At 48.0% G+C, this 115,343-nt stretch carries 106 protein-coding genes, 1 pseudogene and 1 riboswitch (1 of these 108 running past the window's edge); of the genes and pseudogenes, 17 read left to right on the plus strand and 90 right to left on the minus strand.

The annotated features are described in order from the left end of the window. Nucleotides 1-445: 445 nt before the first annotated feature. A complete protein-coding gene (locus O9139_RS23410) occupies nt 446-871 on the plus strand; it encodes a VOC family protein (RefSeq protein ID WP_270884175.1) in 426 nt (141 codons plus the stop codon). 265 nt (nt 872-1,136) lie between these two features. Here O9139_RS23410 and O9139_RS23415 read toward each other — a convergent pair whose 3' ends face one another. From O9139_RS23415 to O9139_RS23465, 11 genes are all read right to left on the minus strand, one after another. Continuing rightward, nucleotides 1,137-1,988 (minus strand): sugar phosphate isomerase/epimerase family protein, encoded by an 852-nt coding sequence (locus O9139_RS23415; protein WP_270884176.1) that lies wholly within the window; start codon nt 1,986-1,988, stop codon nt 1,137-1,139. After that, the gene (locus O9139_RS23420; RefSeq protein WP_270884177.1) at nt 1,985-3,079 is read right to left on the minus strand and encodes a Gfo/Idh/MocA family protein; all 1,095 of its coding nucleotides are present in this window, start codon (nt 3,077-3,079) and stop codon (nt 1,985-1,987) included. The genes O9139_RS23415 and O9139_RS23420 overlap by 4 nt, the downstream gene beginning before the upstream one ends. Next, complete coding sequence (locus O9139_RS23425; protein ID WP_270884178.1) at nt 3,072-4,301, minus strand: MFS transporter; 1,230 nt, start codon at nt 4,299-4,301, stop codon at nt 3,072-3,074. Before O9139_RS23425 ends, O9139_RS23420 begins: the two co-directional genes overlap by 8 nt. A 27-nt stretch (nt 4,302-4,328) precedes the next feature. Then, a complete protein-coding gene (locus O9139_RS23430) occupies nt 4,329-5,900 on the minus strand; it encodes a response regulator transcription factor (protein WP_270884179.1) in 1,572 nt (523 codons plus the stop codon). After that, the gene (locus tag O9139_RS23435) at nt 5,897-7,690 is read right to left on the minus strand and encodes a sensor histidine kinase (RefSeq protein ID WP_270884180.1); all 1,794 of its coding nucleotides are present in this window, start codon (nt 7,688-7,690) and stop codon (nt 5,897-5,899) included. The genes O9139_RS23430 and O9139_RS23435 overlap by 4 nt, the downstream gene beginning before the upstream one ends. Before the next feature lie 116 nt (nt 7,691-7,806). Then, nucleotides 7,807-8,634, minus strand: a complete 828-nt coding sequence (locus O9139_RS23440; RefSeq protein ID WP_270884181.1) for a carbohydrate ABC transporter permease — start codon at nt 8,632-8,634, stop codon at nt 7,807-7,809. 27 nt (nt 8,635-8,661) lie between these two features. After that, complete coding sequence (locus O9139_RS23445; RefSeq protein ID WP_270884182.1) at nt 8,662-9,534, minus strand: carbohydrate ABC transporter permease; 873 nt, start codon at nt 9,532-9,534, stop codon at nt 8,662-8,664. 102 nt (nt 9,535-9,636) lie between these two features. Then, the gene (locus O9139_RS23450) at nt 9,637-10,770 is read right to left on the minus strand and encodes a Gfo/Idh/MocA family protein (RefSeq protein WP_270884183.1); all 1,134 of its coding nucleotides are present in this window, start codon (nt 10,768-10,770) and stop codon (nt 9,637-9,639) included. A 20-nt stretch (nt 10,771-10,790) separates the two neighbouring features. Next, a complete protein-coding gene (locus O9139_RS23455; RefSeq protein WP_270884184.1) occupies nt 10,791-11,585 on the minus strand; it encodes a sugar phosphate isomerase/epimerase family protein in 795 nt (264 codons plus the stop codon). A gap of 61 nt (nt 11,586-11,646) precedes the next feature. Then, the gene (locus O9139_RS23460; RefSeq protein ID WP_270884185.1) at nt 11,647-12,981 is read right to left on the minus strand and encodes an extracellular solute-binding protein; all 1,335 of its coding nucleotides are present in this window, start codon (nt 12,979-12,981) and stop codon (nt 11,647-11,649) included. A 149-nt stretch (nt 12,982-13,130) separates the two neighbouring features. Next, nucleotides 13,131-14,744, minus strand: a complete 1,614-nt coding sequence (locus O9139_RS23465; protein WP_270884186.1) for a gamma-glutamyltransferase family protein — start codon at nt 14,742-14,744, stop codon at nt 13,131-13,133. Nucleotides 14,745-15,097: 353 nt separating this feature from the next. On the opposite strand from O9139_RS23465, the gene O9139_RS23470 reads away from it, so the two are divergent. Both O9139_RS23470 and O9139_RS23475 read left to right on the plus strand, forming a co-directional pair. After that, nucleotides 15,098-16,423, plus strand: coding sequence for an arsenic transporter (locus O9139_RS23470; protein WP_270884297.1), 1,326 nt, complete (start codon nt 15,098-15,100; stop codon nt 16,421-16,423). A gap of 25 nt (nt 16,424-16,448) precedes the next feature. Then, nucleotides 16,449-17,132 carry a DUF2642 domain-containing protein gene (locus O9139_RS23475; protein ID WP_270884187.1) on the plus strand — a complete coding sequence of 228 codons (684 nt, stop codon included), beginning with the start codon at nt 16,449-16,451 and terminating at the stop codon, nt 17,130-17,132. Between the two features lie 98 nt (nt 17,133-17,230). Here O9139_RS23475 and O9139_RS23480 read toward each other — a convergent pair whose 3' ends face one another. From O9139_RS23480 to O9139_RS23490, 3 genes are all read right to left on the minus strand, one after another. Next, entirely contained in the window at nt 17,231-18,535 is a 1,305-nt protein-coding gene (locus O9139_RS23480) for a homocysteine synthase (RefSeq protein WP_270884188.1), read from the minus strand. Between the two features lie 155 nt (nt 18,536-18,690). Beyond that, the gene (locus O9139_RS23485) at nt 18,691-19,200 is read right to left on the minus strand and encodes an SRPBCC domain-containing protein (RefSeq protein WP_270884189.1); all 510 of its coding nucleotides are present in this window, start codon (nt 19,198-19,200) and stop codon (nt 18,691-18,693) included. Nucleotides 19,201-19,226: 26 nt separating this feature from the next. Beyond that, a complete protein-coding gene (locus O9139_RS23490; protein WP_270884190.1) occupies nt 19,227-19,565 on the minus strand; it encodes an ArsR/SmtB family transcription factor in 339 nt (112 codons plus the stop codon). Nucleotides 19,566-19,935: 370 nt separating this feature from the next. Here O9139_RS23490 and O9139_RS23495 point away from each other — a divergent pair, with 370 nt between their 5' ends. Continuing rightward, complete coding sequence (locus O9139_RS23495; protein ID WP_270884191.1) at nt 19,936-20,376, plus strand: methyl-accepting chemotaxis protein; 441 nt, start codon at nt 19,936-19,938, stop codon at nt 20,374-20,376. Between the two features lie 62 nt (nt 20,377-20,438). Here O9139_RS23495 and O9139_RS23500 read toward each other — a convergent pair whose 3' ends face one another. From O9139_RS23500 to O9139_RS23555, 12 genes are all read right to left on the minus strand, one after another. Further along, nucleotides 20,439-20,873, minus strand: a complete 435-nt coding sequence (locus O9139_RS23500; RefSeq protein ID WP_270884298.1) for a DUF441 domain-containing protein — start codon at nt 20,871-20,873, stop codon at nt 20,439-20,441. Nucleotides 20,874-20,940: 67 nt separating this feature from the next. Continuing rightward, nucleotides 20,941-21,438 (minus strand): hypothetical protein, encoded by a 498-nt coding sequence (locus O9139_RS23505; RefSeq protein WP_270884192.1) that lies wholly within the window; start codon nt 21,436-21,438, stop codon nt 20,941-20,943. 157 nt (nt 21,439-21,595) lie between these two features. Continuing rightward, a complete protein-coding gene (locus tag O9139_RS23510; protein ID WP_270884193.1) occupies nt 21,596-22,090 on the minus strand; it encodes a hypothetical protein in 495 nt (164 codons plus the stop codon). 112 nt (nt 22,091-22,202) lie between these two features. Then, the gene (locus tag O9139_RS23515; RefSeq protein WP_270884194.1) at nt 22,203-22,943 is read right to left on the minus strand and encodes a response regulator transcription factor; all 741 of its coding nucleotides are present in this window, start codon (nt 22,941-22,943) and stop codon (nt 22,203-22,205) included. Beyond that, nucleotides 22,936-24,777, minus strand: a complete 1,842-nt coding sequence (locus tag O9139_RS23520) for a cache domain-containing sensor histidine kinase (RefSeq protein WP_270884195.1) — start codon at nt 24,775-24,777, stop codon at nt 22,936-22,938. Before O9139_RS23520 ends, O9139_RS23515 begins: the two co-directional genes overlap by 8 nt. Before the next feature lie 87 nt (nt 24,778-24,864). Beyond that, the gene (locus O9139_RS23525) at nt 24,865-25,908 is read right to left on the minus strand and encodes a TRAP transporter substrate-binding protein (RefSeq protein WP_270884196.1); all 1,044 of its coding nucleotides are present in this window, start codon (nt 25,906-25,908) and stop codon (nt 24,865-24,867) included. A gap of 140 nt (nt 25,909-26,048) precedes the next feature. Then, on the minus strand, nt 26,049-27,332 hold the full coding sequence (locus tag O9139_RS23530; protein WP_270884299.1) for a TRAP transporter large permease: 1,284 nt from the start codon (nt 27,330-27,332) through the stop codon (nt 26,049-26,051). A gap of 11 nt (nt 27,333-27,343) precedes the next feature. Continuing rightward, nucleotides 27,344-27,844, minus strand: a complete 501-nt coding sequence (locus tag O9139_RS23535; RefSeq protein ID WP_270884197.1) for a TRAP transporter small permease — start codon at nt 27,842-27,844, stop codon at nt 27,344-27,346. Between the two features lie 523 nt (nt 27,845-28,367). Beyond that, complete coding sequence (abc-f, locus tag O9139_RS23540) at nt 28,368-30,320, minus strand: ribosomal protection-like ABC-F family protein (protein ID WP_270884198.1); 1,953 nt, start codon at nt 30,318-30,320, stop codon at nt 28,368-28,370. 107 nt (nt 30,321-30,427) lie between these two features. Next, complete coding sequence (locus tag O9139_RS23545; protein WP_270884199.1) at nt 30,428-30,571, minus strand: hypothetical protein; 144 nt, start codon at nt 30,569-30,571, stop codon at nt 30,428-30,430. A gap of 93 nt (nt 30,572-30,664) precedes the next feature. Beyond that, complete coding sequence (locus O9139_RS23550) at nt 30,665-31,306, minus strand: DUF2306 domain-containing protein (protein ID WP_270884200.1); 642 nt, start codon at nt 31,304-31,306, stop codon at nt 30,665-30,667. 10 nt (nt 31,307-31,316) lie between these two features. Then, complete coding sequence (locus O9139_RS23555; protein WP_270884201.1) at nt 31,317-32,333, minus strand: DJ-1/PfpI family protein; 1,017 nt, start codon at nt 32,331-32,333, stop codon at nt 31,317-31,319. 178 nt (nt 32,334-32,511) lie between these two features. Between O9139_RS23555 and O9139_RS23560 the strand changes: the two genes are divergently transcribed. Next, nucleotides 32,512-33,198, plus strand: a complete 687-nt coding sequence (locus O9139_RS23560; RefSeq protein ID WP_270884202.1) for a response regulator transcription factor — start codon at nt 32,512-32,514, stop codon at nt 33,196-33,198. A 1-nt stretch (nt 33,199) separates the two neighbouring features. After that, entirely contained in the window at nt 33,200-34,273 is a 1,074-nt protein-coding gene (locus O9139_RS23565) for a sensor histidine kinase (RefSeq protein ID WP_270884203.1), read from the plus strand. Nucleotides 34,274-34,461: 188 nt separating this feature from the next. On the opposite strand, the gene O9139_RS23570 is transcribed toward O9139_RS23565, so the two are convergent. The 18 genes from O9139_RS23570 to O9139_RS23655 form a co-directional block, all read right to left on the minus strand. After that, on the minus strand, nt 34,462-35,328 hold the full coding sequence (locus tag O9139_RS23570) for a PhnE/PtxC family ABC transporter permease (protein ID WP_270884204.1): 867 nt from the start codon (nt 35,326-35,328) through the stop codon (nt 34,462-34,464). A gap of 1 nt (nt 35,329) precedes the next feature. Then, nucleotides 35,330-36,115 carry a PhnE/PtxC family ABC transporter permease gene (locus tag O9139_RS23575; RefSeq protein ID WP_270884205.1) on the minus strand — a complete coding sequence of 262 codons (786 nt, stop codon included), beginning with the start codon at nt 36,113-36,115 and terminating at the stop codon, nt 35,330-35,332. Continuing rightward, on the minus strand, nt 36,105-36,893 hold the full coding sequence (gene phnC / locus O9139_RS23580; RefSeq protein WP_270884206.1) for a phosphonate ABC transporter ATP-binding protein: 789 nt from the start codon (nt 36,891-36,893) through the stop codon (nt 36,105-36,107). The genes O9139_RS23575 and phnC overlap by 11 nt, the downstream gene beginning before the upstream one ends. Nucleotides 36,894-36,903: 10 nt before the next feature. Continuing rightward, nucleotides 36,904-37,962 (minus strand): phosphate/phosphite/phosphonate ABC transporter substrate-binding protein, encoded by a 1,059-nt coding sequence (locus O9139_RS23585; protein ID WP_270884207.1) that lies wholly within the window; start codon nt 37,960-37,962, stop codon nt 36,904-36,906. A gap of 87 nt (nt 37,963-38,049) precedes the next feature. After that, on the minus strand, nt 38,050-38,778 hold the full coding sequence (locus tag O9139_RS23590; RefSeq protein ID WP_270884208.1) for a phosphonate C-P lyase system protein PhnL: 729 nt from the start codon (nt 38,776-38,778) through the stop codon (nt 38,050-38,052). Between the two features lie 14 nt (nt 38,779-38,792). Beyond that, entirely contained in the window at nt 38,793-39,974 is a 1,182-nt protein-coding gene (gene phnM / locus O9139_RS23595; protein ID WP_270884209.1) for a phosphonate metabolism protein PhnM, read from the minus strand. Between the two features lie 25 nt (nt 39,975-39,999). Further along, nucleotides 40,000-40,845, minus strand: a complete 846-nt coding sequence (locus O9139_RS23600; RefSeq protein WP_270884210.1) for an ATP-binding cassette domain-containing protein — start codon at nt 40,843-40,845, stop codon at nt 40,000-40,002. A gap of 21 nt (nt 40,846-40,866) precedes the next feature. After that, nucleotides 40,867-41,709 (minus strand): alpha-D-ribose 1-methylphosphonate 5-phosphate C-P-lyase PhnJ, encoded by an 843-nt coding sequence (locus O9139_RS23605; protein WP_270884211.1) that lies wholly within the window; start codon nt 41,707-41,709, stop codon nt 40,867-40,869. A 4-nt stretch (nt 41,710-41,713) separates the two neighbouring features. Next, nucleotides 41,714-42,844, minus strand: coding sequence for a carbon-phosphorus lyase complex subunit PhnI (locus tag O9139_RS23610; protein WP_270884212.1), 1,131 nt, complete (start codon nt 42,842-42,844; stop codon nt 41,714-41,716). Continuing rightward, nucleotides 42,844-43,440, minus strand: a complete 597-nt coding sequence (phnH, locus tag O9139_RS23615) for a phosphonate C-P lyase system protein PhnH (protein WP_270884213.1) — start codon at nt 43,438-43,440, stop codon at nt 42,844-42,846. Before phnH ends, O9139_RS23610 begins: the two co-directional genes overlap by 1 nt. 14 nt (nt 43,441-43,454) lie before the next feature. Then, nucleotides 43,455-43,880, minus strand: a complete 426-nt coding sequence (gene phnG / locus O9139_RS23620; RefSeq protein ID WP_270884214.1) for a phosphonate C-P lyase system protein PhnG — start codon at nt 43,878-43,880, stop codon at nt 43,455-43,457. Nucleotides 43,881-43,974: 94 nt separating this feature from the next. Continuing rightward, nucleotides 43,975-44,676: a GntR family transcriptional regulator gene (locus O9139_RS23625; protein WP_270884215.1), complete on the minus strand. Its 702-nt coding sequence runs from the start codon at nt 44,674-44,676 to the stop codon at nt 43,975-43,977. 19 nt (nt 44,677-44,695) lie between these two features. After that, nucleotides 44,696-45,328: a DapH/DapD/GlmU-related protein gene (locus tag O9139_RS23630; protein WP_270884216.1), complete on the minus strand. Its 633-nt coding sequence runs from the start codon at nt 45,326-45,328 to the stop codon at nt 44,696-44,698. Between the two features lie 17 nt (nt 45,329-45,345). Further along, entirely contained in the window at nt 45,346-46,206 is an 861-nt protein-coding gene (locus tag O9139_RS23635) for a PHP domain-containing protein (protein ID WP_270884217.1), read from the minus strand. Nucleotides 46,207-46,801: 595 nt separating this feature from the next. Continuing rightward, the gene (locus O9139_RS23640; protein WP_270884218.1) at nt 46,802-47,239 is read right to left on the minus strand and encodes an HIT family protein; all 438 of its coding nucleotides are present in this window, start codon (nt 47,237-47,239) and stop codon (nt 46,802-46,804) included. Between the two features lie 120 nt (nt 47,240-47,359). Next, entirely contained in the window at nt 47,360-47,581 is a 222-nt protein-coding gene (locus O9139_RS23645; RefSeq protein ID WP_270884219.1) for a hypothetical protein, read from the minus strand. 31 nt (nt 47,582-47,612) lie between these two features. Continuing rightward, nucleotides 47,613-47,873: a DUF5132 domain-containing protein gene (locus tag O9139_RS23650; protein ID WP_270884220.1), complete on the minus strand. Its 261-nt coding sequence runs from the start codon at nt 47,871-47,873 to the stop codon at nt 47,613-47,615. Nucleotides 47,874-47,918: 45 nt separating this feature from the next. After that, the gene (locus O9139_RS23655; RefSeq protein WP_270884221.1) at nt 47,919-52,643 is read right to left on the minus strand and encodes a cation-translocating P-type ATPase; all 4,725 of its coding nucleotides are present in this window, start codon (nt 52,641-52,643) and stop codon (nt 47,919-47,921) included. A gap of 168 nt (nt 52,644-52,811) precedes the next feature. Here O9139_RS23655 and O9139_RS23660 point away from each other — a divergent pair, with 168 nt between their 5' ends. Next, nucleotides 52,812-52,997, plus strand: coding sequence for a hypothetical protein (locus O9139_RS23660; RefSeq protein WP_270884222.1), 186 nt, complete (start codon nt 52,812-52,814; stop codon nt 52,995-52,997). Between the two features lie 113 nt (nt 52,998-53,110). Beyond that, a complete protein-coding gene (locus tag O9139_RS23665; RefSeq protein ID WP_270884223.1) occupies nt 53,111-53,485 on the plus strand; it encodes a hypothetical protein in 375 nt (124 codons plus the stop codon). Between the two features lie 240 nt (nt 53,486-53,725). Here O9139_RS23665 and O9139_RS23670 read toward each other — a convergent pair whose 3' ends face one another. From O9139_RS23670 to phnW, 10 genes and pseudogenes are all read right to left on the minus strand, one after another. Then, the gene (locus O9139_RS23670) at nt 53,726-54,319 is read right to left on the minus strand and encodes a hydrolase (RefSeq protein ID WP_270884224.1); all 594 of its coding nucleotides are present in this window, start codon (nt 54,317-54,319) and stop codon (nt 53,726-53,728) included. A 29-nt stretch (nt 54,320-54,348) separates the two neighbouring features. After that, nucleotides 54,349-55,560, minus strand: a complete 1,212-nt coding sequence (locus tag O9139_RS23675) for a multidrug efflux MFS transporter (protein WP_270884225.1) — start codon at nt 55,558-55,560, stop codon at nt 54,349-54,351. Nucleotides 55,561-55,635: 75 nt separating this feature from the next. Beyond that, nucleotides 55,636-56,466: a helix-turn-helix transcriptional regulator gene (locus O9139_RS23680; RefSeq protein WP_270884226.1), complete on the minus strand. Its 831-nt coding sequence runs from the start codon at nt 56,464-56,466 to the stop codon at nt 55,636-55,638. 80 nt (nt 56,467-56,546) lie between these two features. Further along, on the minus strand, nt 56,547-57,662 hold the full coding sequence (locus O9139_RS23685; RefSeq protein WP_270884227.1) for a Ger(x)C family spore germination protein: 1,116 nt from the start codon (nt 57,660-57,662) through the stop codon (nt 56,547-56,549). Next, nucleotides 57,659-58,756, minus strand: coding sequence for a GerAB/ArcD/ProY family transporter (locus O9139_RS23690; protein WP_270884228.1), 1,098 nt, complete (start codon nt 58,754-58,756; stop codon nt 57,659-57,661). The genes O9139_RS23685 and O9139_RS23690 overlap by 4 nt, the downstream gene beginning before the upstream one ends. Next, nucleotides 58,749-60,317 carry a spore germination protein gene (locus O9139_RS23695; protein ID WP_270884229.1) on the minus strand — a complete coding sequence of 523 codons (1,569 nt, stop codon included), beginning with the start codon at nt 60,315-60,317 and terminating at the stop codon, nt 58,749-58,751. The genes O9139_RS23690 and O9139_RS23695 overlap by 8 nt, the downstream gene beginning before the upstream one ends. A gap of 411 nt (nt 60,318-60,728) precedes the next feature. Further along, complete coding sequence (locus tag O9139_RS23700; protein WP_270884230.1) at nt 60,729-60,944, minus strand: CDGSH iron-sulfur domain-containing protein; 216 nt, start codon at nt 60,942-60,944, stop codon at nt 60,729-60,731. Nucleotides 60,945-61,006: 62 nt separating this feature from the next. After that, the gene (locus O9139_RS23705; protein ID WP_270884231.1) at nt 61,007-61,792 is read right to left on the minus strand and encodes a DeoR/GlpR family DNA-binding transcription regulator; all 786 of its coding nucleotides are present in this window, start codon (nt 61,790-61,792) and stop codon (nt 61,007-61,009) included. Beyond that, nucleotides 61,783-62,022 (minus strand): hypothetical protein, encoded by a 240-nt coding sequence (locus tag O9139_RS23710; protein ID WP_270884232.1) that lies wholly within the window; start codon nt 62,020-62,022, stop codon nt 61,783-61,785. Before O9139_RS23710 ends, O9139_RS23705 begins: the two co-directional genes overlap by 10 nt. A gap of 111 nt (nt 62,023-62,133) precedes the next feature. After that, a pseudogene (phnW, locus tag O9139_RS23715) lies at nt 62,134-63,141 on the minus strand (2-aminoethylphosphonate--pyruvate transaminase); the annotation flags it as partial. 135 nt (nt 63,142-63,276) lie between these two features. On the opposite strand from phnW, the gene O9139_RS23720 reads away from it, so the two are divergent. The 4 genes from O9139_RS23720 to O9139_RS23735 are packed head-to-tail and all read left to right on the plus strand — an operon-like array spanning nt 63,277 to nt 67,815. Further along, nucleotides 63,277-64,743 carry a spore germination protein gene (locus O9139_RS23720; RefSeq protein ID WP_270884233.1) on the plus strand — a complete coding sequence of 489 codons (1,467 nt, stop codon included), beginning with the start codon at nt 63,277-63,279 and terminating at the stop codon, nt 64,741-64,743. A gap of 26 nt (nt 64,744-64,769) precedes the next feature. Next, nucleotides 64,770-65,837 (plus strand): Ger(x)C family spore germination protein, encoded by a 1,068-nt coding sequence (locus O9139_RS23725; protein ID WP_270884234.1) that lies wholly within the window; start codon nt 64,770-64,772, stop codon nt 65,835-65,837. Beyond that, entirely contained in the window at nt 65,827-66,927 is a 1,101-nt protein-coding gene (locus O9139_RS23730) for a GerAB/ArcD/ProY family transporter (protein ID WP_270884235.1), read from the plus strand. Before O9139_RS23725 ends, O9139_RS23730 begins: the two co-directional genes overlap by 11 nt. Before the next feature lie 21 nt (nt 66,928-66,948). Further along, nucleotides 66,949-67,815, plus strand: coding sequence for a GerAB/ArcD/ProY family transporter (locus tag O9139_RS23735; protein ID WP_270884300.1), 867 nt, complete (start codon nt 66,949-66,951; stop codon nt 67,813-67,815). Here O9139_RS23735 and O9139_RS23740 read toward each other — a convergent pair. From O9139_RS23740 to O9139_RS23850, 23 genes are all read right to left on the minus strand, one after another. Beyond that, on the minus strand, nt 67,812-68,246 hold the full coding sequence (locus O9139_RS23740) for a VOC family protein (RefSeq protein WP_270884236.1): 435 nt from the start codon (nt 68,244-68,246) through the stop codon (nt 67,812-67,814). The genes O9139_RS23735 and O9139_RS23740 overlap by 4 nt on opposite strands. A gap of 65 nt (nt 68,247-68,311) precedes the next feature. Then, nucleotides 68,312-69,613, minus strand: coding sequence for a pyrimidine-nucleoside phosphorylase (locus O9139_RS23745; RefSeq protein WP_270884237.1), 1,302 nt, complete (start codon nt 69,611-69,613; stop codon nt 68,312-68,314). A 55-nt stretch (nt 69,614-69,668) separates the two neighbouring features. After that, nucleotides 69,669-70,376, minus strand: coding sequence for a purine-nucleoside phosphorylase (gene deoD / locus O9139_RS23750; RefSeq protein WP_270884238.1), 708 nt, complete (start codon nt 70,374-70,376; stop codon nt 69,669-69,671). A 34-nt stretch (nt 70,377-70,410) separates the two neighbouring features. Further along, nucleotides 70,411-71,589: a NupC/NupG family nucleoside CNT transporter gene (locus tag O9139_RS23755; protein WP_270884239.1), complete on the minus strand. Its 1,179-nt coding sequence runs from the start codon at nt 71,587-71,589 to the stop codon at nt 70,411-70,413. A gap of 92 nt (nt 71,590-71,681) precedes the next feature. Then, complete coding sequence (locus tag O9139_RS23760) at nt 71,682-72,077, minus strand: cytidine deaminase (RefSeq protein ID WP_270884240.1); 396 nt, start codon at nt 72,075-72,077, stop codon at nt 71,682-71,684. Nucleotides 72,078-72,355: 278 nt separating this feature from the next. After that, nucleotides 72,356-72,721, minus strand: coding sequence for a carboxymuconolactone decarboxylase family protein (locus O9139_RS23765; protein ID WP_270884241.1), 366 nt, complete (start codon nt 72,719-72,721; stop codon nt 72,356-72,358). Continuing rightward, nucleotides 72,714-73,097 (minus strand): MerR family transcriptional regulator, encoded by a 384-nt coding sequence (locus tag O9139_RS23770; RefSeq protein ID WP_270884242.1) that lies wholly within the window; start codon nt 73,095-73,097, stop codon nt 72,714-72,716. The genes O9139_RS23765 and O9139_RS23770 overlap by 8 nt, the downstream gene beginning before the upstream one ends. A gap of 86 nt (nt 73,098-73,183) precedes the next feature. Beyond that, the gene (locus O9139_RS23775; RefSeq protein WP_270884243.1) at nt 73,184-73,984 is read right to left on the minus strand and encodes a TIM barrel protein; all 801 of its coding nucleotides are present in this window, start codon (nt 73,982-73,984) and stop codon (nt 73,184-73,186) included. 34 nt (nt 73,985-74,018) lie between these two features. Further along, a complete protein-coding gene (locus O9139_RS23780) occupies nt 74,019-75,110 on the minus strand; it encodes a GGDEF domain-containing protein (RefSeq protein WP_270884244.1) in 1,092 nt (363 codons plus the stop codon). A 255-nt stretch (nt 75,111-75,365) separates the two neighbouring features. After that, on the minus strand, nt 75,366-77,654 hold the full coding sequence (metE, locus tag O9139_RS23785) for a 5-methyltetrahydropteroyltriglutamate--homocysteine S-methyltransferase (protein ID WP_270884245.1): 2,289 nt from the start codon (nt 77,652-77,654) through the stop codon (nt 75,366-75,368). Nucleotides 77,655-77,808: 154 nt separating this feature from the next. Continuing rightward, nucleotides 77,809-78,016, minus strand: a riboswitch (cobalamin riboswitch). 290 nt (nt 78,017-78,306) lie between these two features. After that, a complete protein-coding gene (locus O9139_RS23790; protein WP_270884246.1) occupies nt 78,307-78,564 on the minus strand; it encodes a hypothetical protein in 258 nt (85 codons plus the stop codon). 260 nt (nt 78,565-78,824) lie between these two features. Beyond that, complete coding sequence (locus O9139_RS23795; RefSeq protein ID WP_270884247.1) at nt 78,825-79,913, minus strand: hypothetical protein; 1,089 nt, start codon at nt 79,911-79,913, stop codon at nt 78,825-78,827. Between the two features lie 177 nt (nt 79,914-80,090). Beyond that, on the minus strand, nt 80,091-81,380 hold the full coding sequence (locus O9139_RS23800) for an amino acid permease (protein WP_270884248.1): 1,290 nt from the start codon (nt 81,378-81,380) through the stop codon (nt 80,091-80,093). A 200-nt stretch (nt 81,381-81,580) separates the two neighbouring features. Beyond that, nucleotides 81,581-84,244, minus strand: coding sequence for a glycosylhydrolase-like jelly roll fold domain-containing protein (locus O9139_RS23805; RefSeq protein WP_270884249.1), 2,664 nt, complete (start codon nt 84,242-84,244; stop codon nt 81,581-81,583). Nucleotides 84,245-84,320: 76 nt separating this feature from the next. Then, nucleotides 84,321-85,913, minus strand: a complete 1,593-nt coding sequence (locus O9139_RS23810) for a type 2 periplasmic-binding domain-containing protein (protein WP_270884250.1) — start codon at nt 85,911-85,913, stop codon at nt 84,321-84,323. A gap of 73 nt (nt 85,914-85,986) precedes the next feature. Continuing rightward, complete coding sequence (locus O9139_RS23815) at nt 85,987-86,856, minus strand: carbohydrate ABC transporter permease (RefSeq protein ID WP_270884251.1); 870 nt, start codon at nt 86,854-86,856, stop codon at nt 85,987-85,989. 2 nt (nt 86,857-86,858) lie between these two features. Beyond that, nucleotides 86,859-87,740 (minus strand): ABC transporter permease, encoded by an 882-nt coding sequence (locus O9139_RS23820; RefSeq protein WP_270884301.1) that lies wholly within the window; start codon nt 87,738-87,740, stop codon nt 86,859-86,861. Nucleotides 87,741-87,914: 174 nt separating this feature from the next. After that, on the minus strand, nt 87,915-89,489 hold the full coding sequence (locus O9139_RS23825) for a response regulator (protein ID WP_270884252.1): 1,575 nt from the start codon (nt 89,487-89,489) through the stop codon (nt 87,915-87,917). Between the two features lie 42 nt (nt 89,490-89,531). Beyond that, on the minus strand, nt 89,532-91,172 hold the full coding sequence (locus O9139_RS23830; protein WP_333742844.1) for a sensor histidine kinase: 1,641 nt from the start codon (nt 91,170-91,172) through the stop codon (nt 89,532-89,534). A 323-nt stretch (nt 91,173-91,495) separates the two neighbouring features. After that, entirely contained in the window at nt 91,496-93,163 is a 1,668-nt protein-coding gene (locus tag O9139_RS23835; RefSeq protein WP_270884253.1) for a DUF2339 domain-containing protein, read from the minus strand. 271 nt (nt 93,164-93,434) lie between these two features. Then, the gene (locus O9139_RS23840) at nt 93,435-94,304 is read right to left on the minus strand and encodes an AraC family transcriptional regulator (RefSeq protein ID WP_270884254.1); all 870 of its coding nucleotides are present in this window, start codon (nt 94,302-94,304) and stop codon (nt 93,435-93,437) included. Between the two features lie 501 nt (nt 94,305-94,805). Continuing rightward, nucleotides 94,806-95,903: a GerAB/ArcD/ProY family transporter gene (locus O9139_RS23845; protein WP_270884255.1), complete on the minus strand. Its 1,098-nt coding sequence runs from the start codon at nt 95,901-95,903 to the stop codon at nt 94,806-94,808. A gap of 154 nt (nt 95,904-96,057) precedes the next feature. Further along, a complete protein-coding gene (locus O9139_RS23850; protein ID WP_270884303.1) occupies nt 96,058-97,692 on the minus strand; it encodes a LamG-like jellyroll fold domain-containing protein in 1,635 nt (544 codons plus the stop codon). A gap of 350 nt (nt 97,693-98,042) precedes the next feature. Between O9139_RS23850 and O9139_RS23855 the strand changes: the two genes are divergently transcribed. Beyond that, nucleotides 98,043-98,918, plus strand: a complete 876-nt coding sequence (locus O9139_RS23855) for a helix-turn-helix transcriptional regulator (RefSeq protein WP_270884256.1) — start codon at nt 98,043-98,045, stop codon at nt 98,916-98,918. A gap of 54 nt (nt 98,919-98,972) precedes the next feature. On the opposite strand, the gene O9139_RS23860 is transcribed toward O9139_RS23855, so the two are convergent. The 4 genes from O9139_RS23860 to O9139_RS23875 all read right to left on the minus strand — a co-directional run bounded on the left by O9139_RS23860 (nt 98,973) and on the right by O9139_RS23875 (nt 102,845). Beyond that, complete coding sequence (locus tag O9139_RS23860; RefSeq protein WP_270884257.1) at nt 98,973-99,797, minus strand: carbohydrate ABC transporter permease; 825 nt, start codon at nt 99,795-99,797, stop codon at nt 98,973-98,975. Nucleotides 99,798-99,817: 20 nt separating this feature from the next. Then, nucleotides 99,818-100,714, minus strand: coding sequence for a carbohydrate ABC transporter permease (locus O9139_RS23865; protein WP_270884258.1), 897 nt, complete (start codon nt 100,712-100,714; stop codon nt 99,818-99,820). Nucleotides 100,715-100,826: 112 nt separating this feature from the next. Further along, on the minus strand, nt 100,827-102,152 hold the full coding sequence (locus O9139_RS23870; protein WP_270884259.1) for an extracellular solute-binding protein: 1,326 nt from the start codon (nt 102,150-102,152) through the stop codon (nt 100,827-100,829). 288 nt (nt 102,153-102,440) lie between these two features. Beyond that, a complete protein-coding gene (locus O9139_RS23875) occupies nt 102,441-102,845 on the minus strand; it encodes a VOC family protein (protein ID WP_270884260.1) in 405 nt (134 codons plus the stop codon). Nucleotides 102,846-103,182: 337 nt separating this feature from the next. Between O9139_RS23875 and O9139_RS23880 the strand changes: the two genes are divergently transcribed. Beyond that, nucleotides 103,183-103,806: a TetR/AcrR family transcriptional regulator gene (locus O9139_RS23880; protein ID WP_270884261.1), complete on the plus strand. Its 624-nt coding sequence runs from the start codon at nt 103,183-103,185 to the stop codon at nt 103,804-103,806. Nucleotides 103,807-104,605: 799 nt separating this feature from the next. Here the strand turns inward: O9139_RS23880 and O9139_RS23885 are convergent. The 4 genes from O9139_RS23885 to O9139_RS23900 all read right to left on the minus strand — a co-directional run bounded on the left by O9139_RS23885 (nt 104,606) and on the right by O9139_RS23900 (nt 107,333). Next, nucleotides 104,606-105,154 (minus strand): VanZ family protein, encoded by a 549-nt coding sequence (locus O9139_RS23885; RefSeq protein WP_270884262.1) that lies wholly within the window; start codon nt 105,152-105,154, stop codon nt 104,606-104,608. A 112-nt stretch (nt 105,155-105,266) separates the two neighbouring features. Then, nucleotides 105,267-106,013 carry a type I methionyl aminopeptidase gene (map, locus tag O9139_RS23890; RefSeq protein WP_270884263.1) on the minus strand — a complete coding sequence of 249 codons (747 nt, stop codon included), beginning with the start codon at nt 106,011-106,013 and terminating at the stop codon, nt 105,267-105,269. Nucleotides 106,014-106,227: 214 nt separating this feature from the next. Continuing rightward, nucleotides 106,228-106,764, minus strand: coding sequence for a GNAT family N-acetyltransferase (locus tag O9139_RS23895; RefSeq protein ID WP_270884264.1), 537 nt, complete (start codon nt 106,762-106,764; stop codon nt 106,228-106,230). Between the two features lie 35 nt (nt 106,765-106,799). Further along, the gene (locus O9139_RS23900) at nt 106,800-107,333 is read right to left on the minus strand and encodes a DUF1572 family protein (RefSeq protein WP_270884265.1); all 534 of its coding nucleotides are present in this window, start codon (nt 107,331-107,333) and stop codon (nt 106,800-106,802) included. Nucleotides 107,334-107,661: 328 nt separating this feature from the next. Between O9139_RS23900 and O9139_RS23905 the strand changes: the two genes are divergently transcribed. Next, nucleotides 107,662-108,594 (plus strand): LysR family transcriptional regulator, encoded by a 933-nt coding sequence (locus O9139_RS23905; protein ID WP_270884266.1) that lies wholly within the window; start codon nt 107,662-107,664, stop codon nt 108,592-108,594. A gap of 184 nt (nt 108,595-108,778) precedes the next feature. Next, nucleotides 108,779-109,306 carry a hypothetical protein gene (locus tag O9139_RS23910; RefSeq protein WP_270884267.1) on the plus strand — a complete coding sequence of 176 codons (528 nt, stop codon included), beginning with the start codon at nt 108,779-108,781 and terminating at the stop codon, nt 109,304-109,306. A gap of 211 nt (nt 109,307-109,517) precedes the next feature. On the opposite strand, the gene O9139_RS23915 is transcribed toward O9139_RS23910, so the two are convergent. Together O9139_RS23915 and O9139_RS23920 are read right to left on the minus strand one after the other, a co-directional pair. Continuing rightward, nucleotides 109,518-109,736, minus strand: coding sequence for a helix-turn-helix domain-containing protein (locus tag O9139_RS23915; protein ID WP_018765802.1), 219 nt, complete (start codon nt 109,734-109,736; stop codon nt 109,518-109,520). A 10-nt stretch (nt 109,737-109,746) separates the two neighbouring features. Then, on the minus strand, nt 109,747-110,229 hold the full coding sequence (locus tag O9139_RS23920; RefSeq protein WP_270884268.1) for a DUF2975 domain-containing protein: 483 nt from the start codon (nt 110,227-110,229) through the stop codon (nt 109,747-109,749). Between the two features lie 293 nt (nt 110,230-110,522). Here O9139_RS23920 and O9139_RS23925 point away from each other — a divergent pair, with 293 nt between their 5' ends. Then, entirely contained in the window at nt 110,523-111,914 is a 1,392-nt protein-coding gene (locus tag O9139_RS23925) for an MFS transporter (protein WP_270884269.1), read from the plus strand. Nucleotides 111,915-112,081: 167 nt separating this feature from the next. On the opposite strand, the gene O9139_RS23930 is transcribed toward O9139_RS23925, so the two are convergent. From O9139_RS23930 to O9139_RS23940, 3 genes are all read right to left on the minus strand, one after another. Further along, the gene (locus O9139_RS23930; protein WP_270884270.1) at nt 112,082-114,154 is read right to left on the minus strand and encodes a beta-galactosidase; all 2,073 of its coding nucleotides are present in this window, start codon (nt 114,152-114,154) and stop codon (nt 112,082-112,084) included. Between the two features lie 431 nt (nt 114,155-114,585). Further along, nucleotides 114,586-115,179 (minus strand): TetR/AcrR family transcriptional regulator, encoded by a 594-nt coding sequence (locus O9139_RS23935; protein WP_270884271.1) that lies wholly within the window; start codon nt 115,177-115,179, stop codon nt 114,586-114,588. 20 nt (nt 115,180-115,199) lie between these two features. After that, nucleotides 115,200-115,343: the 3' portion of an SDR family NAD(P)-dependent oxidoreductase gene (locus tag O9139_RS23940; RefSeq protein WP_270884272.1), read on the minus strand. 759 nt of this gene lie beyond the right edge of the window; only the last 144 of its 903 coding nucleotides appear in the window; its start codon lies off the right edge, out of view — the gene reads right to left on this strand; it ends in the stop codon at nt 115,200-115,202.

The raw sequence follows: 115,343 nt of genomic DNA on the forward strand, positions 1-115,343 counted from the left end.
AGCTGACGAGATTGTTAATCTCTTTTAAAGTTTAGAGTCGATTACTCGACTTGCTTCTCACTCGTTGTTCAGTTTTCAAAGAACAATTCTCTTTCGTTCGCCGCCGCGTTACCGAAGCAGCGAAAAGTAATATACCATTTTCAAAACCTAATTGCAAGTGTTTTTTTTCGATTCATTTCTCGAAGATATTCAACAAGCTCAGACCTTCTGAAAAACCCCACTGCATGTCCTGTTCAGAAGACAGGAATGAAAATATACCATGGCCGCTAAAAAAATGCAATGCTTTGATTTTTTATTTTTTAGGCATTATAAATTAGCCCCCTCTCACAGAAATATATTTACAAACACATGTTCGGTATATTATAATTGGTCATGGGTAATAATGGAATTGAAGAAGCAGTTTTACTCATGTCCCATAAACCAATTAATTAGGAGCTGATAACAAATGGCAGTAACATTAATCCCTTACTTAGTTATGGAAGGAAACGCACAGGAAGCCATTGAGTTTTATAAGAAAGCATTAGATGCTGAATTGCTTTTCAGCACTACTTTCGGAGAGATGCCAGCAAATCCGGATTTCCCGTTGCCTGCCGAAGCCAAAGATCTTGTCGCTCACGCTACAATTAAAATCGGCAACTCAGAAATCATGTTCTCCGATTCTTTCCCAGGACAACCTGTGAACAAAGGAAATCAAGTGACCATTTGTGTATCAATGGATGACAAAGCAACAGCAGAACGATTTTTTACTGCCTTGCAACAGGAAGGACAAGTGAATATGCCTTTGCAGGAAACGCATTTCAGTCCTGCGTATGGCATCGTAACAGATAAATTTGGCATACCTTTTCAAATTTACACAGAAAGCAAGCGTTAGTTAGATGATATAAGGCAAAGTTAAGGAAGGTCTCCTCTTGAAGGCAAAACCTTCCTTTTCTTCTTTATATTCTCCAGTCCCCCAACTTGCCAAGTTCTCATTACGAGCCAATCTACCCTGTCAACCAACTGCTTAATAAACAACCTTCAATCATTCGACTATTTAAATCAATAGCAAAATAACACATAAAAAGCCAGGGAAGGATTCCAAATCCTTTACCCTGACTAGTAATTGATAGAACGCAATTTGTTTGGTCACTGAAAATCTATAACGAGTTGATCAATTGTTTGATATTCGAAACAGAACGGGTCGAACCTAGTCGCTGTTCTTCATTGCCTTCAAACTCTACGCTGATCCACCCTCCAAAGCCTGAGTCTCGCAAGCTTGTTAATAAATGACCCAGTTCAACGCTTCCCTCACCGATTATTGTACCCGTATACAGTTCGCCTGAAATAGCGGGATAAATGTCTCCTTGGAAATCTTCACTCACCTTAATAAAATCTTTGCAGTGAACATGACCAATCACCTGATGGAGCTGCACCATGGCATCTCGTGGATTTTCGTCAGCCAACAGAAAGTTGCCCATATCGAAGGTGCTGCGAAGTGCGAGCGAATCAACTTCTTCGATGATGGATTTAACTTGGCTCGCTTTGCCGGCAAACTGCCCGTGATTTTCCAGACAGAGCACAATATTTCGCTTACCAGCGTACTCGGCGGCTTCTTTTAAACCATTGATGATCCATTGGCGAGCTTGTTCTGAGACCTCTCCCTCCTGATGGCTTCCGGAGAAGACACGGACCACGTTAGCACCGAACGCAGCAGCATAATCAACTGAACTTAACACCTGTTGAAGCTGCATGCGACGATCCTCTTCAGTTGGCAGGGCAAAATTATTACTTGCGCTAACGCATGCAACCTGAAGATTTTCTTGCTGGAGCGTTTTTTCAATTTGGTTCACGTCACCCGCAGATTCCAAGAACCGATACAGTAACTCAACACCGTCAGCCATCGTCTCCCGGCGAGCGAAACGAATAAAGTCTGTATTCGTCCACGTTTTATTATACAAATAGCGATGACAGCTCCATATGCTCAAACTGATTTTGTTGGCAAATTTCATGCTTTCGCCGCCTTAAGCGCCTCTTTATCTTGCTCAAATCGGATCTCTTTGCCTGTGAATGCCGATTCATAGACAGCGCATATGATTTTCATGAGCTCAACGCCGTCCTCAACCGGACTTAAAGTCACATCATTACCTTGACAGCAGCGAACGAAATGGTCAATTTCGTTTTGGAACCCCGATTTAAAGTCAAAAGTCAGCGTATCCGCCTGTGGAATCAGATTAAGCATGATGTCGTGTTTTTCCGTTGCAATCTGCAATTCCGGCTCAACCTGAGCTCCGCCTTTAGTTCCGAAGATACTTATTGTACCGTCATTCTTAATAGCGTGCAGTGTAAAGCTGACATCCACCATCAAAGAAGCACCGTTCTCGAAGCGGATCAGCGCGTTCGCAAGATCTTCCACATCGTTATGCTTAGCGTCGTAGTCTGCGGCTTGATAATACGAGAGATGCTTCACATTCGCGCGATTACCTAATTTGCTATAGGTATTACCTGATACAGACAACACCTTCGGCTTGCCCATCAAATACCAACAAATATCAATAGCATGCACGCCTAGATCGATGAGAGGGCCGCCTCCGGAGCGCTTTTTATCCGCAAACCATCCACCCGGATTACCAAGACGGCGCAAATAGCTGGCTTTTGCATAATAAATTTCGCCTAAATCACCTGCCTCGATGAAACGGCGAAGCATTTGCGTCGTATTGCCGTAACGACGGACGAATCCTACTTGGAATACCTTGGAGCTGCGTTGAACAGCTGTTTGAACCTCTAGCGCTTGCTCCACTGTCTGACATAGCGGTTTTTCACATAAGACATGCTTGCCTGCTTCGATAGCCGCAATACTGATTTCGGCATGCGAATGATTCCACGTACAGATGCTTACAGCCTCAATCTCAGGATTAGCCAAAAACGCTTGCAGATCGGAATAAACGTTGGAAATTCCGTATTTCCCTGCTTTCTCCTCAGCACGTTCACGGTTTACATCACAGATTGCATACAGTTCAACCGCAGCGTTATTCGCATATGCGTCCAGATGCATGTTTGATATGGAGCCTGCACCAACAACACCGACTTTCAACTTATTCATAGTACATCTCTCCCTTATTATGCGTTTTCTCTTCTTCGCGAGCTTCTCTTCGAACAGCAACTGCAAACATGACAGTGAAACCTGCCACACCAAGCAGTGCTAATATTGAACTGAACCTATACATCGCTTGCGGACCTAACATTTGAAAGATCCAGCCACCGGCGATCCCGGCAATAATACCGGACAAGCCGCCCCAACTTAAGGCATATACCGCTTGCCCCGAAGCCCGGTAGGCAGATGGAATCAGATAAGCCGTTAATTGCGTGCCCACATAGTAATAACCAGCAAAGGTGATAGAATTCAAAGCCTGTATACAAAGAATGTGATAAGGCGATGTCGCCTCAGCCATCAAGAACCAGCGAAGCGCGTACAGTAAACTAACAGCGGCTAGGCAAAGAATCATACTTCTCCTTTCCTTGCGCAGAAACCGGTCGAACAGCAAATAGACAGGTATTTCAAAAATAGAGGCAAAGAAGGCGGACCATCCGACTAAACCTGTACTGCCACCTAAATCCGACATATAAATAGAGACAAAGGTGTTGTTCATAGCATTCGGAATTGAAATCAGAATACCCATCACAATAAACGTCATAAACCACTTGTTTCCTATTACCTGTAAATAATTGCTGCTTTGAACAGTAGCCGCTTGCTCTCTACTCCCGCTCCCATTAGGCAGCATGAACGCTAATAGAATAGACAATCCCATCATCAAAGCGCACACGACCCAAAGCTGGCGAATACCAAGCCATTCCATCACAGGCCCTGTCCCTAAGGCCAGCAGCGCCCAACCGAGAGCTCCCCAAAGTCGAAAGGAGCCAAACTTATACGGTGTATGTTCAATAGCTTCTAGAATTAGACTGTTGCTTTGAGAAAACAAAGGACTTTGAAAGAAGAAAAAGACTAGCAAAAAAGTGATAATAAGCGAGTATGCATTGAAAAAAAAGACCAATTGCAAGCTTATTAAGCTGCCGATCAACAAGGCGATCAGGATTCGTCTTACATTAACCAGGCGGTCACTCCAGTAGCCCCAAAACGGATTGGCGATTAACGAGAGAATCGGCCCGCCTGCCAGCAGCAGACTAATGCCGATACTGGACATGCCGAAGCTCTTCAAGTAGAGCGGAAAAAATGAACTATAGATGGCGAAAGTCCCGTATAAGATGAAATTAAAACCTTTTATAACTTGAAAAGGATGTGATTTAATCACGGAAAATGCTGACATGAATGCCACTCTATCCTTTCTAAGCTCTTAAGTCGTATGAGCAAGCTTCCGATATTGAGTTGGCGTGATTCCAGTGTATGTTTTAAAGATGGCGCAGAAGTACTTATATTCCTTGTATCCAACACTTTCGGCGATTTCAAAGACGCGGTCATCCGTACCCGTCAGCCTAGCTTTCGCCTGTTCGATCCGAACTTCGTTTAAATACTCAGCGAAGCCCTTACCGAACTTCTGCTTGAAAAGAATACTGAAATAATTCGGAGTTATTTTCAGCCAGGCAGCGATTTCCGAAGCTTTGAGGTCCTTATTGTATCTGGCCTCAATGTAGGATTTCACTCTGTCGGCCAACCAAGTGTTTTTACCTGTAAGCGAGGTATGAATCAGTGCATACATCGATTCCAACTCGGCACGTAGCAGCGATTCCATGGCTCTATAGGAATTATGCGCGACCAGATCAATTTCTTGAGTGTGAAAAATATCAGGATAGCCACTCAAGTCAATTCCTGTCGCCCGCAGTTTCCGCTGAAGGATAATGACCAGCTCCTGAAACGCATGCCAAACCTCCTTGATGAGACTACCACTCTCACGGAATTCCCGCATGATCTCGCCAATCTGCTGATCCAGCCCTGCCTCGTTCTCTTGAAATAAGACATGATTCAATTTTTTCTCCATCTCTATCAAATCAGGAAGACGGTGATTTCTTTTCGCAATCCGCTCTTCGTCATGAAGTATAACCGGGGACGACAACAAGAGCACCGCATACTGCAATAAGGAGATCGCCTCCAAACAGGCGGCACGAATATGCTCCGAACTTGCAAATGGACAGGAAATACTTGCATACAGACTAACATCGTCGGACAACTTCAGTGTGCCAAATAATGCATCATACAAATCCTTCGTCTTCACCGATAGAGGAGCTGCGACAAAAGTGAGCAGCATGTTGGGATGCTGGAAAAAGGAAACCGTTTCAAGCCCTATTGGTTGTAGGGCGGCATCGATACGTCTTTCCCACAGAGCCCGCATTTCTCTGCGCACCTCTTCTGTCGAGCGATCGTTCCATTGCGCATAATCGGCAACTTGCGTAGCAATCATCCAGCAGTTGGACGATCCGTTACTTACGATCAGGGCGTCATCCACGTAAAGATCAGCCCCTCCCTGCTGCAGCTGCCCGTTAAGCCACTGACGCTTGCGTTCAACCTGTTGATCGTCTCTAAGCTTCTGTTCCTGGCCGATCTCGACACCTATTCGCTGTACCATGGTCATGAGTTCATCGATGTTAACTGGTTTTAACAAATAATCTTTAATCCCGAGGCGCAGAGCCTGCCGTGCATACTCAAAATGGTCGTATCCGCTAATAATGACGACCCGGGCATTAGGGTAGCGCGTCTTCAATTGTTTGGACAGCTCGAGTCCGTCCATACCGTCCATATTAATATCAGTTAACACGACGTCTACAGGGTTGTGTTCCATGAATGCAAGCGCATCCAAACCGTCATAGGCTTCTCCGACCACCTCCACACCAATCGTTTCCCAGGAAATAGTCTGCCTTAGACCTTGGCAAATAATGGGTTCATCGTCTACAATCAGCATTGTGATGGTCATCGTATCCCCTCCTGTTCATTCATTTGATACGGAAATCTGATACGCACGCAAGTTCTGTCACGAGACGGCTCCGAAGGCAGCTCAATCCCGTAGCCACTGCCATACTCAAGCAAAATTCGTTCATGAATATTACAGATCGCATGATTCATTACACTCTCGTCACCGGTTTGTTTTTGAAGAACTCTGTATAGCACCTCAAGCTTTTCTTTGGCAAAACCAGCTCCTGAGTCGATAACTTCAATCAGCACATCAGGCCCATCGATATAACAACGAACATCAATTCTACCACCACCACGTGTAAACCCATGCTTAATGCTGTTCTCCACAAGCGGTTGAATAATTTTCTTTAAAATTACAGCCTGGTTTAACGTAGATTCCATATACAGGGTGAACTTCAACTTGCTTCCCATTCGCTTCTGCTGCAAATTCAAATAATCACGGACAAAATCTAATTCTTCAGGCATAGTCGTATATCGCTTCCCGCTATTCTGCCCCATCCGAAAAAAGCGGGATAGCGTCTCAATCAACTGGCTCGTCTCCACTGCCTTTTCCAATCGGGCTGTCCATCGAATCATATCGAGCGTGTTATATAAAAAATGAGGATCCATTTGACTCTGAAGAATTCGAAGCTCCGATTCCTTTTGCCGGATCTCCAGCTTGTACTTCTTATCAATCAGTTCTTTAATGGTCATGACCATGTTATTGAATTGCCGCCCAAGCTCCCCAACCTCATCACGGGTACGGACCTTTACCTGAGCAGAAAAGTCGCCCTTTTTCAACCGGGACGTCTGTCTGCTCAACTCAAGCATAGGGCGGATCATGGCAAGCTCGAACCCGATCAGAGCTAATAATCCAAAAATAAGGATTACCAGAATCAAAAACTTTAACGAAGCCTTAATCGCATCTGTTTTTTGAACGATCGCTTGGTCCTTGATCATGGCCACGATGCTCCACCCTGTCGATTTCATCGGCTGGCTGAACACAATGTAAGAAGTCCCGGCTTCTGTCAAGGAAGCGACTTTATTGATCGGTCTCGCCTTCAAATCTTTGAGCAGCGCGTCGCTTGGATATGGGTGCCCAATTAGTGATTCATTTGGATGAAGCAGCACCTCGCCGCCCGGACGAACGATAAAGATGGAGCCCTGATCCTGGGGAACTGCAGCGTTCAATAGATCTGTAAATTCGGACTCATCCAATCGCACGATCACTTCTCCAACCGGACGCGAAGGATTATCAAAAGAATTTATAACCCTGAACATGGAGACAACGCGTTTGCCCCCTCGCCAACCGCTCTCCAGCTTATAGGAGTCCGTCCAGACAACTGCCCCTTTATTTGCTTGGGCTAAATCCGTCCACGGCTGCTCCTGCCCCACGACAGGCTCACCCATCTGCAGCTGGTTCCCGCCTACGCCTTGGAGTGAAATCGACTTAATATATCGCTTGGACATAATTTGAAAAGCAATGAAGCCTTCAATCGCCGTTTGGTCCTTATTCATCTGCTGCATATTCGAAGGTGTTGTAGGAGTTTCCATGAAGCTTCTGAAATTCTCCTGATAAATCATGTAATCCGATAAATCTTCTACGGCTTTGATTTTCTCGGACAAATTCAATTCGATCGTATTTAAATTCTTTTCCATAGAATCGATGAACTGCTGCCGCAAAATGGCATCGTAACGGCTCAAGATGACGTTTCCGATCAACAAAGAGGGGAGAGTCACCAAAAGGATGAAGATGGCCACCGACTTTTGTCTTAAACTGAAATGCAGCAACGAGTATCTGTTAAAATGCATTATGTCCACTCCCCCTAACCGGTCTTATTCCTCATTTTACTATAAAACGGGAGCAACCTGGCTAAAAAGGAAAGGAAAACCGGGACTTAAAGAAGGGGAAATTAGACCTGGGTGTTTTATCCTTTGACAGCCCCCGCTGTCATCCCTTGTACCAGCTGCTTTTCCATTGCCAAGTAAAACGCTACAAGCGGAATAAGTGCCATCGACAAAGCTGCCATCTGCAGCGTTTGAAAGCGTGTCTCCGTTCCAGCGAAATTGGCCAAGCCGAGCGGAAGTGTCTTCAATGCCGCTTTATTAATGAGTACAAGAGCGAATAAAAACTCATTCCAATTATAAATAAAGTTGATAATGATAACAGTAGCCAGCGCTGGACGGGTCATTGGCAATATGATCGACCAAAAGATCCGATAAAGCCCGGCGCCGTCCATAACCGCCGACTCCTCGATATCTTTGGGGAAGGCTTGCATGAATCCCACGAGAATGAAAATCGTAATCGAGAGGTGAAAAGCCGTGTAAGGAAGCACCAGTGAGAGGTGCGAATTCAATAAGCCAACTTTTTTCATGATAATAAAAATGGGCACTAAAGTAGCATGAATCGGAATGGTCATCCCGATAATAAACAAGCCGTAAAGCCAACCGCGCAGGCGGAAATGAAATCTGGACAAAAAGTAGGAGGTTAACGCACCAAGCAGTACCGTTAAAACGATCGCACCTACGGTCACAATGACACTGTTCCAGAAATACGTGCCTAGATGCGCAACCTTCCAGGCGCTTGTATAGTTGCTAAGTTTCCATAACTTCGGTAGTCCCAGCGGATTGGTCGCGTAATCTTCCTCTGATTTGAAAGAACTGACAACCATCCAGACGATCGGGATGATGTTAATGACGCTTAGCACAGCTAAGACTAGATGAATGATCGTTTTTTTTCCTAAAGATGTTCGCATAGCGCCTCCTTTCCCGGCATGAACGTGTTAGCCGTTTCTTCGAGTAATTAATTTGGCTGCATAAATGGCTATTAAGCTGAATAGCAGGATGAGGATGGAGACTGAGCTTCCCAACCCAAAGTCACTATTGTTGAACGCTTGCGTGTACATATAAATGGTCATAACTTCCGTATTATGAGCAGGCCCGCCAGCCGTCATCACATAAATCAAATCGAAAATCCGGAAGCTGTTGCTGATGGAGAAGATCAAGGTTACCCAGATCGTTTCTTTCAGCATCGGCAGCGTAATGAGCCAGAATCGTTTCCAACCCGTAGCGCCGTCCATGACGGCAGCTTCCCGGATTTCTTCGGGAATATTTTGCAATCCGGCCAGGAAGATAACCATGTAGAATCCATAGTTTTGCCATAAATAGGTGATACTTACTGACAGCATGCCCCACTGCGGAGCACCTAGCCAGTTTTGTTTCCAACTCCCTAAGCCAAACAATCCGAGCACATTGTTAAGCAGACCGGATTCCGTGCCGTAGACCATATTCCAGATTAGTGACACGATAACCGCCGAAATAATGACAGGCAGGAAAAGTACGGATCGGTAAACTTTGAGCCCGCGAAGCGAGCGGTTCAAGATCACTGCAAAGAACAAGCCTACCGGCAATTGACCGAGAATTCCGCTAAGCATCATGAACAGGTTGTTTGTTACGCCCTTCCAAAAGATGCCGTCCTTTAAGACCGAGATATAATTATCCAGCCCTATAAAGGACATGTGGGACAACCCGTTCCAATTAAAAAATGAGTAGTAAAAAGACATGGCAACCGGGATCATCGCAATCCCAATATAAATGATCAAAGCCGGCAGCATGCCGACAAATATTGCCAATCCCATCCGCTTCGTAATATTCATAGGCGGCTCTCCTTTGCTCTAGATGATAGGCTGAGAGACGCAAGAAGACGGAACCCGGCAGGCTCCGCCTCTTTGGCAGCCGGTTAGCGGCTCGCTGCGCTCTTACATCGGAATCGCTAGCGAGCGCGAAGCTGCAATAATTTCGGCAGCCGTCGTTTCTCTCCCTAACGAATCGGACAAATACAAACCTTCGCTGATCAGCATCGTCGCCAGCGCAATATCCGCCGACGGCAGCAGCTCGACGCGCCCCTGCAAAGCGGCGATCCAATGCCGCTGCGATGAATCATAAGCATCTTCATTCTCTCTCATTCGGTGCCAACGAATGTCCATGCGATTCAAATCGATTTTGCTATCCAGATCGATGTCCGCCACAGTCGTGTGAAAGCTGATATCCGACGTCATCTCTCCCGAATGATAGGCAGGCAAGCGTATGCCGCCTTTGGAACCGATAATGCTGCTCCCCTCGACGCCTCCGAGGTTAACGGCCCACGCTTCAAAGATATCCAGCGTCACCCCTCCCCGGAGAGTCACAAACCCTAGAGCCAGCTCTTCTACATCAAACCCGCTCTCGGATTGGCGCTTCGCGTCCATCTCCATCTCTTGAATAAGCTTGCCGGTGACGCGTTCCACTCGGGTTTCGCCCAGCAAGTAGAGCATTTGAGCGATATGATATACGCCCATATCCAACAAGGCCCCTCCGCCCGCACTCGCTTTTCTCGTAAAATTAGCGGTGCCGAATCCGTCGACGAAAGGCCGACCACGCCGCCGGAAACCGTTTGAGCGGGCGTGGTACAATTTGCCCAATTGCCCGTTATCAATTAGCGTTTTAGCTGCCTTCGTCTCTTTTTTATAGAGGGTACTGAGCTGAACATGCAGCTTCTTGCCGCATTCTTTAGCTGCTTCGAGCATCGCCTTACCATCGTAGTAGGATCCTGCGATCGGTTTCTCGCAGTACACATGTTTACCTGCGCGCAATGCCGCAATTGTTAAAGGCGCATGAAAGTTGTTGTGCAGACAGACGTCCACCGCATCAATATCATCCCGGGCTAGCAGGTCCTTGTAATCCGTATAGACATGAGCAATCCCGTATTTGTTCGCAACACGGCGAGCCTCCTGCTCATTAATGTCACATAAGGCAACGACTTCGGCTCCTTCTATGTCTGCGTATTGCTCGACATGAGCTTTACCTATAATGCCAGTGCCGATAATTCCAATTCTAATTTTGGCATATTCCATATCATCCGCCTCCAGATCACCTATCCATGGTTAGCAGCAGAGGCCAGCATCCGTTTCGTCGCCGCCAGCGCCCACTCGATTTCGGTGTAAGGGTTGGAAGTAGCGTTGTATTCAATCGCCCAATACCCTCGATAACCCGCTTCACCCAAAGCTTTGATCGTTACTTCGGTTTGATCGGAGAATAACGTCCGTCTATCCAAATGCGTATGGTTCACCCAAGGAGCAACGATCTCATTGCCTGGTTCGCCTTCGATCCATCGGTTAAGATGAAGCAATATGCCATAACCGGGATGATCCACGGCTTCAGCCAATTGTTTCATCCAATGAGGATCCAGGGATATACCCGTGTGGTTTTCCGGGCCCACTGTAAAACCGTGATCGGCAGCATACTGTGCATACTCCCGGTAACGGCGAACCGTGTAATCAAATTGTTCCTCACTTGCCTCTACAGGACCTCGATTCGCATCGATGCGAACGGTCCGTACACCCAGCAGTTTCGCTGCTCGCAAATGGGCCAAAGCGTTGCGGTGCAGCTGTTCCCGCACATCCGGATCTGGGTCCCACAAGTGCGCACGGTCCACTGCCATGTTGGCCACCGTTAATTGTCTCTCATCCAGGTTACGCTTGATCTTCAACAGCTCATCGTCAGCCGGAAGCTCCCAAATGGGAGCTTCACGGTTAACGAAGAAGCCGTTCCAGAGATCCACTGCATCCAATCGATACCGATATCGCACGGTTTCGAGATAACCGAACAAATCCATCTCGCCTTGGCTTAACAGCTGATAGAAGGAGAATGCTCCAATGGAAGCTTTCATCTCCGCCACCCTTTCTCATCGGCTTTTTTACATCCTGTGGCTAATTCAACCAGTAGACGGATTACTTTTTCACCTTATCCATCGCATCTTGCATTTCTTTGGCAATTTGCTCCGGTGTTTTCTGTTTCATCGTAATAGCTTGCAGACCATTCTCAATCGCATCTTTCACACCAGCCGGCATCACGCTATCAAATACAAGCGCATCGCCCGACTTCGTCAGCTCCAGCATTTCTTTCAAATATTTGCTCGTATCCGCAGGCATATCAACTTTCGCCGGTACTACGATCCCTTTACTCATCAAGTTTTGATACAGCTCTGGCGCATAGAAATATTTCAAGAATTTGAATGCCGCTTCTTTCTTAGCTCCGGATAATTCCTTGCTGAGTCCGATACCATATTGGACAACGCCTGCACTCTTGCCTGCTGTGCCTTTACCGCCGTCAATGGTCGGGAATAACGCGATGCCGATATTATCGCCACTCTCGGCGTTACTGACGCGGAACTTCGTATCAATCGTCGAGCTTGTCATCGTCATAGCCGATTTCTTCTGCAGGAAGTAATCTTGTACTTGAACTTCATCCATCGTGTTCAAATCCGCATTAAATGCGTCAAGTTTCGTTAACTCATCGAATACACCCAACGCTTTAATGTAATCCGGATCTGTGAACTTCGCTTGGCCTTGTTTCACTTTCGTCAAGAACTCCGTGCCTGCGATCCGATCTTCAACAGCAGACATGACTGTGGATTGAAGCGGCCAGCGGTTTTTATTGCCGATGCCCATTGGCGTAACGCCGGAAGCTTTGAGCTTCTTCACAAGCTCGAGGAAATCCGCATACGTTTTTGGAAACTCGTTGTAACCGACTTTAGCCAGCATATCTTTGTGATAGTAGACGATATCAACAAAAGTCATTTTCGTTGGAACAGCGTATTGCTTACCGTTCACTTTATATCCAGCCAAAGCCTGAGCAGGCAAAATGTCTTTCCATGTATCCATAATTTCATCAAGCGGCATAAGCACACCAGCATCAATGAAAGGGTCCATATCCACGCCAGGGAACAGGATGAACATATCCGGCATGCTGTTGCCGGCTGCTTCCGTACGAAGCTTTGTCCGATATTGCGCTGATGGAATATCCTGCATTTCGATCTTAATGTCCGGGTTCAACTGCTGGAACTTTTGAATCCGTTCTTTGTACAACTGGTTATCCACGTTCGGGCTGGACCAGTTCTCCTCCAGCGTCAGTGTAACTGGCTCCTTCGAGGCAGCAGGTTGTGTCGAGGCTTGAGCTTGTGAAGCTTCTTTGGCTGGCTCAGCACCGTTACCGCAAGCCGTCAAAGTCAGTAAAGCAGCAGATGCAGCAGCTAACACCGATTTTCTAATTACTCCATGAATCATTCATAAACCCCTCACTTTATGTCATTATTTTTAACATGCATCTTACAATTAAATTATAGAATAGGACTTAAAAGATGGGTATCCCATAAACTTATGATAACATCTAAAATTTTAATGTCATATTATTTTACATATATATAACTACAAAATCACCATGCTGCCACATGACCATCAGCCCGAGGCTCAGTTCCCCCTGCCAGCACACCTGTCTGTGGATCCCGCCAGATCATCTGCCCACGGCCGAACATGCCCGAGTCTAATGCCCGCTGTACCAGATGCCCTTTTCTCGCCAAGGCTTGCGCCATATGATCAGGGAACTGCGGCTCCACCTCAATCATTTTGCCTCTCAGCCAGCGCCAACGCGGAGCGTCCAATGCAGCTTGCGGGTTTAAATGGAAATCGATCGCGTTCATCACCACCTGCACATGTGCTTGCGGTTGGATCGATCCACACATCACTCCAAAAGGGCCCACAGGCTGATTATCCTTCGTTATAAATCCGGGAATAATCGTGTGATAGGTTTTCTTGCCGGGCTCAAGCACATTATCATGCTCGGGATCCATCGAGAATCCTGCTCCCCTGTTTTGCATGCAAATGCCAGTTCCCGGGATGACAACCCCTGCGCCGAAGTCACCGGAATGGCTTTGAATGAACGACACCATGTTCCCATCTCCGTCTGCCGTTGCCAAATAAACCGTCCCGCCCTTCGGCGGCTCGCCCGCCATGGGGAGAAGCGCCTCATCGCCGATGAGCGCCCTTCTCTCTTCTGCATAGCGCTCGGAGAGCAGTTGGTCTACCGTGACCTTCATTTGCCGAGGATCTGTAATGTACTTCAAGCCGTCCACATAGGCCAATTTCACAGCTTCAATCTGCTTGTGGTACGTGGAAAGCGTATCCTTGGCGCCGAAATCCAATCCCTTCAAAATGTTCAGGGCGATAAGAGCAACTAATCCTTGTCCATTCGGGGGCATCTCCCAAATCTCAAAGCCTCGATAGTTCACATGTATGGGATCCGCCCATTCCGTACGGTATGCCGCCAGATCTCCCTTCGTCAGGAATCCTCCATGCTGCCTAAAAAAGGCATCAATCCGCTCAGCAAGCTCCCCACGATAAAAAGACTCCGCCTTCGTGGCTGCAATCTCCCGCAGCGTACGGGCATGATCCGGAGAACGCCACATCTCCCCGGCACCAGGCGTCCGGCCCTGCGGGGCAAAAGTCTCCAGCCACGGTTCAAACAGGCTGCAGCCTAAGGCGCTTATGTTGTCATAACCAAGCTTCCAGTACTTGCTAATCGTCGGCGAAACCGGGAACCCGTTCTCCGCATAATCGATCGCCGGCTGCAGCACCTCGGCTAAGGGCAAGCGGCCGAATCGTTCCGACAGTGCTGCCCATGCTGCTGGCGTGCCGGGTACCGTTACGGGCACCATGCCGTACGTAGGGATTTTCTCATGACCAAGCTGCAGCACCTTCTCGCGCGAGATTGAAGCCGGAGACGGGCCGCTTGCATTAAGGCCATGCAGCTTGCCGTCGACCCACACCAACGCAAAGGAGTCGCCACCGATGCTGTTGGAGTTAGGCTCGACTACCGTCAAGCAAGCTGCCGTGGCAATCGCTGCGTCGATGGCGTTGCCGCCCTGCTTCAAAATATCGAGTCCCGCCTGTGCAGCCAACGGCTGTGTCGTCGCGACCATTCCCTTGCGGGCGTATGTGACCATCCGCTGAGACGGATACGGATTCCATAATGAATCATAGCTCATACTCATACTCGTTATCGTCCCTTCCATCACGTTTAAGCGCTTTCACTTTCTAAATGAAAGCGATTTAATATCAGAAATTCTTTTAATGTTATAGATTATATAACCATTCTCTAGCTTACGATATCCCATGCAGCTACGATAATATCCGAAAAATTGCAATAAGGGCCCAGCTTGATAGGTCATTATATCAGAGTTACTAGTGGAAAATAGTAAAGTTAGGGACTCGGCTAGTCCCCCTCATGTTATATGAACATATAATGCAAATGAAACAATAAGTCATCTATCAAGGGAGGAAGAATAACTAGAAACCTTTAACTCACAAGCTGAAAAGAGGTTGAATTGAATTGTTGCAAGATTTCATGATACCGATCACTATCCTGTCGTTTGTTTGTACGATTACTTTTATTTTTTTGCGTCCTCATGTCAACGAATCGATTCCGGCAACAATCGGCGCCGTCTTTGTCCTTCTTAGCGGAAGTGTTACTTTGTCTGACTTGGGACAAATTACGGAAACCATCGGCGGGGCTGCAGTAACCATTATGGCTACGATTGTGATGGCCATCGTTTTAGAAAGCTTCGGTTTTTTCAACTGGTCCGCTGAGAAGCTTCTGGAACGCGCGCGGGGATCTGGGATACGTCTATTCTGGTACACCAATTTATTTTGCTTTCTAATGACTCTCTTCGTCAATAACGATGGCAGTATCTTAATTACAACCCCTATCTTACTTATGCTTACTCAAAAATTGGGCCTCAAAAACAAGCAAAAAATACCTTATCTATTATCTGGAGCTTTGATAGCAACAGCTTCCAGCGCACCGATCGGAGTTAGTAATATTGTCAATCTCATAGCCTTAAAAATTGTTCATATGGACCTTTACATGCACACGGCTATGATGTTCGTGCCTGCATCCGTCGGCCTTTTATTCCTTACATTCCTTCTATTTATTAGTTTCTATCGGGATCTCCCTCGAAAACTACCAGCCATTCATTTGGGGGCTTTTTATCAAACCCATCCGTTAGAAGACGTATCCTCACCGATTCCGAAAGAGAATCAAGCCAAATTCATGCGCAATATTTTAATCTTTGTTTTCTGTGTTCGCGTCAGCCTGTTTGTGGCTTCTTACATTCAATTCCCTGTTCCATTAATGGCCGTAATAGGTTCGGTGTTCCTGCTAGGATGGCGTTGGTACTATTTGAAAATCAGCCCTGCAGACATGGTTAGAAAAACACCTTGGTATATTCTCTTGTTTGCTTTCAGCATGTACGTGATTATTTATGGGCTGCATAATATCGGATTAACGCAAATGCTTATCCAATTGATGCACCCGCTTGTGTCTGGCAGCTTGCTTCATGCCAGTGTGATGATGGGTATTTTGCTAACGATTTTATCTAACTTATTCAATAATCATCCTGCACTAATGGTAGGGACACTAACCTTGACCAACATGGGACTGGATCCGCTCACTTTGAAAATTTCTTATCTAGCTAGTGTTATTGGCAGTGATATCGGTTCTCTTATTCTACCAATCGGAACACTTGCGACTTTAATGTGGATGCACATCATCAAAAAAGGAAAAGTAAAGCTAAGCTGGGGCCAATACATCAAAATCACATCTGCCGTCATCCCTGCCACACTTATTTTCACCTTAGTCATTCTCGCATTCTGGGTTACTTGGATTTTTTAAATCAGCTATTTTGGAGGTCAATCGTATGTGTGTGCCTCAACAATATGTTGGACAACAAGTCATTGTGGAAATATCGGGAAATAATATCCGCAAAGGGAAATTAATCGATCGTGGTTTGGATATTTTAGTTCTCGCCAACGAACAAAAATTTTATTATATTCCTTTAGTACACGTCCAAAATGTAAAAGTAAATACAGAACCTACTATGGAAACCGATGATAGTTTGGCCGAAACCGAGCAGCCATCAATTGATTATCAGGCGGACAGTCTCTCTTTTCGAAAAATATTAAATCAAGCCAAAGGACGATTTGTAGAGATTTATGTGACCGGCAATAAAACGATCCATGGTTATTTAACGAGCATTATGAATGATTATTTCGTCTTTTATTCTCCTGTCTATAAAGCGATGTTCATCTCCATGAACCATCTCAAATGGTTAATTCCGTATCCGGCTAATGTCACCCCCTATACGCTGGACAATCAATCCCTTCCATTGAGCTTAATTAATGTTACGCTATCCCGAACGTTTGAGGAGCAGTGCAAAAAGCTTGAAGGAAAGCTAGTTGTTTTTGACCTTGGCGATAACACGAATAAAATCGGTTTACTGAACAAAGCGGATCGCAATTTCGTTGAGTTGATCAATGCTGATGGCAACAAAGTGTTCTGGAATCTTCAGCATTTGAAGACCGTATGTACGCCTACAGCATGAAAGTGACGGATGAAATAAAACAACAAAACAGCCTCGCCATTCGAGTCCATTGGACTGCGAACAGCAAGGCTGTTAGCTATGAATTGGCAAGGATGGGATTAACCTTGACTCGCTCGGATAGCTTGTTCAAGATCGTATAAAATGTCATCAATGGCTTCTGTGCCGACAGATAGTCGAATAAGTCCAGGGGTGACACCAGTCGCAAGTTGTTCCTGCTCAGATAACTGTTGATGCGTGGTGCTGGCAGGATGAATAATAAGCGATTTCGAATCTCCGACATTCGCTAGATGAGAGAACAATTTGACGGTGTTGATCACACGCTTGCCCGCTTCCACACCACCTTTAATTTCAAAGGTCAGAATGGCGCCTTGACCTTTGGGCAAGTACTTCTTCGCAAGCCCGTAGGAAGGATGGCTCTCCAGACCAGCGTAGCTGACCCATTCTACATCTTCATGCTGCTCCAAATACTCGGCAACTCGCAGCGCATTCGACGAATGGCGCTCCATCCGCAGGTGAAGCGTTTCCAATCCTTGCAGCAGCAGGAAGGAATTGAAAGGCGAAATTGCAGCGCCCATATCTCTTAACAATTGAACGCGTGCTTTAATAATATAGGCAATCGGGCCAACAGCCTTTGTGTATACAACACCGTGGTAGCTCGGATCTGGAGTCGTCAATCCAGGGAATCTGCCGCTTGCGGCCCAGTCGAACTTGCCGCTGTCCACAATCACACCGCCGATGGAAGTACCATGACCACCGATAAATTTGGTAGCGGAATGCACCACAATGTCCGCTCCATGGGCAATCGGCTTGAGCAGATAAGGGCTAGGGAACGTATTATCAACGATCAGCGGAACGCCATTCTCATGCGCGATTCGCGCAACGGCCTCAACATCCAGAACGTCACCTTTCGGATTACCGATCGTCTCTGCGAAGATCGCCTTCGTTTTGTCCGTAATGGCAGCACGGAAATTTTCCGGGTCGCTCGAATCGACAAAGCGCACGAGAATACCAAGCTTTTTCAGCGTGTGCGCGAACAAATTATATGTACCGCCATACAAGCTTGTTGCCGATACGATTTCGTCGCCTGCTTCAGCAATGTTCAGAATCGCATATGTAATTGCTGCCTGTCCGGATGCTACGCCAAGCGCGCCAATGCCGCCTTCCAGCGCTGCAATCCGCTTCTCAAACACATCGGTCGTCGGATTCATGATGCGGGTATAGATATTGCCAAACTCCTTCAAGCCAAACAGGTTGGCCGCATGCTCAGCATCTCTGAAGCCATAAGATGTTGTTTGATAAATCGGCACAGCGCGCGAGAAGGTTGAAGCGTCTAATTCTTGACCGCCATGCACGGCCAGTGTCTCTTCCAAAAAACGTCTTTCCTCTGAAAATTGATCCGCCATTGATATTCACTCCCCTAAGTCCAGTAATTGTCATACTCTTCCATATTATATCATACTGGAATTCGTCGCAGCCTATTTTTCTCGGGTCAAAATGATAGGATTATATAAAAAGAGAGCGGCTGCCTCTCGGCTGAATCGCTCCCTATTGTTCCTTATTACTTCACCGCTTGCAGATGCTCGTCAAGACGATCCCAAGTCTCCCGGATTCCCTGCTCCATTCCCATCTGTATCACATGTTGAAGCGCCTCAACAGATTCATAGCGGGCGCAGCTGATTAACTTCGTTCGACCCTCATGCTCCAAAAAGGTGATTGTGATATGGCTAGCGGGCATCCCCTCCGCAACATGGCCTTCGGCGTCAGAGAAGTAGTCATCGTAAACAATCTTCTCGGCAACTTCAATCTCCTGGTACAGCGCTTTGCCCCAAGCTTCAAAACCGAAGAAGTCCCCTTGGTTCTCATCAATGCACTTCATGCAGTAATGCCAGACTCCGCCTGGACGAAAGTCCACATTACATACCGTAAGCTCCCAACCGCGGGGACCCCACCAATGTTTCAGATGCTCAGCCTCTGACATCGCTTTGAAAACAAGTTCACGAGGTGCGTCAAATACGCGCTCCAAAATGAATTCCTGACCTTCTACTCTTACAACCATATTCGTCGACATTAAAAATCCTCCTTGAATTTGGTTTTTTAATCTTTGTCCGTCTCTTTGGATTGCAGCTTCTGCAGGTAGTTCTCCAGGTTGTCGAATCGTTCTTCCCAAACGTTGCGATAGGCATCGAGCCAGGAATCGAGTGCCAAAAACGGCGCGGACTGCAGCCGATAGATGCGCCGATTCGCTATTGCTTGCACTTCGACGAGCCCAGCTTCGCTGAGTACACGGAGATGCTTCGAAGTTTGCGGTTGGAGAAGGTCCAGCCGTTCGGCAATTTCTCCGACAGTCAAGGGACCGCTGCGCAAAAGTTCAATAATATGAAGTCGGTTGGGCTCAGCAAGCGCACTCAGTGTTGTTATGAGGTTCGTGCCCATTATTTACCTGTTCTCCTTTTGATTCAAATATACCCCATTCCGAATATTCCTGTCAAGGAATATTCGGAGTGAAATGACGATCCCCCTAACGATCGATCTCATCGATTGATTCAATCGATATTATCAGCTTTCTATATGGATGTGGTCATTATATAATAGGTTCCACTTACCGGCAATCAGCGTGCCTCAGACTGCAGCCCAAAACCGAACCACAGCCTAAAGAAGTGTATATGCATGAAAATCGCTGTCATACAGCATTCTCCCTATCGAAGATCTCCGCCACAGCGCAGAAGATTTTTCAGGGCCGGGGCGATGATTACGATGCGCTGATAGACCGACCAGGGGCGATCAACAACGATCCGGAAGCACAGTGATCATAGAGATCGCAGCTCAAACGAAGCTGCTCGCTCTTAATGCGGCCATTGAAGCGGCCCGGGCCGGGGAGCGTGGCAGCGGATTTGCCTTGGTGGCAAGTGAAGTGCGCAAGCTGACAGAGCAGTCAGGGCAATCCGCAGCGCAAATATCGCAACTGATCCAAAGCATTCAAGCGGGAACAAGACAAACGGTGCAGATTATGAAGGATAGCTCGAGTGAAGTCGCCGAGGGGATTCTTGCCATTCATCAGGCGGCAGATGTCCGCCGGGTCGGAGATCGAGGTCATTTCAGGGATAGCAGCCTCATCGTCGTCCGGTATGCAGCATGTGCGCGGGTTCGCCAAGGATCAGAAGTCAGCGATCGAGGAGACTACCCGCTCCACCGCTTTGCTGTCCACGATGTCCGAAGCCTTCAACGACTCGGTCCGCATGTTTAAAGTATAGCCGTCTTACACGACAAAAAAGGGACAGCCTTGCGGCTGCCCCTTTTTTTGCGCGCTTACTTGCCGATAACCAGCGATAAAATTCCGGCAGCGATCAACGGTCCGACCGGCACGCCTTTGAGAAAGGCTACACCGATGATCGTACCAATCACAAGGCTTGTCACGATCGTCGGGTTGCTGGACATCAAGTGCGCCCCACGTCCGCCTAAATACGCGACCAACACGCCTATAACGACAGCGGCGAGCGATTTCCAATTCAGAAAGGACTGATACAGCTCGTTAACACTGATCGAACCACTGGCTAGCGGCGCGAGGATGCCAATCGTCAGGATGATGATGCCAAGCGAAAGTCCGTTCTTCTCAATCCACGGGAAGGCTTGCTGCAAATTCACGACCCGAATCAGCAACAGCACAACGGCAGCGATCGTAATTGAATTATTACGGCTGATGACGCCAAGCAAAGCCAGCAGGATCAGCATCAGGGAAGGCATATCTAGCTGTGGCAACCCGCAAACCTCCTTCTCACTCGATAGAGAACAAAATATGCAATAATCAATCTTACCGTTTTATTTGGCTAATGTCCATATTTTGGATATCCATCTTCACTAAACCCAGCTTTAGCTCTGGACTGTACAATTTGTATGCTTTCAGAAAAGCCTTCAGACTGCGGCCCCCGCTTAATTGCACAGCTACAACCTGATTTTCCTTGGTAAACACCAACATGGTCGGTTTATAGGACGGTATTCGCCCAACAAACAGGATGACCTCCGTAACCGTCCCCGAAACAAAGCGATTTGGGAGCTTTTGTGGAGGTGTCAGCGGGATTCTGATCGCGATCCCATCGCTCGGCTCAATTCGCAATGAGCCCGCAAAACCGACAGCGGACGCTAGCAGCTCTTTCGCCTGCTTTTGCAGAGCGTTGGAATTCGGAATGCTGCGCACGACTTCGCCCTTTTGGATATCAAACACTTCCGCCCCTTCCGAAGCGCTAATGGATTCCGGTGTGAATAGACTGATTAGCGCCAAGACAATACTCAATTGAATAATTTTAACCACAGTGGTTACCTCCGCCACAGACAAGTTTTAAGTTTTAGAGGTAATATTCCCTTATTCCGCTGTGTAAACTCAAAAAAAACACAAATAGCGGAAGCATCTCTTCCGCTATCCGCTGTACAATGCCACGCCGGCCGTTCATAAGGCGCAGCCTCATCTTTTACCCCCGTACCTTAAGCAAGTCGTTTACTTTAGCTTTCATGGAAGACACCGTTGTCTTCTTATACTGTAGTCCTAGCAGCAGCACTTTAATTTGCTGGCTTCGGGATAATCGTCTAAACCGAGGCTCCTGCTTCAAAAACGCATGCATAATGGCCCAAGTGCTCGGGGTCAAGCGGTTTAGCTTAATGTGCGGAACTTCATAGGGCAATTTGCGCCTACGCAGCTGATCCATCAACGTGCCCAATTTCGTTGAAAGTTTACTTTCATCCACAAGACATGGTGCAGCTGTTTTTTTCGTATGCTTTTGCAGGTAATCTAAATGTTGGTGCCCGCTGACCACGATGTAACCGCCGTCTTTTTTGCTTTTCCGCACAACGAGCAAATGCATGCAATCCTGGGCAGCTTTGCGGAGTTCTCTGATCCGCTGCGTAATTTTGTCGGAATATCCAGGCTTAATCTTGTTAAGAGGTATATATTGCACGGTATATTTCATTCGGCAAACATCCTCCTTCTTGGTTGTAATTAATTGTAGTGTATGCCCTGCAAGGCGAATGCAACACTTCATCTAAACAAAAAAGAAGCAGCTGCATAAGGCAAGCCGCTTCCTATTCGCGTTCTGTTAATACTTTTCTAAACTCTGAAGGGGTGCGTTGTTTAATACGCTTGAACGTATTGCTGAAGTAAGCTACATCGGCATAACCGAGCCGATCGGCAATCTCTGAAATGCGCAGCGACGTATGCTGCAATAACCGCTCCGCCTCATTCATGCGGGCATGCAGCACGTAGTCGACGAATGTCTGATTCATCCGCTGCTTGAACAATTGGCTCAAATAGCTCGGGTTCAAATGAACCGCAGCAGCCGCATCGGTTAGCGTGATCTCGCCAGGCAACCGCTCGCGAATAAGCGTAAGGACCCGCTCCACCGGCGTCAACTCCTGCACGTCCTTCACAGCCGGCTTGGCTTGCTTCCGTTCCCCCACGTTCTCTATCCATTTGTTCAGGCAGGCCGTCATTTCCGCAATCTCCACCGGCTTCAACATGTAGTCGAACACGCCGAGACGCAGCCCCTGCTGAACGTACTTGAAATCATCGTGGCCGCTGACCAGAATGACTGAAACCGGCGCTTGGCGTTCGCGAAGCTGGGAGAGAAAGGTCAGACCGTCCATCACGGGCATACGAATGTCCGTCAGCACGAGATCCGCATCTTGCTCCTGCAGCCAATCCATGGCCTCCAAGCCGTTCTGGCATTCCCCCGTCACTTGAAAAGGAAGCCCCGTTCGCTCAATCGTCCGCTTCACGGCCGTTCGCACCCAACGCTCATCCTCCACCAGCATGACCTTATACAACGTTCGTCCTCCTCTCTTCAGTCTGAGCGGTTAATGGCAACCGAATCTGCACGATGGCACCTTGCTCTACCGTACTGTCGATCGTAATGCCGTAGCTCTCCCCATACAAATATTGGATGCGCCGATGCACATTCACAATGCCGATGCTGGGGCCGCCATCCATAATATACTTCTCGCGCAAGCTATGGCGGATTTCATAGAGCCGTTCCAGCGGAATCCCCATTCCGGTATCCTTCACCTGTACGACGAGCGTCTGGTCGTCGTCTTCAAAGGCGGAAATGACGATTCTCGTGATGCCCAGCGCCGGTTCGATTCCATGCACGATGCAGTTCTCGACAAGCGGCTGCAAGGAAAATCGGACGATCTGCTGATGAAGCGCCCATTCCGGGACATCCAGCTCATACACCAGCTTATCTTCAAAGCGGAAGCTCTGAATTTGCAAATAAACCTCCGCATAATACAGCTCTTCTCGCAGCGAAACCGTCTGCGATGTTTGTTTCAGGTTGTAGCGCAGCAACCGTGCCAGGGCACCGGCAATATCCGAGATCGCGTCTACTGATTGCTCAAGCGCCATTCCCCGGATCGTGTCCAACGAATTATATAAAAAATGCGGATTCATCTGCGATTGCAGCGCCTTGAGTTCAATCTCCCGCTGACGCAGCGCGAGCTCCGTCTCCCTTAACTTGGAGAAATAAACTTCATCCAGCAAGCTGCGCAGCCGCACAACCATCCGATTAAAACTGTGCGTCAGCAAGCCGATCTCATCCTTCGATTCGACCTCAACCGAGCCTGTGAAATCTCCGGCCTCCACACGTCTTGTATAACGGGCCAGCCGCTTCACGGGACGAATGATGCTGCTCCCTAAGCCGATTCCGAGCAAGGTGGCGGCGAACAACGTAATGCATACTGTGAGAAAAATCGTATGCCTAATATAAGCCGTTCCCTGCAGCAGCTCTGCGTAAGGGATAGAAGTCACGAGCGTCCAGCCGAGAAAAGACGAATGCGCATACGTCAGCAGCCGCTTCTCACCGGCGGCCGTCACGAAAGACCCGCTATCATCGCTTGTCAGGATATTCGGCAAATTTTCAAATTCCGCCGGCATCCCCAGGAAGCTGTAATTAGGGTGATACACATAACGCCCTTCGGAATCGAGAATGTACAGATATCCTGTCCGCCCGATCGTCACCTTCTCGGCGATTTCTTGAAACCGCTTATAATTCACGTCGATGATAATCATCCCGATCGGCTGCAGGGTCAGCGGGCTGACAAGCCGCCTGGCGATAGATATCACTTGTTCTTTGCGGTCATCGATCATGATCATCCGCGTAAATATTTTTGGCTCATACCCACGTGGTACTGCAGCGTACCAATATTCCAGCTGCGGGTCGCTCGTTCGGGCCGCATTCAGGCTGCTCCATACGTCGAAGGTCTGAATATGCTCAAGCACCACAGTAATATTGGAAATATCGGAGCGCGAATAAGCCGCCTGCCGCAGCACTTGCCTCACATCATCCTGGATGCCGCTGCGCGCCAGCTCCTCTTTGGAGCTGATCTTCGTTAAAGCGTTCATCACGGGATCATTAATGATTTTCAAAATGCTGATCTCAAAATCATTCACATAATACCCTACGTGCGTATTCACCTGTTCAATGATCTGCCAGCTGTACTGCTTGGCCTCGTTCTCCAACACTTCTGCTGAACGGATGTAGGATACCAGACCGATGAAGCACATTGGCACGACCACAAGTAATCCGGCATAAAAGAGAAGCTTGCTCGTCAGCGGAAGGTCGCGCAGCAATATCGTTCTCAGGATGCCTCGACCTATCGATTCCAATTTCCTCAGAATACCCGTTCCCCCTGTCCGCTATTACACAAAAGGGGGCGCCTGCTTGCGGGCCCCCCTACTACTTCAATTTTATGCTTATTTCCGCGCCTTGTCGATAGCATCCAACACATCTTTATATTCGGCGCGATACTTGTCGATGGTCGGTTTCACAGCATCCTGCCAAGGCTTCACGTCCTTCACTTCCGTAATCGTCACGCCGGCGGCACGAATTTTCTCTTCCGATTTCTTCTCGAATTTCTTCCACTCGTCGCGTTGATACTGCACGGATTCCTGAGCGGCCTGCTTCACAATCTTCTTATCCTCATCCGAGAGCTTGTCGAAAGCGACCTTGCTCATCATCAGCACTTCCGGCACGCGCTGGTGGCCGTCGAGAATCATATTTTTGGCAACGGTATAATGGTTCGATGTATCGTAGCTCGGCCAGTTGTTCTCCGCCGCATCGATGACCCCGGTTTGCAAGGAACTGAACACATCGCCGTAAGGCATTGGCGTTGCGCTCGCGCCCAGCGCCGAGATCAGGTCGATGTTGATTTTGTTTTGGATTACGCGAATTTTTTGGCCTTTCAGATCGCTGATCTGTGTAATCGGCTTGCGGCTGTAGAAATGGCGCGCTCCTGAGTCATAGTAAGCAAGACCGGCGAACCGCGATGCAGATAAGCTGTCGAGCAGCTTATTGCCTTCCGCGCTGTTCAGGAACTTCCACTCATGCTCCTCGTTATCGAAAATGTACGGGAGGCTGAAGACGCCCATCGCTTTGCTGAAGTCCGCCACAACGCCGGTGCTGACCCGCGTAAACTCGATCGCTCCGAGTTGAACCTGCTCCACGACCGCTTTTTCTTCACCTAGCTGCGAAGAGGGGAACACGTCGATTTTGATCCTGCCGTTGGACTTCTGGTTAACCAACTCGGCAAACTTCTTATCCCCGAGTACCGTCGGATAATCAGGAGGATGTGTATCCGCCAGACGCATCGTTAACGTAGGCTTTTTATCCTCCGGTTTGGCAGCGCCTGTGGATCCCTGGCTATTGCCGCCGGCAGCCGGCTGGCTGCTACAGCCTGTGAGAATGGAACCAGTAAGCAGTAAAGCGACAACGGAACCTGTGACCAATTTCTTTTTCATGTTATTCGCCCCTTTATGGATCAATTTGTTTCATTATTAAATTCGCTTCATTCATCAGCTGTCGTAATTCAGTATAATTGCAAGCGCATTCATTTCATATGTGAGTGATTTTATATCTTTTTGTAATTATTTTAGTTGCTTTATTTCCCATTAATGAGATGCGGGAGCCAGAGCGAGATGCTCGGTATATAAGTGATCAACATCAACACCAGACACATCGCGATAAAAAACGGCCATGACGCTTTCGTCGCCTGATCGACGGTTACCCTTCCTATGGCGCAGCCGACGAACAACACCGTCCCGACCGGCGGTGTAATCAGCCCGATGCCGCAGTTCAAAATCAGAATGATACCGAAGTGTACGGGATCAACCCCCAACGAAGTGACGACAGGCAGCAGAATCGGGGTCATGATCAAAATCATCGGCGCCATATCCATCGGAAAGCCGAGAAGCAGTAACAAAATATTGATCAGCAGCAGAATGACCAGCGGATTACTCGAAATATTCAGGAACAGGTCGGTGACCATCGCTGGAATTTTGAGGTAGGCGAGAATCCAGCCGAACGCGTCCGAAGCTGCAATTAAGAACAGCACCATCGCCACTGTACGGAACGTGCGCTTCAGTATCGTGTAAAAACCGCGCAGCGGGACGTCTCTGTAAACGAAAAAGGTCAGGATAAACGCGTAGGCGCACGCCATCGCACCGGACTCTGTTGCCGTGAACCAACCGCTCAGGATGCCTCCAAGAATGATAACCCCTGTCAGCAAGGAAAGGAAGCCGTCACGGACAATTTTGGGCACATCGGCCCATTTGACAGGTTCACCTTTGGCGTAACCGCGCTTGACGGCGATGAAATACGAAACTCCCATCAGTGTGAACAATAGGCACAGTCCCGGCACGATCCCGCCCAAAAACAGACTGGAGATCGAGACGCCGCCCGCAGCGATAGAATAGAGCACCAGATTATGGCTCGGCGGCACCACAACCCCTTGAATCGAAGCGGATGTTGTAACCGCAACAGCGTAGTCGGCGTCGTAGCCTTTTTTCTTCATCACCGGGATTAGCACCGAACCGATCGAAGATACGTCAGCTACTGCGGAACCCGAAATGTTGCCAAAAAACATGCAGGCCACGCAGTTCACCATCGCCAGACCGCCTCTCACTGCGCCGACAAAGAGCTGGGCAAAGTTGACAAGGCGGACAGCCATTCCCCCGGCGCTCATAATCTGCCCGGCCAGGATAAAAAACGGAATCGTCAATAACGGGAACGAGTTAATGCCCTGAATCATCCGCTGACCGACGACGACCCATGGAATGTCAAGGTACATCAGCGTGATGAGCGTGGAACCGGCCAGCGTGATCGAGATCGGAAAGCGCAGTACGATCAGCACGATGAAGCTGACGAGAAGAATCGTGATAGCCATAGCGTTCATGATTAATCCGAACCCTCCTCAATATCATGATGTCTTTTGGTATTAATGCCGATTAACTGCAGCAGCGAGTATACACAAATCATCACGCCTGTAAGCGGCATAACGGCATATTGCACGCTGTTCGGCAGCTGTGTGGCAGGCATTGTGGAGTCGTTCATCAGCACTGTGAAGCCCCAGCCGTTGACAACCAAATACAGTCCGAACAGGAAAATGCAAATATCAATCACCTTATCCAGCACCCAGTTCACGCGTGCAGGAAAATGCTTCGTCACGCTATCCATGGCCATGTGCAGCTTCTCGCGAAACCCGATGGCAATGCCCATGAACGAAAACCAGACCATCAGCAGCAGCGTAACCTCTTCCGACCAGAAGAATACATAATTAAAAATTTTCCGGGTGACAACCTGAATCGTGACAATGATCGTCATCGAGGCTAAGGCGATCAGTGCAAAATTTTCGAACACACTATCGATGCCCAGCGCAATTCGCTTTAGCGTCTTCATTTCGCGTATGTACCCCTTTCTTCGCATCATATTAGCTCTTCATCTATCATCCCTCCCATTGTAAAGGCTTACATCAAAGAAGATAACGCTGATCGTTTTAGTTTATTTTGTAATTTTTTTAGGTGGCGGTGAAGCCGTAGCTAATGAAAGAACCTCCCGCATGGGCGGGAGGTTCGCGGATGGCGGCGCGGGCCGGGGCGTGGGGCTATGCGCGGCGCGGGCTATCCTGCAAAAATGGCGGAATAGCCCGTGGCGAAAACAGCCTGCGTGCGCGCTTATCCTGCATTTTTGGCAGGACTAATTAGCCCAGCGGGGCTGTTTTTGCGGAAAAGGGCTCGTTATCCTGCTGTCTTCGCAGGATAACAAGCCCTTCGCGGCGATAGCGCCATTTATCCTGCTACTTTTGCAGGAAAGCGAGCCCCTCGCAGATAGCAACCGGCCTCGCTCCCGCAGCCCGAATCTACGGCTCGGCGCCAGCCCCGCCGCGAACAGCCCCAGCAACAGTGCTCGCCAAGCACTGTTGCTACTCCTCCAGCTGCATCCACTGCGTATACAGCTGGTCGAGTGCCTCCTGCGCAGCTACGCGCTCTGCCCAGAGGCGGCTCATCTCCTCCGCGGCTGAGCGCTCCAGCGCCTGGTCAAGCAAGCCGAGCCGCGCTTCCGCCTCGGCGATCTGCTTTTCCAGGCGCGCGATCGCAGCCGAGCTGCGAGATGGCCCGAGCGGAGCCGACTCCGCAGGCGCAATCGCAGCCGCTCCCGCCTTCTGACGTGCCACCTCCGTGCGCGGCTCCGTCTTGGCTACCGCGGCTCTAGCACCCGCCGCCGGCACCGCCTCGACGGCGCTCCGCTTCCGCAGCTCCGCGCTTTTGGCTTTGTAGTCATCAAAGCTGCCTACAAAAACGGTGATGCGCCCTTGATCCAGCTCCCATATTTTGTGGGTCAGCCGGTTCATGAAGTAACGGTCGTGCGTAACGGCAAGCACCGTACCTGGAAACTCATCAAGCGCATCCTCCAGCGCTTCGCGCGAAGCAATGTCCATATGGTTCGTCGGCTCATCCAAAATGAGCAAGTTCGGCTTGCGAAGCACGAGCAGTGCCAGACGCAGCCGCGTCCATTCCCCGCCCGAGAGTGAACTCACCGGCTTGAACACATCAGCGCCATAGAACAAATAAGCAGCAAGTCGGCTCCGCGCCTCGCCTTCCTCCAGCTTCGCCTGCTCGCAGAAGTAAGCTAGCACTGTTTTTTTCAGATCATCGGGATACTCCTGCTGAGCCAAATAACCGATTTCCACGCGCGACCCGATTTCGAGTTTCCCTTGGTCAGGGGATACCTCACCTAAAACCATTTTCAACAGCGTCGTCTTCCCCGAGCCGTTATGCCCCAGGAGCACGACCCTCTCGCCATACGCCAGGAGGCCGCTTTCCTGCTGCAGCAGCACTTTATCTCCGTAGCGCTTACTCACTTGCTCGAAGGCAATGACGCGCTTGCCGGAACGATCGGTCACTTTCATCTCGAACTCTGCCGTCTTCGGATCAAGAACCGGGCGCTTCAGCTTCTCCATCCGGTCCAGCGCTTTCTGCATAGAGGCGGCCCGGCGAAAAAACTTGTCATTCCCCCCGATACGTCCCCATTCCATCAGCTGCTTGATCGTCTCCTTCATCTTCTTGATCACCTTCTGCTGCTCCTGGTAATCCGCGAACTGCTGCAGCAGCCGGACCTCCTTCTCCTTCACATAGCCGGTATAAGAGGTCAGGTACGTGGAAGACTCGCCATCTTCCAGTTCAACAATCTTGGTCACGACTTTATCCAAAAAGTAGCGGTCATGCGATACGATGAAGCAAGCCCCCTCGTAATGAGCCAGGTACTCCTCCAGCCATTCCACGCCAGCCAAATCAAGATGATTCGTCGGCTCGTCGAGAAGCAGCAAATCCGGCTTGCCGATCAGCTGTGAGGCGAGAGCGATCTTCGTCTTCTCTCCCCCGGACAGCGAGACGAAGCTGCGTTCGTAAACCTCCCGGGCAATGTGAAGCCCATTGGCCACTTGGTCAATTTTGGCATCGATCTCGTAGCCTCCATCTCGTTCGAAACGCTCCTGCAGCTGCGCGTATCTCGCCAGCAGCTTGTCGATCGAGCTGCCCGCTCCTTCACGCGCCATGCGCTGCTCCAGCTCGGTCATTTCCTCGCGGCATTCGAGCAGCTCTCTACAGCTGGACGCCAGCACATCGTATACGGTGCCCTTTTCCCACTCTGTCGGTATTTGCGCTAGGTAGCCGATGGCTGCGTTTTTACTTACCGTCAGCTGTCCTTCATCTGGCTTTTCCACCTTGGAAATAAGACGCAGGAGGGTGGATTTGCCGCTTCCGTTGCGGCCTACCAGCCCCACCCGTTCACCTTGCTGAATTTCAAAAGTGACATCCGCAAGCACCAGCTGTGCGCCGTGGTATTTCTTTATATTTTGACCATTTACAATTATCATCGTTCGGATCCTCCTTGGTTATGAAAGACCCTATCCTGAATCTCCTGAACGCAGCAAAAAAGGCCGCAGGAAAATTCCTACGACCTTGGCGGATAGTCCGATTGAGGTTAAGGTAGGCGTCTTCTCGTAAGTTGTGTAACCGTATGAACAAGAATGGACAGACTTCTCCCGTTGCGGGCTGCTGCATGAACGATGCCAGCCATCGCGATAGGTAACTGGCTCACACGGTTGTTCACAAACTCTCGATTCATCCTACCTTCACCTCCTTTCCCTAATATCTTACAAATCATATCATACCTCTGAGTCACAGCGCAACTGACAAGCGTCTATTCCGCTTACACGGCTTATTTGCGAAACATCATAAAAGGCTTCTCCATACGCAAAAACAGTTCCGGTGCCACGAGTACCAACACGATTGCACTGTAAAGCGCGATCACATAGCTTTCCACATAAGCTTGGCCGATCAACTGGTGAAGCATGAAAGTGAACAGATGAATTAGCATGTTCGTAAAACAAAAAGCATAGCTCCGCACCATCCACCGCCGGTGCTGAATAATCTGCTTCCTAAAGATATGGACTAGCGCTGTCGTCGTGATAAGAAGCCAAAAAATATTGAGCAGGTTGAAGCCCATGCTGCTTATTTGGCCTCCCGTAGCGTAAGGCGCCATATACCCTGAAGTCAGTACGACAATAAGCACGGATGCTGCATAGACGTAGCCGTTCACGCGGTGGAATCTGCGGCGTTTCCAATAGCTGCGAGTGGAAAAATTCATGAGCCCCGAAGCCATTGCTACACAGGCGAACCCCACATGAATGTACATGACGATGAGCCAGATCTGCGGCTTAAGCTCACGCCGGAGACCCGTTTTATAACTGAGAAAGGTCTGGGCGTGGGGATCGACAACGAAGTCATTGACCAAGACGTACAGGATGTAAATGGTAACGATACTGGCGATCAGTTTGTAAAATGAATGCTGTCCCTCCATGTGCCCCCCGCTAGATCCGCTTTCCTGTAAGTTGTGAAGCCGGCAGCACGCCGGCTTTGGCGATTCCGGCCATTTGATCGCCGTTGACCGTAACCTCGAATTTCAAAGTTAGTCTCATCGGTTTCGCAACTCGCTGCGACCAGCGCAGCGTATTTCCTTGCCGATCGGGGTCGATAAACGCACTGACCTCATCCCCTTGCGTCGCTGTCCCTTGAATGGCGCCATCCACGGTTGCGATATGGAGCTTTACGGCCATTTTGCCAACCGGGGTAGCGATGGTCGTGTCCCATTCTCCGTCGAAGAGGGATCCCGATGCGTCATGCGCAGCCGTGTCTGGTCGAAGTTGCGCAGGGCTTGCATCGCTGACTGCCGAGCCGCGACTAGTATGCGGAGCAAGTCCGCTATTGCGCCAGACGGTCCCTCTGCGCTCATAATCGAACAATCGTTCCACTTCGTGCGCAATACGCGGCCCCAGCTCGCGTTCCACCAGATGTAACGCGACATCGAGCCCCGAAGTGACGCCGCCTCCCGTAACGAGATTGCCGTCGTCGACGACGCGGGCTTTTACAGGGGTAGCGCCTGTCGCCTCCAGCATATCCATCCCTAAGGGATGCGTAACCGCCGGCCTGCCTTCCAGCAGTCCGCCCATAGCCAGCACGAGGGATCCTCCGCACACAGTGGCCAAAATCATATCCGGGTGTGCGAGTGCTTGTTCGATCATTCCTGTTAGCCCGGTGTTCATCGTCCGGCCCAAAACGGCAGGAATGGAATCAGAGCCGTCTCCCTCCACCTCACCGGATGCGCCCGGTACCAGAATGATGCCCTTCCGGTCTGGTCTTAAGCGGCTTACTGCTTCAAGGGGCACTCCGTTGACGCCGCTCGGCACGAGCCTTGGCCCTTCCGCTGTGACGAACTCTACGCGCACCGCCCCGTCTGTCATCATGCCCGCCGCGCAAAAAACTTCGTAAGGCGCGATCACATCCAAAAGGTCGAATCCGTCGAACAGCACGATTTGAATATCTAACATCTCTGTAACCTCCTTCTACTCTTTTCACTACTAAGAAAGATAACAAAGGAAGCTCACAAAAGGAGGGCCAAAAAGGTCACAAAACGATAAACAAACCGTCACAATATGTGCGGGGCTCGTTTGTTTTTAGGGAAGAGATGATACACTGTGTTGTATACGAAATGAAGGCGGGATGGATGTGAATGAAAGACCTTTGATCCTCGTTGTGGACGATGATAAGAGCATCGCCGAACTTTTGAGGGATTTTTTGGAAAACGATCTATTTGCGGTTGTTACAGCCCATGATGCGGCACAAGCTTGGTCCGTGTTTGAGCAAAACAGGATTCATTGCATCATCCTGGATATTATGATGCCGGGAGATAACGGCTTCGATCTCTGTCGGCGCATTCGCACTCAGAGCAGCGTCCCCATCCTGTTCTTGAGCGCGCGCAGCGATGACGTGGACAAGATTCGCGGACTGACGCTCGGCGGCGATGACTACATTGTCAAAACAGCTTCGCCCGGCGAGATCGTTGCCCGCGTCAAGGCTGTTTTGCGGCGTGCCGGTTCACCGCAGGCAAGCGCGGCCAAGGTGCTGGACTACGGACGCCTTAAGCTCGATTTGACCACCAGAGAAGTGTTCGCCGATGGCACGAGCATCTCGCTCACGCCGAAGGAATACGATCTTCTGCGCTTGTTTGCCGAACATCCGCGACAGGTGTTCACCTATGATCAGCTGCTCGCTAAATTCTGGGAAGGTGTCGGTGACAAGCATACGATTCGCGTTCATCTGAGCCGCCTGCGCGAGAAGATCGAGCTTGATCCGGAGCAGCCGCAATATTTGACTAACGTATGGGGCGTCGGTTACCGCTTCGAGGGTGTGTAGCATGGGAAAACTTCGAATTCGCACTTATTTTTTGTTCAGCTTAGTGCTTCTTCTGACACTGCCATGGATCTTTTTTGTCGTTGCGCACCTGATCACGAACCACACCCTTCATCTTGGAGGGAACCAGCTAAATTCCTATAAAATCCCTATGATTGCTGCGTTCGCAGGACTGCTGCTTGCCTTCTTTGTCGCGGGCATTCGCATGCGCAAGCTGCTTCTCCTGCCTCTGGAGCGGATGAGCCAGGCGGCCAGGCAGATTGCCGCCGGCGATTGGAACGTTCAGCTGCCCCAGTCGGCTATCCGTGAGGTCGCTGAAGTTCGCGATGGCTTTGAATCGATGGTGAACGGGCTTCAAAGCTCGTACTCGAGGCAGGCGGAGCTGGAGGAGGAACGGCGATTCGTCATCGCCGCTGTCGCGCATGACTTGCGGACACCGTTATTTGCGTTGCGCGGATATTTGGATGGACTCGAGCAGGGCATTGCGCGCACGCCGGAGCAAGCGGCGAAGTATATCGCCGTCTGCAAGGAAAAATCGGCGCAGCTGGACCGGCTGGTCGAGGATCTTTTTACTTTTACCAAGACGGAATATGTGGAACCAGCGTTAAGTGAGCATGCGGTTGACCTTAATGAGATTATGATGAAGTCAATCGGCAGTCTGGAGCCGCAAGCTGAGCAAAAACGCATCGCGATCGACGTCAATTATGCGTTGGGGGTGAAGGTGATGTGCCGCGCGGATTCGCACTTATTGGAGCGTGCGATCAGCAACTTGCTGGACAATGCTGTGCGTCACACACCTGAGCACGGGCGAATTCGTGTCGAGTGCTGGCAAGAGGGGGACAAGGCGGTGTTCACGATCCGCGATTCGGGACCGGGTTTTGCTCCGGAGGAGCTGGGCCGTATGTTCGAGCCACTCTATCGGGGGGAGCAATCAAGGAATCGCGCGACGGGGGGGGCCGGGCTTGGGCTGACGATTTCGCAGCGCATCATCCGGCGCCATGGGGGCGAGCTGGCGGCGAGCAACCACCCGGACGGAGGCGCGCTCCTGTCGGGCTGGCTGCCTGCGGGCAGCCGGTAGAGGCGCGCGGGGGCATGGCGCGGCGGTGGGTGGCACGCGAACGGTCCGGGACGACGCGGGGGCAGTCCCGCGGACGGCGCAGCCGCCCAGCGTGCTGCCGTGCTGCGCGCCGGGCCCCACCTAGCGCCATTCTCCCAACAAAAAAGCCGCGATACGCGGCTTTTTTGCAAGTAAGGCTACGCCTCCACTCAATCGTGAACTCTCAATGTTCGCTTGATCCTGGCCGCGATGAATTCAAGAATAACCGCGAAAGCAAGAATCAAGTAAGTAATGCCGCCGATTTCCCGCACATCGTAATAGAAGGAGCTGGCCATGAACATATCGTAACCAATCCCGCCGGCACCGGCGGCTGCGCCCATCGCCACAGCGACGGCGAAGTTGATCTCAAAGCGCATGAATGTCCAGGAAATCAAATACGTGGCCGTCGAAGGGATAACGGCTTGAAACACGATTTGCCACCAGCTGGCGCCGCTTGCTTTTAATGCCTCGATGACCCCTTTATCCAGTTCTTCAAAAGACTCCGAATACGCTTTAACCAAATAGCTGACCGAGTGAAACGTCATCCCGATGACCGCTGCCACACTGCCCAGTCCTGCTGCGACCGCAAAGATCAGAACCCATAACACAGTCGGAACCGCCCGGATCAAAGCGACACCCGCTTTAATCACAGCTGAGAACTTGGGATTGGAAATGTTGCGTGCAGCCAAAAGGCCTAGGAACAAGGCGATGATTGCGCCGAACAGCGTTGTCAGAAAGGCCAACCCTAGCGTAATCGCCACCTGCAGCAGCGCATCGAGGAACGAAAAGTGGTTGAAGCCCGGCATGAAAAACATCGTTTTCACGGTGCCCGCCGTTGAGGAGACCGCTTTGAAAAACGCAATGTTTTTGTAATCAAATGTGACAAATCCATAGATCGTAAGTAACGTCAATGTAAAAAGCGTTAGGCGAATGACCATCGTTTGCTTGTTGAACGGCTTCGCCTTCATCTGCGCGTCAATCCGGTTGCGCTCGTCATCCTTGTCATAGATGGCCTTCAGGGTTTCTTGCAGTTCCATGTTACAGGATCACCTTCCTGACATAGTTAGAAACGGATTCAATGATGATGATCGTGCAGACGATCACCATCACAACCATGGAGGCGGAATTGTAATTCAAGCTTTTGTAGTACAAGCTGAACAGAAATCCGATCCCGGTACCGGTTAATATGCCGATCAGCGTCGCTTGACGGATATTGGTCTCGATCATGAACAAGATCCAACTGAGCAGCTGCGGAATGCTGGACGGGAGAACGGAATGAATAATGATGGACAAATAGCTGGCGCCGGTTGCCCGCAGCGCCTCGACAGAGCTGCTGCTGACTTCGTCGATCGATTCCATGAAAGCGCGGGTCAGAAAGCCGAAGGAGCCGAAGAACAGCGCGAAGTAGCCTGTCAGCACGTTTTGCCCGAACGACATCAGCAGAATCATCGACCAAGCGGCAACATCAATATTGCGGAATAACGTCGCGATCGAGCGGCTCAGCCAGCTGATGAAACCGCCGACGCCCGTCGCATGAGATCCCGCAATCGCAAACACCAAGGCGAAGATGGCCGCTACAACGGTGGAGGCAATCGAGACAAGCAGCGTTTCGGTTAGACTGCCGGCGATTGCAGGCAGACGGTTCCACGCTTTTTCATTCGGGTAAAAGTTCGAGACTGCCCATTCTACCGCTTTCGGTATCGAAGTAAACCCTTTGATGACGTCGTAGTCCGTTACGATGATCGAGATGAAGGTAACAACCAGCATGAACAAGCAGAAGTATAGGGTGTTCATCCGCTTCTTAAGAAAGAAGTTATCCCGCATATTGACTCTCCAACTCCCCGAGCTGCTCATCGATCTCCGAGCCATAAATTCTTGTCAGTTGCTCCCGCTTGATTCCTGCCGGAGAACCGTCATAAATGATCGTTCCCTTCTTCACACCGAGGATCCGGTCCGAATATTTTAGCGCTATATCCACCTGATGCAGGTTCACGATGACGGTAATGCCCATGGTCGTACAAATGTTGCGCAAATGGTTCATAATCGTTTTGGAAGCATTCGGATCGAGCGAAGCGATCGGCTCGTCGCAAAGCAGCATTTTCGGCGCCTGAACGAGGGCTCGGGCAATGCCGACACGCTGTTTTTGGCCGCCGCTCAGCTGGTCGCAGCGCTTGTAAACCTGCTCTTCCAGCCCCAGAATCTTCAAAATGCTGTACGCTTGACGCTTCTCTTCCTTGCTATAAAAGCCGAATGCGCCTTCCAGCACCGATTTGTACCCGAGCCGTCCGTGTAGGACGTTCTCGATTACGGTCAACCGGTTGACCAAATTGTAGTGTTGGAAAACCATGCCAATCTGGGAACGCAGCTGCTTCAATTCCCGTTTTTTCAAGCTCATGATGTCTGAGCCGTCAAACATGATCTCTCCGCTGCTCGCGTCAATCATTCGGTTAATACAGCGAAGGAGCGTGGATTTACCCGCTCCTGAAGGTCCGATAATTGACACGAACTCTCCTTGCCTCACTGTGAAATTAACATCCGATAACGCTCTTGTATCCGCGCCGTATTGCTTCGATACCTGCTTGAATTCCAATAACGTTGTCATGGCTGCTCCCTTATTTAGAAAGCTCTCTGACCGGATTGAACCATGCATCCTCTACCGTCAGGAACTTCTCTTTGCCTGTCTTTTGTCTGAACATACCGGAATCTTTCGAATCCTTAGGCAAGAATACTTTCGGATTGTTCGTTACGGCATCGGAAGTTAAAGCGTCTTTCAGCTTCTTTTGATCCTCTGCGCTAAGCGTACCTGTGTTCATTGCAATCGGGGAATTAAGCACTGGCGTCACAGAAATGACGGAGAACTCTTTGCCTTCCAGCGTGTTGAACGGCTCAGCAGCACCTTTTTTCACTTTATAAACCGCACCCGGCTTATTCGCCGTTCCGGAAGAAAGCTCAACATAGTTAGCGACACACGTGTCACAGAAAGCAGCAACGTCCGCTTTGCCTGTCAGCAAGTTAACAGCTGAACCTTGATGCGTTCCGCCGTACAGAACTTCCGTGAAGAACTTATCTTTGCCGCCTTGCAGCAAATCGTCACCTGTTAAGCTTTTGTACTTATCGATTTTGCTAAAATAAGTGACAATTCCGGCCGAAGGCACTTTAAATCCGGATGTCGAGGAGTTGGAGACGAAGGACATCTTTTTGCCAGCGATCGGATCGATCACGAAGCTGCTGTCTTTTTTGTACGCAGCTTCTTCGCCTTTGCGCACGTTCAGCCAGCTGTAGTATACCGCGTCATCCAGCGTACCGGACTCACCGCTTGGCACAACCAGCGGTTGAACCTTTTTATTTTTCGCATTCGCTTCCACATAGGCTTGTGGGCCGACAAAGGCCAGATCCGCGTTTCCGCTGGCGAGAGCTTCAACTGTAATCGTATAGTCCGTCGTTGTCTTTTGCTCGACTTTCTTGCCTGTTGCCGTTTCAATCACTTTACCAATTTCTTCACGGGCTGCCTTCATGTCAGCGCCGGATTCGTTAGGCAACCAAGCAATCGTAATGGTATCTTTGGACTTTCCTGAGGATGCTGCATCTTTGACGTCAACCGCTTTGGCCCCACAGCCTGCCATAACAGCTACCATAGATAAAGAAACGATAATCGTTGCTATTTTTTTCACGTCGAAACTCCTCTCAAATTAACCATAGTTTTATTCAACTACAAGCCTAGTGTAACGATGTTTTATTTTCGTAATATTTCGATAATTTTAAGATGTTGTAAGCTTTTCCGCTTTCTCTGCCACGTAGAAACGACCGTCTTTGATGCGATACTCACGATCGCACAAATTTTCCATAAATTCCAAGTCATGAAAAATACCGAGCATCGTCGTGCCCTGTGCCATCAGCTGCTCAATCAGCTGCTTGACCTTCAACTTGGAGCTCTGGTCCAAACTTGCTGTCGGTTCGTCGAGCAGCAGCAGTCTCGGACGTTTCACCATGGCTCTAGCGATGTTCAGGCGAAGCTTCTCCCCCCCGGAAAACGTTGCCGGATAGCTATCCCATAAGCTGCGTTCCAATTCGAAGTGTTCCAGCATTTTAACGGTTTCCTGCTCCGCATATTCCCTGTCATGGCCCATCTCCACAATCGCGTTCTGCACGAGTTCCCTAGCTGTCGTGCGCGGCATGACGTTCAGGAATTGGGATACGTAACCGATCTCGAGCTTACGCAGTTGGGTGATGACTTGCTCGGATGCGGCGGCCAGGTCAACACGGCCAAATCGCTCCGATTGGTACCAAATATGTCCGGAGTTCGGCAGGTACGTGCGGTAAATACATTTGAGTACGGTCGATTTGCCGCTTCCGCTCTTCCCTGTGACTCCTACAAACTCACCTCCCTTCAAATATAGGCTGACGTCTTCTACTGCCGGTATATGTTTGTTCAGGTTGTGCAGCGTAAACGATTTGGACAAATGCTCAATGGTCAGCAGGTTATCCATGTCATGACCTCCTGTTAGATCCTGTAGTTCGTTCTCTGAATCAGCTTGCCGTCTACGATCACGGCGGTCACCACTGGGAAATCGTCTGGCTCCAGCTTTTCGATCACGAGCAGATCTGCTTTTTTACCTTCTTCGATAGAACCATAATCTTCGTCGATATTGACAGCTTTCGCCGGATGCAGCGTGACAAGCTTGAACAGCTCAATTAGCCGCTCGCGCTCCGTCCCCGCCAGCTGGAAGACCGCATGCAGCATCGCTGCCGGGTAATAATCACTGCACAGAATATCGATGCTTCCGTCTTCAATAGCCTCAGCCGCCGAGAGATTGCCGCTGTGCGAGCCGCCAAGAATAACGTTTGGTGCGCCGGCAACCGTGAACAAGCCTTTTTCTTTGGCTTTGCGGGCGATCTCCAGCGTGATCGGGAACTCGCTGATCGCCGTACCGAAGCTCTGCACGAGATCCAGCTTCTCGATGGAGTCGTCATCGTGCGAAGCAATGGCGATATTGCGCTCCGATGCCATTGCGGCGATTTCGCGGATCGCTTCGACGGTCATTTTCTCCTTCGTCTGGTGATTGGCGATTAACACGGCAATGTTTTCATCCGATAAATGGTCGTAACCGCGCACCGTCTTTTTATACACTTCCAGATCCCTGTATTGACCTTGACCTGGCGTATGGTCCATGAACGAAACCAGATGCACTTTCTCTTCACGGATGTAGTCCTTCAAATTGTCAATCTGATCCAGATTGTCAATCTCGAAACGCGCATGAAAACGATGGCGGATCAAATGCTTGCTGTTATGCGTACGATCAATCAGATCGATCAGCTTGCGCACATTTTCCGGTTCCCGGATCGGGCGGTATTTATAATCAGCGGACTTGAAAATCGATAAGGAATGATACATGGTCGTAATCCCATGCGAGACGAGTTCCCGTTCGGTTTCACGCAGACCGATTTGAAAGTCGATGAGCGAAGTCGGCCTTGGTGCTGTCATATGTTCAATATAATCGGAGTGAATGTCGATCATCCCCGGTGTCACGTAACCACCGTGTGCGTCAATGATTTCCATTCCCGGACCCGCTACCAACTCACCACGGCGAACGAGGCGGGCAATCCGGTCCTCCTCCACCAACAGATCGAAACCTTCCAGTAATGCTTCTTCCGTAATAATGATGCCGTTTGTGATCAGATACATCGAAAAGTCTCCTCTCGCCGAATAATTACAATAGGGAGTGCACGAGCTGCTGCGTATAGGCGTGCTGCGGATCTTCGAGAATTTGGTCGGTCAGCCCCTGCTCGACGACACGGCCGTCCAGCATGACCATCGTCCGGTCAGCCAGCATCCGAATGACACCCAGATCGTGTGACACCAACAGAATGCTAATTTTCAATTCCCGCTGCAAATGCTTGATTAAATCGAGCACGTTGGCCTGTACGGATAAATCCAGACCCGTGGTCACTTCATCGAGCAGCAGGATCGGGGGATTGTTCGAGAGCGCTTTGGCAATCTGCACTCGCTGCTGCATGCCGCCCGAAAAATTTTTCGGCGCTTCCTTCATCCGGTAAGTTGGGATATGGACCCGCTCCAGCAGCTCACTGCCCCGCGCTTCCATCGCTGCGACGTTGCGATTGCCGGCAGCGATCATCTTTTCGGCAATATTGCCGATCGAAGAAAAATTCATTCGCAAGCCTAGCACCGGATTCTGATACACCTTGCCCATCAGATGGTTTCTGATGAATTTTTTTTGCTGCGATGATTCCTCGAACATGTTGCTTTCGCCAGCTTTATAGGGTTCTAAATAGGCCTCGCCTGACGTTGCTTCCTGGTCAAAATAGAGGCATCTCATTAACGTCGATTTCCCGCTGCCGCTCTCGCCGACAATTCCCAGCACCTCGCCGGGATGTAGATCAAACGAAACGTCCTGGCACGAAAAGACGGTGCCGCATGCCCGGCAGTAGTTTCTTTCCAGCTTACGGTGTTCAGGTTTGCTGCACTGTTCGCAGCCTGTGCCGAATTGTTTGTTCAATTGGCGCACACTCAAAATTGGGGAGGAGATTCGTCCCATCTTCACGTCACCTCTTCTTGATTAGAAAGACTTCTGATTCATGCGCTGCAAGCAGTAGCTTGTATCGTTGCATTGATAATAGGTCTCATCATTGTCGCTATCGTAAAGCTCATCCATAAACACGTCCTGCGCACCACATTGTCTGCAGCATTGTCCCGGGAACGACTCCGGCTCAAACGGCACATCGTCAAACGCCAAGGACACGACTTGCGTATACGGTGGTACGGCATAAATTTTCTTTTCACGTCCTGCGCCCAGCAAAATCAAGGCTTCCGAGTAGTTCATTTTCGGATTGTCGAACTTCGGAATCGGGCTCGGCGCCATAACATAGCGGTCGTGCACCATCACCGGATGATCGGCCCCTGTAGACACGCTGCGGTATTTCATAATTTGCTCGAACAGCATCAGCCAAACTCCGCTGTAATCTTTTTCACCATGCAGACGCTTCGTCTCCAGCTCACTGGATTCGTACATCCGAAGCGGTTCCGGCATCGGAACCTGCAGGACCAGAATTTGCCCCGCCCGCAGCGGAACTTCCGGGATCCGGTGGCGGGATTGAATCAATGTCGCGTCCGCTGTCGCATCTGTTGCAGAGACGCCGGTCGTTTTATCGATCAGCTTCTTGATGCTGACTGCGTTGACTGACTCATCCGAGCCCTGGTCGATCACCTTCAGCACATCGTTCTGACCGATCAAAGATAGCGTGAGCTGCAAGCCCCCGGTTCCCCAACCGCGTCCGATTGGCAGTTCCCGAGAAGCAAACGGAACCTGATAGCCTGGAACCGCGATCGCCTTCAGCGTAGCCCGGCGGATTTCCCGTTTGGACCCTTCATCGAGAAAAGCAAAATTATATTGAATACGCATTGTGTTACACCTCCTGGCCTTTCTCAGCTGAGCCTTTTCTCGTCTTCCGAACGTCGTTCAGCTTCGCTTGGAAGGTCACGTAATGCGGCATTTTCAAGTGGGAAATAAAGCCTGTAGATTCCACGGAATCGATATGGAACAGAACGAATTCTTCATTTTGCGTTGGGATCAACTTGTCGCCTTTTTCAAGGCTTTTATCCAAAATGCTCATAGCAATGGCTTTCGTTTCGTTCTGGCCGTAGCAGAGGCCATATCCGAACTCCAAGCTCAGCTCTTTTCTGCCATTCTCTTTTTCCACGGTTGCCGGAACGAGCATTTCAACTTCCGTGACTTTCACATCGCCGATAAAATAAGCATCTTCCTCATCCGCATCAGGTGTCAGCGGGCTGTTGATATAGATCGGGAGGTTGCCGACACGCAGCTCGCCGACAGTCGGGTGAACCATGCCATAACCGCGAATGACCGCGTATGCTAGCGAGGTTACAGCGCCGGTTTGGCCTCTCGTCAGCACCTGCAGCTTCTCGCTGCGCGACGCTGGGAACGTCAAGCTTGTGCGCGTCACGTCGTCAGGCTCCGTGTTGTCGAGCGGGCAATCGGCGATAAGCCCTTCCTTGCGCAAATAGTCGAGCACCTTCGGGAAGCGGCCGTCGTGCGTATCGCCATTCTCCTCGAGTTCGGCGCCTTCCAGTGCGTTGTAAGCCTCCAGCCATGCCGAGGCACTCGCATTCGTTTCATCCATCAGGTCAAAATCCAACAGCCGGTGCGAGTAGTCCGTCGAAGAGCCGAGAACCTGGCCGCCCGGGATATCCTTGAAGGAGGCGGAAATTCGGCGTTCCACCCGCATATCTTCCGAATGCACGGTGCGGGAATAATGCTTTCTAGGCAGCGTCGATCGGTAGGCGCGCAGCAGGAAAACCGCTTCTTCGGGATTTCCTTCGGCTTGTTTGATAGCTAATGATGCGAGCTGCTCGCTGTACAAGCTGCTTTCCGACATCACTTGATCGACAAGCCCTCTCATCCCCGCCGAAACCGCCTCGACATCCAGCACCACGCCCTGCCGTAAGCGTTCATATTGAATTCGTCTGAGCGATTCTTCAATCGCGCGCGTTCCGCCTTTAACCGCAACATAACCCATTAAAGGATCGCCTCCTTCGCAACTTGAGTCGTTCTAGGCAAAGCTAGCAGGCGGTGTGTGTTATCCGTAAAAATCAAATCCAAACCCAGCGGGAATTCAACATTACGTTCTGCGCGAACATCGACCCAGCTCCCGTCCATGTCGATCTCCGCCTGCGCGACCGATTGAATGCCAGGACCGCTCAAACGCAGCTTCGGTCCGCCAGTTAAGCTAGACGTCTCCATGATGACCGTCGCAGCGTGGTGCGGATCCCGCAGCTCGCCGATTTTAGCCGCCTGCATCGCCTGCAGCCTTTGTTCTTGGGAGGCATCGCTCAGCACGAAGATGTAATCCGCTTCTTCAAGCGCTGCTTCTTTCGCATACGTCAGTTGGCTCAGCAGGTGAGCCGCTTGCCCTTCCCGCTCCGCTACGACTTTGAAGGTCACCTCGGTATCGAGCAGCATCTGGGCGACGATTAACGTCGCTGGCAGCAAGCTCGGAAGCTCGCCGAGCTTGCCGGCTTCTTCCGCAACGCTTGTTATAAGTCCAGGACGTGACATCGAATCAACTAGCTGTCTATATGCGCTTTGTATGTCATGTACCATATCCAAGCTCATTGAATACACTCCTCTCAATCAATATCCATCGTTTCAAAATCAACCTTAGTCCGCATCACTTTCGCATGAAGTGCCAGGCGCTCCGCCTGGATGCGCTCGCCCTCAGCAAGCAGTGCAGCCGACCATGCCGCCGTCTCTTCCAGCTCTGCAGCATAGGCCGCATCGATAACGGCCAGGTGATAGGCCAGCTCCGGCTGATCGCCTTTCACAATCCCGATCCCCACAGCCCCGTTCGTCCGGACTTTGCATTCCGTTACCAGCACTTCGCCTAAGTAGAACAGGCTCTTCTGCGCGGTTTCCCGAACCTGGGTCATGACCAGACCATGATTAGGTTTCTCTATGACTTCGACTTGATAGCGGCTCAGGATGTCGTTTGCCAAAGATACGGCGAGATCGGGAGAGCCTGCGACTAAAATTTCCGTCCTTTGCTTGCGTTTCATCTCTAGGCCTCCTTTCGATAATTGAACTTAATTTTCCCATCTATTACAATATCTTGTTGCCATGTTAGCTGCTGTTAAGTTTGTGTAAACTGACTTAAATCGAATACGTGTACATGTCGGCACGGTACATCGTCCTGCTGAACTCCAAAGCGACACCCGTGTCACCGTCACTGCACTCCGATTCCAGCACTAAAAGCGGAACCAGGCTCGAACAGGCCAAGAGCTCCCGCTCGTACTTGTTCGGATGAGCCAACCGCAGCGTAGTCCCTTGCGATTGAATCCGGTGAAAGCCATGGCTGTGATAATATTGGTAAATAGAGGTAATTGCTTTCCCGGCATGCTCGATGTCCGGAAATACCGATTCAGGCACATAGGAGATGTGCAGCGCAATCGGCTTGCCATCGATAATCCGCAGGCGGCCGACTTTAAACACCCGTATCTCCTCACCTACGCCAAGAGCTTCATAAATTTTGTTGTTGAATTCGATCGGCTCACAATATAAATTTTTGGATTGGTACTCGTAGCCAAGCTCAAGTATCTTCTGGCTAAAACTTTTGTCTGTGTTAAGCACGAGCGGAATGCGCAGATTCCTGTCTTGGACGAAACTGCCTTTGCCCTGCTTGGAGTATATGTAGCCGAGCTCCTGCAGCCTCTCATAGGCTTTGCGAGCCGTAATTCTGGGAACCTTGAACCAATCGGCCAGCTCGTTCTCGGACGGTAATTTATCGTCGGGCTCATACTTGCCGGATTGAATCGATGCGATCAAGTGATCCATAATATCCATTTCTTCAGTCATGGCCGCCACCTCCGAGAAATTAGCCGTATTTTTTGATAAAGCTATTGATATCGTTCAATTCAGCAAATTTTTCCTCCAATAGCTCACGGGACCAATCCCACCATGCGATTTGCAGCAATTGATCGATCGTCTCCTGCGGGAACCTCTTTTTGATCGGCTTAGCTGCGACGCCAACCACAATCGTATAAGGCTCCACATCCTTCGTCACAACCGCTCCCGACCCGACAACGGCGCCGGTGCCAATATGGACGCCTTTCATAATAATTGCGCCGTGGCCAATCCACACGTCGTGACCGATGGTGACGCGATTGCCTCTGCGCCAGTTGAAAATGTCCTCATCATTGGTATTAGCGAACCCGTAGGATGCTCTGCGATATGTCATATGATGCTGCGTCACCCGGTCCATCGGATGATCGACCGGATTGATGCAGACGTGCGAAGCGATCGAAGTGAATTTACCGACTTCGGTGTAATTCAATGTGACATCGTCCATCGTGTACGTGTAATCCCCGATTCGGGATTCGATGATCTTGTTGTTCGGCCCGATCGACGTCCATTCACCAGCAAAGCTGTTCAGAATCTGGCTGCTTGGGTGCACCGCAGGCTTCACCGACAAAGGATGGCTGGCATGGGTTTGATGAATGTTTTTCATATCCAAACATCTCCTCTTTACTTCGCGAATAGCGCCTGTTTGCGCGCCTGGATTTCGTTTAGGGCAGCTAGCCCCGGGCTTTTGCTTCCAAACGCCACATCCTTCTCCCCGTAAAATCCGTGAAAATCCGAGCCGCCGGTCATGATCAGATTGTATTGTTTAGCCAGCTCGCTCGCTTGGCGTTCATCTTCTTCGTTATGCAGCGGGTGCCACACTTCAATGCCCTGAAGTCCTGCCTCGACCAGATCAGGTACTTTTTCAAAGCTTCGATATTGGCCGGGATGCGCCAGCACGGGAACACCGCCAGCCTGCAAAATAACCCGAATCGCTTCGCAGGCGTCAACATACTCTGTCGGGATGTAGGCAATGCCTGGCTGCTCGCCGTATTGACCGCGTGAGAACAGCTTTTTATATAAATCGCCGTATATGGCATCTGCATATCCTTTGTCAATTAAAGCGTGCATAATGTGCTGTTTGTAAACGCCCGTTCCGCCTTCCGCATACTTCATGACTTCTTCCCAAGTGATGTCGTAGCCCGCTTGGATCAACCGTTCGACTGCGGTGTGGCAGCCTTGATGCCTTTGCTCCAGCAGCGGATCGCACAGCGACTTGATCGCCGGGCTGCCGATCTCGATGTAGTAACCGAGAATGTGCACTCTTCTCCGCCGCTCGAAGTCGTAGGCCGAGATTTCAATCCCCGGGATGATGTCTACGCCACGCTCACGTCCCGTAAGCACCATTTGCTCGAGTGCTTCGGTTGTATCATGGTTGGTGATCGCCAGGTGACCGACGCCTTCTTGGGCGGCCAAGTCTAATATTTCATCAAAAGTAAACGAGCCGTCTGAAATTCGAGTATGGCAGTGCAATTCGATTTTCATAGTAGCCTCCTTAATGAACATGTATTTGGACTTGATGGTTAGGGATGCTTTGTTAGGTGACTTGCTTCAATCTTGCTATGTCCTAAGTCTAACTTGATGCCAAGTTGCAAAGGTTAATGCACTGTAATGCCAGCGTTAAGATTTTGTAAGGAAACCAACGATAAACCACATGATTCCATGTGAAGGTAAGAAGTTTTTGTTAATTTGGTTCGTTTTCATAGTAGATGGAAATAAAAGAGGAGCAGACCGCCGTGCGGTTTGCTCCTTCTTTATTAAGTTCGGAGGTGGCGATTACTCCCTCGAGCTGTCCACCCACACGCTAGTTTTCCAAGTTTAAGCTTGTTTTTCGCGCTTAAATGCTCGCGGCCACTCCCACCGCCGGACTTAGCGTCGAAAAAACAACGCTACTCACTCGTGCCGCCAGCATATAGCGGAAAAAGAGTTCCGCTATCTCGGCCATCCCGCGCAAAAAGAGCTTCACGCAGCATATAGCGGAACAGCAGTTACCCTACTCACTGGCTTTGCCTCTGCGCACGACAAATAGCGGAAATAACATTCCGCTATCCGCTGGTTTTGCCGCTATTCGCTTCCCTCGCTATCCCGCCGCCCCGCCCAACACAAGCAGCGCTTCGCGCAGCAGGCCTGCGGTCTCTTTTAAACGCCCCTTGGCGTTGGCGTGATCGGCTGGTTCTACCCAACCAAAGCCATCATTTTCATAGCGCGGGAAGAGATGCATATGATAATGCGTCAGATCATTAAACTTCCCGTTATTCTGCATGATCGTAATGCCGTCAGGCTGAAAATAGGCCTTCAGCAACCCTGCCATCGTTCTAGACGTTTGCATAATTGCGTTAGCCGTCATTTCATCCAAATCGTCGACATCATGATAATGACGCTTGGGCAAGATCAGTAAGTGTCCTTCGTTCAATGGCGCGATATCCAGAATACAAGTTACAAGATCATTTTCGAAAATGCAGTTCGTTTCCATAAGCTGATTGGCAAGTTTGCACCCTAAACAAAGGTCCTCTGACATTTCATCTCCCCCTCCATAAGGCGATGTGTCACACACCCTTTAAATATACCGCAAAAGTGCACCTCGCGCCGGGAATCCTACATAATCAAAGCGAGATCCTGCTCCTTGAAGCATGCGTTGTTACCGAATGCGTGGAAAAGTAATAAAACTAAGAAGATTGATGCGCGATTTTTTGCCTTTATCGCGAACTTGGCCGATGAACTCACCCAAAAAGTGCTCCCACTTGGAGCCAATCTCTTTTTTCGCGCTGTCGTTCTCCAGAATGTCTCTGACACTTTGATTTAAGGCCGTTTCCAGATGGACAAGCGCTTCTTTCAAATGAAAATCAATATTTTGCTCCATTGCTTTATTTGACTCCTTACCTGTTATCACTTTACTTTTCGCTATCCATCAAAGCAATTTCTTTATCCAACTGCCGCTTCATTCTTTCAAATTGAGCTTCAGCCACGATATCTTCCATTTCTTCCCTGGCCACCTGCAGAGCTGATCTAGCCCGCTGCAGCAAGCCAGCGCCGCCTTGCGCTCCAGCTGAAGCTAAAGGCCGCAACGTAGATTTGGCTATTGGAATTAAAGCCGACGCCGCAACCGTCAGAGCGGTTCCAATAATGATTTTGTCGATATTTTTTTGGATCATAATACAGCCTCACCTCTTGAAAAATCTTGGGGAGCACTGCGGAAATTAAGCCGCAGCACTCGCATATTCGCCGATAGACGGCATCTTGTTGTTCTCTTGTACGCGCGTGACCAGGCCGAGAAGCGGTTTGGACAGCAGCGAAATTGATCCAGCAACCCCCAGGATCGGCACCCAATGTCTGATCGCAAGTGGCGCTGTATGGAAGAAACCCGCTACAGGCGGTATATATAGCGCCGCAAGTAAAGCCAGCCAAGAGACACCGAGCGCTCCGAGTAAGAAGCGGTCTTTCGTCCAGTCGCGAAGCGTTTCATCCGAACCTTCTTGACGCCAGGAGAAAGTTTGAATCAGTTGGCCCGCCACCAGCGTCGCAAACGCCATGCTTTGCGCAACTGGAACTGGCGCTCCGGCAGCTAAACTGGCTGCAAATAAGCCAATGGCCCCCACACCCAGAAGAACCCCTCTGGTAATCACTTTGCGGTACAATTCTTTGTCGACAATGTCGGTTCGTTTCGTTTGTTTCGTCTTATTGCCCGGATTAACAGCTAGAATCATCGCCGGCAACGCGTCCGTCAACAAATTCATCAGCAAAATTTGAATCGGAACGAGCGGAATCGGAAGTCCCATCATGACAGCTGAGCTCGTCACAATAATCTCTGCCAAATTCCCGGTTAACAAGCAGCCCAGCGCTTTGCGAATATTGCCAATAATCGTCCGGCCTTCTTTGACACCTTCGACAATCGTCCCGAAATGATCTTCGGTCAGCACCATATCAGCCGTCTCTTTCGTTACTTCCGTTCCCGTCCGCCCCATGGCAATGCCCACATTGGCCTGTTTGATGGCCGGGGTATCGTTGACACCGTCGCCGGTCATGGCTACGATGTGCCCACGTTTTTGATAAGCAGTGACGATTCGCAGCTTATGCTCCGGTGTAACTCTAGCGAATATCGACACGTGGTCCACGATCTGCTCGAGCTCGTCGTCTGACATCCGTTCCAGCTCATGCCCGGTAACGACCTGCTCGCGCCCTGAATAGATGCCGAGCTGCTTCGCGATCGCAATCGCTGTAATCGGATGATCGCCTGTAATCATCACCGGTTTTACGCCTAAGTCCACAGCCTCGCGAATGCTGTGTTCGACTTCGGGCTTCGGCGGATCCATCATGCCGGCCATGCCCACGTAGATCAGTTCCTTCTCATCTACGCCATCCTCTCCTTCATGCTCCTCGATTCGCCGGTATGCAAAAGCTAGGACACGCAAAGCCTCCGACGACAGCTTTTCATTTTGCTGCAAAATCAACTGCTTCTGCTCTTCGGTTAAAGGGAAAACTTCGCCGTTTTTTTGATAACGGTTACTGTGGCGAAGAATCGTTTCGACCGCACCTTTGGAGAACACATAGCATTCCTGCTGCGCCTCTGTGTCTCGGCAAACAACGCTCATTTTGGCCGTGCCCGAGTCAAACGGGATCTCCAGACTGCGATGCCATTGGGTCATATCTTTGTCCCATTGCCCGGTCTTGGCGGCAAGGGACAGCAGTGCCCCCTCGGTCGGATCGCCTTTGGTGATCCACCGCTCATTCTCTTGCTCCAGTTTGCTGTTGTTGCACAGCAGGCAGATTTGCAGAATCCGTCTCACATCGGGATCTTCGCCGATTGCTCGTGACTCCTGCGTCTTCGACAGGAGTTCGGACGAGGCTGCCGCTTCAGGGTCAACCTCTGCAAAAGAGCCCACTGGCTCATAGCCCTCGCCGGTGACCGCCCAAGAACGGTGGGTCGTAGCCAACGATTTGACCGTCATTTCATTTTTGGTTAACGTACCCGTCTTATCGGTACAAATAATCGTTGTTCGCCCCAACGTTTCCAAGGAGGAAAGCTTACGAATCAACGCATTTTTCTTGGCCATACGGAATATGCCGGCACTTAGGGCAATGGTGATGGTCACAGGCAAGCCTTCCGGAATAGCCGAAGCGGCAAGCGTGATAGAAGTGGTGATCATCTGTGTAATCGGGATTCCCCGCAGCAGTCCGGTTACAAACACAAGTCCGCCGGCGACCAAAGCGCCTTTGACGAACTTTTTGCTAATCGATGTGACCTTCGCTTGAAGCGGTGTCACTTCTTTTTCCTGATTTTTCATAAGGGACATAAGATGTCCCATTTCCGTCTGCATTCCTGTGCGAACCACGATACCGGTCCCTTTGCCCCCGCACACATCGGTCCCCATGAACAGCATGTTTTTTTGCTCGGACAGCGGGCAATCGGCCCTCAAGCTGCTCTCGCTTTTATCAACTGGCAGCGATTCACCGGTTAAGGCAGCCTCGTTGACGCGCATATTCCAGGCGTTGAGCAAGCGAATATCGGCAGGAATCCGGTCCCCTGCTTCCAGACAGATGATATCGCCCGGAACGAGTTCCGTCGCCGACATGTCCACGAGTGCACCGTCCCTGATCGTACGGCAAGCCGGCGGTTGAAATTGATTCAGCGTCTCGACGACCTTCTCGGCTTTTCGCTCCTGAATCGTACCGATGGCCGCATTGGCAAGAAGGATGGTTCCCATTGCCAAGCCATCAAATAGACCGCCTGTAAACAATGCAAGTACAGACGTGCCAAGCAGGATCAGCGTTGTAAATTCCTTGAACTGCCCCAAGTAAGAAACGAGCCAAGGCGTTGGCGCTTTACTATCCAGCCGGTTAGGCCCATAACGGTTGCGAAACGACGCCACCTGCTCCGAGGTCAGGCCAAGGCGCTCATGGACGCCGAAATTTCCCGTCACTTGCTCTGGCGAAAGCGCATGCCATACAGGAATTTCCGCAGCCGCCGCAATCTCCGCTCGAGGCATTGGCGTAGACGTTACGGGATAAGCTGCGCTAATTTTTTGCGATCTGGACATAAAAATAAGCGAAAGCGCATCCGCAGCCAAATTGACGACAGGCGCGCTGATCATACCCATCGTTGCCATTGTCGTTCCCACTAAGTTCCATTTCCTGGTGACAGAAGCGTGCTCATGGATCGTTTGATCGATGATTCCCGCATAATCAGCGGTCTGCAATAACCCGGCCAGTTCATCGACAGTAACGGACGGCAATCCGGCTTCTTTATAAAAGCGGTTCAGCGGATTGGACTCCGGACTTGCGACAAATAAAACTTCCTCGCCACGCTGCTGCATAGCAGCGATAATCTCAAGGATTTCACCCTGCTCCCGCTGCGACCAACTTAACTCTAACCCTTGTTTGGCGAGCTGATCAGGGCTCAGGTGCAGGCTGTTATGCAATAGCTGAAAGGAACAGCCTTTGTCCACAAATGCAGCGACCGTGTGGCCATGCTGGTTCATCGCCGTTTCCTGAAGGCGGACAAGCATTCCTAGACATTCGCCGCCTTTGGCGCCAAACTTGGCAACGAACAGGACGCCGCTGCCTGTTTTCATTAATCTCTTGGCTTTTAATTCATAAGCCGAGCAGTCGATACCGTGCGCCCCTACATAAGCCAAGCTGCCGAGGAGGAGGGTATCCCCGTTGATTTGCCCGCGGATGCCTTGTTCTTGCTCTTCCACATGGAAAGCGGTGCGAATCGTACGGCACGTTCGCTTCGCTTTATCCCAGACCGCCTCTTTCCATGGATGGCTGCTTTTGGCCATGATGGACGCGGCGGAGCAGATGATTTTATCTGCCTCTTCTTCATTCCCTGTCACACAGGCTATCTCTTCAATGTCCGGTTGGTCAAACAGCAGCGACGTATCTTCAATTAAGATCGTCTTCGTGCGCGCCAGCTGCGATAAAGACCCTTTGTCCGGCATTACGTAATGCCGTTCATCGGAAATAAGCTCAGCTTGACTCCAAGCGCACTTCGCCGGCAAGATCATCGGCCGTGGGTTGGCGGCCAGCAGTACAGCGATGGCGCGCAGCGGATTTCGGGTCAACGCCCACGTTGCGGCTGCAGCGGCGATGCCGATTTTACCGGCTTTCTCGCTATAGGCTTGAATGTCCGGCGGCAGCGCGAACTCCTCCTGTTCATGCAGAACCGACTGGCTCCGCTTCCAGCTCACATATTGCAAAATGCTGATTCCGGCTAAGGCAACCAAGTTTTCGCGAATCAATGCAAGTGCCAGCGCACTCGTCCCTAATACAAGATCGGCATTGATTTCCCGCTTCTGCGAGAAGTTATGAATGCCTCTTTTTAAAAAAGGATACCCCGTGACGACCGACAGAAACGCCGACATAAAGAAGGGGGCCGGGCTTCTGGCTAACGCCGTCCTCCCCATCAATAATTGCTTCGCCCCAAGTACCGCTAGTCCACCTATAGACAGCGCCAGCGGAAGGGGAATTTTCCCCGCGGGTCTCGGTCGGCTTGGATTTGACTTGTGCGGAATGACCCGCATGTCGTCCGGCAATGCCAGTTCAGGGGCCAGCGTAACCGCCACTTCTTGTTTGACTTCCAGCGCAGCGGAGGCGGAGCAGGCAGCATCTGCTTGCTCATTGTCAGCGGTAGCATCGAGAGCTTGCTCAAGCGCAGGCTTAATAGGTGAAGCGGCTTGTCCTTCCAGTTCCAGCCTACGAATGATGCGGAAAATCTCTTCGCATGTGATTTGCTTATCATCATAGAGAATCAGCAGTCTGCCCGTAAGCAAACAAGGCTCTGCTTGATAAATCCCCTTGCGAGCTCTGAATGCTTGCATGAACAGATTAGCAGTCGCCTGGTTCCCCTGCAGGCCGTAAATTTCAATCCGCATTCGCCCTGGCAAGATGCGGAGAAACCTTTCTTTATTTCGTGCTATAGACATCCCGTTCTCTCCTATCCTATGACTTGCACGTTAATTTTTGCGGTTTGGTTATTATTCTCAAGCGAAAATGAAATATCCATTATTTCCTGAATTTCTTCATCGACAGATGAATGCATAATTCTTGCTTGAATTGGCATTATTAAGCATAAACGATATGGAGGGACTAACATGAACAAATCATTATTCGGACTTCTGCTTGGCGCCGCGGCTTTTGCTGTTGCCGTAAGCCCTGAAGGCAGAAAAGCAGCGCGTAAGCTTGCCGTTAAAGGGACTGGTGCCTTTCTCGATATGAAGGATCAGCTCAGAGAAGCATCCCAGCTGCAGTCCGTGCTTCAAACCGCCAAGAAGGAATAGGGAATACCCAAGGAGCTTACGCTTGGAAAATAGCGGCACCGCCGTACCCGTAACTTTTTGAACCACATGGGGCACAATCTTGATGTAGCTTATTACAACAAGGAGAGATGCGCATGTTTCAAGGCGGTTCTTTATGGGCAGGAGTCATTTCCGGGGGAATATCTCAATTCCAAGACACGAAGGATTTAACGAAAGGGCAGATGGACCGAAAACAATTTACGGTCCGAACGACAGGCAACGTGACAGGCGCTCTGGGGGTGATGGCCGGTATCGAATACGGAGCGGTATTAGGAACTGCACTACTACCTGGTGTTGGAACCGTCGTCGGTTCGATTGTCGGCGGCTTGGTTGGTAACAATGTGGGCCACTTCGTCGGGGCGCACGCCGGCAATGCCCTTGTTAACAACCGGCTGTTGAACAAAGTTACCGAATCGGTCACGATGACCGTTAGCAGCCCAGATAACCGTACATCGGATGCCATGTCCTAATCATTGCAGCATCAAGTTACTCGCTAGCCTTTCGCCATAGCGGGTTTTTTCTCTATTTTGATAGGAAAGGGAAGAAGCGCGATGTCAAATAGCGAAAACGATAACCCCTCGGGCTTCATTACGTTTCGTTGCAGTGCCACCTGGCAATTGGTTCGTAAACTTGGCGCAATCTTTTATAAGAAAAAGGATTGAATGATAAAAAATCTCCCGCCCTGATCAACGCAGGTGGGAGATTCCATTTTATTGAAGCGCGGAGATGACAGCATCCGCTGTCCGGATCTTGCCCAAGCGAGGAAAAATCGTGTTTACAACGTAGTCGTGCTCCTCTTTCGTCGTAGCTGTCATGGCTCCTTCCACGAACACTTGATTATAACCCAATTGGAAAGCTTCTCTCGCTGTCGTATCCACGCCGATCGAGGTGGAAATTCCGCACAGCACGATCGTGTCGATGCCGCGGCGGCGCAGCTGCAAATCCAGATCCGTCCCGAAGAAAGCCCCCCACTGCCGTTTCGTCACCACGTGAGCATCGTTAAACTGTTCCAGTTCGGGAATTAACGTGTCCCATCCTTCAGGCCATTGCATGGCCGCCGAGCTGGCATCTGTTTTCGGCTTTAACATATCTTTGCCGTCTACGGATGAAACTCGGACGAACACGACAAAGCCCCTTTTTTCCGTAAAAGCTTTCGTTAATTCGCTGGCTTGTCCCACCACTTGCTCAACGGAATGTGGCGCTGCATGGCGCGCCATATTAGCAACGCCCTTCTGCAAGTCAATAATCACCAACGCCGTTTTCCCCGCATCCAGTTTCAATTCTTCTGTTTGTTTTTCTACCATATCCCATCTCTCCAATCGGATTTATTTGATTAGTTCTTGTATAAAGCCAACTTATTTATGTTAAGTTTTTTATACACTTTGAAGTACACCCACACGGCATTGAGCAGCAATAAAGCGCTAGTCATGTAAAAAACGTACTGAATCCCGAGCCACGCGGCCACTTGCCCGCCCCACACCGCACCGCCGAAGGCGCCCAAATACATCGCTGACATGTTAAAACCGAATACCCGGCCGGTCAAGGAATCCGGCGTGATTCGCTTCATCAGCGCTTGTGCCGACGGACTAAGTCCAGCCGCCGCCAGGCCGAATAAGAACCGCAGCCCAGCTAACTCCCACGGATTATGCACAAAAGCTTGGGGAATAAAGACGATGCCGGCCACAATTAGCGCACCGAACAGCACTTTATGAGGCCCCACTTTATCCGATAGCTTGCCGAGACGGGGGGCGGCAATGATCGTTGCCAGACCCGAAGCGGAGAACGCAATGCCTGCAATAAGCGCAATATGATTCGTATTCCGGGCCAGTTGGCTGACATAAATCGTAATAATCGGTTCAATGGAATACATCGCTACCGTCAGGACAAAAAGCGTGATGAACAGGGTCAGCGTCAAGCTTTTTTCCGGCAGGCGGTTCCAAACGTCCTTCATCCGCATGATTTTTTTGCTTTGCGGTGTAAAAGATTCCTGAACGAACAGCGCCGTTGTCAGGAAGGCAATGAGCATCAAAGCGCCGGTCAAAAAAAATGAGCTCTGCATCCCCCATTTCTCCGCCATCCAGCCGCCGATCGTCGGCCCGATCAAGGCGCCCGATGTGTTGGCTGTCGACAACACGCCCATTGCCCATCCGGAATGCTTTTTATCCGTCTGTGTCGCAATCAGGGTCGTACAAGCCGTGCTGTACCCGGTAATGACCCCCTGCAGCAGCCGGAGCCCAATCAGCACGTATACGTTGTGGGCAAAGCCCATGCAGCCGATCACCACAGCCATGCCAAGGCTGGCTCGCAATAGCATCGGCTTACGGCCATATTTGTCCGCTGCGATCCCCCAGATCGGGGAGAAGATCGCCGAGACGATGAAGGTAATGCCAAAGGCAAGCCCTGCGAATTGCGTGATCGCGCCATCGCCCTGTATGCCGATCTGCTTGATATATAGCGGCAGAATGGGCGCGATCTGGCTCATGCCGACGCCGGTGATGAACATCCCGAACCAGCAGACGAATAGATTTCTTTTCCATACAGGCATACAAAAAGCCTTCCTTCTGCTTGAGTTTTACACCCTCATCTTAGCAGCCGGAAAGGCTATAAACCATGCATGATATTAAACGACATGGACATTTTTGCTGTAAAATTCCGATGGACTGACGCCCTCCGATTTCTTGAACATACGGCTAAAATAAAATTCGTCCGAAAACCCGAGCGCCCCGGCGACATCTTTCATTTTCCAGTTACCTTCCAGTATCATCTCCTTGGCTTTATCCATCTTCATCTTATTGAAGAGTTCAATGATGGAGTACCCTGTAATCGATTTGAACGATCGGGATAGATACGTCGGCGACAGTTGCACAAGTTCCGCCAATTGATTCAGCTTTATCCGTTGATGGATATGATCGTGCATATATTGAATCACTCTCTCCACTTTCAGCGAGGCCGAATAATTGGGTGTTGCTTTTCTAATATTTTGGGCAATAGCAATCCACAGCTGGTGAAGCAAAGTTTTGGACGAGAATTCATAGCCTGGCAGCTTCGCGGCCCAAGTCTCCGTCAGTCTTTTAAATACGTCCTCCACTTGATAATAATCAGTTAATTGCTGCGCGGGATGTAACGGAAGCGGCCCAGGCTCTTCTTGAATGCCCCACCGGCCTTCAATTTGCTCCACACGGACATAGCTGAAATGGACGGTAAAGCAGCGGACCGGAAAGCGCGGATCCGTTTCGATCTCATGGTGCACACCCGAGTCAATATATAGCAAGGTACCATCCTTGAGCTCATAAGTTTTATGATCGGCCGTAAACCGCCCCTTTACTTTGGCAAAAAACATCAGCTCGTGATGCTGCAACGTTCTGCTAATTTGGATGGGGGCCATGAGCGGTTGGCTGGTTTGCTTGAAATTACAATAATGAATGTGAAAGAACAGCTGTTTAAATTTCATAAAAGCCTCCAAGGACTGGACAATGTTTCCTGTCTGCATTATAGCTTAGGAATAGAGCCCGCGGCTATCTCCACCTTTTCTCAATTAAATACGCCATGTTTGGTGATTTCAACCGTGACATGCGCCTTGAAGTTTAAATCGGGATAAACTTTCTCCCAGCTTGTTTTATCCCAAGCGGCATGATGGTAGGCGCGAATGTAGCTGCCAATGCCGAGAGCGTCCGAATTGGCTTGTTGCATCATCTTAATGATCGCATTCGCTTGTTCGGTAAGCCGTTCAGCGATCGTTTGCGTCAACGCCTTTATCTTCTCGGAGACGAGATCGTTCTCATGATACTCCATAATCTCTATTTTCAAATGCATGGACAAATCTACAGACATAGCATGAATCTTGTTCCCGCTGATAGAAAGATCGCGCTTGGAATTAAGCACGTTGATCATCAAAAAGTTTCGGATATCAACATCGCTGCCTTCATGGATCTTCAGTTTGATCCACGCTCTTTTGGCCAATTGGTCCGCCATTAATAGATAAAGCGTTGAATCCAGTACCGGGATAAATTGACCTGTGTATTTATGTTCATTGAACATGGCCAACCCAATGATCTTAGCTTCCGTTTCCTCCGGTTCAATGAGCGGCAGCACGAAGTCTGTTCCCGGATCCAGGATGTCTGAGATAAGCGGTCTGGACTGCTTCGGAAGGATCGTCGTATCCTGTTCGCTCGTGATCAGCTCGTTTAGATACTCGCTCATCGTTTTCTTATCCTCCGGCTTCAGCGAAAGGACCTCGCTGGCTTTCCCATGCACTACCGCAGCGTTAGCCAGAAGCGAGCTTTTCGGATCGCGGTAAAAGATATCAAGACCTGTATAAATATCTTGCTTCGCATACTCTTCTCCGAATAAAAGCACCAATAGCTTGGAAGCATCCATCGTTTCCGCCACTTTATGATTAATAATATTTCTCGCGTCCCGTGGTGTATCTCCTTCTGTGATCACGACTTGGTTTCCTTTTACTTCCATCCCGCCAGCGCTAGGTGAAAAGATGGGTATCGTGATCGTCTGAATGATCTTGCCCTCAGGCGCCAGATCAAAGCCTGTCGCCATGGCCAGCTTCACATCTTTGAGATTGTGCTGATCCCAGCAGCCGGCGAGCAAAGACATAGAGACAAGTGCGGTCATAGAGGTTTTAACCATTTTCATACGGGATCATCTCCTGATCTCCCTCGCACCATGGCAATCATTAATAGGACTCCAGGCAGCACAAGGATGAACAAATAGCTCATGTAAGTAGCAATCTTATTGAATAGAGCAACCTTGTGCTCATCCGTGGGGAAAAAAAATGAAAGCATAAACAGAAGGGCTGCGATGACGTATACAAAAGTAGATCTACTCACCTGCGAAAGTAAACTATTCAGCGCACTCGCCGTTAAATATAGATAGGTCATGAAAGAAGTGCCGACACATACAATCCATATCGAAAAAAAGAGCAAATCCGTTCTTTCGATCATATGGAAGGTGCGATACTTCATGACATAGAGAACGGGTTCGGACACGAATCGCATAACAGCCGGTCCCAGATAGGCGAGACAGACGAACGTCAAGAGGGTATAGAACACAGTCACTATGCCATTGGCCAGTAAAGCCGCTTTTATTTTGCCGGCATGTCCGCCTAAGCTATGAGGTAAAATGACGAGCAGCACTTCATATCCCAGAAATGAAATGATGGCATGATGAACTCCGCCTAGAATAGCAAGCATTCCGCTATTTCCTATGGGAAGAATCGATAAATAATTAATGTCTTTGGCAACGGTAATGATTAAGAACAGAAGTACGATTAACATGGTCGAAGCCAGAAAAAAAAATCGGGCCATGACCCTTAGATGATCAACGACACCATACACACAAACAGCAATCATGATTAAAGTGACAAGCCACATTGGGGTGCGCGGCAATATCCAAATATTAACTAACCGGACAAATAACAAGACAATCAAGGTCGCTATCGTGAAAAAATAAATGCTGTACGCGATTTTGAGGCCGTACGCTCCATACTTGCCAACAGTGATCCGCAGCATCTCAAAAAAGGATTGACCCGGAAAGCGGCGGTAGAGAAGCCAGATCAGCCATATATTGATCTGGACAAAAAATCCGGCCACAATGACCGAAATCCACGCATCGTTGCCTGCGGCGTTGAACAAGTAGTAAGGCAAAGAAATAACCCCAATGCCGATTTGGCTTTGCAGCGTCATGATAAATAATTGAAATAGAGAAATCTTCTTCTCCGGACTACTCACGCTTCTTCCACGTCCTTGATAGGGATTGTTGCCGCTCTTTCACAGGGTGAGCGTCCAAGGGTCTGGTATTCAGCTTCCATACGGGCATTCGAACAACAGAGTCTTTAAGATCCTTCCAACGGAAAGGAGCAATGGGAGCAAAATAAGCCGCCCCAAACGATTCTAACTTACATAGATGAAGGAATATCACCATCAGACCAAACACAATGCCTACAAATCCAATGGCTGACGCTGCAAGCATTATAGGAAACCGCAACAGTCGGACAGCTCCGCTCATCTCATTCGAGGGTACGACATATGACGCAATAGCTGTCGTCGCCACGACCACGATCATCGTATTCGAAACTAAGCCTGCTTTGACAATCGCATCCCCGATCACAAGACCGCCGACTATGCTTATCGTAGGCCCGATGGAAGAAGGAAGGCGTAGTCCCGCTTCGCGGATGAGCTCAATCGTCAGTTCCATGATCAAGGCTTCGATTAATGGCGGATAAGGAATCCTGTCCACTGCTCCTTTGACAGTTAACACCAGGCCTTCTGGGAGCACCTCAAAGTGAAATCCGATTACCGCGATATAGAAGGCAGGGAGTGAAATAGCAATCAGGAAACTGCATAGCCGAATGACCCGAATAAAGGACCCGATTAGTGTTCGGCTGTTATAATCGTCCGGGGACTGATAGAACGAGAAAAAATTGACGGGAGCGATAATGACCGTTGGGGTTCCATCGACAAATACAGCGATTCTCCCCTCGATGAGGTTAGCGCAAACGCGATCCGGCCGTTCCGTGTACAGCGTCTGCGGAAACGGTGAAAATGTCGAGTCTTCAATAAACTCCTCGAAATACCCGGGACTGAACACCATGTCGGAAGAAATGCTCGCCACTCGGCTGCGAATGTTGCCCACCACTTCTTCATTGGCGATTCCTTTCATATACGCAATAGCGACTCTCGTATTGGTTGTCTCCCCGAGCGTCACATGTTCGATATACAGATGGCGGTTTTTCGTTCGCTTTCGTAATAGGTTTAAGTTGATCGCAATATTCTCAACAAAACCGATGTGTGCCCCTCTGACAATGGCTTCGTTCTGCGGTTCGTCCGGACTTCGGTCAAAATTGGCTGCCGCTTCAATTAAACGGGCAGTCGGCTCCCCATCCAACAAAAAGATGGCAAAGCCATTGAGCAATTTTTTGGTGACTTCCTCCAATTGCATCGTTGTAGGGAGATGATCCACGGCGAAAGCGTTTATATCCGGATCCGAGCCATGCGCAAGCGGAATAAACAATTTTTGATCCAACTTTTCGGCATCGACAAGGGTCTCCAAATAAAGGACACTGCAGGCTGTGTCGTTTAACGTAAAGGGATATGTTTTGAGATCTTGTGTATGATGAAAAAAAGAAAATATATAGTTGACATTATCACTAACGCTGGGAAATACTTGAGCGTCCGTAGAGCCGGAGGGTTGGAACTGGGGCTGTTGATTCATGGGTTCACTGGGCTGACCGTGCCGATCGGGCTGACCATGCTGACCGTACCGGCGGGGCTTAAGCTTCAAAAAATCCATTTATGTTCACACATCCATCATTCAAAGTCACGTTTCGATTCCACTGTGGCTCGCTAGAAACATAATAAGTTACAGTATTGACATGTGAATGCGGATTAAATACCTTACCGCCGACATAAAAACTTTCATGACCCTCGACCGTCACAGGTCGCTATAAGCACGTTGCGCAAAGCGGTTGTGAGGCTGGAGTCCGAATTAGCCCAACGATTATCGTCAATCGTGCCTTAGCTTCGCCTGCAGTCAGATTTCACCCGCTTACTGGTGCAAATTTCGCTTTTGGCAGCAGTGAACCGTGCTCCAGTTCCGCTAAACCGGACTGCAGTGTCTGTCTGCGGACCGTACACAAAAAAAAGAAACCTCACTCCGGGTCCTAAGACCTTAAAGATGAGGTTTCTCGGGTAATTCCATAACTTATGCCTGCTTCGCACGCGGCGCGCTATCGAAGCCGATCGACTTGTGCGTGCCGTCACAAAACGGCTTGTTCGCTGATGCTCCGCAACGGCACAGCGAGAATGCTTCTTTGTGTTCGAACGGGTTGCCTTCAGCATCCACCAACTCAACTACGCCTGTTACGCGAAGCGACCCGTTGTCGTTCACTTTAATGATGACTTTGTTTTCGTCTGCCATAAGTACCTCCTATATCCTCTTGTCATTACAATTATATCCATATTCCAGAAGCTAAACCAGTCTCAGTTTGCCGTAATCCAGGCGACATCCTTATGGGCCAATTCCTCCTCCCACTCCTTCGGAGCAGGCACATCGCTGACGATCATATCAATATGCTTCAGATCAGCGATTTTGTAGAACTGAACGAGGCCGAATTTGGAGCTGTCGGTGACAACGATGCTGCTTTTCGCATGCGCCATCAGTTTCTGCGCCAGTTGCCCGCGCTCTTCGTCGAAACTGGTGATCCCCTTGTCCAGCATCATGCCGTCGATGGAGATGAACGCTTTGTCCGCATAGAAGTTCTCGACCATCTTTTCCGCCAGCGCCCCAACAACGCGCGATTGCTCGGAGCTGACCTTGCCGCCAATAAAGAAAATATCGCCCGAAAACAATTCTTTGTTTTTATAATCAATTAATAAGTACAATGCTGCGACGGAGTTCGTCAGAACGGTAATCTGTTTCTTGTTTAACAAATACTCGATAATCTGCAGCGTCGTGGACCCATCGTCGATGAAGATCACATCATTGTCCTCGACCAACGTCGCGGCTGCTCTGCCAATTCTGCGCTTCTCATCGGCGTGCAGCACTTCCCTCTTCAGATGCGAAGGCTCCTCGCGGGACAGATTGATTTTCACGGCGCCGCCATACACGCGTTTCAGCTTGTTCTCGGCTTCCAACTCCTCCAAGTATCGGCGGATCGATTCGGAGGAGACCCCGAGCTTGTCTACCAGCTCATTGGTCTTAACCTTGCCTTCGAGATTTAGCTGATTCAGAATAAAATTTTTACGCTCTTCACCGATTAAAGACATCTTAAAGCCCCCAATTCACAAACAGCTTTGATTTGATCATCTTCCAGGGCCGTGTACACCGTCAATTCTTTGCTCGTTGTATCCACGTTTGACGCTGCCCCTGCACTTGCCGCCGGGCTGGCCGCCGCTCCCGCCTTGTTTGTTCCTGTGTTGCCTGCTTGTCCTCCACATGCAGATAACAACAATACTGCACTCAAGATGGCCGCTATGCCGATTAATGATTTTTTCATCGCTTTGGATTCCTCTCCGTAGTTGGCTTATAAGTTAACTATAATGGATTATTGTAAACTCTCTATTAAAACCAAGTGAAATAATTGATTTCTCGTTTTGTTTTATGTGATTCACTTTGTTTCCCAAAACAATTGCACTTCGACGCCTTGCAGCAGCCGTTCGATATCCGCAAGATGTACGTCGCCGATATTCCCGATCCGGAACGTCGGTGCTGCGGTAATTTTGCCGGGATAGATGACGAACCCTTCCGACTTCATGCGGGCATAGAACGACTCGAAGGAAAACACAGGCGATTCGGGATATAAGAAAGACGTAATGATCGGTGATTGTAGCTGCTGCGGGAGCAGTGTGCGGAAGCCTAATCGCTCCATGCCTGCTACCAGCGTCTTCTGGTTACGCGTGTAGCGCTCATAACGGCTTGGCACGCCGCCTTCCTCTTCCAGCTCCTGCAGAGCTTGATCAAAGGCGCGGACAGTATGCGTTGGCGATGTAAAGCGCCACTTGCCTTCGCCTTCTTCCATCGTTGCCCACTGGTCATACAGATCCAGCGACAAGGAACGCGCGTTGCCTTTACAGGATTGCAGCAACTGTGTGCGGGCAACGATAAAGCCAAAGCCTGGCACGCCTTGGATGCACTTGTTGGCGCTGCTGATCAAGTAATCAATATCGAGCGCGGCAACGTCGATCGGCACGCCACCGAAGGAGCTCATCGCGTCGACGATAACCGTTTTGCCGAACTGCTTGGCAACTTGCGCGACTTCTGCGATCGGGTTCACCATGCCTGTTGTTGTCTCGACATGCACAACAGCTACATGTGTAATCGCTACGTCTTCCTGCAGCTTCGCCCTCAGCACTACAACTTCAACAGGATTGGTTTCCCCTGCATCCAATACGACCGTAGCGATGCCGAGGACTTCGGCCATCTGGGCCATTCTTTTGCCGTAAGCGCCGTTCGCCAGCACAAGCAGTTTTCCACCTCTTGGGATTGCCGAGCCGATTACCGATTCCACGCAAAAGGTGCCGCTGCCCTGCATCAGCACGGTCGTATAAGCTTCCGGCTGGCTGGAAGCCATCTGCACGAGCCGGCTGCGAATCGATTGCACCAGAACCCTGATTTGTGTTGCAACCAAGTCGAATTGGCCTTTCATCAAGTATGTGTGTTTCAGTTACTAATATTGTTATAACGCCGTGTATAATTTTCCATTTAAGTCAGCAACATAAGAACAATGCTATAACAGGGCGGTATGCGAAAAATGGAAAATATACGGGTTGCTTTAAAAGCAGCTTCCAAGTCGGATGATTTTATACAATCTGATATAACAATTCGACATACACTTTTTCATATGTCGTTTTACAATTCCATTATTAATCATGAAATGCTGCATCGGGACCTATTCACCGTTATTCAGCTCTCCCACGCAGCAATCCATGATTTGAACGATTTAAAAAATGTTATTCCCATTGAAGGTATCAAATTTTCATCAAACCTAAGTGAGATTTCCCTCAGTCTTCTTCAAGGATTCATTTATATACAATTGGATACTGATCTTAATGAAGGCTTACTGATTAATGTCTCCGATCCAGAGAAGGGTTATCGGATAAACAATTTATCGGAGAACGAGTACAGTGTCATCGGTCCGATGGTAGCTTTCGTGGAAGATCTGGATACGAATTTGAATTTACTGAGGAAGGAAATTATCTCGGAAAAGCTGGTTTTTGAGGAACAAACCAAAGGTTCAATTTCCAAAACAAGAGTCGTTATCGCCTACATGGAAGGAATCGCTAATCCTCAGCTTCTCAACACGGTAAGGCAAAGACTTCGAGATTTGGACTTTGATGTCATCTTTGATTCCTCCACCCTTTCCCAGATTATAGCCGACATTTCCAATACACCGTTCCCTTTATTTTTATCAACCGAACGTGTGGATCGGGTGAAATTTGAGATGATTTGCGGACATGTAGCTGTATTAAGCAGCGGTTCCCCTTATGTCATAACAGGCCCTACCACCTTTTTTGATTTTTTTAACTCGCCGGAAGACTACTATTTGCCATGGGTTTTGGGATCTTTTTTTAGAATCATTCGTTATATGGGGGTTGCATTTTCTATTTTTGCATCGTCCATCTATGTATCGGTTATGACCTATCACTATACCATCGTTCCAAGAGCGCTGTTAGGCCCGATTATCGAGTCCAGATCAAACGTACCCTTCCCGCCATTTTTGGAAGTACTCTTAATGGAAATTACCGTTGAACTGTTGCGCGAAGCTGGAGCCAGGCTGCCAACAAAGGTCGGTCAAACGTTAGGGATCGTAGGAGGCGTCGTTCTCGGCCAAGCCGCAGTTCAAGCGGGCTTGACGAGCAATAACTTAATTATTATTGTTTCGCTTTCCGCGCTGGCGTCCTTCGCAACGCCGATTTTCAAGATGTCCAACACAATCCGCTTCCTTAGATATCCTATGATCTTGTTGGCGGGTGCTTGGGGCGGAATGGGAATGATGGTCGGTGTGATGTTTCTATTGGGTCATCTGCTGCGCTTAACGTCTTTCGGGACACCTTACCTTGTTCCGGTATTTCCATTTCGATACAAAGGTCTTAAAGAATCCATACGCGCCCCCTATAGCGCAACTTGGAATCGACCAAGTTTTTTACGTCCGCTCAACTTGAGGAGATATACCGTACAAAAGCATAAAGACATCGGTGACGATTACAGTAACGAATAAACATCGCTGCAAAGGAAATGGCATAAATGAAAAAGTTTGTAAGCATTCTTCTCGTTTGCTTCCTTATATCCGGATGTGCACGCCAAGAAATTATAGATCGAATTAAAATTCTGCAGTGCGTCAGTTTTGACGTCCAAGGAGATCTATTTAAATCAAGCGGCGCATACGCTTCCTATCAGAAGAAGGAACGTTTGCGGTTGATAACCGCAGAAGCGGAAACATTTTCCGGAGTTTGGCTCCCCCAAAATACGAAATCGGATCACCAAATCGTGACCGGGCAAATAAGGACATTCGTTATTAGTGAAAAGTTTGCAAGAAAAAGCATTCAAGCACTAGCCATGGGTCTTCTTCGAGATCAAAGCGTAAGTAATAACGTGACTATCGTTATAAGCAAACAAGAGATAAGCACAATCATGTCTGAAGCCTTAAAAAATCCCCCGTTTTATCTATCGGATCTAATTAAACAGAACATGGAAAAGGGGAGCACACCTTTGACAAATGCACATTTTATGCTTGATCAATATTATGGAGAAGGTCAAGATGTGTATTTACCTGTAGTGGATCAAGACGAAAAAGGCCTCATTCACATGGATGGGGTTGGCGTATTTTATGAAGACAAATTACGTCTTTTACTGACCGATAAAGAATCCTTCCTACTGAGACTCCTCAAAGAAAAATCAAAAACGATGACCGGCGCTTACGAATTCAGGGGGAGAGAAAATGAAGTCTATAATATAAGGATATTGCATGGAAAAAGAAACATATCGTATAAGGAGAAGGACTCTGTCATCATTTCTTTGAAACTATATATACAACTCAAAGAACTTCCAAAAGCAAAAAACGTTATCCGAAAAAGTGATTTGCTTGAACTTCAACATGACATCGAACAACATTTTACAAGTGAGATTAGTGATATGTTGAAAAAATTCCAAATGAATGCCGTGGATCCGATTGGTTTTGGCGAGCTTTACAGAAGCAATCATAGAAATTGGAACGAACAGGAATATAAAAATAAAACGTATCCTAACATCAAATTCGAAGTGAATTCAGAGGTAATTATTTCTCAAACGGGAGTTGGCATTGGTGCAGAATAGCGTGAAGGAAAATTACTTGGTTTCGGGATTTTTCGTGTTTTTCTTGATCTTTGCTACACAGTCTGGTATAGGAGGTCTAAGTTCTTCAAATGAAGTGTTTACATACTCGGGTCAGGATGCTTGGATCTCCGTGATCTTCATGGGTTTATGCCTTCATTTGATTATCTGGATGATTTATAGGATGCTTGGTAATCCCGCTAAGGACATCATTGACTTGCACCAAATGATTTTCGGGCGTTTCTTGGGTAATACCTTTTCGCTGCTAATGATCGGATATTTCTTCGTCTCAGCCTTATATGTCTTCCGGACTTATATTGGCATTGTACAGGTATGGATATTTCCGTCCATAAGAACCTGGGAATTGGCCGTCTTATTCATTTGTTTGATTTATTATCTTGTTTCCGGAGGATTCCGGGTTTTAACCGGACTTGCTTTTTTCTCTACCGTAACTGGTTTCCTATTGATTCCCCTCATTTATTTCCCGATTAAACTTGGAAACCTCAATTATTTAATGCCGGTATGGAATCATTCCGTTCCCGAAATGCTCAAGGCTTCTAAGGTTTCTTACGGTATCTTTATTGGATTTGAAGCCTTGCTCGTTTACTTCCCTTTTATAAAATCAGTTGAAAAGCAAGCGAAATGGGCCCATTTAGGCATGTTAACAAATACGATTCAATTCGTTATAATAACCATTTCCACTCTGCTGTATTACAGTCAGGGACTGCTTAAAAACACGCTCTATCCCCTTTTAGGCATAACCAAAATTATTGAGTTTGAATTCGTAGAAAGAATCGAATTTATATTTATATTTTGCTGGCTTATCTTGTTTTTTCCGTCACTTTGCATTTCAATCTGGAGCTGTACGAGAATTTTGAAGAGAGTCATGCATCTCAACCCCCGAACATCCTTAGTTATGATACTATCGATATTCTTCATTGTTGTTGTTCAGTTCAACGATAAATTAAAGGTTGATGCGTTAGGAAAGTTTACTATTAATATTGGCATATATTTTGTGTTCGCCTACATCCCATTACTATTTATCCTTTACTTGATCCGTAGTAAAAGAAAAGCGAAGTTGAATGCCGTTTAATTCGAACCTGACTTGCACCAGATGGTTTTCGGGCGCTTGTTGGGGAGCAGCATTTCGCTGCTTCTGATCGGCTATTACTTCCTCTCCGCCTTATACGTCTTTCGAACTTACATTGACATCGTCCAGGAATGGGTATTTCCCAACATCAGAACTTGGGAATTGGCCCTCATCTTCATTTGTTTGATTTTTTATTTGATTTGCGGGGGATTCAGGGTGTTATCCGGGCTTACTTTGTTCTCAACGATCACTAGCTTCATCTTGTTTCTCCTCATCTATTTTCCAATTAATTTGGGTAACCTGAGTCATTTAATGCCGGTATGGAACCATTCTTGTTCGGAACTTTTCCAGGCTTCCAAAGCTTCTTACGGGATTTATATCGGATTTGAAGCCTTGCTTGTTTACTTCCCCTTTATAAGATCCATTGAAAAACAAACGAAATGGGCCCATCTAGGCATGTTGACGAATACGTTACAATTCGTGGTTATAACCATATCCAACCTGCTGTACTACAGTCAAGGTCTGTTACGAAGAACGCTTTATCCCCTCTTAGGCGTAACGAAGATTATTGAATTTGATTTTGTAGAAAGAATTGAATTTATTTTTATCTTCTGTTGGGTCATCCTGTTCATTCCGTCACTTTGCATTTCAATCTGGTGCTGTACGAGAATATTGAAGAGAGTCACACATCTCAACCCTCGAACATCGTTAGTTTTCGTACTTGCGATCCTCTTCCTTGTTGTTGTTCAAATCAACGAAAAATATGAAGTTAATTCGCTAGGGGACTTTACTGTCCAGGCGGGATTTTATTTTGTGTTCGCCTACATCCCTGTGCTGTTTATTCTTTTTTTGATCCGCAGAAAAAGAAAAGCGAAGCTGAATGTGGCTTAATTCAACTTCGCTGTATGTCTCCTATTCTGGGGATGATCGTCCCTCAACTGCAGCAAATCCCACAAGTTCCCATATAAATCTTTAAAAACGGCGACAATACCGTAAGGCTGTTCTTTGGGCTCGCGAACGAACTTAATCCCTTTGGACAGCATGTCCTGATAATCTCTCCAGAAATCATTCGTGTTCAAAAATAAAAAGACTCTCCCCCCCGTCTGGTTGCCAATAAACATTTCCTGTTCCTCAGTCGACGCTCTGGCCAGCAATAAGGTGGTACCCACAGAACCCGGCGGCGAAACGACGACCCACCGTTTATCTTGTTCAGGCTGATACGTATCCTCAACTAAAGTAAAGTTCAACTTCTTTGTATAAAAATCGATGGCATCATCGTAGTCTTGTACCACTAAAGCGATATGAATAATGGATTGAAACACTTTGCCAACTCCCCTATTTGCAAATAAGGCTGCCGATCCCTTGCATCGACAGCCTCATTATGGTGTTATTCCTTTACAATGCCATGCACAAGCATAGGCGCATCCGCATGGTCGGCAATCCGGATATTCTCGTAAATCTTCTCCATGACATCCTTCACGTCCTCACGGTTCGCGTGAATCGTCACCAAAGACTCTCCAGCCTTTACAGGATCGCCGACTTTCTTATTCAGCATCAGGCCGACGGCCAGATCGATGTCGGATTCCTTCGTCGCACGGCCTGCGCCAAGCCACATGGCAGCCGTACCGATCTCATCAGCGACGATCTCCGCCACCACGCCATCGGATTTAGCTGGCACTTCAATGCGATAGGCTGCTTGCGGCAGCTTCTCCGGATGATCTACGACTGTCGGGTCGCCGCCTTGATTGGCAATGAACTCCTTGAATTTCTCCAAAGCTTTGCCGTTGCGGATTACTTCTTTCAGCATTTCTTCGGCTTCTTCGAGGGACGCTGCTTTGTTCGCCAAGAACACCATTTGCCGTCCAAGGGCAAAACAGAGCTCCTCCAGATCCTTCGGCCCCTCACCCTTCAGCGTATCGATCGCCTCTTTCACTTCCAGGGCGTTGCCGATCGCGTAACCCAGCGGTTGGCTCATGTCGGAAATGACCGCCATCGTCTTGCGGCCGACATTGTTGCCGATGCGGACCATCGCTTGCGCCAGCTCCACAGCATCCTCCGTCGTCTTCATGAAGGCCCCTGCTCCGGTCTTCACATCAAGTACGATGGCATCGGAGCCTGCGGCAATTTTCTTGCTCATGATGGAGCTTGCGATGAGCGGAATCGAATTGACGGTTGCCGTAACGTCGCGCAGTGCGTAAAGCTTCTTATCCGCCGGCGTCAAGTTGCCGGATTGGCCGATCACCGCGATTTTGTGCTTGTTCACCAGCTGGACGAATTCCTCTTTGCTGATCTCCACGTGGAACCCGGCAATCGCCTCCAGCTTATCGATCGTGCCTCCGGTATGGCCGAGGCCACGACCGGACATCTTCGCCACTGGGATGTCGAGCGCGGCAACCAGCGGCGCCAAGACCAGCGTCGTCGTATCGCCAACACCGCCGGTGGAATGTTTATCCACCTTCACGCCTTCAATCGCCGACAAGTCGATGGTTTCTCCGGAATTGACAATCGCCATCGTCAAATCGGCGCGCTCCCGTTCCGTCATATCCTTATAGAAGATCGCCATCGCCAGCGCACTGACTTGGTAGTCGGGAATTTGGTCGTTTGTGTATCCTTCAATAATGAAGTTTATTTCTTCGGTGGTTAATTCGCCGCCATCGCGCTTCTTCTCAATCAGATCCACCATTCTCATGTCTGATCACTCCTCACGTTTTATCTATGGGGCCCTGCCTATATATTCCAGTTTCTTACAAAGAAATCGCTGTGTCCAGTGCGACTTCCATCATTTCATTGAACGTCGTCTGGCGCTCCTCTGCAGTCGTTTCTTCACCTGTCAGCAGGTGATCGCTTACCGTCAAGATCGTCAACGCGTTCACGCCGAACTTAGCCGCGAGTGTGTAGAGCGCCGTCGTTTCCATCTCAACGCCGAGCACACCGTAATCCATCATCTTCTGTACAACGGATTTGTCATCGCGGTAGAACATATCGGAACTGAAAATGTTCCCGACATGCAGCTTCAAGCCTTTGCTCGTCCCACGGTCATAGGCGGCTTTCAACAGTGGAAAGCTGGCAATCGGGGAGTAATCGTAGCCGCTGAATTCATGACGGTTCATGCTGGAATCCGTGCAGCAAGCTTGGGCGAGAATGACGTCACGCACGCGCACATGATTCTGCATCGCGCCGCAGGTGCCGACGCGGAACAAATTTTTCACACCGTATTGGCTGATCAATTCATTCACATAGATGCTAATGGATGGAATACCCATGCCCGATCCTTGGACCGAGATGCGCTTGCCTTGGTAAGTCCCGGTGAAACCGAGCATACCGCGCACCTGATTATAGCAAGTGACGTCCTCCAGATAAGTTTCTGCAATATACTTGGCCCGCAAAGGGTCTCCCGGCAGCAGGATCGTTTCGGCGATATCGCCTGGTTGTGCTCCAATATGAACGCTCATGTTATTGCCTCCAAATCAAAAGTAGTTTACATGTTTATAGGAATAGCCCCGCTACTGTAGCGGATAAAACACTGACCATCGTAGCCCCGTACAGCAGTTTGAGACCGAAACGGGCCACGACGTTGCCCTGCTTCTCATGCAGTCCTTTCACAGCGCCGGCAATAATGCCGATGGATGAGAAGTTGGCGAACGAAACAAGGAATACAGATACAATACCGATGGTGCGCGCGGACATCGCGGTATGTTTGCCAAGCTCGAGCATGGCTACGAATTCGTTCGATACCATCTTCGTCGCCATGATCCCCCCAGCTTCCACCGCTTCCTTCCAAGGTACGCCCATAACGAAAGCGAACGGCGCGAAGATATAACCAAGCAGCACTTGGAAGGAGATTCCAAAGATGCCGGTGAAAATGCCGTTGATCAGGGCGATCAGCGCAACGAAGCCAATCAACATCGCCGCTACGACAACGGCTACCTTGAAACCGTCCATGATGTATTCGCCCAGCATCTCAAAGAACGACTGCTTCTCTTCTTCTTGAACTTCCAGTATATCTTCTTCTTTCGAAACGGTATACGGGTTCAGAATCGAAGCGATAATAAAGCCCCCGAACAAGTTTAACACAAGTGCGGTCACAACATACTTCGGATTAATCATCGTCATGTACGCGCCGACAATCGACATCGAAACCGTGGACATCGCGGATGCGCAAAGTGTGTACAAACGATGCTTCGGCAGCATACCGATTTGCTTTTTAACGGAGATGAATACTTCCGATTGTCCCAGAATGGCAGAAGCGACGGCGTTATAAGACTCCAACTTGCCCATTCCGTTGATTTTGCTAAGTATCAGACCGATGTATTTAATAATGAAAGGCAAGATTTTCGTGTACTGCAGAATCCCAATCAACGCGGAGATAAATACGATCGGCAAAAGCACCGATATGAAGAAGGTCATTTGGTTTTGATTGACAAGGCCGCCGAATACAAAGTTAACGCCTTCCGCCGCATAGGTCAACAGCTTCTCAAATATCGAGGCAAAGCCTCCGATGAGGAACTCGCCGACACTGGTATTCAGCAAGATAAAGGCAAGAAGAACCTGAATAACGATCAAGACGAAAAGAGGTCTGAAGCGAATTTTCTTACGGTCATTGCTAACTGCATACGTGAGTCCGAACACGACTAGCACACCCAGAATAGCGATCAAAAATCTCATGATGTAATTTCCTCCAAATGTTAATATGCTAAGTGTCGCTCTCATGAAGCGCTTACATTACGCTTGCAAGAAGAATGTCAGGCATTCCGGGCTTAAATCTTCTTCATATCATCTGCTTGAAACGCGCCTGGCAGCAGCTGCGCCATCGTCCACTCCTCGGTATTCCCATGGAGGTTCGTTAAATAAATTTTGGTATCGTGGTCGCAGAATTCTGCCAGCACTTGACGGCATGCTCCGCAAGGTGATACCGGTCCAGGTGTATCGGCGACAACGGCGATTGCTTCGATCTTGCGGTTGCCTTCGGAGACTGCCTTGAAGACGGCCGTCCGCTCCGCACAATTCGTCAAACCGTAGGAGGCATTCTCAATATTGCACCCTACATACACGTTCCCGCCGGATAATAACGCGGCGCCTACCTGGAAGTGAGAATAAGGAGTATATGCGTGCTTGCGAGCTTCAATGGCTTGTTGAATCAGCTGCTCTTTCATTTTTACTACCTCCCCAAACATTTCATCATAGATGACTGCAACACCATATTAGCACTGATCTGAACAAAAGTAAAATGTTAAATAATAATATGTTCAGTCTAGTTATTTTATCCAGCACAGCTGTTACAGCCCCACAATCATACTCTTTAAATATAACCAAAAACGCTGGGATCTATCGGAAACTTGTCCCCTAATTTCGCAGCATCCCCAAACGGCCTCCACTCGCCGATAAACAAAAAAACCCACGCCATGTGGCGAGGGGGAGATGCGTAGATGCTTTAACCTTCAGGAAATTGGTGCGATTTCAAAACATGCATGGCGTTGATTGCTGTCGGAAACCCCGCATACGGTACGGTTTGGATAATAATCTCTTCAATCTCTTCCGGGGTTAGACCTACATTTAACCCTGCACCCATATGAACTCGTAATTGCGGTTCCCTTCCACCGAGAACGGTTAACATGGCGATCGTGGCAATTTCACGTTCACGCAAGCTCAGCGTATCTCTACTATATATATCCCCGAAAGCAAACTCGACAATATAACGGCCGAGATCTCCCAACGGCGCAACCACTTCTTCTCCTGCTTTTCCATCGACCTCAGCCAATTTCATTAGACCTTTTGCATACCGACTTTCTTCAGCCATTCCGCTTCTCCCCCTCTAATTGTTTGTAGTGGTCAATCTTGTCCTCTAAGGCGCTTAGATTTCTGCTCCATTCGCTAATCTGCTTCTGAACAATTTGCGCATGCTCCTCTAATAAAACACGCCGTTGTGTAATGGTTTCATCTCCTTTGTAGCGCAAAGCTGCAAATTGCTGCATTTGCTGAATCGACATGCCCGTTGCTTTGAGGCGCTGCAAGAACTCAATCCACGCCACATCCGCCTCCGAATATAAGCGGTATCCGTTTGAACTACGCGCAATAGATGCAAGTAGACCCGCTTTTTCATAATAGCGGAGCGTATGGGCACTGGTCCCTGTTGTGTCTGCCATCTTTTTTATCGTTAACAATGTTGGTTTCATATAACGTAGTATAAACCTTAGAGCGCGCTCTAAGGCAAGAGGTAAATGGGATATATTGGCCAAACATTTGCAAAGTGCGGAAGGAATTAATTCGAAGCTGACCGAGTCTGCAGAAGGCTCGAATAATACGCGGCGCTCTCCACCATCGGTCTGCAATCGGTATGGTCGCCTGACAGACCGATTTCAAAAATAAAATCGTGATTCTCGGTATACGGAATCACCATCTTCCAATCGATCGCTCCTTGGCCGAGAGGCAGCGAGTCATGACGTATTCCCTTCGAGTCAACCAGATGAAAATAGCGGACGAATGGCGCCGTTCGCTGCAGCACCTGCTCCAGCTTCCCATTGTCACCGCGAAGCGAGATGAAGGTGTGCGAGACATCGACGTTCAGACGCAGCTTGAGCGGTACGATTAATTCATCGATCAGATATGGATTGCTGTAAGAAAAGAGCCCATCAATCGTGTCTTCCCATAGGAAGACATTTTGCCCGAAAGCTAGAATCTCCTCGATTTTGTATTTCATCTTGCTTAGTTCTAACGAAGAATCGTGCGCCGAGCTCGCTGTTCCCAAGTAATGGGCATGGATCACACACTGGATCTGCTCTTCTTGGCAGATAGCGGCAAGTGTCCGGGAAGAGTGCATGTAAAAACTTTGAACCTCTGGATCGGAGGATAAAATATCGAGATATTTGCCATTAATTTTGGCCGGATGATGAAGAAACACTTTGATGCCACGTTGTTTGAACAGCCGGATGACTTCCAGCAGCCGCGCCGGCGCGGCAAGATCGGCCGCCTCCAAGTGAAGCTCGATGATTTCCGGATCATACTGCAGCCGGTCTTCGATCGCTTTCTGACTCAAATTCGTTTTCAATCGCATGTATTTCATGGATCATCACCCTAATTTCAATGTCATGATTTACTTACCCTATTACCGTTTTATTTTTGCCCGTCTTCTTGGCGTTGTATAGCGCATTATCTGTCCCAGAGAAAAAATCGACTTTGTTCATATGGGATTGATACGTTTGCATCCCGATACTAATCGTAACTTTCTCACCACCAAGCTCCGGGTGGCTTTCTTGCGCGATGTCATTGCGAATCCGCTCGACGATGTCAAAAAGCTGTTCCTGCGTCTTCTCTACGCATATAATAGCAAATTCTTCTCCACCATAGCGAAAAGCAAAGTCGTTGGGGTCCAAATGCTGTTGAATCTTCTTAGAGACGAAAGCAATAATCGTATCTCCTGTACGGTGTCCAAACTGGTCATTAATTTTTTTGAAATTGTCAATATCCAGAAGAGCCAGATGAACTGGAATTTCCGTATGCTGACGCAACGCTAGTACGCTGTCCAGATATTCATGAAACGAACGGTGATTATACAGCTCTGTAGCCGGATCAATACGGTTCAGTCTTTCCATAAACGCATTTTGCGTTTGCAAATCTTGCTTTTCGATCGCTACATGAATGAGTCTCTGTGCAGTCTGAAGAGCTCGCGTCATTAAATTGTAGATGATCAAAGCTGATGCAATCAATAGGGAGATAATCATAATGATGTCTGCTGGCGCAATGTCAGCACGGATTCTTGATGAAAAAGCAAGAATAACGAGTAAGTTCAAAATGCCTAGCGCACAGGAATACACGATCAGATTTTTCCTATAAAAAAATAACGAGACTTGAATGGGCAGCACCAGCAAATAAACGCTCATCGGCATATCTTGCAAGGTAACGATCACGATGGCTGCTAATACATTGAGCCCCGTTAACAGGGCAAACTCATTGTTCTTTTTAAGCATACGCAAAACAAATCCAAGAATGCCCATCGTCGCTGCCATCGCAGCAGCAGGCAGCACGATGGTGCCAAGAACGAATGTCAGGAGCGGTTTACTCGTAAAAAACAAATCAAGACTAGTCGCTGCAACATATAAAATCAGTAAGTACCAGCACGATTTCAGAATTTCTTGAATCAATAATTTTGTATCGAGGACTTGCTCGTTGGATTGCCGTTTATTATGCATGAATGATTATCTCTATGCCCCCATCATGATAATTTGATTCATTACCTATTCTACTCTATGATTGCTCTGAGAGCGTTAATTATTTGTAAGGCGAAGATTAAATATTCATGAGAATTTGTTCACTATAGGTTGAAAAAAAGAAAAACGGCTGAGCAAGGATGATCCTTGATTCAGCCGTTTTCGTATATTCCCAGGTGATTACTTGACCTGGTTGTGCGTCCTTACGGTAACTCACCGTGGCCATCATCCGCCGTATTAAACAAGCGAACTATATTTCTCACGGGCAAGTTGTGCTGCCGCCACCATATTGCGCAAGGAAGCGACGGTCTCTTCGCTCCCGCGCGTCTTTAACCCGCAATCCGGATTAATCCAGAACAGCTTCGGATTCAGAACACGCAGCGCGCGGTCAATCATGCCTTCCATCTCCTCCACACTCGGCACGCGCGGACTATGGATATCATAGACGCCAAGGCCGATGCCCAGTTCATAAGTGTTTTCTTCAAAACTGTGAATCAGTTCGCCGTGACTGCGGGACGTTTCAATCGAAATGACATCCGCATCCATCGCCTCGATAGAATCGATCATGTCATGGAATTCGCAATAGCACATATGCGTATGGATCTGCGTCGTTTCTTTTACGGTGCAGGTCGTGATTCGGAACGCTTTAACCGCCCATGCCAAATATTCAGCCTGGTCCGCCTCCTTCAGCGGCAGCCCTTCGCGAACCGCCGGCTCATCCACCTGGATCATCCCGATGCCTGCATGCTCCAGACTTTCGACCTCTTGTCTGAGTGCAAAAGCAAGCTGATAAGCAACCTGCTCGCGTGGAATATCATCACGAACGAACGACCAGTTCATAATCGTGATCGGTCCTGTCAGCATCCCTTTCACGGGACGTTCCGTCTGGGATTGCGCATACACGGTTTCCGCGACGGTCATCGGCTCGGCGAAAGCCACATCGCCATAGATGACCGGCGGCTTGACGCATCGTGAGCCATACGATTGCACCCAACCGTTCTGCGTGAAAGCAAAGCCCTCCAGCTTCTCCCCGAAGAACTCGACCATGTCGGTTCGCTCGAATTCGCCGTGCACAAGCACATCGATTCCGATCTCCTGCTGCAGCTTCACCCAGGTGTCGATCTCCTCGCGGATGAACGCATCGTACTGCTCATTGCTCCACTCGCCCTTGCGCCACAACTGACGCGCCTTGCGCACCTCGGCTGTCTGCGGGAAGCTGCCGATCGTCGTCGTCGGAAACAGCGGCAGCCTCCACTGTGCCTGCTGATCGGCATGACGCTCGGCAAAAGGCTTGCTCCGCTGCGGCTCCTGACCCGCTACGGCGGCGACAACCTCCTGCACGTCACGGCGATTGCGCGCAGCTGAATCTTTCAGCTGCTTGAGCGCTTTGTCCGCAGCTTGCAGCTGCTCACGAACAGCGTCCGCCTCCTGCGTAATCGCCTTCGTCAGCAGGACGAGCTCATCCAGCTTCTCGTTAGCGAAGGCTAGCGCGCCTTGCAGTTCTGCAGCGAGCTTCGTCTCTCTTGCAGTAGAGACCGGCACATGCAATAGGCTGCAGGACGGCTGCACGAACAGGCGATCGCTTGTAACAAGCTCACCCAGCTCTCCCAATAGAGCAAGCTTCTCGTTAAGGTCAGCGCGCCAGATGCCACGTCCGTCAATAACACCTGCGCCAAGCACCTTATCGCTTGGAAAGCCGTATTGACGAATATGGCTCAAATTGCCGCTTTGTCCGTGTACCAAATCAAGCCCAATCCCTTTCACCGGCAATGAAACGATGTCTTGGTAGTTCTCAACCGCTTCAAAATAGGTCTGCAGCATGATGTTGAGCGATGGCACCGCGGCAGTCAACGTCGCATACACCTTTTTCAACCGTTCGACATCCTCAACAGACAGCTTCGTCACGAGAATCGGCTCATCAATCTGCACCCATTGCACGCCTTCAGCCGCCAGCTCGCTAAGCACTTGAACGTAGAGCGGCAGTAGTTTATCCAGCCATGTATCCGTCTCATTCGCCGCAAATCCTTTCGACAGCTTGAGGAACGTAAGCGGACCCACGATAACCGGCTTGCCTTCGATACCGAGCTTCTCCTTCGCTTCGCGATAAGCCTGCAAGGGCTGATTCTCTGTCAGTTGCGGTTCCACGCCGCCTAGCTCCGGCACGATGTAGTGGTAGTTCGTATTGAACCACTTGGTCATTTCGCTTGCTGTCGCCTCTTTTGTGCCGCGCGCAATACCGTAATAGACGGATAGCGGAACAATGCCACCCTCGTACTGAAACCGTTTCGGCACGATACCAAACATGACAGCCGTATCCAAAATATGGTCATAGCGGCTGAAATCATTGACTGCAAGGAGATCGATTCCTTTCGCTTGCTGGATGCGCAAATGATTAAGCCGGATATCTTGCAATTGTTGTGTGAATGTTGTCTCATCAATTTTACCTGCCCAGAACCCCTCAAGCGCTTTTTTCCATTCCCGATCGACGCCAATGCGCGGGTACCCCAAATTGCTGCTGATTGCCATCAAGTCATTCCCCTTTACTCATTCATATTATTAGTCTGAAACTAAAAACAACAAAAGACGTCTTCCCTGTAAAAGATAAGCATGGGAAAGACGCCTTCATAATCGTATTTTTATGACGGATCATCTAACACCTTCCCTATCTCCCGTAGGTACTGCAGTGCTGATGGAACAGGCAGGTCTCCTGGCTCCGGAATCCTTATAGGGCAGCAGCCTTCCCGATCTTGGACCGATCAGTGGCTCAAAGCGCTGCCTACTCCTCCGTTACAGTGGCGGGACCGCGGCGGTATTGCACCGAACTTCCCTCTTAAGTCTGGATTGGCAAGCGAGCTCGTCAGTCAGACACCTGTTCCGAATATGCAATTGGCTTTCTTCTTGATAAAGATAAGGTAACATATCCGAAAAGATCTAACATAATACCTAATCGTTATATCTGGATATAGCTTTTAGCTATAGCGACACTAAAAAAACCTCCGCCAAAGGCGCAGGGGGTAATCTCGCATGCAACGATATTCAGTCCAGCCGCCTCAATCACGCATGGACGTAGTAAAGGTCTGTCGTCAGCTGTTTAAAAGAGAAAAAGAGTCAGGCCCTTGGAGGGCTAGCTCTTTTTGGGGGTTGCGCAGTTCTGTAATGCGGTTCGAAAAGCGCGTAACTATGTAGCAAATAAATATATAATCTGTACTACTATCAATGTCATACCGACAACTACGAGAAAATAGCCAATTACTTTGATAAGCTTTAAATCAAATGCGGAAGGGTTTCCTGCTTTTTGACCTGCGAATCCATGATTCCAGGCAAAACGCGGCTTAATTACACTAATCAATCCAACGATAATTGGAAACAAAGAAAAAAGCATCGATGCACCTTTCATATCAAAAAGCCCAATTATGATCGGGAGGTAAACACTCATCACATAACAACTTATGATTGTGAACTGCACCTCTGTTTAATCCAAATATTGCATTGTTTTCTTCCATTACAGGAATACCCCTCCTTGCTCGGGCTCTAAAGTTCGACACTTATTCAATTGCTGTTGAATTTCTTGGGGATCGCTTAACCCAATAAATTCCCCATAGCCTTCAAGTTATCCTTTTCTTTCCTAAAATACGACGCTGCAACCCAATAACCAGAAAAAAAGCACCGCTCCGCACAGGGAACGATGCTTCTCCTTTATTCATTCACAGCTGCGCTGTCTGCATTGACATCGTCAGCAGCTGGCTTTTGATGCTTATCTTCCACGAACTGTTTCAACTTGTCAGTCATGCCGTCTTTCAATTTGCTGATCAAATCGTCTTCGCTGATGCCTTTAGCAGCCGCGATGTCAGCAATGGATGTTCCCGCGTCCAGCTGTGTTTGCAGCTCATCCTGCGTAATTCCAAGAATCGTTGTCAGCGAATCAAAGCCCCTGAAACCAAAACCTTTATCGCCATGGCCGCCCTTGCCACCTTGGAAGTTGCCGCCGTCTCTACCGCCAAAACCTTTGTTCTCCACCTGATTTTTTACACGTGTCGACAAATCGGTTTTGAACTTATCCGCTTGGTCTTGTGTCAGTGTGCCAGCCGTTACCTGTGCGTCGATGGCTGTCGTTTCTGCGGCCACCAGCTTCGCCACGAAATCATCTTCGCTCAAGCCCGCTGCTGTTGCCAGATCCAGCAGGGTTTTGCCACCGTGCAAGGAAGTCTGGAGCGCGCTCTCGTCTGTGCCCAGGATCGTTGCCGCTTCTTTTAACAGATTGCCTCCGCGTGCGCCGTTCATTCCTTTGCCACCTTGGAAGCCGCCGCCGTCTCTACCGCCAAAACCTTTGTTCTCCACTTGGCTTTTGACACGCGTTGACAAATCGGTTTTGAACTTATCCGCCTGGTCTTGCGTCAATGTGCCCGCCGTTACCTGTGCATCGATCGATGCCGTTTCTGCAGCCACCAGCTTAGCAACGAAATCATCTTCGCTCAAGCCCGCTGCCGTTGCCAGATCCAGCAGGGTTTTGCCGCCTTGCAAGGAAGTCTGGAGCGTGCTTTCGTCTTTGCCCAGGATCGTTGCCGCTTCTTTTACAATGCTGCCACCGTGCGCTCCGCCCATGCGGCCCCCGCGATCTCCAAAGCCTCCGCCAAAACCGTGGCCTTTCGCCGCCGTTTGTGTTGTCGAGGTGCTGCTATCTGTTGCGGCGAATGCCTGATTATGTAAAGTTCCCACGAAGCCAACGCCGAGTACGAAGGATGCTGCGATTGTTCCTGCGATAATTTTTCTGCTAATTGCTTTCATATTGATTACCACCTTTTCGGTTATGTTGTTGTTTACATGACTAATCTTACCCCCCTTTCCTGAATCTCCTCTGAGCGTACACTTAAGAAATGATGAGCGTTTCCTGAATATGGGCTGAATGTCGTCCACTTCGCTCCAAACACAAAGAAAAAACCGCGCTGCAGCGCGGTTTATCTGTTATCTTTTTTTATGAGATTGAACAAAATATGACATAACAATAATTAGAAGTATTCCGAATGTTATCAATGTACCGACATAAGTGTTCGTTATAATGGCACCAACTAGAATAGCCACTAGGGCGAGCAGCGCAAATCCTGTCGAACATTTAAAGCCGTTTTGTTTGATATGCGAGATCACAAGAAAGATCCACACGATCATGACCGTGTATCCCGGTAAAACCATTAAATAATCGAACGTGTTTCCTTTGGCAAAAAAAGCTACAATGACACCTATATATAGAAAAAACGTGCTGAATAGTAACGCCCGAATGGGGACATTATGTTTCGATAGTACGCTAAAATATTTTGGCGCGTTTCCTTTGACAGCTTGCTCGTAAAGCGAACGACTTGATGAATACATCCCCGTATTTGTCGCCGATAACACTGCCGTTAAAAGCACAAAATTCATTATGGCATCGACATAGGGAATGCCCGCTTGCACAAAAACCGTAACGAACGGACTCTGTGTCGCTTCGGAAAGTTTCACCCATGGAACGAGGCTCAGCATGATAAAAATCGGGAAAATATAGAAGACCAATATACGTACGACGACGCTTCGAGTCGCTTTGGGAATGGTCTGTTCCGGGTTTTCTGTCTCTCCTAGCGTCATTCCGATCATTTCGATTCCACCGAAACTAAACATGACAACAAGCATCGCTGAAACCATCCCTGATATGCCGTGCGGGAAAAGCCCGCCGTGAGCGGTCAGGTTTTGGGTTACATCATGCAACGAGTAATGCGAGCCTAGAACAAAAAGCCCCAATAAAACGAATAAAATTAAAGTGACGATTTTGATTCCGGCAAGCCAATATTCGGTTTCCCCGAAGATTTTGACTTGAAAGAGGTTAACGGCCGTCAAAACGATCGATCCGATAAGCGCCAAGATCCATAACGGAACGTTCGGGAACCAAAATGATAGAAAGGATGAAGCGGCAGCCATTTCGGCGGCCATCACAAGCACCCAATCCAACCAATATATCCACCCGACCGTATACCCGACACCTGTGCCTAAAATGGGTTCAACTAAATCCCGCAAGCTGGTTGCCGTCTTATTATTCAGGACAAGCTCGGCCAAACAACGCATAACCACAAGCAGCAAAAGGCCACCAACCGCGTAAGTAAGCAGTACGGATGGCCCAGCCATTTCAATGGAAGAACTTGACCCTTTAAAAATTCCCGCTCCAATCGTTCCACCAAGTGTCATCATTAAAATATGACGCGGCTTCAGACTTCGTTTCATTCCGCTCATGTAAAAACTCTCCTCATCTGATCTGTTCTAAGTTAGTCTCAATAGCTAAATAATACAACCTTCATAGTATGAGCATAAAAAGGTTAATGCAAGAGTGCGCCAGCTGTTAAATCTTGACGTCCAAAATTTAACGGGGACAACGCTTAACGAGCTAATAAAAAAGAGGCCTTGCGGCCTCTTAATAAACCCAAACATTCGTGTTAATGTCCAGCGGAAACTCCAATTACTCGCACTGGGCCCAGGAGTCCACTCGGCTCCTGCTGTGCAAATGCAGACAGGAAATCGTGTTGTTCTTTCGCCAATGTATTCGTCACTTCAATAACCAATTTATTATTGCCCTTCGCAATTAATCCATTTATCTCTAAACAGTAAGGAGGGCAGATACGGACTCCCGCTTCTTCACCATTTAACCATACTTGTGCTATCTCATAAACCTCGCCCAAATCTAATAGCGCTCGGTTCGCCGACTCTTTCCACTCAAATTCAATTTCATAACGGAAGGTACCTGTAAATCTTGGCAAATAGTCCGGTCCACTCATATTTGTTAAAGCTGTCAGCTCCCCCCATCCCTGAAAATGCGGATAATGCTCCGCCTCAGAAAGGGATAGGGTCCATTCACCTTGCACATGAAGCTCGCTACCCCATGCATACTCTGTCTGTGCATCAGAACTATCAAGGTCTGCGCCATGCAGCAATAGGATCGACTCATACGGATGAAGACCCACTTCCACTGTAGACGCGCCGTTTGCCCCCCCATGTTCTTGTAACTTTGTCAATCGATTCAAAAATGCATTATAGGCATACACCTCGCCTTGAACAGGCAACGTAATATTTCTACGAATAGCTTGGTGCGGATGTTCATTAAAAAACATGAACACATCCAAACCGTCATGCCTATAATGGTAGTTCCGAAGATACGGCTCGTATGCGTCGACAGTAATCTCATAATGTCCGTCTGCTATCAATTCTAGCGCCAGCTCGTTTAAAGCAACAACTCTCACCCTAGAATGGTTCGCTAGACTGTCCAATTCGGCGGAAACGTCGGTACCTTCGCTTGAACGAATCGGCAGCCCGTCAACAAAGCAAAGAGCTAGCCCCTGTTCGGCAAATGTCGCCAAACGCCGAATCATCGCCGCCGGAATCGCTTCTGCATAGGGCATAATCAGGCATCCGAAATCTTCGTTATTTACATACAGCTTGTGATCTCTCACGCTAGCTGCATCGAGCAAAATATCGATGGGCAGGACATCGCAGTCGATTTGATGCTGCATCAATTGCTTCACGGGCTGATGAAAATACATCGCTTCCCCCGACCATTCTGCCTCAGCATGATACAAGACAGCCACAGACGCCACGTGCCTTCCGCCAGAAATTAGGTGACTGATTCGATTCATATATCGGTTCAAATGTTTATAATATCGGTACTGCGGATTTCTTCCGCCGGCATACATATGCGGTGGACAATCCGGATCCGGAAACGCCTTCTGGGTGAAGGCATGCGGGACGAAATAATTGACACCCCGAACCAGCATATGGTCTGTAATCCATTTCATCAGCTTCAAACCTTCTGCCCAGCCATACGCCCCGTACACTTCACACATCGTCCGGCCTTGTTTTCTTGGATCGACATGCCCTAGGGATACACCAAGCTTAGCGAGGCCATAATGGAAGAATTCCCCATCCGTATCACCACCCGGCTTGCTAAATGATAATTCATCAAAACCCGGAACGATCTGCCACAGCACCACATCGAGCCCCGACATATCCTGCCCCCAGAGCGACCGGAAGAAATGTCCGGCACCGGGGCCAAGCCTGGCGTGCACGTTGTTGTCTTCCAGCACATGTCCGATATATTCTACTCCGCGAGCTCTGCACCATTCGCCAATTTGACCGCAAAAGTTGTCTGCATAGAGCTTGCTGACGATATTCATATAGGTGTAACGCACGATATGGGACTGTTCGCCCGCATCGTGCCAGAGAAGATAAAGGTGCTTACGGTAATCCTCACCTAACGCCTGCTCAAGCAAGGCTGGCACTTCATTGCTCCATGGAAGCGGCACTTTCGGTTTCCCGGGTTTTGATTGAAAGTCAAAGGTCGTCTTATCGTTATAAAATCCAGGCTCATCCGAAAAAAATCCGGCAAACGTCTGGCCAAAATCAGCCTTGTAACGTTCATATACGGCCTCATATACGGTATCGAGCAGAATACGAACGGAGTCCCGATCTATCGGATTCAAATAATCATCCTGCTGCTGACTGCCGCCATCTTTATTTTCTGTAATCATAAATACACGCCAGTACCCTTCAGGGATATCCCAATACAAGATTCCGTCGTGCGCAAGGTCGGTGATGTCCATACAATCGCGAAGCAGCGATCCATTAGAAGGATCACGGCGGACTGCGACGACGGAGATCAGTTTATTGCGGCCTTTTGCATGCTCGGGCTGAGAGATTGTCGGTCGAAGCTCACGCATTAGTAAGGTATCCAGCAATAGAGACGCTCCTTGTGCGGGACCGAGGGTATCGATATAGCGTTCAGCCAGAAATTTACGATGAAGCTCTTCCGGAGCCTCTTTCACTTTGCCCGCCGCATGACCGGTTGGAAAATGGTCGTCATCCAACAACCATACTTTCATGCCACGCTTTCGCGCTTCATCCATAATAATGTCCATATCCATCCACCATTTCGGTCCGAGGAAATCAGGGTGAGGACGAGCCTCGATGCAAACGGCCCCGATGCCAGATTCATGTACACGAGCCATCTCTTCGCGGATCACCGATTCTTCCTCACCATGCTGCCAGAGAAAAGGAAGGATATAATTATGTTCTTGCCCCTCAAGTACCTCCTGAATACGATTACTCATTGTAGCCCCCCTGTTATGGATTGAAATAATCCGCCCGTCTTCAATTAGAAGCCGAGCGGATCTCACCGTTCACCTTTTATTTCTTCACTTTGGCATACCATTCTCTCGCGCGCTTCGTAACCTCTTCACCGCCCGATTTATTCCACTTGTCTACAAATTCATCGAATTTGCTGATCGGATACTGCCCGGTAATGATCTTGCTTGCGTACTCGATATAGAGCGTGCGATTGTTGATATCCGGGAAGCCGTCATAGACGCTGGCCGGCATGCCGTCTCCAGCAATGACCTTGGCATACTTCTGGGCATCCTGCATGATTTGAATCGTTTGGTCAATCTCCCACATCCTGTCTTCCGATGCCGTACTTTTCAAGAGATTGCTCGTGAAATCAAGTGTGGATATTTTGGCATAAGGATCAAGTATGAGATTCTCTTGCGTGCTTTTGTCATCCGGAAGCTTAACGGCCTTGCCATCTTTCATGGTATAATGCATACCTTCGACACCAAGATATAAGGCATTCCAATTTTTCTTATCGTACATATTGTTCAGTAATTTTAAAGTCGCCATCAGCTTCTTCTGATCCTTATTGTTCTTCACGACCCACGCAGGAGGTGTGAACCGCTTCCATGTATAGAAGCCTTTATAGCCTGGAACTTCAGGCAATGGGAGGGAGGCAAAGGTTCCCTTCACACCGCTGCTCTTTTTCAAGTTATCCAAATAGAGATTCGTCTGCTCTGCCCAATGGAAGTAGTTTCCTGCCCTATTCGCTGCAACCTTGCCATCCCACTTCGCCTTATCATTCAGAAGCGATTCTTTATCGATTAATCCGTCTTTGTACAGCTTGGAGATGAATTCCAAGGCAGCTTTCATATTCGGAGATACTGCTGAATAAGTCAGCTTGCCGTCATAGATGTCCCAATCCGGATAACCTTCAAACATGGCCACACCATACATCGCAAACAGATGGTCCATCCAGCGCGCTTCCTGACGGCCACCGGTCGGAAGCTCATCTTTTTGGCCATTGCCATTCGGATCTTTATCCCTGAATGCTTCCAGAACCTTGACATAATCATCTTGCGTCTTCGGCATTGGTAAGCCCAGCTTGTCAAGCCAATCCTTACGAATCATGCCAGAGTATCTTCCATAATCCACCATCCCGGGGATATAATAAATTCTACCCTGACCGGTAGGGTCATTCGCTTTCACAACATCCCACATATCCTTCGGAATGGCTTCCCATAAATTTGGCGCATATTTCGGCAGCAGGTCGGTCAAATCGGCGATAGCTCCGTTTTTGGCCAAACTATTTTCAATGCCCTGTTGAGGTAAGAACAAATCCGGCATTTCTCCGGATGCAATCTTTAGATTCAACTGATTTAAATAAGCCGTCCCTCCGTTCCACTCTACGTACGGGCTGATCACACCTACGCCTAGTTTTTCTTTATAAAACTCGTACAGTTTGCTGCCTTTGGTGGTTGCTTTATACCCAATGTTGGTTCCCCAAACTTCGATATCGACAATATCTTCTGCTTTCGAAGAGGCTTCCTTGCTCGGCGCAGCCGATGAAGTCCCTGCACCTTCGGAAGGATTCGTTGTACCCGCACAGCCTGTCACGACTGTAAAAGCAAGCGCGCTGACTGCTGCGAGTAACCCAAGCTTCTTGATTACCATACCCCTGTTTCCCCCTATGATTTATATGATTAATTGTATGCTATGGCTAAAAAGCCGTAAAACCGATGTGAAATTAACCTTTTACCGAACCGAGCATAGCTCCTTTAACGAAATATTTTTGCAGGAAAGGATAGACCGCCACGACAGGAACCATCGCAAAGATAACCGTTGCTGCTCGAAGTGTACGCTCATTATAAGCTAAATCAGCGGTGGATACGGCTCCCGTAATCAAAACGTTATCGTCGGTGATGAATTGCCGAATCTTGATCTGCAGCGGAAACAAGTTCGTGTCCTGCAAGAACATCAGCGGGTGCTGGAACTGGTTCCATAACACAACCCCATAGAATAAAGCCAATGTGGCTAGCACAGCTTTGGAAAGCGGAAGTACGAATTGGAACAGCATGCGGAAATATCCGCAGCCCTCGATAAAGGCTGCTTCCTCCAACTCCTTGGGAAACTGCTTGAAAAAGGTTCGCATGATAATCAAGTTAAACGGATTCAAAATATGAGGAATAACAAGCACCAAAGGGTTATTGTACAGTCCGATACTGCGCACGGTCAGAAAATAAGGGACAATAGGCGCTTTAAAAATCATCGCAATGACGACACCGACCATGATCACAGGTCCCCAGCGAAACTCCGATTTCGACAGCGGATAAGCTAGAAGCGCTGTGACAAGCAGCGCCAGAATCGTGCCAATCACCGTCGAGCCCAGCGTCAGGAAGAACGACTTCCACAGGTCGGGGCGATACATCATGAAATCCCAGGAAGCGAGGGTAAATTCTTTCGGCCAAATCGTAACCAGATTCAGGTCCACCATCCGTTTCGAACTGAACGAGGTCGAGAGGACGGAAAGCAGCGGTATGATGGCGATAAGGGATACGAGCAGGAGGATCATTGTAACGATGGAACCAAATAATTTTTCTCCTCTGGATGCAAGCATAGTTACCATAGCCCCCCGTCTGAAATTTTTCTTGATAGCCTGTTAAACGTGTAAACTAACATAAATCCAATGACGGACTGGAATAAACCGACGGCTGTCGCAAAGCTGTATTGCGCTTGCTGAATACCTGTCCGAAACACGTACGTATCCAGGATATCGCCCACACTGTAAGTCATTGGCGTCTGCAGATTGAATACTTGGTCAAAGCCGAGATCCAGGAAGTTGCCAATTTCCAGTAAAAGCAAGACCAGCACCGTAGGTAGCAACAGCGGAAAAGTAATGTGGCGGATTTGCTTGAATCGGGAGGCTCCGTCCATCATCGACGATTCGTACAACTGAGGATCGATCGAACTGATGGCTGCCATATAAACGACAGTTCCCCATCCCGCATCTTTCCAGATAGAAGTAAGTACATATACAGTGCGGAAATAGGAGCTTTCTTGCATAACGAGAACGGGATCATGATGGAACCAACCGATGATCACGTTAAACATGCCGCTTAGCGAGAACAAATCAAAGACAATGCCGGCTACAATAACCCACGAGAGAAAATGGGGAACATACAGGGCTGTCTGAATCCCTTTCTTCAGCGCCGACCTCCTGATTTCATTGATCATGAGCGCTAGCAGCACGGGCACCGGGAACACAATCACGATTCGCAGAAATCCAAGCACCAGGGTATTACTGAACACTCTGATAAAATCCGGGTAATGAAACAGCGTTTCGAAATTTTTGAAGCCTACCCAAGGGCTATCCAGAAAGCCTTTGAATACAGAATAGTTTTGGAAAGCGATTACGGAACCGGCTAGCGGAATGTACTTAAATACGATCAGAAAAGCGATTCCCGGTATGGCCATGGCATAAAGCGGCCAAAACACTTTCATTCGATGGTTCAACTTGATTCCCCCTACTCTCTAGTTGCATGTATTCGCTTACACTTACTATACCTGCGGGGGCAAAATTGCTCAAAGGGTCGTTTTTAAGTATTTACCGGGTCATTTTATAGAAATAATAAAAAGCCCATTGCCTCCAAAAAAGTGGCGAATGGGCCTTTGCTTTCAATTTTTCAAGGCGTTCTTCCGGTACTCACTAGGCTTGAAGCCCGTTAGTTTCTCAAACTGTCTGGCGAAATATGGCGTATCCGAATAACCCACCGTCTCGCAAATCTCATACACCTTAAGATCCGTCTTTTCCAACAGTTCTTTAGCCTTATTAATTCGAATTTGGGCAAGAAAGTTCAAATAGGTGTCCCCTGTTTTTTGTTTGAAAAGTTGACTTAAGTAATAAGGATTGATGAAAAATTTCGTGGAAAGCTCCGCCAAACTGATGGATTCATTATAATGTTCTGTCACGTACTTCTTAATTTCAGCAATAACATCTTTCTTCTTAGTCATATTATGCTTCAACTTGAAGTTAATAATTCCCTGAATAACCTCAATCATCCAGACCTCCAGACGCTCAAGGGTCCGAAACCGTGAGATCGCCTCCAATGAAAGAATATGCCGTCCCAGAAGCTCGTTCTGCTGCAGCTGTTGAAAGGACATCTTACGCACACTGGATAATAAAATATTCAAGCACTGCAACTGGAGGTCAGTCGGACTTATATGGCGCTCTGCCTCCATACGCCGGAAAATTTCGCGAACGAGATTCACACATTCCTTCTCATTCGTATTGTCCAGAGCAGCCTCGAGCTTCTCGATAAGCTCTTCCGGAATGGTGAGACGCCCGCCCACCAAATTCATCATATTAGCGTATGAAATAACAGCCCCGTCTCCTTGGATAACCTTGTAGCTTAATGCTTGACGGGCTTCTTCGAACGATAAGCTGATCTCGACGGCTTGTTCCTTGGCAGTACCCACGCCGACGGTCATTGTTTTCTGCAGCTCTCGAAATACCTCCTCTTTCAGGTTATGCATGGAAGGAATGAGCTCGCTGTCCCCTTTCCCCTTGCTAGTCGTTAATAAGATAGCAATTTGAAAGGCGGAATAACGGAATCTGAACACGCCTTGGCCCTGCTTCTTTAGCAATTGATCCATCCGACCGAATAACCAATTCAGCTCCTGTTCCGTCAAAGCACTTTGGCTATTGTCGAACTCCAACAGTGCACAGGCGTACCCGGTTTGTTCCATCGGAATATGAGCTAACCGCAGCAACTCACCCACATAAATGGGGTTATCACTTCCGGCATCAACGATGTCACACATCGTGCTCTCCAGCATGCGGTTCTTAAGAAGATCTAGTTCTTGCTTTTTAACATGTTCTTCTCTAATAGCCTCCATCACTTTACATACACAGTCACGCAGCTCCTCTTCTTCCACGGGCTTATTCAAGTAGAATTGTACGCCCAACCGCATGCCCTTGCGGGCGTATTCGAAGTCAGCGTATCCGCTCAGCAGAATAAACTTCGCCTGGCAACCGGCATCCTTCAACTTCGCGATCATTTCCAAACCGTCCGCTTGGGGCATCCGGATATCGGTAATTACGATATCCGGGCTGCAAGCTGGAATCAGGCTTACACCTTGTACACCGTTATAAGCTTCACCTACAATTTCGCATTCCGGGATATAACGGCTAATTATTTTTTTCAAACCGTCAACAATGCCTTTCTCATCATCCACAAGGAAAACTTTCATACGAAGATACCTCCGGTTCTATGTCGTGACTCCGGGACTGAATTATCGTTTCGGGATATGAATTTCGATCGTCGTGCCTTTGGCTTGGCCGGAAGCAACATTTAGATAATAACGATCGCCGTAATGTAATTTGATGCGTTCTGCGATGTTCTTAAGACCCAGCCCCTTGCCCGCCGATTCTTCCGTGGGTTCCATCTTAAATTTAGCCGTCTCCGCCTCTTCGATCAAAGTGAACAGCTCCTCTTGCTTGTCCTGAGCCATGCCGATGCCATCATCTATAATCCGAATCAAAATGCCTTCATCCTCCGTCCAGGAACCGTCGATAACAATATTCATGGACTGATTGTAGTCTACGAAGCCATGACTGATACTGTTCTCCACAATGGGTTGAAAAACAAGTGGAATGATGCTGCACGCCAGCATTTCATCCGTAAGCCTGATGTCCAGGCGGAACCTATTATCGAACCGGATATTCTGAAGCTTCAAGTAATTAATGGTATAATCCAATTCATCTTGGATAGAATGTTTTCTGCCTTCCTTGTTAAGAACAAGCCGGAACATGCGGGCAAGAATTTTAATCATATCGGCAACTTCCTCGTCCTCTTTCACCAAGGCCTTCATGCGGATAGATTCCAATGTGTTATAGAGCATATGAGGGTTGATCTGATTCTGAAGGGCAAGGAACTTGGCTTGCCGCTGTTTAATCTCCGCCATATAAACATCCTCGATCAATGTCCGAATCGTTATGATCATATTGTTATAGCTTTTGACCAGACTGCCGATCTCGTCATGTGACTCAACCCTGTCAATTGGCATATATTGACCGGCCTCCGCTTGCTTCATGCTTCGCCGCAAGCTTTTGATCGGCTTGGTAATCGCATAGTTAAGCCCAAGAGAAACGAAAGCCATAATGATAAACCCTGCCAGGATTACAATTCCTGTTACGGCCTGAATCTTCCGAACCCTGAGCAACAGCTTCTGACGGGGAATCTCTGTCTTAATAATCAAGTTGCCTAACTTCGTCCCTCCCGTGATGACAATGCGTTCCTTGTCGCTCATATCCTGGGTATAATTAATTCCGGAATCCAGCACATACTTCCAGGATACCCGGCCGCTAGCTGCATCAGAGTGATATACGGTCTGTCCTAGCGTATCGCTGATGATTACACTCATATCATATTTATCGCGAGCCAATACAAAATCAGGATTCGGCGCCAGCAGCGTGAACGGATCTAGATCCAGAAGCAGCCATCCGGCAAACGCTCCGTCTGCAGTGAGCAGCACCCTTCCCACAGTAACAATCGCGCCGACTCCCTTATCCTCGTAATAGGAACGATCATGTAATCCCGTCACAAAGAACGTATTATCCGAGTTTCGAGGCTGTTTGTACCACTCTTTCGACAATAGAGCGCTTTCATTCACTGTGCTTGTTGTATTCGTAAATTGATAAACCGTATTATCGGGGCTTACAAGCATAACGTTACTGATCTCTGGCTTGAGCAGAGCAACTCGCCGCAATGTGCTCCGGACGGTTTGATTCTGGGTGATTAGCTCGTCCATCGACATATTCTTACTGTTCCTTAGTTTGGCGATAAAATCTTTGTCTACTAATACCGATTTGGTTATTTTGTCGTATTCTTGCATAAGCTGATCCAAGGAATTCTCGATTTGAGATGTGTACAAAGTCGCAAACTCTTGGGAAGAATCCTCAAGTTCGGCAACGGATTGGGTGTAGATTAAAGTGCTTACAATAAGAACTGGAATCACGCAACCTAATAAATACCCACCCATCAGCTTATTCTGGAGCCTCATATTGCTAATTGTCGACATGGTTCTTCGTATTAGGTGGCTGTGCAGCATTTTACGTCACTTCCTCGGCTGGATGTCGTCACCTCTTATTGTACGTGGATCTGGGAAACAACGCGAACAAATATTTATGAGACACCAAAAGAGTGTCCCTTAAGCCAAGATATTGGCCGAGGGACACCCTTTTTCCCAATTCGTTCTTAACTCTCTATATCTTTTCCTTCTTTTTTGTACAGCAATCTGGATACCACAATCCCCATACACCCGATCACAATGAACAGCATAGCGCGGATAGCAATCGACACATCGGGCAGATCAATACATATAACTTTCACTAATGTGATGAAAAGGAACAGAATGCCGGCAAGGCGCACTTTCTTTTGATTGATCCAGATGCCGATGGCAATAATGACAATCGCATAAAGCGCCCAAGCGAAAGATACGACCAAATGCTGCATGTCATACTTCAAGTTGACTGTCAAACAGGTCGAGATCTGAGTAATAAACCACAGGGTTACAATGGAGTCTATCCATAATAACCATTGGATTCGTTTGCTGTGTTCGGCATGGTATTTCTTGAACAATACATAAACGGTATAAATGGTTGCAATCAACAACAGCCCAGACAAAGTCTGTAAAGAATATATATCTTCCATTTTTCCGGATAATACATTAGATGCGCCAATTAGGTAGACCACACTCCCCGTAATAAGCTGCAGCCTGGAGGCCAGCACAATACCGAGTACGACCGCTAAGAACCCTTCCATCATAAATACCAGCGCTGAAGTTTCCCCGTGCGTGATCTCATTGATCCACAGAAACAGTGAAAAAGTCGCTATCGCCATCATTACAAACCGCTCAGGGCGGTTCTTGATGACGGCAAAGACCGCCCAGAGTACGTAAGCGGCAGAAGCAATGATGACAAAACGACCAAAATAGGAAGGTTCAAGGAATCTTACCCACACACACGTCAGAGTGAAACTGATAAATAACGTGGCTATTTTGCTCGGTGCTTGTATTTTACGTACTACAAAATAAACAAACAAAGCGAGATGCTGCAGGCAAGCCGAGGTCAAAAAGGCGAATCCTGCATGTTGGTGGCTGACATTCCCAAAGGCCACACCGACAAGCAAGGCAAGATGCAGTAAGAAAAAGGCTGAGTAATATAAAACTCGGAATCGATATTGCAATGAAATGTACAGCATTGTGACAGAGAGCAGCAATTCATAAACCGTGAAAACCCAAAAATTCGGTATATCTGATTTTACAAGAAAAGGAACGAGAAATCCGCCGAATGTAGAGAGCAGGATCATGATCTCGGATTTATGACGGATACTGATGAACACCCCTGCGGCAATGGCCAAAATATTTAAAGCGAATGCAGCTGTCGAATATAGATAGCCATACAGCATATGTGCTGCAAAAATCGTGATGATACTCATCGAAATAGAACCGCCGAGCAATACCTGCCCCAAAGCTGACCTTTGCTTTCTGATCTGCCTCTCGCCCTGCCAGAATAGCACCGCTGTTGCAATCAGCCCAAGCAGGCATCTAATCGGCTTCGTAATAAGGCCTGTGGACACCGCAGCGCCGAATCCCCAAAGCACACCGATCAGTAAAACAAGGATAAAAATCCGCGGCAGCCACACCCTTGCGAGCAGATGCTCCCAGTCGACTTCCTTCTTAACGATTGTTTGCTTAGGCACTATAGGCACGGGTTCAACTGAAGGGGAGGATGTAACAGGAGGAACGGACTGAACGTCCTTGCGGCTGATCTCGCCGTTGACGTGCCGCTTTAAATCACCGATTTCGTTTTGAAGTTGGTTCACTCTAGTCTCTAATTCATTGATTTTGTTTTGAATATCCATGTCTCACCTCTATTTGCTAACGATTTCTATATGAATAAATTTATCAATAACTGGTAATTGTGGATAGTACTATTTATATGTAGTACTGAGCCATTGGCAACGTCACGCCATCTTGCGAAATCACATGGCAAATCGCATTCTTGGAAAGTTACCGTTCTATAAGATCCAACTTCAAATTTCTCCCCACGTGGAAAAGGCAACCGATCCATTCGACCGGCTGCCTTCATAATTTAATTCAGCTATCGTTCCTCATTCCTTCATCAAACGCTGCTCATTTCTTTTTAATCGGTATCCATATTTCACTTTTAAATTGCGTCGATGCTACATCTTTGTGCTCATTCCAGAGTAGTTCCGGCCCCTCGACCAGCTCATATTCTGAGGACGGAAACCATTCGGAATAAATGCGTCCCCAGACCTCTTGAAGCGCACTCGGAAAAGGGCCGACGGCTGTGAATACAGCCCATTTGGAAGCTTGCACCTCCAGTTGTGCGAAGCCATCTCCGTCTTTCGTGGATGCCACCCCGATGTAATGATCGAGCTCACCTTTTTCCTCCATCCGCCCTTCACTGAAATTCGTGGAAGCACTGATGAGTCCTAAAGGCTGCACATTCGAAAAACTTTTCATCCTCTCAATCATTTCGGGGGTGAGCTCTTCATACATCGAGGCAATTTCCGGATTAACCCCGTGGAATACGATTGGGACTCTTTTTTTGATCCCCACAACACGAAAGGCCTCTTTGTCTTCAATGCGGTAGTTCATTTCACTTCCTCCTTTGATCGTCAGCTGGAACGTCATCCGAGGAAAGGCTTTGAGCGATTGCCCATGAATCCGGGCCTCCGAGGGCGTAATCCCATGCATGCTTTGGAAAGCCCTAGTAAAAGAATCCGGTGAGGTGTATCCGTATTTCATCGCAGCATCGATGATCTTGATATCACTGTGACTTAGCTCAAGTGCGGCCAAAGTCAGACGTCTTCGACGGATGTACTCTGATAGAGGAATACCTGCGAGGAAGGAGAACATGCGTGTAAAATGATATTCCGAACAGCAGGCAATTTTCGCTGCCTCCTGATAGTCCACACGATCAGTAAGATTCTCCTCCAAATAGCTTAAAGCTTTGTTCAATTGCGCCAGCATATCCATTGATATCACCTCCCCTCGTTACTTAAAGATTAACAAAGAAGGTCATTCCTAGCCCGACATTTCGTGCACAGTCTTGCAGGATCGAAATCTTACAACATGCGATAGGATCACATAAATCTTCTTCGATTTGTCGTAAGGTAATGAGAATGCAAGCTTCTTTGCCACTGGCCCAACAATAAATAATTCCAATAAAAATGCAATCATAAAGACCAGGATAAGTTGAAGAAACATACCTTTTAAGGTTACTGTGCCAATGAAGCCGTGTGTAAACAAATTATAAAATGTCATGCATACGACCATCCCGAAGCACATCATGAGCCCAAAATAAAATTTTTCTTTCCTCGTTGTCGGCATTTTCCATACTCCTTTCTATCTATTCCTGATTATTATAGGAAAAATAGAAACCTCCACATAAGTGAACAGTCTGTGAACATTTTATTATTGATAAGCAAAAGACTGCCGAACATGCCGACAGCCTTCATGAAAGATTTTATTACGTTATTAATTCTTGGTCATCGACTCTCGAAAAGCTGCAACTCCAAGAATTAGGAGTGGGTACATGAGTCCAATGGTTAAAGCAACAGGTACCCAGGTCTCGGTATCAAACTCTGTCATATACGCAACATTGGGATAGATCACAAGCGAACAAACAACCAGAATCATCCCGATAGGCATTACAAGCGGTCGATAATCTTCTATATTCAATAATTGAGCCAGTCCCATTACGGAACTATACAAATAAAAGGTTGTCTTGAAATAAACCGTTAGGAACCAAATCCCTGCTATAAGGATTTCAACACGCTCCAAAAAGTTGCCAATATTTATCTGTTTAGCTAAAGCATAACTTGGATACATATGTCTTTCTGTATTTAAAGCCCCCAATACCGATATGCATATAAAGGTAATAATGACGAAGCAGGTTCCGCCTAGTAAGGTAGCAAGCAGGAAAGCTTTTTTTGCTTTTAGATATCGATTGACATGAGCAGGGAACACCATAAGCAGTACAATTAAAGGAAGTGAAGTAGTACCGGCTAGGGATATGGCCGCCTTCAATAATGATTTACCTCCGGTTGTGAACATGGGTTGCAATTTCTCAATCCGAATATTCGGTAAAAGAGAAACAACCAAAATCGTAAACAGCATAATGATCCAAGGAAAAAAAATCTCTGCAGCGCGGACCAAGGTTTCAACGCCAAGTCGAACCCCCATAACAACTATGATGGCAAATACGATAATAACTGCTTCAATTGGCGTTTCAGGCATGACTTGTGTGGTTATAAAATTCCCTAAATGGAACAATACTGTCGCCGCTCCAAGAAAAGAAAACAAAATAAAAAATAGGGAGAACATTTTTCCAAGCACTTTTCCAAACACTTTTTCATTATATTCAACTAGGGTCATGTCAGGAAAATAATCACTTATTCTGTTGTATAAGCAAACGATTAATAAGCTTAGGGCAACCCCCAAGATAGCTGCGAGCCATGCATCTTGTTTGGTAATAGCAGCGAGACCTGATGGACTAATTAGGATTGTTGTCCCAATCGTAAATATCATCACAATTACAGCAAATTGGCGAACGGTTATTTTAACATGATTCAATACGATTCACTCATCCAGTCATTCCATTTATTGCTATTATCCCCTTATTTCCTAAGAATCACACTGCAAAATTCCACTCCGGACAAGAAAAAGGCAGGTTTGAACAATAAAAGAAGCAGAAGTAAATTGCTCACTCCCGCTTCTTTTTCTAATTTTAAGGCGTATCGTGTAAGTCCTGCACATCCTCAGGGAATAATGGCACCGTATAGATGTTGACTTGATCGATTCGTCCATCGAAATATGCGCCGCCGTTCGTACCTCCGAATGCGTCCTGCCCGTAACGTTTCCCTAAACCCGCCAGATCAATATGAGCGTCGATAGAAGTATACGGGGTAGCTGCCGATGCCGCCAACGCTCCATCCAAATAGAGCAGCAGCTTGCCTTCATTAAACACAACGACAGCATGATGCCAGGAAGCTGTATCCGTAAATGCGGTATTAATCTGCACTTTGCTCGCTCCGGAAGCAGCGCCGGCATACAGCATATTGTTCTGAAGCTTCATGCTCATTCCCGCTGTTACTCCGCCTTCGTCAAAAAGAACCTGCTCACTTACGGTTTGATTGGCTTTAAACCAAAGCGACACTGACCTTGTCGCGAAAGCGTCATGCATGAACCCCGTGCTGCCGCTCACAGCGAGCTGGATGCCGTCATCGACGCCGTCCATGTTGATGTATCCGCCTTCGGGACCTCCTGTCCCCGTAAAAGCAGGCGAACCGTTAAGTGTTCCGTTATGCCCATTCCCGGAAACGTCATTCGCGCTGCTGTTCAAATTGTAATGCGCATCCACGCCAAATTGATTGACTACATGCCATAGCTCGGCATTGGTCAAAGTGGCGACACTGGCATGACGCATCTTGTAGGGGAACCTGGCATCCGATATTTCAGCCGACCAGGCGGTCGGATCTTCGACGTTTACGGTTGACTTCAGCCCGTATTTGCCTTGAGACCAGTAGTCGTAAATAAGGTTCCATTTGTTTTGACCGATTAACTTAAACGCCTCAGGCGCCTCCGTGTAATCAGGTGTAATGGTGTTTGAGCTGATGTTGGCATCATACTCCACTTTGTTGACCGGTTCGTTCGCCCAGGTTTGCCGCATCTTCATAGGCGAGAGCGACTCGTCTTTGAAAAACATATAGTAGTCATCCTCGGCATTCTTATCCACTCTTAGCATGCTGGCATCGATAGAACTAACGCCGGGATCGAACAGCAGCGAAGCATCGCTGAAGGTGTTCCAATCCGTTGTCGTCGCCTTGTAATGATAGTTGTTCGTAGGGCCAGTTGCATTCAGCGTGGAAGACCAGTAGATGATATATTTACCGGTCTCATCGTTGTACATCCACTCCGGCGCCCAGACGTTGTAAACCGTATTGGCCGGACGGTAATTTGCCATGAGATCGAGCCTTTTCTCGTTCGTCCAGTGGATAAGATCGGTAGATTCGGCGTAGCCCATATAATAGGTGGAGGTATTTTTGCCAGTCGCATCCACATCCGGAGACGTGTAAACAAGCCGCCATATGCCATCAGGTCCCTTATTCAAAAACGGATCCCGCAGTGCATATTTGGGAGTAAAAACAGGAGCATTCTTGTTCAGTTCATACCACTTAACCCCATCGCGACTATACCCGTAATGCAGCTTTTGAATTTTCTCCCCCGTCTGTGACGGATCCGAACGGAAATAAGCGACCAAATACCCTCCCTGGGTCCCTGCGCTCGCAGGTACAGGCATCACAAACAGCAGCATAGCAAGAAAGAACAAACCCATTTTAGCAATATGACTGAATGTTGGCACTTTCAAAATTCAAACCTCCCTTTAAAAAATGTTTACTTAACGATCATAAGGGTTTGTATGCGTTACCAAAATGCTAAAATGTAACAAATCCAGTTGTTAATTTGTAAGCACTTCACTGTTAGCAAGATTTGTCAGTAAATCATGATACTAGTCATAAATATATGATATAGATCTGCGATTTTTAAGATGATTGTACGGATACTTCACATATACGGATGCGAATTAAGTTCGATATGATAGATTGGTAAGCTAACTAATCGTCAGGAGGATTTCAACAATGAAGAAAAGTTAAAGCATGATTAAGTGATCTTCAACTTCTACTAGTTCATAGCGTTGGGAGATGTCTGACTTTGCGAGAGTATACGCATGAGTACGCAGATAACTACTACCATACACCATCGTCATTAGACAAAATGGGCGGTATTGTTCCGATTCGTATCGGTCACAATATTGCCAAACCAAATTATCGAATTGGGCCCAGATTTATCGTGTATTACAGCTTCCATTTCATTATCAGCGGTCAGGTGACCTTCTGTTGGGACGAAAACCAAGTCACATTGTCGCCTGGAGAACTGTTCTGCTTATTCCCCCATATGATCCACGAGTATTATGTAAATGCGCAAAGCGAAGAAGAACCTCTTAGAATGTTCTGGATTGCTGTAGAAGGGAAACAGCTTCCTGCACTCGTGAAACGATTTGGTTTATCCACAAGCACCCCTTATTTAAAACTGCAGTTTGATGAAGGTTTAGTGACTCAACTTTTCGAGCTCATCGACATCTGGAAAGAAAGTGCGACGCAGGATAATCTACGGCTCACCAGCAGCTTATACCTTATTTTCAGCCGAATGCTCCAAATCTACGTACCGCAAACACAAGGCAAGTCCTCCGAGCATTGGATCGAACGCAGTCTGGAGTACATGCAGCTCTATTACACCGAAGGCATCTCCGTGAACGATGTTGCCCAACATGTCGGTGTTCATCGAACCTACCTATCCAATATATTTCAAAACAAAGTCGGCGTTCGTCCTCACAAATATTTGAAAGATTTGGTGATGTCCAAAGCCATGAACTCCATCTTGGAAACACAGCTTTCCGTCACGCAAATCGCCCTTTCCCTCGGTTATTCTGATTTGTACGCTTTTACACATGCTTTTACAAATTATTTCGGCCGGTCTCCTAATTATTATCGTTCAGCATTGAGAAAAGGAGTCGTCCCGGAAACTTGAAAAAGAGGCTGTCCCAGAAAGTAGAATCATCAACTTCTGGAACAGCCGTTTTGTTTACCCTTTTACACCTGTAAAAGTAATGCCCTTAACAATAAATTTTTGGAAGAAGAAAAACACAAGAATAATGGGGATTGAGGTAATCGCGCTGGCAGCCATCGGCATCGCTTGAGCGGTCATGTATTGAGAGCGGAATACGGGGAGACCGATTGGAATGGTCATCATGTTCGTGTCCGTAACCGAGATGAACGGCCATAAGAAGTCGTTCCATGCGCCGAGAAATACGAATATTCCCAGCGATGCCATCGCCGGCTTACAGAGCGGCAGCGCTATGTTCAGCAGCGTGCGGAGCCAACCGCATCCATCCATTCTAGCGGCTTCGAATAACTCCTCAGGTATGCCATCGAAAAACTGCTTCATAATAATGAGTCCGAAGGGGGCGGCCAACGTAGGCGCAATAATGGAAAAATAGCTGTTCAAGAGCCCCAAATCCCGGAACTGAATGTAGAGCGGAATAAGCGTAGCCTCGCGAGGCACCATCAAACCAATCATAATGAGCCAGAACCAGAAGCTGCGGCCTGCAAAACGCATTCTTGAAAAAACAAATGCAGCCAGCGTACTCAGCACTAAGACACCGACAGTGGATAAAATCGAAACCACCACGCTATTTCCTAACCAGAGCACAACATTCGCACTCGGATTGTTCAAAACATGAATCACATTCTGCCATGTATATGGCGGCATTAGCCATTCTATAAGGGTTGTCGCCGTAGCCGTCTCCGGCTTAAGGGCCATGACAGCCATCCATAACACGGGGATTAACCAAAAGAGACAGATCAGATAAGCAAAGCTATTAACCGTAAGCTTCGTGCTTCGGTGCATGAGAATAGACCTCCTTGAACTTACTCATCAGCTGTTTGCTTCAAAAGCTTTAACTGCATGATGGACACAACCAGGATGATAACAAACAAGACGAAAGCCGCTGCAGACGCTTTACCCATAAGGAATCGCTGAAAACCATTTTCATAAATAAATTGAATATACGTGCGGCTCGCGCCTCCCGGCCCCCCCTCCGTTGTCAGGAAAACTTGGCCAAAAATTTTGAAAGAAGCAACTACCTGTAAGAACAACACGAGAATATGAATTCGTTTTAATGATGGAATCGTAATATACCATAAGGTCTGAAACCAATTTGCTCCATCCAACTGTGCTGCCTCGTACCGGTCTTCAGGAACTTCCTGCAAGCCCGCCAAATAAAGAATCATATAATAGCCCGTATTCCACCAGAAGGTGAGCAGGATGATCGCCGGCCATACAAGTGTCCCCTCGCTCAGCCAGGCATAATTCCCATTAAAGCCTATTAACCTCAATATTCCGTTTACAGGTCCGCTGTAGGGCTGGTACATATTAACCCAAATGATGGAAATAATTGAGACAGCAAGAACATTCGGCATAAAGAAGATGCCTCTTAAGAAGGACCGTCCTCTCACAAACTTATGGTCAACGAGAACAGCCAGTATGAACGCGCCTGCCATATAGATAGGTGTGGATATGAGGACATACAGGAACGTATGCATCAATGACTGCCAAAAATTGCTTTCTTGGAAAAGATCTGTATAGTTGGATAGTCCTACGAAAACTTTATCACTTGTTAGGTTCCATTCATAAAAGCTTATGAAAAACCCTTGCAAAAGCGGGTAAAAGGTAAACCAGAGATAAAAAAGGAGAAACGGGGCGAGAAACAAATACGCCATGAAAAAATCATTGCTCACCCGCTTCTTGGACTTGAAGACAATCATAAGCGAACCGTCCTTTCTCATATCGATACATCTGTCATTCACTTCCTGTAAATATGGAAGGGCCGCAGCGCTTTCAAATAACCGTGCGCACGGCCCTTGACCAAAGCTTTCATTATTTCATCAATTGCGGTAAAAGCTTATCCAGATTCGTACGAATCTGAGCGACTGCATCCTCGGCCTTCATATCACCCAATATAGCCAATTGAACCGGGTCTCGGACCTCTGGCGCTTGATGGAGCATCGTCCCAGGAATGACCGGCAGCGAGATCGCGATGCGGTTCGGATCTACAAACTGAGAATGATACGGTAAGCTCTTGAATTCATTCGTCTGCATCGCAGGTTCGAAGCCGGGTACATGGCCAGCTTGAGCCCATTTGGCATTATTGTCAGCGAACCATTTAATAAATTCTAAAGCTGCCTTTGTTTGCGAATCCGTTCTTGCAGCCCTTTGCGGCAAAATAAATCCATGCGAGGTTGTGATTTCGACGTTCTTATCAAAGAACTTAGGGAAGCCGATCACACCGTAATCTTGACCTAACGGTTCGCCTGCAGCCGATATACTCCAAGTCCCATCCATGAAGAAGGCAGCCTTCTTAGCCTTAAACTTATCGAGTCCCCCTGGATCGGCCAATTTCGGAGGGGTCATACTGTACATCTCTCGCAACGCCTTCAGTGCTGCAACCGCCTTGGCGTCATCGAAAGAAGCTTTCTTGGTCTCCGGGTTCAGGAAATCTCCGCCGCCCATTTGATAGTAGAAGGTCAGCCAGGTTAACACTAATTGCGGAGGCTTGATGGTCATCGTCAACGGACTGACGTCCGGATTCTTCTCCTTGATTTGCTGAAGCGCTTTCATGAAACCTGCAAAGTCCGTGCCAATCATCGGTTTGCCGCTCGCATCCAGCAATCCCGCGTCCTTAAGTATCGATTTATTGTACATGAAGACGCGCGCTAAATTATCTAAGGGCACACTGTATTGCTTCCCGTCGATTTTGGCCGCTGCAGTCGGGTCTTTGCTGTATTTATCGAATTCAATGTTGACGCCTAGCCGCTTGGCCTCATCATCCAATGGAAGCAAAGCCCCCTTCAATGCATTGATGTTGCCGCCAATGTGCGAGATGGCCAAATCAGGTCCGGTCTGCCCTAGAATCGATGCTTTCAGCTTGGTATAATACTGGTCATTCGCCTGAAACTCCATCTTGACTTGAACATTAGGATGCGTCTTATTGTATTCATCAACAATGACTCTGGCTGTACTCGCATCCGCGCCGTCCCACAATGTCCAAAATGTAATATTCACCTTTTCCTGTTTGGCCGCTGTCCCCTCCGTCGGCTTCGCCCCAACTTGTTCACTCGCCTTGCCTGTACATCCGGCAATCAAAGCTACAGATAAGCAAGTCATCAGCATCGATGAACCCAGCTTGCCCCATCTTACCTTCATCATAACCACCCTTTTTTGTGAAGTATTTGATGTACCTTCCGCTTTCTTCGTGTCACATCCAGGGTAATTGTATAAAATTGTTTCTACTAGTAACATGTTACTTTGTAGAAAGTTGAATTTGTCATTTTGTAGCTTAGAGCCAAAATGAAAAACCTCCTATTAGAGCAATTCTAGTTTGCTTCTAATAGGAGGTTTTAGATTAGGTCGATTCAAGAGCTTCTGCAACCGCCAGCTCCAGAGAGTTCCAGGCATGAATTCCAAGTACGCTTATCGTAGGAACGTGGTACGTCAAGACCTGCCGCTGAATCGTTGGAGCGCTTCTTCGGTAACCGGCGCGAAGAGATTGACGAGGTTGCCGTCGGGGTCGCGTAATAGTGCAGAGCGGTTCCCCCATGGCATCGTGGTCGGTTCCTGCACCCACTCGTCGACAAGCGGCTTTAGGCGCGTGTACTCGGCATCCACGTCGTCGACACGAAACTCGATGATGACGGTGCGGTTGTCGGCCGCACGCGCGGAACCAGCGCCGAACAGCTGTACCGTCTGGGAGTGGCCGATCGCCAGCGTACACGATGGCAGAACGAACTCAGCGAAGACAGGCGCGGGGCGCTTCGCTGAAACCCCAGTAATTTTCTCATAGAACATAACAAGTCGATCCAAGTCGTCAGTAATGACGCGTACAGAAGCGAAATTCACAAGACATCAACCTTTCAATAATGGAATAGGATAAAATATAACGCTACGATACAGTATCGTATCATTTTTTCCTCAAAAAAACAAGTGACCGTATAACGATCAAAAATGGTACTCAGAAATGATTCGTTGATTCGTTGCCTCACTGAAGCACAAACAAGGAGCGCTGTAATGCCAAGCCGATCCCTGGCATCAATTTCAGAAGAAGGTGCAATTGGCCTAACGTCAATCTGAGCGACATGCGCTCGCCCACTTGCACAATCGTCTCGGGACCCGGCGCTAAGGATGCTCCTATGGTATAATGTGAAGGACTTTTCATTTTAGGGAAACGAAATCCCACATGAAGTACTTTTATGATGGAGGGAAGATGGTGACTACGTCTAAGGAAACAGAACGTGTGCCTGCGGCCAATTTGAATAGACGCGTCGAGCGTTCACGACATACCGTCCTGACCACTGCGTTTGAACTGCTCAGCGAAGGCGGTGTGGCTAGCTTCACTGTTGACGAAGTGGCGCGTCGTTCCGGGGTCGCGAAGACGACCATCTACCGCCACTGGCCGACGCGGGAAGCACTGGTGATCGACGCCTGTTCACGGATGATTGCCGAGCAGGAAACGCCCGACACCGGCTCACTCGAAGGTGACGTCACAGCTATCCTGATGGAAATCGCGCACCTGCTGCCGACGGCGAATTGGTCCTTCGTCCTGCCGTCAATCGTCGACACCGCCGAGCGCAATCCGGAGTTTGCTGAGATCCACAGTCGGATTCAGCGCGGACATGCCGCTCCCCTGCGAGAGGTTTTGCAGCGCGCGGCAGGCAAGGGTGAGCTGCCGGCGCACGCCGACGTGTCAACGATCGTCGCAGCCCTGCTGGGGCCACTCTTCTACCGGCGCTGGTTCTCACGCGAACCGATCGACGACCAATTCGTAAAGGCGATCATCCAACAAGCACTCGCTTCACTTTAGTACGAGAAGCCTGCCTGCTTGGACTCCCCCACTGTGATTCTGAGTCGTGTGTTCGGCTAGGAAAATTAACGAAATCTGTTTTATTAAACAAAAGAGACCAGCGGAATTTCGCTGGCTCTTTTCCTTTTTACAAAAATCGTCTTCTCCAACTCATGGTGTTTTCCAGAGACTGACTAGAATAAACTAATTTGTTCAATAGTTTCTTCATTTACTAAGTCTGCAGCTTCCTCACTCGTATTTGGGGTCCTTGTACGCTCAGAACTCTCCGCATTCTCAGCGGTTATAGTTGATCCGTTTGAATTGCGAAATACAGGGAGTGTTCTATGTTCCCCGCAAGCCACACATGTATAAATGGCTCCCCGTTTCATACTTAATGCTAAATTGATGCGAGCATCTATTGGGAGATTACGATCTTGAGAACACTTACCGCAAGTAAACTCAGCCATTGCAAACATCCTTTCATTAATTGCTTCTTACATAACTTGATTATTATATTATAGCAACCTCCAATCTTACTATAAAAAAAGAGACTGAGCTATGCTCAATCTCTTTTTTCTATCTAGCACCTAGTTCTAATGTGACGACACATCCAACATTGAAAATCAGGCTTTTCACCTCAAAGTTAGTAGAAATGTCAGCGTCTGCTTCTCTGTTAACCATCTTAATCCTCAGAACACCGGCAGCTTGCGACCCTGTTTTGACAATTAAAATTGCGCAATTTTTAGCTATCTTTAATTACGTGGTATTATTCAGAACTACTAATCCTAATAGAATCCTGCCCAACCTAGAAAGGGGTTATTTATAAGCGTAATCTCACCACAAATAATAAATATAATAAGAAAGGTAATCCTATTGCAGATAGTATTGTGATTGCAGCACTTACTCTTTTCTCATTTCGCAATATAAATAATAAAACCTTATACCCTAAAATACCAACTAATCCGCCCAAACCATTTAATATGATGTCATCAATATCTGATGCTCCAATACCTAAAAGCCCCTGAATGATTTCCACAAATACACTCACTATGAATATGAATAGCAGATTGGTTATTACTCTTTTATCGCTTTTGAATAATGACAAATATGTACCAAGAGGAATAAAGATAACTATGTTGCCAACCACATTAGCAAAAGAGAAATTTTTTATAGCGGCAGAGTTGCTAAATATATATTCCCTTATCGTATAAAAAGGAATAAGATTGATTGACCTATCTACAGTCCTTTGACTATTAAACAGATCCCCAAGTGAAACTCTGGATAAGAGTAATAACTTAACCAAAAAAAGGATGTAGCAAATGAAAACTCCATATAAAAAGACTGTTTTAATTAGTTCTCGTTTATTCAAGCTTGACCGGCTCCCTGTTACTTTAATAAAGAAAGGGAGTGTTACCGGCGCGGCGGGCTACTCCCTTACTTTTTAACTAACGTCTCCCTTTAGCGCGAATTCATTGTGATCTCTATACGGCAGTCACGATAATTGGCTTATTCTTTGTAATGATAATGGTGTGCTCGTGTTGCGCCACAAAGCTATTGTCAGGTACACATAGAGTCCATCCGTCCATTTGCTCAACGACATACTCTGCACCTGTAGATAAGAAGGGTTCAATTGTAATAACCATCCCCTCTTTCAATACCCGTTTGTCGTGCTTGTTATAAAAAGGAAGAATCTCTGTAGGAGCCTCATGCAGGGATTTCCCAACACCGTGGCTGCATAGATTTTTGATGACCGTATAGCCGCCTTTTTTAGCCTCGCTTTCAATAATCCTTCCAACTTCGTTCAATCTTACACCATGTTTAAGTGATGAAATTACTTTCATCATCGTATTGTGTGTGTATTGACACAGACGCGTTAACGATGGCTTGTATGGAGCTATCGGAAAAGAATGTCCCGCGTCCGCATAATAGCCTCCCAACTCTGCCGAAACATCGATGTTTACTAAATCGCCCGGTTGAATGATTCGATTTCCCGGTATTCCGTGGGCAGCTTCGCGGTTAATGCTAATACATGTGTTACCGGGGAAATTGTACGTTGTCTTCGGTGCAGGCACTGCCCCATGCTTTTTTAAAAACAAGCCGCCAATATCATCTAATTCCTTTGTTGTCATTCCAGCACGTGCTTTACTTTTCATTTCGTTAATCGTGAGTGCAACGATTTTGCCAATTTCCTTCAGAGCATCAATATCGTTTTGTGATCCTACAGTCATAAACGCTCCTCCATATTTCAAATTGATTTATTATAACACAATATTATATTCCATTATTTTTCCAGTTACTAAAATTTAAATCATCCAAAAGCCAAATTCGCTTCTAACCGGCGGCAACGTGTTTGCGCTTTGACAAGTCGATCACGTTCAAAACAAAACCTCGATCCCTAAAGGACCGAGGTTCAACAGTGTAATATTCGCTTAATCCAGAAAGCTAAGTATTGTTCTTTTTTTCAAACCACTCATTCTCTAAAATGCTCATTTCCCATACGCTCCAGAATTCGTTGCCCATCTTTCGTTTGTCTCGGGTAAGGCCTTCCTTTACAAACCCTGCTTTCTCGTAGCATGCAATAGCTGAATGGTTAAAGTCTAATACGCCCAGACTCACTCTGTGTAATTTTAATTCTTCGAACGCGATGGTTAACACCTTTCTTATCATCAATTGTCCTATGCCCTGTCCTCTAAAGCTTCTGTTTCCAATCAACACTTTACCTATCCTTGCCGATTTATTTATCCAATCCAGTTGCAGATTGATATGCCCGACTGCCTCATGATTTATTTCATGTACTACCCTATAGATTATCAATTGTACCGGGCTGGTATAGGAGTCTTTGATGTAATACTCCAATTGATGCTCATTTAATGGAAAGCTGAACGTTTGGCCTCCCCATTGGAATAATAGTGCTGGCGAATCAATCCATTCTATAAGCTGCTCAAAGTCGGCACGTTCGAAAGGTTCAAGTTTAATCACTACAATCATTCCTTCTATGTTTTATTTATCCGACTTTAATGGTATTGCCCCGTGATATGCTCATTCGTATCTGTTAACGTCTTGGTGAGCAAGACGATCTGTCCCGCATGGTATCCATAATGTGCGGCAACCTGGACCAGCAGTCGACGGATTACCCTTATATCGCTGGCTTCATAGACAGGGGAATCGATTCGGTGCATTCGCTTCCAATCCTCTAGATCGTAGCGGATGATGACTTCCCGTGATAGATCATCATCATGTAGGGCAAACAATACGCTTTCCGACTTGGATCGAGTTTGGCGTAGAAGGCTAATCAGCTCCGCCTTTGCTATCCCCCCATTTGTCGTAAATTCGCGGGAACGCTCTCGAATGAACGGTTGGTTTCCGATTGCGCTGACGAAGTTTTGATATTCGTTCCCCGCCAAATGAAGACAAATATTCCCGATACTATTCATGGAATTATTCAATCGTTTCCATATAAGCCCTTCGTCTAGCAGGTCCAGGCTTCGCTCGACTCGATCGAGTTGCTTATTCATGTCTTCCATTACGTCCTTAATCAGTTCAATCATGGACTCACTCCCACTCTGATTTTGGGTTTATCTTGCTTATGGAGTATATTCGATTATACTCAGCCAATTATTCCATATCGATGCCTAGCAAGCTAGCCATTTCTAGCTTATCATGAAAGGGAAGCATCCTTGAGCATCGGGCACAACTCCGGGGGTTACCTTTGAACGGATTCATGGTAAACGCATCAGCATGATATACCCAAATCTGCTTCATCGTAATCACTCACTCCCTTCTTATTCATCATATTAGAGAAGTTCCAATCCAACGTAAAATGAAAATTCACGATACAAGACATGAAGAAAAATTCATGCAAGCGAGGAGCGGAAAATGACACTATATCAATTGGAAGTATTCCTTGCAGTCGTGCAAACGGGCAGTTTCACCAGAGCAGGGGAGCATTTGCATGCAAGCCAATCGGGTGTAAGCCACAACATCGGCGATTTGGAAAAAGAATTAGGAATTATTCTTTTTACGCGCAACCGCAATGGCGTTAAGCTTACGGATGCGGGAGAACAAATCCTAGCACATGTTAGTGAGATCGTTCATCATTCGAAACAAATCAATCAAATTGCCGCTGCATCAAGAGGCGTGAGTAACGGGACCATACGGATCGGTGCGTTTGCCAGTTTCTCGGCCCATGTATTACCTGCTATTAGCCAAGCGTTTCTTCACCATTATCCAGGTGTAGAACTGCTTCTCTTTGAAGGAAGCTACGCAGAGATTGAAGCATGGATCAAGACGGGTACCGTAGACCTTGGATTTCTGGCCGACTCAAGTCATGATGGCTTTGACGTCGTACATCTGCTTAGCGATCCCTATGTCGCAGTCCTCCCAGCAAATCATCCATTAAAAGAGCATGACATTATCTCCATCGAGCAGCTTACGCAGGAACCGTTTCTATCGCTTAAATCCGGATGTGAACGTCTAGTAATAAGTGCTTTTCAAAAGAAAGGGCTTAGTCTTAATAAGCAGTTCGAGGTAGCAGAGAATTCCACCATAATCACTATGGTTGAAGCAGGCATCGGAGTGTCAATCGTCCCTTCGATGATACTGCCGGCTATTCCAGGAAATATAGTGGTTAAACCATTGAGTCCCCCTATTATTCGTGAAATAGGATTAGTGAAACTCTCACTGCAAAGTGACTCACCTGTCGTATCCGCTTTTATTAAAGAAGCGCTTAAGCAGACTTCTTCATTTCGCTATCCTGCCTCTATGGAGAATAGTTTAGCTCTTAAATACTCGCGTTTTCTCAGATTATAACCGTAAAATTCCCAAACCATCTTCTGAAAACAGTGGATACTCCGGAAAGGGTTCGGTCCACCTTTAGTCTTGCTCGTATCAATAGTCAATATAGTGTCATACTCCTGTAGCATGACAATTCATTAACTCTTTGGGCGTGGCTGGCATAAAATGAAGTATCAATAATTATGAAGGAGGTGAAGTTTTGTATTATAGAATTCATGATGAAACTTTCACTCCTACGCCTAAACCTGCTTCCTACCCTCTGATCGACTGGAATTTTCGCCTGAATGATATGCAATCGCCATACCAAGCATTGCAGGAATCGCTGCATTTTATTTATGAAGCTTCAGCTAATGAACGTAATGTTGAGAAGTTCTACCAGAAGTTACTTGAACTGTCGCCATCCGAAGAAGACCGCAGCGTGATTACTTCTATACGTGAGGATGAACGAAAACATTTGCAGACATTACGCGAGATTTATTTAGCATTTACAGGTAATCAAGTTCCGGGATCTGCAACCACTACTACGGTTTATAAAGATCCGGCGTCATATAAAGAAGGATTGAAATCGGCTATTTTTAATAAATGGAAAACAAACCAAGTTGCTGGACATATTCTAGCTGCTATGCCAACAGGATATTATCAGAACCTGCTTGCTAAAATTGCTGTAGATAACGTTACTATTGTCTCAAAACTGAATTATTTACTTGCGAACTTAGCTCAATCCTAATTAAACATGTCTGGTACGATCCTTTCCTCATCCAGTTGTCCGGTAGGCGGCTGCAATTTGCGGACACGGCAAATATCCACCAAGCAATCCATAAACCCTAACTCCATAAAAAAAGCGTTCACCCATTTAAGTGAACGCTTTTTTACTTCAAAACATTATTTGTTACTACAAGACTCTATCTAAACATGTTGATTCCTAAAGTTGTCTGTTTTTATTGAGTGCCTTCGTCGCTCTTGTACTCCAAAATATCACCTGGCTGACAATCCAAAGTCTTACATATCGCTTCTAATGTTGAAAAACGAACCGCTTTTGCTTTCCCATTTTTCAGAATGGAAAGATTTGCCATCGTAATTCCAACCCTCTCCGAAAGCTCCGTTACACTCATTTTTCGTTTTGCTAACATCACATCAATATTGATGATAATCGCCATGTTATTCACCTCAGATCGTTAAATCATTTTCTGATTTTATATGTATAGCTTCCTGTAAAAGTCTTTGGAGAACAGCAGCAAAAACGGCGATCACCATAGAAGCGAAAATAATGGCCAGTCCGGTGACTGTGATAATTGGAGGGTCAACTCTCCTCGCCATGAGATAGTAAAGCGGCATACCTAACAAATACAAGGTACTGATTGTGATAGCACAGTATTTTATATTCTTTAAAGCCTTTACCGATAATTCCGAGAACGCTTGGTTCTTATCAATATAGCTTAAAAGTTTAAAAGCTTGATACAGAGCAAAGTAAAAAGGTATTGCTGCCGCGTACATATCGATTAAAACGAGAGATTGCATATAAGCGATATTTGGATACAATTCTCCAGCAAAATTGCCGATCTTAGGAACTAAAAATATACACAAAGCAAGAATTGGGATTCCAATAAAAAAAACTGCCATCTTCAAAAAGAATGTTGTTCCCCGTTTCATTGAGAGCACCTCGCTAATTCAATAATAAAATGACTTTAACACAATATTTATTGTTTTACAATAAATCATTATTGTTAATTATTACTTTATTATTGTTATCGCAACCCTTTTCACTTTACCCTAAGACATCGCATGAAAGTTAATTCGTTCTTGCAAGGTGGAGTAGCCATAGTGATAACACCACAGCATATATAGTTTTAACCTATAAATACGATACGTTCTATATATTAGACCTATAATAATTTGTGGTTTACAATAAATGTAACGATAGACATTCAATTGGGGGTAGATGCATGAAGGTTCCTGCTGATAAAAGCTTGGTTCACAACGAATCTTATCTCTCCATCGTACTTGTAGCTGGGATAGGTATGTTTCTTACGACCTTAGACTCAGGAGTACTTAACGTAGCTATCTCATCCCTTGTTCAAGAGTTCCATTCTTCTGTCACGACTGTAGCCTGGACCATTTCTCTTTATACGATTGTCATATGCAGTTGTATTGTAATCTTCGGTAGGATAAGTGACCGTTATGGACGTTTAAAAATCTACTCAATGGGATTAGCGTTATTTGCGCTTGCCTCCATGTTCTGCGCTTTTTCAGAAACAGTCATGCAGCTGATTTTATTTCGAGTTTTACAAGGAATAGGGGCTGCCATGCTCCAGGCAACTTCAGTTGCCTTAATAACAACTTCAGTACCCGCTATTAAAAAAGGTGAGGCACTAGGGTCTCTAGCCACATTCTTTGGTTTAGGGCATGTCCTCGGGCCTGTGGCGGGTGGAATTATCTTATCGACTGTAGGCTGGAAATGGCTTTTTTTAATTAATATCCCTATTTGTCTCCTTTGTTTACTTGCATGCCGATATGTCTTAAAAGGAAAAGCATCACCAGTAAGTAAACATCAGCCGTTAAATTTGTCCGGCAGTCTTTTACTATCAGCCTCTATTTTTTTCCTTGTGTATGGATGCTCTCAGCCACTTCATCCCGGTACATTTATTTACGTTCTGATTTTTGCAATTCTTATGTTCCTGTTTATCCAAAGAGAAAAAAGGGTAGTCAATCCCATTGTTGCCTTATCGTTATTTCAGAACGGACTCTTCACAATCTCTTTATATGCGATTTTTTCTTATGGGGGAGTTACACGCCTTTGTATGGTTGTCGTACCCTACTATTTGGAAAAGGGACGTGGTTATGCCCCTTGGCAATCAGGCTTAATGAATTTATTGTTACCCTTAGGCATGGTTTTGACTTCTCATATAGCCGGCCGGCTGATGAGGAGCTGGGGCACGTTTCGATTAATGATAATTGGACTTTGCTGTATGTTAGTCCCACTGCTGATTCTTGCTTTTCTAGACCTGAACTGGCACTTAAGCATAGTTTGCTTCATGCTTTTTGTTTATGGTTTAGGCGCAGGGCTTTTCCAACCGTCAAACATTGCGGCTATCATGGAGGCAGCTGGACCAGCGCATCAAGCAACAATTGGCTCTGTCCAAAGACTTGCGCAGAACGTTGGAATTTCATTGTTCACTGCAGTTACAGCCGGATTCCTTCAATCCTCTACCCATGATGTATGGATAGGCTCACGCAACTCTTTCTACTTGGCAGCTGCGGCTACTATCTTAGGCATTTTGGGGTTTATCGTGGTAAAACAATATGAAAAATCGAAATCTTATATAAGAAGCAAATAAAGCCATACAAAACAATACAAAAAAGAGGGACTTCGTTGTCCCTCTCTGCTTTTAAACTTACTAATGATCTGCTGCAATGGGCTTTCCAGCAAGCCTGCCATAGATATGGCATTCCCTGTACGAGTATCATGATTTGCGCACCCGCCGAGTTGGCACGAAAGGAACGTTTAGTCTCTGGCGGCCTCTCGCCGCAAAATACGAACATCGTTCACCGACAGCTTCACCTGACGCCCGGCAGCTTTACCGGTTTCGACATCCTCATAAGTGCTATTATCGAGCTGTACTTCGGCCTCCTCACCGGAGAAATTAAGCAGGAACACATAATCGCGCTCGCCGTCGCTTCGAAGCTGAGCAGTGACGCCGGCAGGCAAACTGGTATCGATGCTCTTCCTCACCCTGGCTTGTTCGACGAGCTTACCGTAAAATTGCGCATAGAATGCAGGATCGCTTACTCGAGCTGCGAGGTAATAGGCGCTGCCCTGTCCAAGCTTATTGACGGTCAAGACCGGACTGCCGGCATAAAAATCGTCCTCATAAACGGCCAGCACTTCGGCCCCTTCCGAATGGATCCGTTCGCAGATTTCGCGGATTTCGTACTTGCCGTCCAGACCAAGCTCATTGCCTGGGACAGGTACCAGAGCATTGCGGTCGTCATCGTACAGTCCCTCGATTTCTTCTGCCCAAATGCCAACTGTCTTACGCAGAGGCCCGGGGAATCCACCCAAATGGCAAAGGTCGTTCTCGTCAACGATTCCCGACCAATAAGTGACGGCTAAGGTGCCACCGCCACGGACGAAACGCTCGATTTTCTCGCCGGTCTCTTCCCGCAGTAAATACGCCATCGGAAGCACGAGAAGCTTGTATTCGGTAAAATCATCTTCAGAGCCAACGATATCCGTAGGCACGCCTAGTTCCCACAGAGCCCGGTAATGCTGGATGACCGTCTCTTCGTAATGAATCCCCGAGTTTCTCGGTCCCTGAGCGTCGTTCACCGCCCAACGATTGTCCCAATCGAACAGAATGGCCGCCTCTGCCGGAGTCGGCGTCCCGATCAGCTCGCCTAGTCCGGCCAGCGTATAACCAAGCTCTTTAACATCGTTGAATACACGCGTATGCTCATGCCCGACATGGTCGACAACGGCCCCATGAAATTTCTCGCTGGATCCGCGACTTTTGCGCCACTGAAAATATTGGACCGTATCCGAGCCGTGTGCTACCGCCTGCAGCGAAGACAGCCGGTGCATACCAGGTCGCTTCAGCTTGCTCACGGCCTGCCAGTTCGTCAGGCTCGGCGTGCTTTCCATCAGCATAAACGGCTTTTTCTTGAGTGTTCGGAACAAATCGTGATTGAACGCGAACCATGCGGCGACATTGCCGTCGGAGGCCGCTTCATGCCAGGTCGGATATGCATCCCAGGAAACTACGTCCATAGCATCTGCGAACTTTCGGTAATCGAGATCGTAGAACTGATACATCATATTCGTGGTACACGGCAGGTCTGGATTAACGGCCTTGAGCGGAGCGATCTCATGCTTGTAAAAATTGAGCGTCTGATCGGTCACGAATCGTCTCCAATCCAGGTTCTGCCCGTGCACCGCGTTTTCTCCGTGCGGTGCGGGCGACTCCACTTGCGCCCAATCGGTATACGTATGGCTCCAGAACGTCGTCCACCACGCGCGGTTTAGCTCATTCAGCGAACCGTATTTCACCTTCAGCCATTCGCGGAACGCTTCCTGGCAATAGCTGCAATGGCAATCACCGCTGTATTCGTTGGAAATATGCCATCCGACGACGGCAGGATGCTGCCCGTACCGCTCCGCAAGAAGTGTGTTCATGATCGTTACTTTCTCGCGGTAGATCGGCGATGTGAAACAATGATTATGACGACCGCCGTGCAGATTGCGGATACGATTCGCCCCGACGCGAAGCACCTCTGGATATTTCTGCGACATCCAGGCTGGGCGCGCGCCGCTCGGTGTAGCCAGCCAGGCATAAATCCCATTGCTAGCAAACGTGTCCAGGACCCGGTCCAGCCAACCAAATTCAAACGTTCCTTCACTAGGCTCGAGAGCTGACCAGGAGAAAATACCCACCGCCATGACGTTGCTATTCGACAGCTTCATCAAGCGGATATCCTCTTCAAACACTTCCGGGTCGTGCATCCATTGATCCGGATTATAATCGGCGCCGTGCATAAATACCGGCAGCTTGGAGCTGATCGGCGGAAACTTGAATGCCATAGTGAATATCCCCTTCGTGATAAATTTTCATTAAACTCAAAACTTATTGCTTGAATCGATCATCCGAATTGATCATATCTAATACCGGCCTCTTCCACATACAACTCATAGGCCATCTCTCGGAAAGTAATATGTACACTCATGCTCTTCATCAATAGCCCAAGCTACGGCAGGAAAATCCGGACGATTTAAAATGAAAAAGCACGAGATCCCTCCTTGTCCCATCTTCCTTTATATTCCATGCGGGCATTAAGTTATCCTGCCCTTAACTTTACCGAGCAAATCCGGATTCCAAACTCCCTGCTATTCGTCGGGAATGGGATAATATCTTCTTAGTCAATAAAACAAAAAAAACCGCGATTTACGCGGCCTTAATGAAATCATGCTCTTGTCATCCGACACTCGCCATTTTGTATCATTTCTGAATGATCTCATTTCATAATGATTCTCATCAGATCGCTTACCTGCTGCTGCCAATAATTTGGCGGTAGATCATAATGCTGCAGCATGAGGCCGGTAACAACTGAAAAATAAAGAAAAAGCAGCTTTTGCGGATCGCCAGTGCGGAATTCGCCTCTCTCCTGTCCCTTGGTGAATAAAGGAACAAAATGCTCAATGGTTTCTTCAGGTTTATACTGTTCTAAGCTTAGTTTCGCTTGAAGCGGCACCACCTCCGATGTGAAACCATGCTGCAGCAGCAAAAAGTGATATTTGTGATTGTCATCGAGCATACGTTGCGTGAAGGCTAACAATTGCTCCTTTGGTGTACCCGGTAATTCACTGACAGTTCGAATAGCTGATTGCGCTTCATCAATAGCCTCTTGGACGAGAAGTGAAAAAATCTCCTCTTTCGAATTAAAATAACGGTACGATAACCCTTGGCTGATCCCTGCTTCTGCAGCAATCATGCTCATTTTGGTTCCTTCGATACCCCGAATCGCAAATACTTTAAGAGCAGCCCGTTTAATTTGCTCCCTACGTTCATCGGACAATTGTTCAGCACTCTTCTCTGTATTCCGCTTCAACCCCTGCTCACACTCCAAAATCAAAGATGAACGCCCGTTTGTTCCATACTCACATTCCATAATCGTTTGGCATTACTTACATTTTGGGCATGAGCCGACGGAATTGTCAATTGCTGATCCTTATAATAGCCACCGTTAATCATCAACGCCTCATCGCAATCTGC

The organism is Paenibacillus aestuarii, assembly GCF_027789125.1.
Classification (GTDB): domain Bacteria; phylum Bacillota; class Bacilli; order Paenibacillales; family NBRC-103111; genus Paenibacillus_E; species Paenibacillus_E aestuarii.

What these genes read in the sequence shown, in the direction of transcription:
- O9139_RS23840 (WP_270884254.1), bottom strand. Translation starts at nt 94,304, where the DNA reads ATGGATATGCTGGCGCAATTGAACAAAGCTTTAAGCTATTTGGAGGAG.
- O9139_RS23835 (WP_270884253.1), bottom strand. Translation starts at nt 93,163, where the DNA reads ATGGATATTCAAAACAAAATCAATGAATTAGAGACTAGAGTGAACCAA.
- O9139_RS23745 (WP_270884237.1), bottom strand. Translation starts at nt 69,613, where the DNA reads ATGAGAATGGTGGATCTGATTGAGAAGAAGCGCGATGGCGGCGAATTA.
- O9139_RS23735 (WP_270884300.1), top strand. Translation starts at nt 66,949, where the DNA reads ATGGTTTTCGGGCGCTTGTTGGGGAGCAGCATTTCGCTGCTTCTGATC.
- O9139_RS23435 (WP_270884180.1), bottom strand. Translation starts at nt 7,690, where the DNA reads ATGCATTTTAACAGATACTCGTTGCTGCATTTCAGTTTAAGACAAAAG.
- O9139_RS23725 (WP_270884234.1), top strand. Translation starts at nt 64,770, where the DNA reads ATGAAAAAGTTTGTAAGCATTCTTCTCGTTTGCTTCCTTATATCCGGA.
- phnC (WP_270884206.1), bottom strand. Translation starts at nt 36,893, where the DNA reads ATGACAACGTTATTGGAATTCAAGCAGGTATCGAAGCAATACGGCGCG.
- O9139_RS23510 (WP_270884193.1), bottom strand. Translation starts at nt 22,090, where the DNA reads ATGAAATATACCGTGCAATATATACCTCTTAACAAGATTAAGCCTGGA.
- O9139_RS23440 (WP_270884181.1), bottom strand. Translation starts at nt 8,634, where the DNA reads ATGCGAACATCTTTAGGAAAAAAAACGATCATTCATCTAGTCTTAGCT.
- O9139_RS23650 (WP_270884220.1), bottom strand. Translation starts at nt 47,873, where the DNA reads ATGATCCAAAAAAATATCGACAAAATCATTATTGGAACCGCTCTGACG.
- O9139_RS23565 (WP_270884203.1), top strand. Translation starts at nt 33,200, where the DNA reads ATGGGAAAACTTCGAATTCGCACTTATTTTTTGTTCAGCTTAGTGCTT.
- O9139_RS23925 (WP_270884269.1), top strand. Translation starts at nt 110,523, where the DNA reads ATGAAGGTTCCTGCTGATAAAAGCTTGGTTCACAACGAATCTTATCTC.
- O9139_RS23590 (WP_270884208.1), bottom strand. Translation starts at nt 38,778, where the DNA reads ATGGATAACCTGCTGACCATTGAGCATTTGTCCAAATCGTTTACGCTG.
- O9139_RS23555 (WP_270884201.1), bottom strand. Translation starts at nt 32,333, where the DNA reads ATGTTAGATATTCAAATCGTGCTGTTCGACGGATTCGACCTTTTGGAT.
- O9139_RS23535 (WP_270884197.1), bottom strand. Translation starts at nt 27,844, where the DNA reads ATGAAGACGCTAAAGCGAATTGCGCTGGGCATCGATAGTGTGTTCGAA.
- O9139_RS23920 (WP_270884268.1), bottom strand. Translation starts at nt 110,229, where the DNA reads ATGAAACGGGGAACAACATTCTTTTTGAAGATGGCAGTTTTTTTTATT.
- O9139_RS23545 (WP_270884199.1), bottom strand. Translation starts at nt 30,571, where the DNA reads ATGAATCGAGAGTTTGTGAACAACCGTGTGAGCCAGTTACCTATCGCG.
- O9139_RS23470 (WP_270884297.1), top strand. Translation starts at nt 15,098, where the DNA reads ATGATACCGATCACTATCCTGTCGTTTGTTTGTACGATTACTTTTATT.
- O9139_RS23790 (WP_270884246.1), bottom strand. Translation starts at nt 78,564, where the DNA reads ATGAGTGTTTACCTCCCGATCATAATTGGGCTTTTTGATATGAAAGGT.
- metE (WP_270884245.1), bottom strand. Translation starts at nt 77,654, where the DNA reads ATGGCAATCAGCAGCAATTTGGGGTACCCGCGCATTGGCGTCGATCGG.
- O9139_RS23485 (WP_270884189.1), bottom strand. Translation starts at nt 19,200, where the DNA reads ATGTCGACGAATATGGTTGTAAGAGTAGAAGGTCAGGAATTCATTTTG.
- O9139_RS23420 (WP_270884177.1), bottom strand. Translation starts at nt 3,079, where the DNA reads ATGAATAAGTTGAAAGTCGGTGTTGTTGGTGCAGGCTCCATATCAAAC.
- O9139_RS23610 (WP_270884212.1), bottom strand. Translation starts at nt 42,844, where the DNA reads ATGGGTTATGTTGCGGTTAAAGGCGGAACGCGCGCGATTGAAGAATCG.
- O9139_RS23900 (WP_270884265.1), bottom strand. Translation starts at nt 107,333, where the DNA reads ATGATTGAACTGATTAAGGACGTAATGGAAGACATGAATAAGCAACTC.
- O9139_RS23795 (WP_270884247.1), bottom strand. Translation starts at nt 79,913, where the DNA reads ATGAAAGCAATTAGCAGAAAAATTATCGCAGGAACAATCGCAGCATCC.
- O9139_RS23705 (WP_270884231.1), bottom strand. Translation starts at nt 61,792, where the DNA reads ATGTCTTTAATCGGTGAAGAGCGTAAAAATTTTATTCTGAATCAGCTA.
- O9139_RS23575 (WP_270884205.1), bottom strand. Translation starts at nt 36,115, where the DNA reads ATGCGGGATAACTTCTTTCTTAAGAAGCGGATGAACACCCTATACTTC.
- O9139_RS23570 (WP_270884204.1), bottom strand. Translation starts at nt 35,328, where the DNA reads ATGGAACTGCAAGAAACCCTGAAGGCCATCTATGACAAGGATGACGAG.
- phnH (WP_270884213.1), bottom strand. Translation starts at nt 43,440, where the DNA reads ATGAGCTTGGATATGGTACATGACATACAAAGCGCATATAGACAGCTA.
- O9139_RS23655 (WP_270884221.1), bottom strand. Translation starts at nt 52,643, where the DNA reads ATGTCTATAGCACGAAATAAAGAAAGGTTTCTCCGCATCTTGCCAGGG.
- O9139_RS23630 (WP_270884216.1), bottom strand. Translation starts at nt 45,328, where the DNA reads ATGAAAAACATTCATCAAACCCATGCCAGCCATCCTTTGTCGGTGAAG.
- O9139_RS23475 (WP_270884187.1), top strand. Translation starts at nt 16,449, where the DNA reads ATGTGTGTGCCTCAACAATATGTTGGACAACAAGTCATTGTGGAAATA.
- O9139_RS23625 (WP_270884215.1), bottom strand. Translation starts at nt 44,676, where the DNA reads ATGACTGAAGAAATGGATATTATGGATCACTTGATCGCATCGATTCAA.
- O9139_RS23660 (WP_270884222.1), top strand. Translation starts at nt 52,812, where the DNA reads ATGAACAAATCATTATTCGGACTTCTGCTTGGCGCCGCGGCTTTTGCT.
- O9139_RS23810 (WP_270884250.1), bottom strand. Translation starts at nt 85,913, where the DNA reads ATGGTAATCAAGAAGCTTGGGTTACTCGCAGCAGTCAGCGCGCTTGCT.
- O9139_RS23605 (WP_270884211.1), bottom strand. Translation starts at nt 41,709, where the DNA reads ATGCGTATTCAATATAATTTTGCTTTTCTCGATGAAGGGTCCAAACGG.
- O9139_RS23710 (WP_270884232.1), bottom strand. Translation starts at nt 62,022, where the DNA reads ATGAAAAAATCATTAATCGGCATAGCGGCCATCTTGAGTGCAGTATTG.
- O9139_RS23860 (WP_270884257.1), bottom strand. Translation starts at nt 99,797, where the DNA reads ATGCACCGAAGCACGAAGCTTACGGTTAATAGCTTTGCTTATCTGATC.
- map (WP_270884263.1), bottom strand. Translation starts at nt 106,013, where the DNA reads ATGACTGTAGGATCACAAAACGATATTGATGCTCTGAAGGAAATTGGC.
- O9139_RS23800 (WP_270884248.1), bottom strand. Translation starts at nt 81,380, where the DNA reads ATGAGCGGAATGAAACGAAGTCTGAAGCCGCGTCATATTTTAATGATG.
- O9139_RS23455 (WP_270884184.1), bottom strand. Translation starts at nt 11,585, where the DNA reads ATGAAAGCTTCCATTGGAGCATTCTCCTTCTATCAGCTGTTAAGCCAA.
- O9139_RS23635 (WP_270884217.1), bottom strand. Translation starts at nt 46,206, where the DNA reads ATGAAAATCGAATTGCACTGCCATACTCGAATTTCAGACGGCTCGTTT.
- O9139_RS23525 (WP_270884196.1), bottom strand. Translation starts at nt 25,908, where the DNA reads ATGAAAAAGAAATTGGTCACAGGTTCCGTTGTCGCTTTACTGCTTACT.
- O9139_RS23755 (WP_270884239.1), bottom strand. Translation starts at nt 71,589, where the DNA reads ATGAGATTTTTGATCGCTATTCTGGGTGTGCTAGTCGTGTTCGGACTC.
- O9139_RS23450 (WP_270884183.1), bottom strand. Translation starts at nt 10,770, where the DNA reads ATGGAATATGCCAAAATTAGAATTGGAATTATCGGCACTGGCATTATA.
- O9139_RS23550 (WP_270884200.1), bottom strand. Translation starts at nt 31,306, where the DNA reads ATGGAGGGACAGCATTCATTTTACAAACTGATCGCCAGTATCGTTACC.
- O9139_RS23410 (WP_270884175.1), top strand. Translation starts at nt 446, where the DNA reads ATGGCAGTAACATTAATCCCTTACTTAGTTATGGAAGGAAACGCACAG.
- O9139_RS23805 (WP_270884249.1), bottom strand. Translation starts at nt 84,244, where the DNA reads ATGAGTAATCGTATTCAGGAGGTACTTGAGGGGCAAGAACATAATTAT.
- O9139_RS23480 (WP_270884188.1), bottom strand. Translation starts at nt 18,535, where the DNA reads ATGGCGGATCAATTTTCAGAGGAAAGACGTTTTTTGGAAGAGACACTG.
- O9139_RS23665 (WP_270884223.1), top strand. Translation starts at nt 53,111, where the DNA reads ATGTTTCAAGGCGGTTCTTTATGGGCAGGAGTCATTTCCGGGGGAATA.
- O9139_RS23460 (WP_270884185.1), bottom strand. Translation starts at nt 12,981, where the DNA reads ATGATTCATGGAGTAATTAGAAAATCGGTGTTAGCTGCTGCATCTGCT.
- O9139_RS23425 (WP_270884178.1), bottom strand. Translation starts at nt 4,301, where the DNA reads ATGTCAGCATTTTCCGTGATTAAATCACATCCTTTTCAAGTTATAAAA.
- O9139_RS23870 (WP_270884259.1), bottom strand. Translation starts at nt 102,152, where the DNA reads ATGAAGGTAAGATGGGGCAAGCTGGGTTCATCGATGCTGATGACTTGC.
- O9139_RS23445 (WP_270884182.1), bottom strand. Translation starts at nt 9,534, where the DNA reads ATGAATATTACGAAGCGGATGGGATTGGCAATATTTGTCGGCATGCTG.
- O9139_RS23765 (WP_270884241.1), bottom strand. Translation starts at nt 72,721, where the DNA reads ATGGCTGAAGAAAGTCGGTATGCAAAAGGTCTAATGAAATTGGCTGAG.
- O9139_RS23500 (WP_270884298.1), bottom strand. Translation starts at nt 20,873, where the DNA reads ATGCCTTCCCTGATGCTGATCCTGCTGGCTTTGCTTGGCGTCATCAGC.
- O9139_RS23865 (WP_270884258.1), bottom strand. Translation starts at nt 100,714, where the DNA reads ATGATTGTCTTCAAGTCCAAGAAGCGGGTGAGCAATGATTTTTTCATG.
- O9139_RS23685 (WP_270884227.1), bottom strand. Translation starts at nt 57,662, where the DNA reads ATGAAAATGGTTAAAACCTCTATGACCGCACTTGTCTCTATGTCTTTG.
- O9139_RS23430 (WP_270884179.1), bottom strand. Translation starts at nt 5,900, where the DNA reads ATGACCATCACAATGCTGATTGTAGACGATGAACCCATTATTTGCCAA.
- O9139_RS23675 (WP_270884225.1), bottom strand. Translation starts at nt 55,560, where the DNA reads ATGCCTGTATGGAAAAGAAATCTATTCGTCTGCTGGTTCGGGATGTTC.
- abc-f (WP_270884198.1), bottom strand. Translation starts at nt 30,320, where the DNA reads ATGATAATTGTAAATGGTCAAAATATAAAGAAATACCACGGCGCACAG.
- O9139_RS23645 (WP_270884219.1), bottom strand. Translation starts at nt 47,581, where the DNA reads ATGGAGCAAAATATTGATTTTCATTTGAAAGAAGCGCTTGTCCATCTG.
- O9139_RS23905 (WP_270884266.1), top strand. Translation starts at nt 107,662, where the DNA reads ATGACACTATATCAATTGGAAGTATTCCTTGCAGTCGTGCAAACGGGC.
- O9139_RS23825 (WP_270884252.1), bottom strand. Translation starts at nt 89,489, where the DNA reads ATGAAAGTTTTCCTTGTGGATGATGAGAAAGGCATTGTTGACGGTTTG.
- O9139_RS23720 (WP_270884233.1), top strand. Translation starts at nt 63,277, where the DNA reads ATGGAAAATATACGGGTTGCTTTAAAAGCAGCTTCCAAGTCGGATGAT.
- O9139_RS23700 (WP_270884230.1), bottom strand. Translation starts at nt 60,944, where the DNA reads ATGGCAGACGAAAACAAAGTCATCATTAAAGTGAACGACAACGGGTCG.
- O9139_RS23695 (WP_270884229.1), bottom strand. Translation starts at nt 60,317, where the DNA reads ATGGATTTTTTGAAGCTTAAGCCCCGCCGGTACGGTCAGCATGGTCAG.
- O9139_RS23640 (WP_270884218.1), bottom strand. Translation starts at nt 47,239, where the DNA reads ATGTCAGAGGACCTTTGTTTAGGGTGCAAACTTGCCAATCAGCTTATG.
- O9139_RS23680 (WP_270884226.1), bottom strand. Translation starts at nt 56,466, where the DNA reads ATGAAATTTAAACAGCTGTTCTTTCACATTCATTATTGTAATTTCAAG.
- O9139_RS23770 (WP_270884242.1), bottom strand. Translation starts at nt 73,097, where the DNA reads ATGAAACCAACATTGTTAACGATAAAAAAGATGGCAGACACAACAGGG.
- phnM (WP_270884209.1), bottom strand. Translation starts at nt 39,974, where the DNA reads ATGTATCTGATCACAAACGGCATCATTATTACGGAAGAAGCATTACTG.
- O9139_RS23415 (WP_270884176.1), bottom strand. Translation starts at nt 1,988, where the DNA reads ATGAAATTTGCCAACAAAATCAGTTTGAGCATATGGAGCTGTCATCGC.
- deoD (WP_270884238.1), bottom strand. Translation starts at nt 70,376, where the DNA reads ATGAGCGTTCATATTGGAGCACAACCAGGCGATATCGCCGAAACGATC.
- O9139_RS23670 (WP_270884224.1), bottom strand. Translation starts at nt 54,319, where the DNA reads ATGGTAGAAAAACAAACAGAAGAATTGAAACTGGATGCGGGGAAAACG.
- O9139_RS23530 (WP_270884299.1), bottom strand. Translation starts at nt 27,332, where the DNA reads ATGGCTATCACGATTCTTCTCGTCAGCTTCATCGTGCTGATCGTACTG.
- O9139_RS23465 (WP_270884186.1), bottom strand. Translation starts at nt 14,744, where the DNA reads ATGAGTATGAGCTATGATTCATTATGGAATCCGTATCCGTCTCAGCGG.
- O9139_RS23820 (WP_270884301.1), bottom strand. Translation starts at nt 87,740, where the DNA reads ATGAAAGTGTTTTGGCCGCTTTATGCCATGGCCATACCGGGAATCGCT.
- O9139_RS23775 (WP_270884243.1), bottom strand. Translation starts at nt 73,984, where the DNA reads ATGAAATACATGCGATTGAAAACGAATTTGAGTCAGAAAGCGATCGAA.
- O9139_RS23760 (WP_270884240.1), bottom strand. Translation starts at nt 72,077, where the DNA reads ATGAAAGAGCAGCTGATTCAACAAGCCATTGAAGCTCGCAAGCACGCA.
- O9139_RS23880 (WP_270884261.1), top strand. Translation starts at nt 103,183, where the DNA reads ATGAAGTACTTTTATGATGGAGGGAAGATGGTGACTACGTCTAAGGAA.
- O9139_RS23490 (WP_270884190.1), bottom strand. Translation starts at nt 19,565, where the DNA reads ATGGGCACGAACCTCATAACAACACTGAGTGCGCTTGCTGAGCCCAAC.
- O9139_RS23600 (WP_270884210.1), bottom strand. Translation starts at nt 40,845, where the DNA reads ATGGGACGAATCTCCTCCCCAATTTTGAGTGTGCGCCAATTGAACAAA.
- O9139_RS23930 (WP_270884270.1), bottom strand. Translation starts at nt 114,154, where the DNA reads ATGGCATTCAAGTTTCCGCCGATCAGCTCCAAGCTGCCGGTATTTATG.
- O9139_RS23815 (WP_270884251.1), bottom strand. Translation starts at nt 86,856, where the DNA reads ATGCTTGCATCCAGAGGAGAAAAATTATTTGGTTCCATCGTTACAATG.
- phnG (WP_270884214.1), bottom strand. Translation starts at nt 43,880, where the DNA reads ATGAAACGCAAGCAAAGGACGGAAATTTTAGTCGCAGGCTCTCCCGAT.
- O9139_RS23915 (WP_018765802.1), bottom strand. Translation starts at nt 109,736, where the DNA reads ATGGCGATTATCATCAATATTGATGTGATGTTAGCAAAACGAAAAATG.
- O9139_RS23780 (WP_270884244.1), bottom strand. Translation starts at nt 75,110, where the DNA reads ATGCATAATAAACGGCAATCCAACGAGCAAGTCCTCGATACAAAATTA.